The organism is Gimesia chilikensis (assembly GCF_007744075.1).
Lineage (GTDB): Bacteria > Planctomycetota > Planctomycetia > Planctomycetales > Planctomycetaceae > Gimesia > Gimesia chilikensis_A.
On sequence record NZ_CP036266.1, the window covers coordinates 3,907,533 to 4,022,875 of the forward strand.

A 115,343-nucleotide genomic window follows, 5' to 3' on the forward strand; every position below is an offset into this window, starting at 1 on the left:
CGATTTTCACCAACGAGGGGAACCACATCGGCAATAGTTCCAATTGCAGCCAATCCGACGGCACATTTGAGAAACTCGCGCATCTGGGGAGAGGCTTTCTGGCCATCCCCCAGTTTCTGACAAACGGCCCAGGCCAGTTTCAAAGCGACCCCGGCACCACAGAGGTGAGGAAATTCATAGTCGCCTCCGGGGAGGCGGGGATGCACGAGACAGGCCGCAGCCGGCAGCTCTTCATCCATCTGATGGTGATCGGTAATAATCAGTTCCAGGCCGAGTTCTTTTGCGAGAGCGGCCTCTGTGACACTGGTGATCCCACAGTCGACCGTAATCAACAGCCGCTCTGGATCTTCTTCGTGTAATTCGAGAATGGCATCACAGTTCAGTCCGTAGCCATCATCCAGGCGGTTGGGAATGAAATAGTCACATTGTCCATTGGCCAGGGTGATGCACTGCAGCAGAATACTGGTGGCGGTCATGCCATCGACGTCGTAGTCGCCGTAGATAGTGATCCGACGTTTTGAATTCAGGGCAGCGATCACACGGTCGGTAGCTTCTTCGATGCCGGGCATACTGCAGGGATCGAGTAGCTCATTCATGCGAGCGTTGATAAAACTGCGGGCGGTGCCCACATCCTGGAGCCCGCGGGCGATCAAAACCTGGGCCAGCAGGGGAGAAATCCGCATTTCAGAACTGAGGCGGCGTACCTGAGATTCATCGTGGGGGGCAAATCGCCAGTTTTGAGTCATCCGTGCTCTCGCTCTTCTTCATCAGAGGGCCATATTCCGCTTGTATCGAGTATTTATTAAAACAGAGTCCAGGCTGGCTGTCAAAACCCCTGCTCCGGGAACTGGCGAAAATGCCCGAGTCACGGAGTTTTCTTCGCAAATGAACCCGTTCGGGGGTAAACCTGTCTGTTCGGGAAGTAAGGTAGAGGCATAACCGGTCTAATCGTCCTGATCATAAGCCGAGTCTGAGAGTTATCGACTGCGGGACTTGCCGCGACTCACCGCCGCGACTAGACTGTATGCTTCAATCACTTGTCACGTATTTTTGAGTTTCTGATTGTACACGGATTAAGGTTTTGGGATGAAACACGTTCTTTCTGCTCTGGTCATGAATCAACCGGGTGTCCTGGCCCAGATTTCAGGCATGCTGGCCTCACGCTCTTTTAACATTGAGAGTCTGGCGGTCGGTGAAACCGAAGAACCCCAGTTTTCCCGAATTACTTTTGTCGTCGGCGATTACAACAAGCTGGATCAGGTCAGAAAACAGCTGGAAAAGCTGGTTACCGTAGTGAAAGTGGTCGATTTTTCCGGACAGGACTTTGTCGAACGCGACCTGATGCTGATGAAAGTGGCGACTCCCGGAAAAACCCGCTCAGAAATTCGCGAATTAGTCGAAATTTTCCGTGCGAAAATCGTTGACGTGAGCACCGAAAACGTAATGATCGAGATTTCCGGTCAGGAATCGAAGATCAATGCATTTATTGACGTGATGCGACCGTTTGGGATTCTTGAAATGGTTCGTACAGGTCGGATTGCCCTGTTACGCTCTGAAGTCGTGAAAGCAGAAGCTCCCTCTGAGGAACCTGTGGAAACAGCTTAAGAATCCGCCGCGAACAAACAAAAATGTGAATCACGGTTGTTTTGTTCTCTCTGGACGGCCTGTTGTGTTCCGAACTTCATTCGAATCAACGTGTGGCTGTTCAAGTTCCCTTTTGTAGAAGCGGATCCGGTTCTGCTTCTAACCGCCTTACAACAATACAAGAGATCAGGATTATGGCAGTAACAATTTATTACGATGACGATGCAGACTTGTCGCTGTTGAAAGACAAAACCATTGCCATCCTCGGCTACGGAAGCCAGGGACACGCTCAAGCTCAAAACCTTCGCGACAGTGGCTGTAACGTCATTATCGGTCAGCGTAAAGGCAGTGAAAACTACGATCTGGCCGTCAGCCATGGATTCGAACCGGTCTCTATCGCAGAAGCCACCAAACAGGGCGATCTGATCAATATTCTGCTTCCCGACGAAGTTCAGGGAGATCTCTACAAGAGCGACATCCTGCCGAACCTGAGCAAAGGCAACCTGCTGCTCTGCTCACACGGTTTCAACATTCACTTCAACCAGGTTGTTCCGCCCGCTGGCGTTGACGCAGCCCTGGTTGCTCCCAAAGGCCCCGGCCACCTGGTTCGCAGCGAATACGTTAAAGGGGGCGGTGTTCCTTCGCTGATCGCTCTGGTTGAAGGGGCTTCTGAAAGCACCCGTCAACTGGCTCTGGCCTATGCAAAAGGCATCGGCGGTACTCGCGGTGGTGTGATCGAAACATCTTTCGCTGAAGAAACCGAAACCGACCTGTTCGGCGAGCAGGTTGTGCTCTGCGGTGGTGTCAGTGAACTGGTTAAAGCCGGTTTTGATACTCTGGTTGAAGCCGGATATCAGCCCGAAATGGCCTACTTCGAATGTATGCACGAACTCAAACTGATCGTCGACCTGTTCTACCAGGGTGGTCTGAACTACATGCGGTACAGTGTCTCCAACACTGCTGAATACGGCGATTACTCCAGCGGTCCGCGGATCATCACCGACGAAACCCGCAAGGAAATGAAGAAGATCCTGGAAGAAATCCAGACCGGTGAATTTGCGAAGAACTGGTTGCTCGAAAACAAAGCCAACCAGGCTTCCTTCAAGGCGATCCGTCGTCTGAACCGGCAGCATCCCATCGAAGCCGTTGGTAAAGAACTGCGGCGGATGATGAGCTGGATTGATTCCAAAGAGGTCTAATCCAGGTCAATTCCATCGAATGACATCACAACGCGTCGGGAACGGATCTCTGTTCCTGACGCGTTTTTTATTTAACGGAACTTCACGATTCCACTCACTGCCGGGCGATAACTTACCAGCGGCCTCTTGTCTTTCCGGGTGACGACTCATATAAAACAGGTAGAACCGCTGTTTTTTCACGGGAAATCGAATCATGACCTCTTCACTCCCCCTGCACTCCCAACACCAGCGCACTTATCACGAGAATAAGTTCGTCTACCCGGTTTTATCCCGGCGGAGTAAGGGAATTTCTATCGGCGTGAACCTGAATCCGGACAAGATCTGCAACTTTGACTGTATCTACTGTCAGGTGGATCGCCGTGAGGAGTCAGAAACACGATTCGTGGGCTTCGATCAGCTGCTGCAGGAGCTCGATCATATGCTCAAGTTCGTGCTGAGTGGTGAGATCTACCAGGACGAAAAGTTCCAATCAGTCCCCCAGGAATTACGCCGCCTGAATGACATCGCCTTTTCCGGTGATGGTGAACCAACAACTTACAAGAACTTTGACCAGATTGTGGCTGCCGTTGCTGATCTTAAGCGCAAGCATGGCGCAAATGACGTCAAGTTGGTCCTGATCAGCAATGCAAGCATGTTTCACCGACCGGGCACACAGGCTGCCTTGAAGATTTTCGATGAGAATCAGGGAGAGGTCTGGGCAAAGCTGGATGCGGGAACGGAAGAGTACTTTAAACTCATCGATCGCACGAAAATCCGATTTTCACAGATCTTGGAGAACATCACCGCAGCTGCAAAACAGCGGCCAATTGTGATTCAGAGCCTGTTCATGCTCGTGAATGAGGAGCCGCCGAGTGATGCGGAAATCGACGCTTATTGCGCGCGTCTGAATGAATTCGTCGCAGCGGGAGGGCAGATCAAGCTGGTGCAGGTCTATACGATTGCCCGCAGTACAGCGGAAGCTTATGTGACTTCCCTCAAGTCAGGACAGGTCGATGAGATTGCCCGTAAAGTGCGCGAAGCGACCGGTTTGACGACCGAAGTCTATTACGGCAACGCCGACTGACAGAGAAGCGCACTCTGTCAGTCATCTGGCGAGGCGAGCGCAAATTCCAGTTATTCGTCGAGTTGAACGGGTTCCAGATCTTTGGTATTCCGTTCGATAGCCAGAACGATCGTCTGCTGACGTCGCTTGTTGGATGATGTGTTGACTGCAGGAATCACCTGACGCCCGTTGGGCAGGCTCAACCGCAGGGCAAAACGCCCTTCCTTGCTGACCGGGATCTTTTCGCCGAGCAGTGTCACTTCTGCCTGGGGATCGGAGGTGCCGTGAATCAACAGTTCCGTTTCAACATGGAATTCCTTTTTCGCCTGCTTGGCACGGGAACCGTTTGATTCGCCGCTGGGATCCAGACTTAAAGGTAAAGCGAGTCGTGAGGGAACGCCATTTCCGTTTTCCGCACGGGATGTATAACGCCGCGAACGGGTTGCGGAATAGTTGTTGTCCAGTCGACGCTTGATGCGTCCGCCTTTATCACAGACTTCCGGCATCGGAGGTGTGAGTTTGTGCGAGTAGACCAGTCCGAAAAACTTGTTTTGCGGAGTCACAAAACCCAGTTGCAGTTTGTAAGAGCGGGCCGGTTGATCGATCTGGACAAACCACAGACCGGAATCAATTTTGACTTCGACATCTTTCACATAGGCTTTGCTGGTGCGGCTGTTCTCGTTGGTTGTGATGTCGTAGACACGAATCACCGGAACGGCCTGATACCAGTAGGCCCCCAGGGCTGCTTTTGCCCGATCCAGACTGGATTGAGTAATTGTCCAGTTCGCCATTAACCAGTGAGAGTCTTTGACCTGTGCGGTGAGTTTTGTCTCAACTGATTCTGAAGTGGGGAGCATTCGATCACTCTGAGGCTTCTGACTATTCGATTTGAGAAGCTTCTGGATCCGAGCTGGTTGTTCGGAAGGAGTTTGAGTGGTCGAATTCTGAGAGGGATAAGCAGGGACAGCTGCCGGGTTCGGAGTAGAAGAAGGGATTGGAGAAGAGCTGGTAGATTTTTTATTGCTGGATGTGGTGGTTTTGCGTTTGGGCTTGGACTTCGCCATCTTGATTTTCGCGATGGCATTGACCAGTTCTTGCTTACGCATACCGTGCCAGCCTGCAATTCCGTGAGATTTGGCTGTGGCCGCTAAATCGCGACGTGTTTGGCTCTCAAGGGACTTTAGAATCGCTGGGGACATTTGGAATGACTCCCAAAATCAACCAAGACACTGGTCGGCGTCTTGATCATGCTCTTAGTCTTCCATGACACTCAGGATCAATGTAAAGCATATCTGCCCCGTTCCACACACTCTTATGGCCGCAGACCACATAAATCCTTTGATGCTAACGGCCCGAATGGTATGAACACCTTGTAAACGTCAAATCAATATTTCGACCAGGACGCTACTCTCCCAGAACAGAAAGCCACTAGTAGTAATTCTCACTTTCAGGAACCAGAACTGAACCCAAGAGTTCGTCCTGAGATTCCCTACCCTTCAAGTCTGCACGTCTAAACAGTCACAAATCGTCGTATACAGTCTGGTAAAGCGATGATTACCGGGTCTGGAAACGCGTTTGAACGGTGTTTGAGATGTCGGCTGACACATGAAACATGTTTGAAGCGTTAGGACACTTTTTAACACGGGCGTTGATAAAAAGCAACTAATGCGGCATTTCCAATTATACAAAAACTTATCAGAACGTTCACCATCCCGTTATATAACAGTCACTTAAGAATTTAGTCTCATCAAAAATTCATAGTGTTGTCCAAGAGCCTGCTCAACGAAACCTCACGTGATCATACGCTTCACATTTCCCGTCCTGCCCAAAGTCTAAGTGGTTGTACTGATTTCAGATCAGCAGACTCCCCTGATAACCGTCGCCTGAAAACTACAGAAAGATCTCTGCAGCTCAGATCTATTCTTATGACTAATAGAACCACCGTGTCCAGAATGCCAATAATGAGAAAACCGGTAATCACATATTTCAGGTTACAGATACTTTGACTCCTGGGAGACATCTCTTTACAGTCTGAACAAGTCAGTTCGGATTGGTTCTTTAATTACGTGCTGACTGCGACACGATCTTCTGTTTTTGATACATCATCGAAAGCAACCTCCATGCCTCAACCGGACCGGCGCGGTCGTTCTGCCCTGGTAGAAGCCCATCAATGGGTCAGCCGCCTGACAACAGTCAGTCTGGAAATGGTGCTACCTGCTTTTCTGGGTTATTGGCTCGACAAGCAGTGGGGGACACTGCCCTGGCTGACCGCAGTTGGTGCCGTGTTTGGTTTTATAGCCGGGATGATGCATTTGCTGCAAATGGCTAAAGAAGCCGAGCAGAAGGAACGAAAAAGGAAAGATCGGTCAACCGACAAAAAGAATTCAAATCAGAGAGATGACCAATCGTCTGCAACAGACTCCTGAATCTCTCGAATGATAACCGCCAGTAATACCATCAACACTACCCGCTGACCATGCAATCAACGCCAAAGACATCAGACTCAGCTTTCAAACAGTGCGGCATTCTGACCGCTACACTGTTGGGTCTGTTTGCAGTGCTTTATCTGCCGGCTCAGCGACTGGTTGGCCCCCTTGCAGTGGAAGGCTTAACCTATGCCACCCTGCTCTGTCTGATTCCGGGACTGATTCTCTTTCCTGTGGTCGGATTTCTGAATCGTGAAATCGCTCCTGTTGCCATCGTGGGTATCTCCACCTTACTGCGGCTGATGACCGTCGGGCTCGGGGCATTGATCATTTTGAAAGTCAAACCTGATTTTGGTTTACCCGAATTTTTGATTTGGTTATTGATTTGTTACTTTGCGTCTCTATTGGTTGAAACCTTACTGCTCGTTCGGTACTCTGCCGAAGCCGTTTAGAGTAAACAGAGTTTTGATCAGAAACATTTTTTAATATCGAGCTGAAGCAATGGCCGCGGGTCACTCTGATACCTTCCATCATGTTCGCGATTTCGCTCATTTCGACCTTCCCACTGGTTTGCAGGTTGAGCTGCCACGTATTTTGGGATTTCAGGTTACGAAATTCATGCTGCTTCAGCTGATCGCAGTCGCATTCCTGTTCTTTGTTTTCCGGGGACTGGCGAAACGGGCCGCAGGCGGTCAGGTCGTCACCGGACGCTGGTGGAACTTCTGGGAATCCATCGTGATCTACATGCGGGACGAAGTCGTCCGGCCGACCATCGGTGAAGGACATCACCACGATGATGACGATCACGATCATGGTCACCACCACGAACAACAGGTGGGACACCCTGCCGATAAATATCTGCCGTTCGTGCTCTCCTGCTTCTTCTACGTTCTGATCTGCAACCTGCTGGGTGCGATTCCCTGGCTGGGTTCGGCAACAGGCGAGTTGAACGTGACGATCGCACTGGCCTTCACCACATTCTGTGCCGTCATCATGTACGGCGTCAGAGAACTGGGTTTCTTCCGCTTCTGGATGTCGCTGGCACCGTCGATGGAACTGCCTTTTCTGCTCAAGATTATTCTGGTCCCCATGATCTGGGTGATCGAGCTGGTCGGCTTTCTGATTAAGCATGCCGTACTGGCCATTCGATTGTTTGCCAATATCATGGCAGGTCATACCGTGATTGCCGTTTTCCTCGGCTTCATCGCTTTGACTGCTGATTCAAGTATGTGGGCCGTAGTGATGCCTTCCAGCATCATTGCCCAGGTCCTCGTTGGTCTGTTGGAACTGTTCGTTGCATTCCTCCAGGCATATGTGTTTGCGTTTCTTGCAACTCTGTTTATCGGAACCGCAGTACATCCTCACTGAGATGTCCGTCGGTATCTGACTCAGACTTGCTGTGTATATTTCTAGAGTGTTCCTCGTTGAGAAAGGTCAGGGGATAATTACAATGATCCAGGCTTTACGGATTATGTGCGTGACATGTGTTGTTGTATTGGCCACAGCTGTTCCAGCATTGGCTCAAGAAGGTGGCGCAGCTGAAGAAGGTGCTGCCGCAGCACAGGCAGCTGGTATCTCTCTGGGTGCCATTGGTGCCGGTATCACCATTATTGGTGCTGCTCTGGGGATTGGTAAAATCGGTGCATCTGCTGTTGAAGCAATCGCCCGTCAGCCAGAAGCCGGTGGTAAGATTCAGACTGCAATGATTATTGCTGCAGCGTTGATCGAAGGTGCTACCTTCTTCGCGCTCATCATCTGTCTGATCTGATTCTGCTCAGGCAGAGAACAGACGGTCGAATCGTCAGACATGAACCGCTGACGTTATTTCGGGCAATATCTTTAACCTCCTTCAGACAACAATGTGAGATTTTTGATCATGTTTAAAAGTCTTTTTTCAAGCCGATGCATGATCATGCTGCTCGTATTCGGTGGCATGATTCTGGGTACTGCCCTGCTGGGCTCAGATGCATCCTTGTATGCAGCAGAAGACGCAGGTCACCATGCAGGCCCGCCCCTGCACTGGAAAACCGACCTGGCATTATGGTCATTCGTTGTGTTCGTGGCATTCATCGTTGTACTCAAGTCATTTGCCTGGGGACCACTTATCCAGGCTCTGGACGAACGGGAACAGCGGGTTGTCACGGCTATCAGCGATGCAGAATCAAAACAACGAGAGTCTGAAGAACTGGTTAAAGAGCATACCCGAAAGATCGAAGCAGCTCAGGACGAAATCCAGGCAATGATGGTCGAGGCCCGCTCCGATGCAGATCGCATCAAGCAGGATGTACTCGAACAGGCACGCCAGGAAGCAGAGTCAATCAAAGCTCATGCTGTCGATGAAATTGAACGTGCCCGGGAACTGGCATTGAAAGATCTGTTCGACCAGATGAACTCCCGCGTAATCGATGCTACCGAGCATGTACTGGGGCGTGCCCTCAACGAGTCCGATCGTGATCGGCTCGTTGAAGAAGCTCTGGCACAGATTTCCGGAAGTTCGAACTGAACTAACGACAAAACTTTTTCAAACCTGTTGTATCAAGTTTGAAGTATTCATCCTTTAGCAGTGAGTTGTGATCAGCGTGAACGATCAGGAACAAATCAAAGCTCGGATTCCAAGTGTGATGGAGGACCCTGGTGCCATTTCGGTGGCCAAGGTGTATGCCAAAGCGTTTCTTGGTTCAGTCCCCGAGTCCGATAAAGACTCCGCCATTGAGGAGTTTGCTGAATTTCTGAATGTTGCACTGAATCAGTATCCCCAGTTCGGGAAGATGCTCACCACGCGATCGCTGAATAAAGAGGAATCTTTACAGCTGATCGACCGGGCGATTGCCCCGCATGCCTCGGAACTTTTCACGAATTTCCTGCGTGTGCTGGGACGGCACGAGCGACTGAATCTGTTACAGCAGATCTATACACAGATCAACAAACTGCGTGATGCAGAAGTCGGTAAAAAGGCCGTTGTGGTCAAATCGGCTTTCGAACTTTCGGATCCTATTTTAGACAGCATCCGACAGCGTTTGAATGACACACTGGGCTTTATCCCGGTATTAAAGACATCCATAGACCAGAACGTCCTGGGCGGACTGGTTATTCAGGTTGATGACACAGTTTATGATGGTTCCCTGCGTACTCGGCTGAAACAGCTGCGAGGACGTTTGGACAATAGGAGCATTCATGAAATTCAAAGCGGACGAGATCGCTTCAGTTATCCAGAAGGAAATTGAAGACTTTCGCGGCGAAATCGAAACCAGCGAAGTGGGGCGGGTCCTTGAGGTGGGCGATGGTATTGCTCGCGTCTATGGACTGTCTTCTGCCATGTCTGGTGAAATGGTTGAGTTTTCCAATGGTGTACGCGGCCAGGTCTTCAACCTTGAAGAAAACTCGGTCGGTATCATTATTTTCGGTGATTACCTTTCGATTGCCGAAGGTGATGAAGTACGCAGCACAGGAGCCCTGCTCTCAGTGCCTGTCAGTGATAACCTGCTGGGGCGCGTCATTGACCCGCTGGGTGTGCCACTGGACGGAAAAGGCCCGATTGTGGCAACGGAATCCAGACCTCTGGAAGTTGCTGCCCCCGGTGTTGCTGCCCGTCAGCCTGTGAAACAGCCTCTGGCTACCGGGATCAAGGCGATCGACGCTATGACTCCCATCGGACGTGGTCAACGTGAGTTGATTATTGGTGACCGTAAGACCGGTAAAACCGCCATCGCCATCGATGCGATTCTGAACCAGAAGGGGAAGGACGTAGTCTGTGTGTATGTCGGCTGTGGTCAGCGATCCGCCAGTATTGCCGGCGTTGTTGCTCAGCTTGAAGAACACGGTGCGATGGACTACACAGTGGTTGTCGCCGCGTCTTCCAGTGACCCTGCACCGCTGCAGTACATTGCTCCTTACGCTGGTGCCGCAATCGCAGAATACTACATGTATCAGGGTAAACACACCCTGGTCGTTTACGATGACTTGTCCAAGCAGGCACAGGCTTATCGCCAGCTGTCACTGTTGATGCGTCGTCCTCCCGGACGTGAAGCTTACCCGGGTGACGTATTCTACTGTCACAGCCGTCTGTTGGAACGTTCTGCCCGTCTGAGTGATGAACTCGGTGGTGGTTCGATGACTGCTCTGCCGATTATTGAAACACTGGAAGGGGAAGTCTCTGCCTACATTCCCACCAACGTGATTTCGATTACCGACGGTCAGATCTATCTGGAACCGGACCTGTTCTTCGCCGGGATTCGTCCCGCGATCAACGTGGGTATCAGTGTATCCCGCGTGGGTGGTAATGCTCAGACGAAGGCAACCAAGAGTGTTTCCGGTAGTCTGCGACTCGACCTGGCTGCCTTCCGTGAACTGGAAGCGTTTGCCCAGATGGGTACCGAACTGGATAAAGCAACCCAGGCTCAGCTGGACCGCGGTTATCGCATGGTGGAACTGCTGAAACAGCCTCAGTTCAAACCGATGGCAATGGCCGATCAGGTTGTCAGTCTGTTTGCCGGAACCAAAGGTTTCTTCGACAAAGTGCCGATTAGCCAGGTTCAGGACGCTGAAAACGAGATGCTGCAGTTCATCCATGATCAGTATCCTGAGATCACCGATAAGATCACAGAAACCGGACAGTTGGAAGACGAAACCGTCGAACAGCTCAAAACGGTTCTGGCGACCTTTGTCGAGCAGTACCTGCGTAAGAACGCGTAGTCGACTCGTTACCGTATTCATTGCTTGCACAGTTAATCGAAAACAGGTTTAGAATCTAATGGCCAAAGCACGTGCCATCGTCAAACGATTAAAGGCAGTTAAAAACATCCGTAAGATCACACGGACCATGGAATTGATCGCCACCGCGCGATTCAAGAAAGCCATGGACCGTGCTGCGGAAGCTGCTGCCTATACCCGCAAGATTTCCGAGCTCGTCGCCGATCTGTCCCAGGCAAATCTGGAATTCCACCATCCCCTGCTGGAAAAACACGAAACCGAAAAGAACTCGGTACTGCTCGTCCTGACATCCAACCGGGGATTGTGTGGCGGTTACAACACCGGCGTTTTGAAACTGGCACTCAAGCGTTACCAGGAACTGCAGAGCGAAGGACAGAATGTCCGTCTGGAAGTATCCGGTAAGCGTGGTATCAGCTTTTTGAAATTCCAGGGAGTTACGGCCGACAACAGCTACACGCACTTCGAAGATCGTCCGACCTTTGAAGAAGTAGACGATCTGGCCAGCCGTTATATTACGGAATACATCGAAGGCAAAATCGATCGACTCGACGTCGCCTACACCGAATTCATCTCGTCTTCCCGCCAGGCAGCGGTCGTGCACTCACTGCTGCCGATTGGTGCTCTGGAGACATCAGAGACTGATTCGGATGAACAATACGACTATGAATTCCTGCCTTCTGCTCAGGAAATCCTTGAGGAAATCGTTCCGACTGCATTTAAGGCCCGCCTGTTTAAATGCTTCCTTGATGCGGCGGTGAGTGAGCAGATTGCCCGCATGGTCGCCATGAAAGGCGCCACAGAAAATGCGAATGAAATGGTGGGAACCCTGTCGGCTCAGTACAATCGTGCTCGACAGACCCAGATTACATCGGAAATCCTGGAAATCATCGGTGGGGCAGCAGCTCTCGAGTAATTTCCGGCCATCCCGGCATGGCACATTATGGTTTTTTACAGATTGATCAACATCAGAAAGTAGAGACATATCAATGGCGACAACCGAAGCCAGTACAGAAAGTTCAGTTGGCAAAATCACTCAGATCATCGGTTCTACCTTTGATGCTGAGTTTCCCGAGCATGCAATGCCGGAAATCTACAACGCTTTGACTGTCAACGAAAACATCAAAGGTGTTGAGATCAAAGTAACCGGGGAAGTTCAGCAGCATCTGGGTGGCGGTCGTGTCCGCTGCGTCGCACTGGGCTCTACCGACGGCATGGTCCGCGGAATGAGTGTGCATGACACCGGTGCTCCCGTTTCTGTTCCCGTTGGTAAGGGAACTCTGGGGCGTGTCTTCAACCTGCTCGGCGATCCCGTTGATGGTCGTGGTGCAGTTGAAACCGACGAACGCTGGCCGATCCACCGGAAAGCTCCTGCTCTGGAAAACCTGAGTGCCAAAACCGAGCTCTTTGAAACCGGGATCAAAGTGGTCGACCTGCTGACCCCGTTCGTGCGTGGCGGTAAAGCTGGTCTGTTCGGTGGTGCCGGTCTGGGTAAGACCGTGATTCTGACCGAGTTGATCGCTCGTATCGCGAGTGCCCACGGTGGTTACTCTGTATTCGCCGGTGTGGGTGAGCGGACCCGTGAAGGGAACGACCTCTGGCTGGAAATGCAGGAAACGAAAATCGGTCAGACCGAACGTTCCGTGATCGAGCAGACCTGTATGGTCTTCGGTCAGATGAACGAACCGCCGGGAGCCCGTCTGCGTGTCGCTCTGTCCGCTCTGACGATGGCTGAATGGTTCCGTGATACAACCGGTACCGACACCCTGCTCTTCGTGGACAACATCTTCCGGTTCTCACAGGCTGGTTCAGAAGTATCCGCTCTGCTGGGACGTATGCCTTCCGCCGTGGGTTACCAGCCAACACTGGGTACCGAGCTGGGTGAACTGCAGGAGCGAATCACTTCAACCAAGAATGGGGCGATCACCAGTGTGCAGGCTGTTTACGTGCCTGCTGACGACCCGACCGACCCTGCACCGGCAACGGCCTTCTCCCACCTGGATGCGTTCATTTACCTGGAACGAAAGATCTCCGAAAAAGGGATTTACCCGGCCATCGACCCGCTGGCTTCTTCCAGTCGTATTCTGGACCCACAGTATGTGGGTGAACGTCACTACCGCGTGGCTCGTGAAGTTCAGCAGACTCTGCAGCGTTATCGCGAACTACAGGACATTATCGCGATTCTGGGTGTTGATGAATTGAGCGAAGAAGACAAACTGATTGTGCATCGTGCCCGCCGTATTGAGCGGTTCCTGTCACAACCGTTCCTCGTGGCGGAAGTCTTCACTGGTAAAGCCGGTAAGATCACCCCGCTGGAAGATACCATTCGCAGCTTCGAAGAAATCTGTGCCGGTAAGTGGGACCACCTGCCGGAATCCGCCTTCATGTACGTGGGTGCGGTTGAAGAAGCAGAAGAACAAGCCAAGAGAATGGCTGAGAATTAAGACGTTTTGAACGTCGTGATCAGATTGTGGCCGAAACTGGTTTCGGTCACAATTTCCATCTGAATATCCTGTTTTGAATGTGGTTAGAGCACCCATGGCTCAAGAATTTCGCCTGTTATTAGTCACACCGGAAACGACTCTGCTGGATCAGCCCATCCAGAGCCTGCGTTGTACTCTGTATGACGGTCAAATCGGAATTCTCCCCGGTCGTATGCCCATGGTGGGACGCCTGGGTTATGGCGAACTGGTGTTTGAAGCCACTGACGGTAAAGAAGAACGCTACTTTGTCGATGGCGGCTTCCTGCAGGTCAAAGGCTCCGTGATCTCCGTTCTGACCGAACAGGCGATTCCGGCCGGCAAGTTGAATGCTGCCGATGCGGAAAAGATGCTCGAAGAAGCCCTCGACCGTACCGCAGTCGGCGATGAGCAATGCCAGGCCCGTCAGCGGGATCAGGATCGAGCCCGGGCGATGCTCGCACTGGCCCATCAGAAATAACCTGAACTTCAGGTTCCAGATACATCTTGATCTACAGCTCTGAATCTCATAAATAAGCTGAAATGCCTCGCGCGTTTCAGCTTATTTTTTTACTGGAGCCGTACATGACCGACGCGGAATCCCGCCAACCCGCCCCGCGCCCCTCGGTTGGAGTTCTATTCAAATGCTGTAATGTCTACAGCAGAATCTACGCAAACCACAACCAGAGTGCCTACGCCGGGCATTGTCCCCGCTGTGCAGCCCGAATTGAGGTCCCGATTTCGAAATCAGGGGGCTCTAACAGTCGATTCCTCTCTGGATCCTAACCTATTACTGGAAAATGCCTTATCACAAATGAAAATCTGACATTCTCAGGAAGAAAAATGCCTCTCCCAGCCAGAAACGTCTTGAGCTAAATCCTGAATTGCTCTAGGATTCGCCGCATTGATCAAATCAACACACCAGAAACAACTTCCATTCTGTCCTGCCTCTTCCTGATTTGAGCCTGTTCCATGGATTATCATCTCAAACCATTAGGTAAAACCTGTTCTTCGACGGGCAAGGAATTTGCGCCAGGTGAAACGGTGCATTCTGTGATCGTCGATCAGAACGGCCATCTGATTCGGATGGATTTTGCCGAAGATGCCTGGACAGGTCCTCCAGAAGGGGCTGTGGGAGACTGGACATTACAAGTACCGGAACCGGCTGCTCAGGGGGCTCGCAAAATCGATCCCGATGCGTTGATGCAGTACTTTGAACAGCTCTACGAGAATCCCAACCAGGTTCAGGAGAAATTCCTGTATGTCCTGGCACTGTTCCTGGTACAGAAACGTCGCCTGAAGCTGGATGGCTCGCGGAATGAGGATCAGAACTCCTATTTGCAACTGTCGGGAACACACGGTGAAGGCAGTTTCGAAATCCGTGATCAAAACCTGGAAGAGTCAGAAATCGAAGCCCTGCAGCAACAGTTAAACACACAGTTTTTAGAAGAGTGGGAATAAGGGACGTCCCCACTTTCGGACCATTCAACATGTCGCATGTTCAAGGAAGAACAGAAATGAAGAGATCCAGGCTGATCTTTCGACGGCTACGTGCCGTGACGCAAGTTTGTGCCTTGATCTGCTGTCTTCTGCTGCTCTCAGCGTGTTCTTCGGTCCGCACTTTTCTACCTCAGGAAGCTCCTGTCTGCGTTCTGCCTCCCAATGCCAGCTACACACAAATTGTGAATCACCTGAATTCACAGACTGACGGCGTCTTTGGCTGGCAGTCATCTTCTGTCAAAATCCGGGCACGACAGAAAGGGGGCATCCCTGTCAGTCTGAGTGCGATGCTGGCTGTAGAACAGCCCCAGCGTTTTCGCCTGGTGGCCAGTTCTCCCCTGGGACCCGAGGTTGATTTCGGTTCGAATGACGAACGATTCTGGTTCTGGGTTAAACGCAGCGATCAGAAAAACATTTTTACCGTCCGGCATGACCAGTACGAGGCCATGGGGTCTCAGCTGAATATCCCCTTCGAACCGGGCTGGCTGCTGGAAGCCCTGCGGGTCGTGCCGCTGAACGACAAAGAACTTGCGATTCAAAAAGAAGGTCAGAATTCACCGAACGTGAAACTGATCTCCGATCGCCTGCTGCCAAACGGCAAACTGGTACAGAAGATTATTGTCGTCAATCTCTGTACCGGGCATATCATCGAACAGTCCCTATATGACAGCCAGGGACAACGAATCGCGACCGCAACACTGGGTGAATATCGCACCTGCGGTGCCACGAATGCGGTTCTGCCCCACGTCATCAAGCTCGACTGGCCACAGGCGGGAATCGTGATGACGATGACCATGTCGCAGATCAGCGTCAATCCAGGCGTTCCTTCCGATGTCTGGGGACTGCCACAGATTCCGGGCTACCCCGTGCTGGACCTTGCTGCAGGACTGCCCCAGGTCAGGCATCAGGAAGCCTCCATAAGACATCGCCCGACACCGATTGAGTCACGGGTTGCCGAGCGGGTCGAACCCGCCTGGGCCGATTCACCGGGTCCGGAGCCTCAATGGAGAGCGACACAGGAAGAACCTCAGTTCGGTTTCGAAGAACCGGATACCTTCCCTGCCAGCGATACGATGCCTGCCCCCGAGGAAAATCCCTTCCGGGCGCCAGGCTCGTTTGAAGGGGCTGCAGAAGAACCACCGGGGCGCGTGAAGCTCTAACTTCGGCTGACTAAAGCCTGGATCAGCCAGGCACGCATTTCCTGCAGAATCCCCGTCGTAATTTCGCCCCGATTCGGTTATACCTTGATTCCAGTGGTTTTCGAATTACTTATCTGGGGAGAGCTCATCCATGGATGAATTCATGCAGGCGGCGATTGAGGAAGCGGAACAAGGCTTAAGAGAGGGAGGCGTTCCCATTGGTTCGGTGATCATGCATGAAGGCGAGATCATTGGCCGGGGGCATAACATGCGTCAGCAGCAGGGAAGTGCCATCCTGCACGGCGAAATGTCAGCTTTGGAAAATGCAGGACGGCAGCCAGCGTCCGTCTATCGCAACTCGGTCCTTTATACCACGCTCTCCCCCTGCCCCATGTGCAGTGGTGCCATTCGCCTGTATCAGATCCCCCGCGTGATCATCGGCGAAAATCAGACCTTTCTGGGCGATGAAGAACTGCTGAAAGCAAGCGGCGTTGAACTGGAAGTGCTGCAGGACCAGCGGTGTATCGATCTGATGAACCAGTTTATCGCAGCGCATCCGGATGTGTGGAACGAAGATATCGGCGAGTGATATGACTATGAGTATGTCTATTTTAACAAAACCTGCAGATGACCTTTTCAGGCGCCACAGAAATTTTAACCTGCTGTCGTTCCTGCTCATTGTCGGTTCTGTACTGCCAATACCCCGCCTGCAGGCGCAGCCTTATCTTATTAAACTTGACCGCCCTCTCGTTGAAAACGCGCACTACCAGGTAATCTATTCCGTTACCATAGAAGGGGGAGCTGAGTTTCAGGATCCCGACCGGGTTATTGTGCCCTATTCCGATTCCAAATATGTTTCAACTCATACCATTGAACTTCAAGGAGAGTTGAAACTGATGCGAACACCACAAGGACTGCAGAAAAACATCCAGGTCCACTCGTTTAAATTGAATGAAGAACTGCAGAGTGATGATTTCTACTTAGAGCTGAGCGGAAAAGAGTTAGTGATCATCGAACAGGGAAACAGAAAGCAGTTTTTCGTTTACGAAAAAAAGGTGACTGGATATGACCAGGAAGTTTTAACCAAGCTGTTTTTTATAGACCGGATTGGTGCAGTCGGGACAGATATACTTCTAGGGACTGAATCTGAACAGCAGATTGGCGGTACCTGGAAGTTCTCACAAAATACGATCGATTGGAGTGAATATCTTGCGTCCTTCTCGGCTGTGGATGACTTGGACCTGAAGATGGACCGTTCAGGGACGGTCAAACTGTTATCGACAGGGAAAGTTCACGGCATCGACTGTCTGCAATTGCATTGCTCGGAAGAATATTCTGATTACATGACAGGCTATATTCTCGACAATCTGAAAATTCTGGATTCCAGTCTGAAACAGACTGTTACCGGCTCGATCCCCAAAGATCCTGCTTTGCCCTGGAGAAAAGTGGAACTCGTCAGTCAGGCCGAATGCACGACCCATCAACGGAATGAGCCATTCCACGATGTTTTTCACACACAATGGATCGCCATTAAGGCATCCAGGGAAATCTTGCTTCCCTCAAAATAAATCCGTCACGAACAGAATCACGGCAGATCAAAGATGAACGAGGTCTGCAGGCGGTGTGCATCGCCTGTCCCGCCGCCGACATCTTCCTTGGTTCCATACAGATACTCAACACCGATCTTGACGTTCTCGATCGGATTCCAGATCAGGTTTGCCGCCAGGTAAGTGGTCTGTTTGACATCTGTGGCCGTTTGAAAGGTTGAGGTATCAAGGGTATTTTCGGCATAGGTGAAGTTGGAGCTGAGTTCGTCATTCCAGTCATGGGTCAGACCGATCATCCAGCCGAACATGGGTAACAGATCACCCTTGTTGGCGGCTGTCGGCGCGGCATCAGGCAGGGACCGATAACTGCCGATCCCTTCACCGAATACGATCTGTGAATAGACCTTTGTGCGTTCAGTAATCAGCCGCACGCCAGTGAAGTTGAAGCCATAGGCGAAACTGGTGACAACATCCTGCCCTGTCGGCTGGAACCCGACGACACGATACAGGCCCGCGACCTGGTACTGACCACAGTCATTCTCATAACGCAGTCGGGTGACAAAATCGGGGGACGGACTGCGGGGTTCGCCCGTAATTCCCTGGGGAGGCTCGATAATAAAATTCGAATCTTCGACAGAGACCGCGAACGTTGTATTTTCATTGAAGACGTGCTCCGTCCAGCGGACCTGCGCCTGCCTGCGGTTCACAGCAGAGACGGAGCCTTCGAAGTCGAGTGTTGCAGGAGCAGCTGCCACGTCGGTGAATGTCGTCCAGGTCTGCCCCACCAGCAGTGACCCCGACTGTCCGAAAGCATGCCTTAATCGAAAGCGGTTTCCGTCACTGAAGAAGTCACCTTCCACGTAGACGCGAACCAGGCGGCCATTCGTCAGCCAGCGGGTATCAAAACTCAAGCGAGACTGCCGCGCATGAAACCGGGCATTCGTCCGGGGAGGAGCGCCGATGGGAATGTCAGTCGTCACAAATGAGTCTGTCGAATCGATGGGATTGAAATCATAGATGAAATCGGCTTTGACAAAACCGCCGATTTTCATCGCGGCTTCTTTACCAAAGATGATTAATCCATCGGAGAACGAGGGGGCAGCGTAGAGATCCAGGCCGACGTTAAACTGACGGGCATCTGTGATATAGGGGTCTGCCAGGAGCTCGGGATTGACTTCCCCGCTCCCCACGCCCATGGTCAGCGAAGGCACAATCGCCTGACTGGAATCGGGCTCATCCGGAAGCGGACTGCTGTCTAAATTGTTCGACTCATCCAGCGAGATATTCACCCGGCCGGGCTCATCCGTCATCACTCCCGGTGCAAAGGGCTGATCGACAGACAGAAACGGATCGTAAGCGGATCGCGCAGCAGGCTCCGGTGGCAAAGACCGACTTTGTGCCCCGACTGTGGCGGGAACAACGGTCAGTGCCAGCAGCAAGGTACAGGCAAGCTTCGTATTCCAGTGCATGGGATGTGAAGTGGGAGAATTGGATTTTGAGCTGAGAGAGTTGAGGAGAGGCAGATTTATAGCAGAAACCGTAAAATGTGAAAACCTCGGTTTTCAGCGGGAGCACTACATTCAATTACTCATATCTGACTACATGACATACACTTACGGCTCGCCGCCAATTGTGGTCATGGCTTGCGTTCTGTTAATTTGTATGACTATGATGAACGTCAATACTCGCGTCTGTTTCAAATCAACCTGCTGGAAAGACCGCCATTATGCTCAAAATGATCTACCTGCTGTTGCTGGTAACTCCCCTGCTCTGTACGGCAACCTCTTCTGCTGCAGAGGTCATCAATGCCGGCGTCGGCGGTAATCGCAGTTCACAACTGCTAAAGCGACTGGAGCGGGATGTGCTCTCGAAGCAGCCGACCGTGGTCGTGCTGATGGTGGGCACGAATGACCGGCTTAACTCGGGAGGCTTTATTGACATCAAGGCGTACCGCAAGAATGTGGTATCGCTGATCGATCAGATTCAGGCAGGCGGTGCGAAGGTCGTCCTGATGACGCCCCCTACGTGTATTCCGGAGTTGCTGTTTACACGACATGACTCCACAAAATACGCCGACCAGGCGCCGCAAGCGCGCATGCAGGAAGTACGAACCGTCCTGCTGGACCTTTCGCGTCAAAAGCAGATTCCGGTAATCGACTTTCATGACTATCTGATCGACCACAAAATTGCAGACGCTTCAAAAACCAGTGTCATCCGTAATCCGGCAAACAGCGGCGTCAAAGATGGCGTGCATCTGACGCCGGCCGGTTATCAGCTGCTGGCCAGACTCGTCGCTGAGAAACTGAAAGCAGAGCAACTGGATGTCACGAAGGTGATCTGTTTCGGTGACAGCCTGACGAAAGGATCCAGACAGGCGAACTACCCGGCCTCTCTACAGCAGCTGCTTTCAGACAAGTAAAGCCACCACGATCAGTCTTCTTCCTCCGCCGCTGGTTCAGGTAGCCAGAAACAGGCGATCGATCCGATCAGGTAAACCGCCAGCGCGACGCAGGCCGCTGCGAGTGCCGTCGATTTACTCGGCATCAGCGGAGTCAATGTTGTCGTCATCAGGGCAGCCGAAGTACCAATCATGCGACCGCCGATATTGGCCGCGAAGCTTTCTCCGGTACCTCTTAAATGCAGCGGATAGGCGCGGGGCAGATAGTTCCCCCAGAAGCTGAACTGGGCAATCGTCACCAGACCGGCAAAGAAAATGCCCCACTTCAGCAGCTCCAGATTGTCGCGGGCCGGAAAAAGATAGACGAGCGGAATCAAAATCAGGCCGGGAATCTGAAACAGACGCATCAGCCCACGGCGACTGACAATCCAGATGGCACACACGGCGAACAGGAAGCGTCCTGTCAGACCGCCAATCTCCTGGTAAAAGTTAACCTCGGCGGCGGTGGATTGTTCGATCTTCTTCTGGATGGGCACCGGCTTCCCCGCAGTCATCTCTTTGACCTGCGGCAGCGTGGGGACGATGCGCGGCGTATGCTGCAGGGCACCAAAGGCGGCCCCGTAACTGCAGGCGAACATGATGGTCGTCACGATGGTTGTACGGCGATATCGGGGTGAAAAGAGCTCCGCGATACTGGGGCGCTTCAAAGTCCCGGCGTTCTTCTTTTTCTCCCATTCGGGAGACTCCGGCAGGAACGGACGGATAATAATCAGCGGCAGCGCTGGAATGACACCGGAAATCAGCGTGTACCGCCAGGCCTCGTGTCCGCCAGCGATCGCGGGGAACTGGTCACCGTATTGTAATGCGAGCCAGTTGGCACCGGTCACCAGCAGCCCCCCGAAAGAAGAAAACGCCTGTGTGAAACCAAGTACGGCTTCACGCCGTTTCGGATCGGGAAACAGTTCTGCCAGCCAGGCGACCGCCGCAACGAATTCCACACAAACGCCGATAAAAGTCGTACAGCGGAGGACGATCAGCATTTCGATTGAAGTCACAAAGCCAGCCGCACAGGCCGAGAAGGCATAAAGCAGGATGCTTCCCACCAGGACCCTGCGGCGGCCCAGCAGGTCAGTCAGATAGCCGCCAAGCAATCCGAAGACACCACCCACCATGGCCGGCAGAAAGAAGAGCATGCCGACCCAGTATTCAAACTGCGGGGTCCCAGGACTGGCACCGACCAGATCCTGCAAGGCGGGACGAACAATCAAGGGGAGCATCAGCAGTTCGTAGATGTCAAACGCAAAGCCGATGGACGCGATAATGCAGATCAACCACTGCGTACGGGTAAACCGGGGGTTCATACGGAAGGCTCTCTTTCTGATCAGGGAGGGATTGGGCAGTAACAGGTACTGGCGAGATGGCAGTCAGGTCACTCAGCTGGTGACAGGAGAGAGCTTCCCTTTACCGGGAACAGCAAAGGAAACTACCGGAGAGCCCACGAACTCAGACCGCAGATTAATCCCCGCGGCTGGCAATTCGTTTCGATCGCGGCGAGATTATTTTCAGGAAATCAGAAAACGTCAACTCACGCGAGGGTGGGAAACTCAAATATTTATTTCAGAGGGGCTCACGCAGAGCGCAATAAAAAACGGCAGACTCCCAGGAAACGAAAGACTGCCGTTGGGTTTCTTGTTTTCTCAGATCAGCTCGTGAATCGGTTCGATTCCCTGATCGACCAGGTATTGAGGTGTGCCCGCCGTGTCGAAGATACGGGTTCCGTTGAGGTCGAGGCCGACGTTCTGGTACAGCGTGGCAAAGACTTCCTGGAATTTCACAGGCCGATCTTCGGCGTATTCCCCTTTGCGGTTGGTACGGCCAATGACCTGGCCGGCCCGCATGCCACCGCCGGCCAGCATGGCGCAAGAGACGCGGGGCCAGTGATCGCGGCTGTTGTTTTTATTGATCTTGGGCGTACGTCCGAATTCGCCCCAGACGACGACCGAGACGTCTTTGTCGAGCCCCCGCTCATGCAGGTCGGTCACCAGGGCAGCTAAACCCTGGTCGAGACGTGGGAACTCTTCACGCGACTTGGGGAAGTTCATCCCGTCCGGACCGTGCCAGTCCCAGCGACTGTAATTCAGCGATACGAATCGCGCCCCTGCTTCGACCAGCCGGCGTGCCATGCAGAAGTTTTCGATCATGGGGGGAGCACCGTCCCGCTGGAATTTCTCGCTGCTTTCCCCGTAGCGGGCGAGAATCTGGGGATCTTCCTTGGACAGGTCCAGGGCATCCGCAAGCTTCGAAGTCGTGAGAATATTCATCGCCTGTTGCGAGTAGACATCCATGCTTTCCATGAGACCACTGGTGTCGGCATCGCGACGGAAGGAGTCGAAGGCTTTCTGCAGTTTGACCCGGTCGCGTAATCGCTCGAGCGTGATTCCCTGCAGGATCATATTGTCTGGCGAACTACGCGCCTTGCGGCCCACCAAGTTGAAGGGAGCGTAGGGTACGCCCAGAAACCCACCTGTTCCCGGTTCACCCCAGGTACCATTACCCGTCTTGTACATCAGGGCGACATGCGCGGGGACCGCTGAATTGACGGGGCCCTGCAGTTTGGAGACAAAGGCGCCTGCAGCGGGCCAGCCTCCGGGGGGCTGACGACTGCCAAAGGTACGGCCCGTCATACACTGATATGCATCGTGTCGGCCGTCAGCATCAGAGATCGTACGGACGGGGATGAACTTATCCATCATGCTGGCCATGCGCGGGAACAGTTCGCAGATTTCCACGCCGGGCACGTTGGTCTTGATGGGAGCAAATTCGCCGCGGATTTCTTTGGGCGCGTCCGGCTTGGGATCCCAGAGATCGATGTGCGATGGCCCGCCGGGCAGATAGATGTTGATGATCGCTTTGTGATTACTGCCGGTCTGGCTTTCGGCTTCGGCACGCAGGGCACCGGGTAGAGAAATCCCCCCGAGGGCCATGCCACCAATTTTCAGAAAGCTGCGGCGCGAGACACCGTCACAAAAGGTTCCATTTTTCGCGGTCGGTTTACCCAGAATTGTCAGCATCGGATCACTTCCCTGGAGGCGATGATTTGCGGCACAATCAAATCAACATAAATACACATTGATATGATAGCACGCCCAAATCAGGGACGCAAACCGAATCTGACTGCGAAAAGCCGATTTTATAACCACGATACAACACGCCATTCACAAAAGTGAATGGCGTCTGAAAACGTAAAGTTTCACTCAGCAGAATCAAGGCCAGTCGATCACATGCCTGTCGTTGATCAGCAGCAGATATTTGAGTGTTTCCGACTTGAGCGCATCCGGAAGATAGCGGGCTGTACCGTCACACAGGGCGACACAGAATCCCCCCGAATAAAAACCACCGAGCTCGGGAACACTATTTTCGTCGAAGGGGATGTCCTCTGGTTTGGTCCAGGGAATCTCACGCCTGGCTTCAACAATCGCGATGGTGTTGGAAGTTCCGTCGGTGATCTCACGCATGCGGACCCCGGCTACCGGTTCTGCCTTTGATTCGACACCACCGCCTCCTGCCAGGCCGCTAGTGGCAAACGGCTCTGTGCTCATTTCTATCCCTGCCCCACCAGCGGGGCGCGTTGATTTGCCGAACACGGTATTGGGACCTGTCACAGCCAGATAGGAAGTCAGATGGCCGGGACGATTATCAACGGGATTTTTAAAGACCGCAGGCATTTTTGCCAGGACTTGTTTGTTATGCTCGCTGTCCCAGGGTTCGTTCAGGCGATATTCCTTGTAGAGTTTTTCCTGATCCAGGAAGGGCAACAGTGCAACTCTCCAGCTGTGAGGCGTTTTCCCATCTGGCCCGATCACAACCGCGGGAGGAAAATGCTTGTATTTGCTATGATAGAGATGCATGGCCAGCACCAGGCGTTTGAGATTGTTAAAGGACTCCATCCGCAGGGCCGCTTTACGTGCTTCAATCATCGCGGGAACGAAAGATGACAGCGTATTGTTGAGAACAGTCATGTCGGTCATTGAAGCTGTCAAACTGACATTTTCCCCGGCTTGATCAAAGTGGAGCGACTTGACGAGATCCAGAGATGACTCTACAAGCGGCACCATTGTATGCTGTTCCCGGTTTTGATTTTGAACTATCTGTTGCAGATACTGTTGCAGGAGATTGGTCCCGAGCACCTGTGCCGCCTCCAGGGTCTTACGGATCTCCCCGCCGTTCTGCTGTTGATAGAGCGTAGACTGCAACGAGAACTTGTGTTCCAGATTCACTCCCAGGGATATTAGATCCGTGTGTTCCCAGACCGGTGCCAGAGATCCTTTCCAGACCGAGTCGTTTATTTCCGGTTTCCACTGATTCTTCCAGACCAGTTCGCGAAACTGACGCAGGTTGAACAGTGCGGCGATGGAATCTTGTGACACAGGTTTCCAAGGCTCTATCCAGCGGCTCGACTTGCGGTTACTGCGGGCTGTAATAACCTGTTCCAGAACTTTTGTCGTTTTCGAGACGATCAATTCATGGTCGTTGACGATCGACAGACAATATCCAGGGTAAATATCTGATCGCAAGTAGTGAACTCCCCCATCAGTGACGCCGCTGAATATTTTACCTCCTCCACCAAATGATTTGGTGACTTGCTTCAAATCATGAGTCGTCTGAATGACGGCCACATGATTGAGTGGCTGGCTTTGGGGCTGGCCTGCTTCGTGTGCTAACAGAATCAGGGTGACCGACTGGATTTCGGAAAACGGTAGATCCAGTGGATACAAATGAGAGTTCTCTCTTGCCGCTTTCAACAACTGCAACCGGGCCATCAGCATTGCCTGCTGCGAAAGTAACTCGGCTGGTCGCAGGGCTAAAACACCCAGGGCATCATTGGGAACCATGTCGATCGCAAAAGGAACATGCTTTCCACGTACTATTTTATCGCGATCAACCGCACCTGCTGCGGGTTGTGGGTCGCTTTCTGCCGAAGGCTGTTGGGCCAGGCTGATCTGATTCCCCCGGAAGCCAGACGCGCAGAGGCCAATTAGCAGCATCACACCAAACACCAGTATTCGCTGGGGACGCGAAACGATATTTCCTGGAGAGCGCTTCTGTTTCAACATCTCAATCCTCCTTAAAAAAGTGGAATGTGTGGGGAGAAAGGCCCGGGCCGGCCCTGTAAGTCGATGACTCGTCTGCGAAACAGCCATTTCTGCCAGGACGACCAGATAAGGAGTGGTACCGCCACTGATCGTCGCCGCGGTGGCATCTGCCGACAACTCCTGTTCCAGGCGCAATCGTGCGACAAGCCAGTGAATCAGCGGGTGATAAAAATAGAGGGAGCGGCTGAGTTCAGCCCCCAGAATCGCCAGGTAATCGCGATGCCTGATATGAGCCAGTTCATGGGCGAGTACAGCCCGTAGTTGTTCGGAATTCCATTCGCGCCAGGCAGTCGGCAGGAGGATCACTGGTCGCCACCACCCAATCACTGCCGCTGTTGTGAGTGAAGCATGCTCGCTGATTTTCAACGGGCAGGATATCTGTTGTTGAGCTACCAGGATATCCAGCGTCTGCTCTGCAACTGATCCGCTAAGCGAAGTTGCCTGACGCAGTAATCGATTGAGTGAATAGAATGCGAACACCAGTCGGATTGCCGCCAGCAGGAAGCCCACCACGAACATCCAACCAACGATCCCTGCCGGTGTGGAAATACTGGCGGACTGATTGGCTACCGGTTTCTGTTGCAAGCCTTTTAGAAACCCTTCCCAGACGGTTGACCATTCCGTTTCCTGCTGAGATTGCTTCAAAATCGGCGTCTGTAATTCATTCTCGGGAGCTTCAGTTACGGTTGTATTCTGGATGTCTGAAGCGTCATTGATAGCGGGAGTTGTTTGCTTCCCGGTTGTCTGCCAGCGGGGCCAGGGGCTGAGGGCGAACATTGCCAGCAGCAAAGTCATTCCGATCGAACAGGAGAGGAGAAACGAGCGCGTTCGGGGACCTAGTTGTTTCGTCGTACTGTAGATGAGTAATCCAGCGGCGGAGACCAGCGTTACCTGCAGTCCCAGCCAGAACAGGCTGATTCCAAGTTGATGCATCAGGACTTCTCCTTCAGAATTTCCTGGATTGCTTTGAGTTCCCGGGGGCTCAGCTGCCGCTCATCAAGCAAACGCAGTAACAGTTTTTCTCGCGAGCCTCCAAACACCTTTTGGATCATGTCTCCCAGCATGCTGCCGGACACATCATCAAAAGAACGTACAGACCGAAAGAAATACGGGCGGACCTCATTCGTCTGCTCCAGAAAATCTTTTTCGACAAGGATTCGAATCAGTGTGGCAACTGTGGTATAGGCCAGGTCGCGCCCCGCAGCTTCCAGGGCATCGCGGACCTGAGTGACAGTCAGTTCGACCGGGGACTCAGCTGACTGCTGATCCCAGAATACATGCATGATTTCCAGCTCACGCGTCGTTAATTCTTTGGCTTTTGGTCTGGCCATGTACACTCCTGCTTAATGAGAGAACAATCAGTCTGCCTTAGTTTGGTTTTTTAGATTTGGTTTTATAGTAATCAATAATACGAAGAAGTCAAACGCGTTTCTGAAAAAATAAAGAGCACCGCTGAAGCATGAAAAAAGGTGTCTCCCCAAACTTATGAGAGAGGACACCTTCTGTCGAAAGATCTGTCTGATTTTTTTGCGGTTGTGGAACTCAGCGTTCCACGAGTGCTTCGGTTTCTGACTCGCAGGACTCGTCTTCAGCCGGGAGTTCCAGCTGATACAGGTCGCTGTCGCTGACGGTATAGTGAGGAGCCGGGATCGGTTCCGGTGTGGGGAGTGGCTGCTGGTTATCCTTCGACCCGAACAGGGTCAGCGAGACGACTTTCAGGAAGCCTTTCCAGGAGGAGAAGGTCTGGTCGACTGCCGTTGGTTCGTGTCCGCAGTGCACCATACAGTCACGGCATTTTTCGTTGCCGCTCTTTCGGCCATATGCTTCCCAGCTGGTGGATGACATCAGCTCTTCGAACGTTTCAGCGTAGCCCTCTTCCAGCAGATAGCAGGGTTTCTGCCAGCCGAAGATGTTATAGGTCGGGTTGCCCCAGGGCGTGCATTCCAGTTCCCAGTTCCCTTTGAGGAACTCGAGAAATAATGGCGAATGATTGAAAGTCCAGGCCTTTTTCGGGGAGGACAGAATCCGGCGGAACATCGAAACCGTCTGATTGCGTTTGAGAAAATGCTCCTGGTCGGGGGCTTTTTCGTACTGGTATCCCGGGGAGAGCATCATGCTTTCGATGCCCAGCTCGGCCAGTTGATCAAACATCTGCCGCACGCGTTCCGGATCGGCATTGTTGAACAGGGTAGAATTGGTTGTGACCCGGTGCCCTGCTTTCACAGCTGCTTTAATCGCGCTGATCGCTTTATCGTAGATCCCATCACGGCAGACGGCGGCATCGTGATCTTCCTTGATGCCATCCAGGTGAATGGAAAATGTGAGATATTTTGAGGGAGGATAGTTTTCCAGGTGTTTTTCAAGCAGAATCGCGTTGGTGCAGAGATAGACAAATTTCTTACGGGCAACCAGGCCCGCAACGATTTCCGGCATCTGGGGGTGCAACAGTGGTTCACCGCCGGGGATTGAAACAATGGGAGCACCGCACTCTTCGACCGCCTGGAAGCACTTTTCAGGGCTCAAATTCTGCTTGAGAATATTTGCGGGGAACTGAATCTTCCCACAGCCGGCACAGGCCAGATTGCAGCGGAACAAGGGTTCCAGCATCAGCACCAGGGGATAGCGTTTGACGCCTTTGAGTCGTTGCGTTACGACATATTTTGCTACAGTCCACATCTGGGAAAGGGGAACACCCACAGTCGCCTCCATGTTGCGAAAAATTCTAAATCCGTTCAGAATAGAGGTTTCATAGCAGTTTTCAGAAACGCTGTCACCCCCAAATCGCGCGTATCTCGCAATCCAGCAAAGAGTTATTGAAGGTTTAACCCGGTCCACATGAAAATCGCCAGCCTGAAGGCTTATCGCATCCATGTTTCGCTGAAGCGTAAGGTGACGCACGCTTCATACAGCAGGACGGAATCGGAGTCGATCCTGGTCCGCTGTGAGCTGGAGGATGGCACCGTGGGCTGGGGGGAATCTGTGCCCCGCCCCTACGTGACCGGGGATACCGCCGATTCGGTGCTATCACAATACCAGGCGACCGATTTTCGGCCGCTGACGGACTGGCGGTGGGACAGTGCCGCGGAAATGGTGTCACTTTGTCTTTCTTTGAAGCTCGCAGCGCCCCCTGATGGACCAGCCGCATATCAGTCACGGGGCTGCCTGGGAAATGCCGCCCGCTGTGCGATGGAATTGAGCCTGCTGGATGCGGCAACCCGCTCTCTCAATGTTCCCATCTCGGAAGCGCTGACGTGTCTGGATGAGGGGCAGACACTGACTCAGCAGCTTCCCGAAGTGCGTTACAGTGCCGTCTTGACCTCGATGAAACCGGTCAAACAGACTTTATTATCGTTACTCTATCGTCTGACGGGCTTTCGTCAGTGCAAAATCAAAGTTGGCATGCCTGGCTGCGATGATCTGGCACTGCTCCGGAAAGTCCGCCGTCTGACAGGCCGCCGCATGGGGCTGCGGATTGACGCTAATGAAGCCTGGACCCGCTCCGAACTGGAAGCATACGATGCTGCTTCGAGTACGCTGGAGATCCAGTCGATCGAACAACCAGTGGCCCATGCTTCTCTCACAGACTTGAAGGGCATTCACGGACAATTGAAAGCCTGGGTGATGCTCGATGAGTCATTGTGCAGCTATCAGGATGCAGAACGGGCGATCGCCGAGGGGTACTGTGACGCCTTCAATTTACGGATTTCCAAGCTGGGTGGGTTGATTCCCACGTTTCAAATTGCCCGTCTCGCACAGCAGGCAGGGATCTACTGTCAACTGGGTTGCCAGGTGGGAGAGACAGGCGTTCTCTCGGCAGCAGGCAGGCAATTTGCCAGCCATATCAGGGGAATCGAGTTTCTGGAGGGGAGCTTTGATCGCTATCTGCTGAGACAGAACATCATCAATGAGGAGATCTCGTTTCAATGGGGGGGCAGAGCGCCCGCGCTGAAAGGACCAGGGTTGGGTGTTACTGTGAGTGCAGAGCGTCTGTCACAGTTCATGCAGCAGGAAATGCAACTGATCTGATACGATCAGGGAATCAGGAAGACAAGGCCGGTAACGGTTAAGCTCTCAAACAGAGTACCGCGAGCACTGAGCGGAAGCCGTTCAACCTGATAAGGGGGGCAGTTCCCTGGTTTTTCATACCCCAGAGTATACTGGCACTCATACAGCGGGTAAGCACCGATCATGTAAGGCAGTGCGGGAATGCGACCGAAGAAACGACCTGCGGAAATGAATGGTTGAATCGCAGGACCGTAGTTATAGCCATACCGTTCGAGATAAGGTTCTTCGAAGTAGAGCGGATTGTGGGGAACCGCTGCTGCAACCCAGTCTTTATTCATGAGCTGCCAGTCACGGGTGGTGCCCATCGTCACTTTTTCCGCAGGAATGTCAGCCAGGTGCTCGGCTGCCGTGTTGGTGGGCAGGTCACCTGTGGGTGGTTTGGTATTCAGAGTCAGCGACGTTAAAGGCTTCAGCCCCAGTTCCACCAGTCGGGGTGCTTTCTTTGCGGCTGGCGGATTCGCGGGTGCTGGCGTCATTGGTGTATCGGGTGCAGGCGGTACAGGAGCCGGTTGTGTCTGCTGCTGAATAAAGTGAAATTCTGGTTCTTCCGCCGTCGTGATCACTGGCTTCTGAGCAACAACGGGAGTTTCTGGCTCTGGATCGACAGCTGGTGCTGGCTGAGGGAAGCGGATCCCTGTCAGCTCGATCGGCTGAAAATCCTTTGTTTCATCGAATTCGATGGTGAGTTCGCGTGATTCCGGCAGCGGAGGAAGTTCAACGGGTTTCGGACTGGTTTTCTCTGAAACCTGGAATTTATTGAAGCCGGTAATCGTGATCTGGTCAGATTTTACGTCGTCATGCGTCTTATCTGGTGATGACTGTCTGCGGGAGGCTGCGGCTTGCGCGAGTGCAGACATTTTCACTTTGTCGTATTCGGGAGCGACTGAGAAATGCGCGCCGTGATTGACTGCACAACCGCTGAAAATCAGACAGCTGAGACAAAGCAGTAATCGAGACGATTTGACGGGCAACCGAACCAAAACAGGCGCTCCAGTGAATAAACAGTTGATATCACAGAACTTAAGAACTGAATATCAGATACGAATTCGTAGAAACAGGAGTACTCATTCTCAGTTATCGGCTCTGGGAGTGGACCGGGGACATCAGTGTCTGTCTGAGTCGTAAGGTCATTGCAAACCCCCCAGTCATTCAGAGAATCCAGTATTCAACCCAAAACAAATGAACATACAGTTACCACACGAAGGTGATTAACGTTATTCACCTCACTTTCATGCTGATTCTTCGATTTGTGCTCGAACTACGTTCGTATTTTATCAGTTCCTGTACGTAGGAAGATTAGTCCGGTTAAGGCACGCTGAGCAATCATGACTGGAGTCGCGGTTCAGATAACATGATTAAAACGGCTGTATTACTTATGAAGACAGCAGCTTTCCATTTTTGACAGATGTTTCTGCTCCGTTAAAAATGATTGACATACCTTTTAGTGAGCAAAGATAATGTGGGGAGTTTTTCTGCAATACCACAGACCTGATCGCAGGTGCACATGTCGGCCAGGGGTAACGTGGTTTTCGCAGAAATGCAGGGTCGGTGTGCGTAAAACGCTCCCTGTTTGTGTTCCCCTCTACTGTATTGCCTCTTGAATGGTATTCGCGAACTCATGCCATTAATTTTCTGTGCATTACAAGGAACTCGAAGGAGCATCTCAACGTGCGATTTTTAGAATGGCTGAATCGATGCCTCGGCAAGACTCCCCCTGCCCCCAATCTCGAGTTCAATTCACTCCGCGCCGACAGTCACGCAGGACTGGAACTGGTACGTCTGGAAGAACGTATCGTTTTGAACGTGGATGCTGGCCTCTCAGGTGCTGCCAGCGATGTTCTACAGATTAACCTCGATGCTGCCAACGATGAAGCGACCGTCTCTGTCGTTGATGGCGGCGCTACGATTCAAGTCGACGATGGTCTGGGCCTGCCTGACAGCATCATGCAGTTTGATGCCACCCAAATTAACTCCATTCTCGTTACGGGCGTCGATACATCACAGTCGATTCAATTCCTGGGTCAGAATGACCTGATTATCCCCGACTCCCTGGATCTGACCGGTTTTACCGGTGATGTGCAGATCGGCATCGAAATCCAGGTGGGAACCGCTGGTGCTCCTGACTTCAGCACCCAGTCGACGGTCACCTACCTGGGACAGTACGACCGGGTCGGAGACCAGTTGAATGTCGTATTGCAGAATGAAATCGGCGCTGATGATTCGTTTGCCGTGCAAATCAATGGCAATGACGTCGAGATCCTCAATCGAAACAACGCGAATGCCCTGCTCTTTTCTACTTCTTTGACCGGATTGAATTCGATTCAGATTCAGGGAGCCGATGGTGAGACCGATCTGCTTTCACTCAATTACGGCGATGCCCAGCTGACTCAGCTTTCAATCTCTTTTGACGGTGGGCCAGGAGGTAACGACGCTCTTGAATTCTTCGGGGGTACCTTTGATACCGTTACTCACAATCTGACTGGACCGGGTGCTGGTGCCGTCGATTTCAGCGGAAATGCGATCACGGAAATCAGCTATACCGGTCTGGAACCGGTGTTCGGCGGAAGTAACACAGCTAACAACGTCGTCATCAACCTGCCCACTGCCACGACCGATGCGATCCTGGAAAATGCCGCTCTGCCCGGAGAAATGCAAATTCGCAGCCTGAGCAGCAGCTTCGAGCTGACAACCTTCGCTTCTCCTGCAGACTCCCTGCAGATTACAACAGCCGGTGGTGCGTCGATTCTCGAACTCAATTCCTATGACGCCAGCTTTGCCCCCACCGATCTGATTCTGTCTGGTCAGGCTGGTGACACCTATCAACTCGCCGGCAGTGACCTGCTCGACGACAGTGTCGCGCTGACTCTTTCCGGTGGCGCCACACTCGATCTGGGCAGCTTCGATGAAACCGTCACACAGTTCACGCTGGAAGATGGTACTGTCATCGCGACCGGGGGTATCTTGACGTCCCAGTCCGATCTGGATCTCCGCTCCGGCAGTGTCAAAGCCCAGTTGAACGGGAACAACCTCATCAAGAACGGTTCGGGAACTGTCATCCTGGATGCGTTAAATGGCTACACCGGGTCGACCACTGTCAATGACGGTACCCTGCAACTGGCCCAGTCAGATGCAATTCCCAATACATCCAGCGTCGATCTGACGTCTGCAACCAGTGTGCTGGATCTGAACGGGTTCTCTGTCTCACTCACGTCCCTGACCGGAACGGGGAGTGTGCTGCTGGGAGGTCCTGCCGGTTCGCTGACTCTGAATCAGGCGATTTCGACCTCAGCCACGTTTGCTGGAGATATCTCCGGTGACGGAAGCTTGACGATCGCTGGTGCGGGGGAAGTCATTCTTTCCGGAAACAGCTCCTTTACGGGTGCCACCAACGTGCAGGACGGCGTCCTGAAAGTTGAGGGAACCCTGGCGACTTCGGAAGTGATTGTCGCGACCGGTGCCACCCTGGGTGGTTCCGGCAGCATCTCAGCGCCCGTGACCATCAATGCCGATGCAGCCCTGGTGCCTGGATCGAGTCCGGGAATCCTTAGCACGGGTGACCTGACACTCGATGCAGATGCGGATCTCAATATTGAAATCAATGGTACGACAGCGGGCTCAGAGTACGACCAGATCCAGGTGGCAGGCGAACTCGATCTGACCGGAGCGACGCTGAATATCAGCAGTTCTTTTACGGCTGCTGCGGGTGACCAGTTTCTGCTGATTGACAATGATGATGTCGACGCCGTCACAGGTAATTTTGTCGGACTGGCCGAAGGGACCTTGTTCAGTTTCAACGGCAACCAGGTCTATATTACCTATCAGGGAGGCGATGGCAACGATGTTGTGTTGACGGTCAATTCACCGCCGTCCGCAGGCGACCAGAGCTTTTCCGTCGATGAAAACACAGTAAATACGACTTCGGTGGGAACAATCGTCGCTGCAGATCCGAATGTTCCGCCGGGGAGCCTGAGCTTCAGCCTGACCGGCGGTTCCGGGGACACGGCCTTTGCTGTCAGCAGTACGGGCGAGATTACGGTCGCTGATTTTACCCAACTGGATTACGAGACGGCTACCGCATTTGATCTCGAAATTCTGGTCACCGATGACGCCGGGGCCACCGATACCGCGACGATTACGATTAACCTCAATCCGCTGAATGACAATGTTCCTGTCATCGCCAACCAGACGCGCGAAGTCGATGAGAACGCTGCCAACGGCACACTGGTCGGCGCAGTGATCGTTGCCAGCGATGCTGATCAACCGGGAGATACCCTGACCTTCACCGAAGCGGGAGGCACAGGTTCTGCCGCGTTTGATATCACCTCTACGGGGCAGATCGTTGTTGCGAACCAGAGTCTGCTCAACTTCGAAACCAATCCCAGCTACACACTGGACGTGATTGTCGATGACAACAAGGGTTCGACCGCCACCGCGACGGTGACGATCAACCTGAATGACCTCGTGGAAAGCATGGTTGTGACTGCCGGCGACTGGTCCAGCAATGACATTACGATCATCCGGGACGGCAGTCAGCTACGCATCCTGGAAACGGGCACGTCCAACGAAATCGTCCCTTCACATGAGTTCGATAAAGTCTCCAGTATTATCATCACCGGAAATGGTTCTGATAATACCGTGCGGCTGGACATGAGCGTCGACACCATTCTGCCACCGAGTGGCATCAGCTTTAATGGAGCGGGGGGATCGAACACCCTGGTCAGTGCCGACCAGACGACCGACTGGCTCATCAATGGCTTGAATTCCGGCAGCCTGCTCTCTGGCGCAGTCAGTTTCAGCAACGTGGAGAATCTGACCGGTAATGCGGGAGCCGACACCTTCACCTTCCAGGATGGTGGACAGCTTACCGGTACCCTCAGCGGGGGTGACGGAACGGACCACATTGACTTCTCAGCTGTGACCAGTGCTGTGACTGTCGATCTGCAAACCAGCAGTGCCTCGGGCGTGAATCTGTTTAACACGATCGAAAGTCTCAGTGGAGACGACACACAGGATGCCATCAGCGGACTGAGTGCAGGCACCACTTACCTGATCAATGGTGTCAACCAGGGATCGGTCTCCGGGATTGATTTTGACGGCTTCAATCACCTGGCTGGATCGACAGGCAGCGACACATTCCAGTTCAGCGGTAGTGGCCAGATCACAGGCAGCATCGATGGCCTGGGTGGCGGTGACATTCTGGATTATTCAGCGTCCACATTCAGTCTCGATCTCGCTCTGTCAGCAACAGGGGCAACAGATGGCTTCACAGGGGCGGAAGCTTCCACGGTAGCTGATTTTGATAATATCGACACAATTCAGGGGAGCAGCAATACTGATGCCCTGGCAGGGATCAATGCGGCTGCAGTCTGGTCGCTGGATGGCACGAATCAGTACACAGCATCAAACACACTGAACTTCAGTGATTTTGAGAATCTGACCGGGGGAACCGACGTTGATGAGTTCAATATCAGCGGCAGTCAGTCTTTGAATCTCTCAGGTAATTCCGGTAACGATGTCTTCGCTTTTGCGGATGGCGCAACCCTCTCGGGGACAATTGACGGTCAGGCGGGTGCCGACCAGATCGATTTCAGTGCCCTGACCTCTTCGATTGACGTGGTTCTGACGGCCAACGGAACCTTTGACGGATTTCAGGGAACCGAGGCGTCGATCAGTGGCGGGTTTGACAATATCAACAACATCGCAGCAGGATCGGGTGCTGCCGACAAACTGACCGGACAGAACGCGGCCGCTACATGGTCGATTCAGCCGGCGAGCGTCTACGGCAGCGGAACTTCCCTGTCCTTCTCCAGTTTTGAAACACTCCAGGGGGGCAATGATGTTGACCAGTTCAACATCAACGGTTCGCATACGCTCGACCTGCTGGGTGGCCAGGGCGCGGATGTCTTCCGCTTCAGCAATGCTGGATCCGCTCTGAACGGGACCATCGATGGTGAAGCTGGCGAAGATCATCTGAACCTCGACAACTATTCTTCCAATTTAAACGTCACGCTCAGTGCACTCGGGGGAATTGACGGCTTCGATGGCAGTGAATCTGCCAAGTCCGTCAGCTTTGCGAATATCGACGTGCTCACCGGGGGCAGTGGCAGTAACACGCTGACAGGGATTGACAGCGCCGCCACCTGGACACTGAACGGCGTTAACACTTACAACAGCACCAACACACTGACCTTCAGTAACTTTGTGAACCTGACCGGAGGCAGTGCCGCCGACAGTTTCCAGGTCACTCCGAATGCGGAAGCCTTTAACATTGTCGGCGGTGACCCAACCAGTAACCCGCTGGGTGATGAACTGCACGTGGATACTTCCGCAGCCGGAACGGCGGTCGTCTCAAATAATGGGGACGGCTCAGGATCGGTTACCGGCGGCTTCCCCACCGTGACTTACAGTGAGATTGAAAACTTTACGATTACGGGTACCGTCGACATTGAACTGCAGGGAACTGCAAACGCTGATGACATTGAAATTGTGGTCAACGGTTCGGACATCGAATACCGTCTGGGCGGAACATTGATCGGTACCAGTGCTCTCTCAGGCACGACTTCAATCTCAGTGAAAGGCGGGGATGGCGATGACAGTCTGACCATCGATGCTGCTCTCGCTGCGGCCGGGATCACTGTCGATTACGATGGCGAAGGCCAGGACTCGACCAGTCCGGGGGATGTGCTGAACCTGCTGGGGACGACGACCTCAGTTGAGTATTTCTTCGTTGACAGCAACTCTGGTTCGATCCGCATTGATGGTGCAGGCACTGATTTCATCACCTACAGCGGCCTGGAACCGATCACCTCAACGATCAACACGACCAACGTGACTCTGAATTACAGTGCTGTCGCGGAGATCATTACGATCAGCGATGCCGGCGGTGGGCAGACCACCGTCACTTCGACAGCCGGCGAACTGCTGACGTTTACCAACCCCGATGGTCTGCTGACGATCAATACAGGCGATGGCGCCGACCAGATCGAACTGAATTCACTGGCTAGCGATTTTACTGCTTCACTGACCATCAACGGGGAAGGTGCAGCAGACACCCTGAACGTTAATGGCAGTCTGACTTTCGACTCCGGGAAAAACGTGGAACTGAATGTCGAGTCGATTACCGTTGCCAACGGTACGGTGCTGACCGCAGCCAGTATCGCCTTCAACGCCGACACTGTCGACCTGGATGGTGACCTCCTCGCAGCGACCGTCTCCGGTGATGCTGCGACCGTGAATGTACTGGGATCAGCTGGAGGAGCCGATATCCAGGATGCCGTCGATGTTGCAGGTACCGGGGGTATCATCAACATTGCTGCCGGCATCTATCATACAACGGGCACCCTGGAAATTGATGAATCAGTCTCACTGATCGGAGCCGGTAAAGACGTTGTCGAAATCCGCAAGGCGGGAGCTCCTACGAATACTTTTGACATCGCCGTGAATATCAGTGCGAACAACGTTTCTATCTCAGGAGCCCAGCTGGGATGGGAGACACACACCTCCGCGACCGATTATCGAGGCTACGTCGTTTACACAAATGCAGACAACACCACGCTGAATAATCTGCTCTTCGGAGACAATTACCGTAGTGCGGTCGTCTTTGAGGGAGCGAACAACCTGGAGGTCTCCGACTCTATCTTCGAAGGAAATTACGGCCGCGCCGCGATCCGCGACGGAGACGGAGGTAGTGGTGAGAACTTCCTGATTACGCGGAATGAATTCCGTGAAAACCATTTCCGCTGGGGGCCTATCGCAATTGGACCGCAGGGGACCTTCGGTGATCCCAACAATCATGCCTTCAGTGGTGAGATCTCCTTCAACTACTTCGGCAACGGTCTTGAAGCGGGGGCTTTTCAGGAAGCCGGTGACCAGAACTATACGGTCACGATCACCAACCGGGGTATGACGGCCGACGGAATCGACATCAATCACAATACATTCGACTGGCAGGATTCCTCCACGACAAACTCGAACGGAATCTATGCACAGCCCGGGGGAATCTATTTTGATCCTTCCCTCGCGGTGCCTGCGAATTCGGTGAATATCACCAATAATATTTTCAATGGTTTCAGCTACGAAGGACCGCAGCCTTCCGCTACAACTCCCGCCTGGGATCCGACGGGGGGCGTCTTCGGCGGTGCCCTGGAATTTGACGGGGTCGATGATTTCGGCCTCTTCCAGTCGGCGAACTTCGATGTAGGAGAATCCGGTACTCTCAGTTTCTGGGTGAACATGGATGACCAGGGACGCCGCAACCAGTTCTTTGAAGGTCCGAACAACGGGGGTATGGAGTTCCAGTACCGCACGAACAGCGGTGGTCAGTTCTTCGGCAGCCCTAATCGTAATGACGGAAACGGCAATACCTACATCATTCAGAATGGTGGTGCGGGCGGGACGACCGGGGTCTGGCAGAACATCCAGTACACCTGGGACTTCAATGGTGGCGTCAATCCCGAAATGCACCTTTACATTGACGGTGTCGAAGTCGGTTACCTGAATGGAACGTATGATTCCGATCTTGCACAGTGGACGGCGACCGTCAGTACCATCAATGAAATGATGAACGTCGGACGTGACCCGGGCGACAGCAGTCGCTTCTTTGACGGTAAGATGGACGACGTCGGCTGGTTTGATCAGGCACTCGGACAGACCGATCTGGATACAATCCGTACGACCGGCGTCAGCACCCTGTCGGGAGATGCACGGCTGGTCGCTCACTGGGACTTCGATCAGAGTTCAGGAGACATCGCGGTTGACAATGTGAGCGGCATTCAGATGTACCTGGTCACCGATGGGATTGTGCCTTTTGGCCCTGAATTCCAGGAAACGGCAGGTGTCTTTGGTGGTGCCCTCGAATTCGACGGCATCGACGATTTCGCCACCTTCCAGGATGCCTCATTCGATGTAGGCCGAAAAGGAACATTGAACTTCTGGGTCAAGATGGATGAGACGGGCCGTCGAAACCAGTTCTTCGAAGGTCCTGACAATGGTGGTTTCGAATTCCAGTATCGTGAAAACAGTGGCGGCCAGTTCTATGGACGCACACAGGGGAGCGGTGACTACACGATTCAAGCGGGAGGCCAGGCGGTCAACGGCGGCGTCTGGACCAACATCCAATATACATGGGATGCTGACTCGGGCGAGATGCATATCTACATCAATGGTGCAGAACAACCTTATCTCTCCTCGTTCGATCAGAATCTGTCCGGCTTTGACAGCACACACTTCACTGACACCGTCAATGGTTTGATGAATGTCGGTCAGGACCCGGGGAGCGGTCGCTTCTTTGACGGTCTGATGGATGATATCGGCTGGTTCAATGATGTGCTGGACTCTACCGATCGTGCCACGATCATGAACACGGGCGTTTCCAGTATGACTGGCGACTCGCGTCTGGTCGCGCACTGGAACCTGGACGATCCATCGGGAACCGAAATCGTTTCCGGCGACAGTGGAACCAATATCACACTCTACCTGCAGGCGAATCCTCCCCTGCCCCCGATCGAAGGCTTCGGAGTCATTGCACCGCTGAATGCGAATGTGACCTACAACGCCTTTAATGGGAATGACCTCGATTCGAACGTAACCCTCGATTCGACCAACACATTTGGCGACCCGCTGTTTGCGTATGCCAACGATCCCAATTATATCCCGACCGATTCTCTGGCTACACAATACGTGATTGGCTTTGGTTCCTCCGCTGCCTACGGTTCCTCGGAATTCGCTGCAGATACAGATACCACCATACCTCACATTGGAGCTTTCCAGAACCTGCCCACCGTATATCCGGGAATCTACGGGTCTGGTGATATTGTCGTCTACGGAACGGGTGAAGATGATCAGCTGGTATTGACGCTGACCGGCGAAAACACGGCCACCTTCGTGTTAACACGCGACTTCGGCGGACCGAATGAACTGGTACTGGCCAGTGTGTCAATCACTGACATTACCTCGATCACCTTCAACGGCCTGGGCGGTGACGATGTCTTGATTGTCAATCAGCCCGACAACCTGTTCTTCAACCCCACCGACGGCATTACCTTCAATGGGGGCACCCAGAACAACGACGGTAACTCGCTCGGAATCGCAGGTATTCTGGGGGACACGCTGGTTCTCAATCACAGTACGCCTCTAGAAGCGGATTCGGTTGGTTATGTCTTTACGCCGGACAGTAAGCCTGCGGAAGGGGAAGATGGCATCATCACTATTTCCGACAGCAGCATAGCGGATGGTTCGACAACGATTGCCTTCACCGGACTGGAGCCCATTCTGGATAATCTGCTGGTGGCGAATCGTGAGTTTGACTTCACCGATGCAGATGAAACCATTTCGCTGTCCGATGATGGCGTTATTGGTGATAATTATTCGTTTATTGATTCGACGCTCAGTGAATCGGTACTGTTCCTGAATCCGACGAACTCGATCACAATCCGCACTGATAGTGTAGGGACACCAGCTGGCGTTGATACCGTTCTGGTAAATTCGCTGGACAGTCTGTTTAGTGCCAGTCTGTCAATCTTCGCAGGTGCTGACGACCCGGTCACCTTCCAGAGTACGGTCAACCTGGGAGCCGGCGACCTGTTTGTCACCGCAGAAAGTGTGAATATCCTGGCGGACATCGACGCCGCTTCAGTGGAAATCAGTTCGTCCGGGGTGACCAGTACGACCTTCAACGGCGGAACGGTTACCACGACGGGTTCTCAGCTTTACCATAATGCGGTCAATTTTGTGACCAATACCACACTCACCAGCAGCGGCGGAAGCAATATTCAATTCAATGACACCGTTGATGGTGCGATTGATCTGCAGATTGATACGGCTGGGACAACGATTTTCAACGGTGCGATCGGCGATAACTCCCCACTCAGCAGTTTGACAACCAACGCAGGGGGCACCACGCAGATTAATGGTGGCAGCATTCAGACCAGCGGCAACCAGATCTTCAACGACGATGTCGAACTGGATGCTAACACTGTCCTCACCAGTACAGGTAGTGGCGCCATCACCTTCAACCAGCGGTTGAATGGTACGCATACGCTGGAACTGAATACGGATGGCGATACGACTTTCAATGGTACCGTGGGTGACACCAACGAACTGGCCAGCCTGACTACGGACGCCAACGGTACAACGTTTATCAACGGGGGCAGCATCGCCACCGAAGGCGGTCAGCTATTCAACGATGCGGTGCTGTTGGGGGCCAATACGGTTCTCTCCAGCTCAGCCTCGGGATCGATTAACTTCAAATCGACGTTGAACGGTGCCCACACACTCAACATTAACACTGCCGGATCCACGATCTTTGATGACCAGGTCGGTAATTCTACTCCCCTGACAAGTCTGACGACCGATGTGGCTGGGACGACGGAAGTCAACGGTGGCTCAATTACCACGACCGGCGGACAGACCTTCCACGACATTGTCTCGCTGGGAGCATCTGTGGTCTTCACCTCAACTTCCGTGGACGACATCACCTTCGACCAGACACTGACCGGTGGAAACGGGATTACAATTCAGATCAATTCGACTGACGATATCATCTTCAAAGATGCGGTGAGCACCGATGGGGCTGTTACGGTCACAGCAGATTCCGACATCTCCGGTACCGGCAATATTTCAATGGAGACCGGGTCCAGCCTGGATGCTGGTACGGGGACAATCGACATCGATGGTGCGAATGTATTAACGCGTTCGCTGACCACCACTAACGGAACCGCGAGTGCAATTACCATTGATGCCCATAATGGGAATGTGGTTACCCGCGATAATGGCGTGAACGCCCTGGGAGATATCACTGTTAACGCCACCGGCAGTATCACCCTGGAAGACAATGGAGTGAATACGGGTGAAGGTGGCAGCGTGAATGTACAGGCTGACGGGGATGTCATCTCGACAGGCAGCGGAATCGACACCACCAATGGTGCTGCTGCGGGAGGGAACATTGCTGTCACTTCTAACGCAGGCCAGGTTGACCTTTCCAATGGCTCTCTGCTCACCGGAGACGGAGGCAGTATTACCGTCAATGCGGTTACCGGATTCACCACGCTGAACACCAGCCTCGATACAACGGCTGGTACCGGTGGAGGCTCTGTTGAAGCGAATGTTTCGAACGGAACGATGTCGATTACCGGTGGTAATGCGACAGTCAATGGTGCCGGTTCTATCCTGCTGACGGCCAAAGGTACAACCTCCGATATTCAGCTGGACACAAACCTGACCAGCGCTGACGGCAGTATCACGCTGCTGGCGGACAATGATATCACCCTGTCGGCGACGACCAATATTCTCAGTCAGGCAAGTGGAAGTATTACCCTGACCGCTGACAATGACGGTTCGAACGTCGGCAGTATCACCATGGATTCCGGCAGCCGGGTCGAATCACAGGGGGGAGAGATTCAAATCTCCGCAGCGGGGAACATTGCTCTCTCAGGTATTACCACGACTGGTGGCCGCGTCGATATCACTTCGACCCTGGGGGGAATCACAGACAACGACAGCACAGGCGTCAACAACGTGACCGCCAGCCAGTTGGTTCTGAATTCGAATCTGAGCATTGGCCAACTCGCGGATGCCATCGACACCGCGATTGCCTTCCTCGAAGCAGATGCGGGAACGGGGGGCCTCTTCCTGGACAACACGGGAGCCCTGACGATTGGAGGCATCACTGCCCAGGATGGTCTGGACGCGGATCTGGACATTGTAATTCACAATACAGGTACGCTGCATGTCACCGAAACCGTACAGTCAGCCACCGGCTCAATCACACTGGATGCGACAGACACTCTGACTGTTGACCTCGCGACGACCATCAGCACACTGGGAACCGGTGCAATTCTGCTGACATCGAACCGGAATATCAAACTGAACAGTGGCAGCAACCTGAAAACAGTCAACGGCGGCATTACACTGCTGGCCAATGATCTTGGCTTAGCTGCGGGCGATTTCATCGGTGTAGAGGCAGACAATGCGACGATCTCGACTACCGGAACAGGCAACATCCTGATTACCGGCTTCGGCGGAGCGGATGTCGTGACCAGTGATCATCATGGCGTCTTCCTGCATTCCGGAACGACAGTCTCGTCCACAGCCAGCGGAATCGATGCAGGCACGATCACTATCAATGGGACCGCGGGAGAGGGAATCAACGACAATCATGGTGTCATGATTGATGGTGCAGGCACGAATATCACGTCTACCGATGGCGAAATTGGAATCACTGGAACCACGGATTACGGCACCGGTTTTGCGATCTCCGACCAGTCAAAGATTGTCTCGAATGGTGCGGGTGTCAATGCAGCGGACATCACCATTCTGGGAACAACGACTGCAGATCGGGACGGGGTTCAGATCACCAGCCTGATTCAATCGACGGCAGGAGCCATTTCCATCACCGGTGAATCAACGGGCGGTGGAACAACTTCACAGGGAACACTGATCGAGACGACCAACGGAATCGTGATCAACGAAAACGGCCAGATCACGATCAACGGCACCTCGAACGGTGACGACGGAATTGAGATTTCGAATGACGCAGTGGTTTCGGCCTCGGGCACTGGTAATATCGAACTGCTGGGCGAATCGACGGGATCCGGCAGCGGGATTCACCTGGATGCCACAGTGAAAAGTAATACAGGATCCGTCACCCTGACTGCAGAAGATGATCTGCTGCTCGGCAGTGTCGCTCTGATTGACTCGACCTCCGGCACCGTGACCCTCACTGCAGACAATACAGCGGGCAGTAACGGCAATCCGATTACGATGACAGACGGATCACTGATTGATGCGGGAACAGGTACCATTAACCTGACTGCAGACGGGGATGTGCTTCTGGCTGGTCTGCTGACCACGGGCACGGTTAATGTTGATTCCCTGTCGGCTGCGATCAGCGATAATGGCGACAGTCATACAGATATCGTCGCTTCCACTGCCGTTCTGAACGCCGTGACTGGGATTGGTGATGGAAATCCGCTGGAAACAGAGATCAGCACGCTTTCCGCGACCGTCTCAGGAGTCGGCAATCTGCTGATTGACAACGGGATCGCCGTCGAGTTACTGGACCTGTCGACATTTGACGGTGCGATCACCGTGAATAATACGGCGAGTCTTACAGCAACTTCGGTCGTTTCACAGAACAACTCGAACAGCGACGATAACGATATCACTCTCAATGCCACCGGAACCAACAGCGACATCCTGGTCACCACCATTACAGCGACCGGCCTCGCGGACGTCATGCTGACTGCTGATGACGGCATTCTGGATACCAACGGGGCCGACTCGAACCGGATCACCGCCGATGACTTGAACATGTCATCCAGCAGTGCCGGTGGTACGCAGGACGGGATTGACGTGGATACGGACGTCAACAGCGTGACGGCTGACGTGAACACCAACGCCGGAGGCCTTCGCATCGATGAAGTGGACGGCATTACGCTGACGCAACTGACAACGTTCGATGGTTTCATCATCGTCAACGCTGCCGGAACCATTGAAGTGCTGGATGTCACATCCACGAACAACTCATCTTCCGACTTGAACAATGGCATCACTCTGACGGCAACCGGAGTCGACAGCGATATTCTGGTGACATCTCTGACCGCTGAAAATACGGCTGATATCACATTGAACGCCGACCGGGACGTACTCGACTCAGACAGCACCGACAGTCAACTGACCAGTGGCGACCTGCTGACGATTGTCGCTGGCCGCAATATTGGTGGCATTACGAATGTCTTCACTGCAGATGGCTTTGATCCCCTGCAGACCAGTGTGGCTCACCTGGACTTGACCAGCGGTAACCAGATCGTGATTGACAACACGGGCACTACGCCGGAACTGATCAACCTGGATGCAGGCACAGGCACCGCGGGCACGACCTATGTCAGAGCGACCGGCGGGGCTCTGGATGCTTCCACGACCATCGGTATCAGCAACACCCAGGATACCATCAGCTTTATTTCCGATGTTTCCATCACTGTTCCCACCGGTCTGCAGACTGCAAATCTGCGACTGGACGCACCGGATATTATCGACGCTGGTGGGGGAGCAATCGACGTCAATGCGGTAAACTCGATCCTGTTCAAATCAGGTTCCGCAGAGACCGTGAATATCACCGCACAGCAGTTCGACGGTACTGTGCTCGGATCTGATTTCGTCATCAACAACGACTCCCCTGCCCTGGAACTGGTTGACCTCAATGAAGACATCCTGAGCCTGACCGGGGGGACGGACACCAATATTTCGTTGAGTTCTGCCGGCAGTATCACTGTCAGCGACCTGGTACAGACACTGGGAACAGGTACTCTGTCCCTGGAAACGACTAATACTGACGCCGATCTGATTCTGAATCATAGTCTGCTGAGTGATACCGGCTCGGTCACGATTTCGACAGCCAACGATATCCTCTTCAACGGGACGACAAATCTGACCAGCACGTCGGGGGCCGTGAGCCTGACCGCCGATGCAGACAATGGAGCGGGAGGCCTGTTGGGTGGCATCACCATGGCCGATGGAACATTCATCAATGCAGGTGACGGAGCAGTCAGCCTGATCGCCAGCGATGACATCGTCCTCAGCCAGATCATCACGGCCAACAACACCAGTTCCGCGATACTGATTGATACCGACTCCAGCCTGGTAGATGCCGGCGACAGTACGGGAGAAGACCTGATTGCCAACGAGTCGGGAGCCCGGGTCACGATTATCGCGTCCCTCGGAGCCGGTAAAGTGGCCGATCTGAACGGCCATCTGGAAACTCACATCGATCAGATCAATGTCACCAACCAGACTGCGGGCGAAATCCGGATTATCGAGACGGATGATCTGATTGTGCACGACCTGATCCAGTCTACAGCGGGAGACATAGAAGTCTTCACGACGGGAAACATCCTGCTCAACGGCTTGATCGAAACGGTTTCTGACAATGTGCTGCTCGATTCCAAGGCAGCAATCATCGACCAGAACGATGGAGTACCGGGCGAACTCAACATTCATGCCACCAGCCTGGATATGAATGCGGTTACGGGAATCGGCACAGGTGATACACTTGAGATGAGTGTTGATACCTTCTCGGCAGATACCACCGATGGTGACGTCCTGCTGCACAACACCGCGACAACGGGCGTGACTGCAACCAGCATTACTACCGGCACCGGCAACATCAATCTGGAACAGGTCGGCAATGAGTCCCTGGTCATCGATCTGGCGACAACCGTCGACGGTTCGATTACGGTCGCTAATACGGGAGACGCCCAGAGTGACACGTTGACGCTGACCTCATTGTCAGCCGGAGGCGCTACACCGGCCATCGATGTTTCCACACTGAACTTCGGTAACATTCTGCTGGGTGATCTTGTCGCCCTGGAAGGATCGATCGCCGTCACCTCTGCAGGTGAAATCAATGACGCGGTTGACGATCAGGGTGCTCCGGAAGTCGATCTGAATGCGGCATCGGGTTCAATCACACTCGAAGCGATCAACGGGATTGGTAATTTAGATCCGATCGAGGTCTCTGCTGGGACCTTAGCGGTCAACAGTAACACCGGCGATTTGAACCTGCACCACGTGTCTTCGGCCGCGACCGGATCAGTGAGGGTCACGAAACTGACAACGGGGACCGGCGACATCAACTATGAGCAGACGGGACAAGAGTCTGCGTCCTTTGAAGAGATCTCAACCACGGATTCTGACATTACCGTGAATGCGGATGGTTCTCTTATCTTTGAAAATCCCGGAGTTCTACTGAATGTTGTCGAAACGGACGGCAGCGGTACCATTGAGGTCACAGCAACAGGCGTCAATTCCTCGATAGAAATCAACGATGGCTTCAGCACGGCTGGTGGAACGATTGACCTGACCGCACAGCACAGTCTGAATTTTGGCAGTGAGGGCGATTTGAGTTCCTCAGATGGGAAAATCACACTGCTGGCCGATTCCGCTTCTGTCGGGGTCGGGGGTGGTGGCATTACCATGTCAGATGGAACCGTCTTTGACGCCGGGGTCGGAATTGTCGACCTCCAGGCCGGGGATTCGATCACCGTTGGCCAATTGATGACGACCACCCTGACCCGCTTGACTACCACAGACGGCGGGATTGTGGACGCCGGTGATGCCGGTGGCCGCGACATCATCGCGGATGAACTGGTGATCCGCAGCGCAACCGGTGCTGGCTCTGCGAATGCTCTGGAAACTGCGGTCTCCCTGCTGGCTGCACACAATACCGCTTCCGGGAATGTTCAGATTCATAACGATCTGGGAGGCGCACTTCTGACGATTGGAACTGTCGATGGACTGGCGGGGATCACTCATTCGGGAAGCGTTGCCGGAGACATTTTCGTCTCGAACGCCAGCCCCCTGACAGTCGAATCCCCGGTCACCAACGGTTCGGGCGGTAACATCGGCTTGGAATCGACGGGACCCGGAGATTTAACCCTGAATGCCTCTGTGCGTGCCTTTGGTGGAAACGGGAATATCGATCTGCAGGCAGGCTTTGGATTCCTGGCCATCAACGATACCGGAGCCGCCTCGGATCACAGCGTCGCAGGAACCGGAGTTCTCTCCGGACACGGTGACAGCGGTGTCTTGATCGATGCAAATACCACAATGAATTCTGAAACGGGGGCGATAGCCGGTCTGCCGCCTGATCTACGTAATATTCTGACACCTCAGATTCAACCCACCGGTCTGGCGACAGTCACCGGTGATTTCGGACGGTTTACCGAACAGAATTTCTTTATCACTATCGACTGGGGTGATGGGACAGTGGAGACATTCAACTTCTCCGATCCCGGTTCGTTCGTCTTCGAGCATACTTATACCGCTAACCCGGATGCAGGAAACCCTGCCGCTGATATTCCGATCCTGGTGACCATGCAGGGAGATAAGCAGTTTACCTTCTCTGATGGGAATGGTACTCTCGATTTCACCAGCGAGGCCGACGTTCTGGAAACACCTGGTGAAGGTCTAGCGACAGTCGCCATCGATACGACTCCACAGGTACCGCAGCTGATCTTCCCCCAACAGGAAGTGATCCTGGATGCTTCTTCGCTCCAGCAGACCGTATTCAGCATGCGGGAAACTCAACTGCTGGAAACGGCCATCAATGAAGCCAATCGGAATGCAGAACGTCTGGTCTTCCTGCGGATCCTGGCTCCTAACGGCGATGTGATTGAGGATGTGCCGCTACAGGAATCTGACCTGGATAACCTGCCAAAGCTGTTCAGCACACTGCCTGACGGCCGCTACCAGATTTATCTGAAGGAAGCGGGTGAAGAGCGGGTACGTCTGCTGATGGATGTCGATATCCGCAACGGGAAAGCCAGCGATGTCACCGAGGAACAGTCCAATCCTCCCACCAGTTCCGAACAGCAGCCCTCGACGAATAACACAATCAATTCCCAACTTGAAGACCAGGAGCAGCGGACGTTGTCCTTCAGCGACCTGGAACAATTGACTACGATCGTCATGGCGGACGCGGGTGAAGCAGACCTTTCCGACCGGATTGACCTGCTCCTGCAGATCCTGATTGACGAAACCTCAGACTGGCAACCTCTCCTGACGCCTGGATCTGACGTAGAATATGTACAGGAACAGCCGACCCTCCCCTCACCTGCTGAAGCGACGGCACAACTCGAAACCAGTGAAAAAGCCTGGGGCAGTGCCGCTTTACTTTCCGGTTATTTCCACGGTCGTTCATTATTCCGCAAGCCGGTTACGCAGAACGAATGCGAATCCGCGATGGAAAAATATGGCAGCCGTCTGCTGAATCGGCGATATAAACTGAATCGCAGGCAGAAATAACTGATATAATCGAGCCACCGAACTCGTGCAAATAACCGTAAGAATAGAAATAGACCAACGCTCAAACAGAACTGAGATCGTCGCCCTGAGCGACAACATGCGGGTATCATTATGAATGAATTTCCGGACAAAGAAGAACAGAACGAAGCATCGGCTGACGACGATCAGAGCCTGCGCAATGATCAGACGCTGCCCGATTCGATCTCTGATTCCGATGAGGCTGGCAGTGATATCGACCAGACGATCATTTCGGATCAATGGGATTCCGAAGCGCTGGCTGATGAAGCGCGAGACACGTCGGATGCCACAATGTCTGATGATCAGTTCCAGACAATGGAAGAGTCTGATTCGGAAAATGATACCTATGAAGATTTGGCTGGCAACGATCAGACCATGGTCGACACCGGCGTGTCTGATGAAATCAATGCCACCATCGTTGATCCGGACCTGAATGATCTGGACCGGACGATTACCGAGGAAGAACATGAAAGCTGGGCCGGCATGCAGACGGTCAGCGAAAATCCCAACGATCAGCCCGAACATGGTAATGACCAGACCCTGATCATCGATGAGCCGCTGGATCAATCCGATATTGGCGCAACTCTGGTTGAGGATGGCAGCTCGCCTGCCGACATTGACGCCACCATTGTCTCTGACGACGTGCCCCCGGAACTGGTAGCAACGATGAACGATGCCTGGGGACCGGGGATGGCTACGATCCCGGAAGGTCCGGAAATGACCATCAAGGCCCGGGAAGTTCCCCTGGAGGAACTGACGAACCAGACTTCGCTGGTGATTAAAAAGCGTGACTTCAGCGACAAGATCAAATCAGAATACCTGGAGAATGCGGAATACGAACTGCTGGAAGTCCTTGGGCAGGGCGGTATGGGGGTAGTCTATACTGCGCGCCAGACTTCGATTGACCGCCAGGTTGCGGTCAAGATGCTCAAGGGCAAAACCGCCAAGAACAAAGACCAGCGGCATAAGTTCCTGGCCGAAGCGGTCGTCACCGGGGAACTGGATCACCCGAACATCGTTCCTATTTATGATGTGGGTAGTAACAACAGCGGCGCGCTCTTCTACTCAATGAAAAAAGTCGAAGGACGTCCCTGGCTGAAAACAATCCGCAAAAATTCGCTGGGCGAAAATCTGAATATTCTGATGAAGGTGGCCGATGCCGTCGCGTTCGCCCATTCACGGAGCGTGGTTCACCGCGATCTGAAGCCTGAAAACGTGATGCTGGGTGAGTTCGGCGAAGTGCTCGTGATGGACTGGGGGCTTGCCCAGTCGACGTCTGGCTTCCGGAAATCAGAAAGCATTATCACGACTTCAAGCATGGGGGGAACTCCCGCCTACATGGCACCGGAAATGGCAACCGGGCCCGTCGATAAGATCTCACCGCTGTCGGATATTTATCTGCTGGGGGCGATTTTGTATGAAATTCTGACAGGACGTCCGCCACATACCGGTAAAACCGCCATGAAGTGTCTGATGGCGGCCGCCAAAAACGAAATCGTGCCGACTGAGAAAACCGGTGAGCTGGTTGACATCGCGATGAAGGCGATGGCACTGAGACAGGAAGACCGCTACCAGAGCGTGCAGGAACTTCAGCAGGCCATTCTGCAGTATCAGTCGCACTCAGAGAGTATCTCACTGGCAACCCGGGCCGAAGAAGATTTGAAACAGGCCATCGATACCGAGAATTACGAAATGTTCTCGCGTGCCCTGTTTGGATTCCAGGAAGCCGTTTCCCTCTGGCCGGAAAACAAGACCGCCCGGGAAGGCGTCGAAAAGACAACCCTGTGTTATGCGAATACCGCGTATGCCAAGGGGGACTACGACCTCGCGCTCTCCCTGTTGAAGGAGGAAGAATCCGGACACGCCGACCTGATCGACTCGATCCGCGAAGCCCAGACGGAACGCGATGCACGTCAGCAGCGTCTGAAAACCGCCAAGCGGGTATTCGTAGGCATGCTGGCAACCGTGCTGGTCATTGTGACCGGAGCTTTCTTCTGGATTCGTGCTGAAGCGGAAAACGCACGAAAAGCTGAAAAAGTGGCCGCAGAAGAACGTGACAATGCCGTGAAAGCAAAAGAGAAAGAAACGATCGCTTTGACACAGGCGATTGAGTCGGAAAAAGTCGCCATTGCGCAAAAAGTAGAGGCGGATAAAGCACGAGAGAAAGAAGAAATTGCGCGTGAACAGGCGGTCAAGAACCGGGAAGTCGCTATCAAGGAACGCGACCGAGCGAATGTCGAGCGAATTAAAGCAGAACAGGCCAAAGAGAAGGAAGAGTACGAAGCCTATATTGCCCGTATCGGACTGGCGGCAGCCAAGATCGATGAGAATGCTTTCGAAAGTGCAACCGAACTGCTCAAGGGATGTCCCGAGCGGCTGCGGAACTGGGAGTGGGGGCGGTTGATGCATCTCTGTTCGCAGAGCAGTCGGACCTACGACGCCAAGGCGCCCGTAGACTCTCTGGCGTTGTCGCAGGACAATACACAATATGTTACGGGCAGCCGCGATGGTTTTGCCCGGCTCTGGGATCGTGCAACCGGGCAGATTCTGGCGACGTTCGATCATAAAAATCACCCGGTGCTGGCAGCTGCCATCAGCCCGGATGGGAAAATTCTGGCGACCGGTAGTGAAGACCCGAACGGCTACATCAAGCTCTGGGACCTGGAAACGCATCTGCCGATCGCTCGCAAGTTTGAAGATCCGAGCCAGAGTGCACCATTCGACCGGGGACATACCGAAGGCATTCTGAGCATCAGCTTCTCCAAAGACGGAGAGCGTCTGCTGACCAGTTCCTACGATAAGACGGCCCGCTTGTGGGACGTTGACTCCGGACAACAGATCCGACGCTTCTGGGGACACAACTGGTGGGTCTGGGATGCGAATTTCTCAACCGATGAACGGCGAATTGTCACTGCCAGCCAGGACGGAACCGCAGTGATCTGGTCGGTCGAGACGGGAGAAAAAGGCGCCCCGTTCACCGGACACCAGGGGCCGATCTATTCCGCTCATTTTTCACCTGATCCGCAAAGCACGCATGTTGTGACCAGTGGCTATGATCGCCGGGTGCTGCTCTGGAAACCGGAAGAGATTGTGCCTTTCGATTTCTCGAAAATCGTCTCTGGACAGAAAGTCAATACGCCTCCCTACCTCGCATTCGAAGGCCACCAGGACAGCGTGCAGTCAGCCGAATTCTCGCAGGATGGTTCGATGATCATCTCTGCCAGCCACGATAACACGGTCAAACTCTGGGACGTGGAAACGGTGAAAGCCATCAAGACCTTCCGCGGTCATGACAGCTGGGTCCAGGTGGCGACATTGCTGAACGATGGTAAGTGGATTCTTTCCGCGAGCCACGATGCACACACGAAACTGTGGAATATCGCCGGTTATGCCGAGATCCGCACGCTGAAAGGCCGGGTTCTGGAGAAGCATGTCGATGCGGTTCTGGATGTCTCCTTCTCGAAAGATGGCAAACATCTGGTGACCGCCAGCCGCGATAAAACCGCCATCTCCTGGGATGTCGCGACTGGCACACCGGAAAAAGAATTTACGGAAGGTCATGCCTTCCTGGCTTCCAGCGCCGTCTTTCTGCCGGACCGGAAACGCCTGGCAACGGCCGCCGTGGATAACTCGGTTCGGATCTGGGACATTCAGACAGGAACCGAACACAAACGCTTCGAACATACGGGACGGAGTGCCGCCATTGATGTTTCGGCCGATTCCCGACTGCTGCTGACCGGCAGTGATACTAAGACCGTGCGGATCTGGAACATTGAAACCGGCAAACTCATCCGGGAACTGCGGGGACATAAATCAGAGGTCAGTGCCGTCGCTTTTTCCGATGACATGCGCTACTGTGCCAGTGGAGACGCCCGTGGACGCTGCATGCTGTGGGAAGTCGCCAGCGGGAAACTGCTACATCGCCTGGAAGCACATACGCGAAGGATTAATGGGCTGGCCTTCCTGCCGGATGGTAAAACGCTGTTATCCGCCAGCGGTGATAATACCGTGGGTAACTGGGATATCACGACTGGGGAAGAGAACCAGCAAAAGATTCTGAAGCACCCCGATGCCATCATGTCGATGGACGTGTTTGATAACGGCACAAAGGCTGTCACCAGTTGTGCGGATGGACTGGTCCGGATCTGGAATTTATCAACGCCGGAAGTCGCACAGACGATTCATCCTGCCAACGGGTTGATCAACTCCGTCAGTGTTTCCCATGACAACAAGCGTCTGTTGACTGCCAATGTGCAGCAGCGGGTAATTCAAGTCTGGGCCCTGGATACCGGAAAAGAACTACAGATCCCCGGTAATAACGGGCACTTGCAACCATTCCTGGATTTCAAATCGCGGGGCGGCATGCTCTGGACGGCGGTCTTCTCTCCCTATCATGATTCCATTCTGACGGTCGGCGGTCGTGATGCCCGGCTCTGGAACGGTGTAACTGCCCAGCAGTTGATGGCCTTCCACCCTCACGGCGTGGTCGCCTCAGCTTCGTTTTCTCCGGACGGTAAATGGCTGGTGACCGGCAGCTGGGATAATTCCGCCAAGATCTGGAGTACCGAAACCGGACAGGCAGAAAAGAAGCTGGAACAGAAACATACGGGCTATGTAAATACGGTACGCTACTCACCCCAGGGGAATCGGATTGTGACCGCCAGCGATGACGGAACTTCAAAAATCTGGGATGCACAATCGGGCGAGATGCTGCTAAGCCTCGATCAACCCGACACGCACGTGAAGAGCGCCGTCTTCTCTCCCGACGGAAAGAAGGTTGTGACCGCCTCCGATGACAAAACCCTGGTGATGTGGGATGCTCAGACAGGTAAGAAACTGTCCATCTTCAAGGGACACGACTGGCCCGTACTGGAAGTCGCATTTTCACACGATGGTACACGGCTGATCTCCGGTTCCGAAGATAATACGGCGATTATCTGGGATATCGCGACTAAAGAGAAAAAGGTACTGGCCGGGCATACGGCGTCGGTGGAATCGGTTGTCTTTTCACCGGATGATACGCGAGCCTTCACAGCCAGCGACGATGGTACTGCCAAGCTGTGGGATACGAAATCGGGTAAGGAAATTCTGACGTTGAGCAGCCACTCACAGGGTGTGACCTCGGTCGATTTTTCTCCCGATGGACGTTTCGTCGCCACAGGCAGCCAGGATGGACAGGCCATCTTGTGGCTGACCGTCGACTGGAAAGACAAAGCGGTTGCCCGCGTTGTCAGCCGCGATCCTTAAAAGTGGAAGTGCCCGTGCATACCATAGTGGGGGCGGACGTAGCGTGGACGCGGACGGGGGCGAACGTAGACCACCGAGGGTGATGTCACAACCGCCCGTTCCCGGACGATGACCGGCTCGGCAGTGGTACTCACGTAGTTGTGTTGCTGCATGTACTCGATCAGCTGGTCACTCAGTCCCTGCTGTTTGAGCATGATCAGCGTCTGGGGACTAAGGTCAAAGGCACCGCCGCGACTGCGAATGGCGCCCATGATGACGGAATCGCTGACGCCGCTGTGGGCCATCTGAATGACGTCGCTGTTGCTGATCGCCCCGCGTGCCATGCGTTCGTGATTCGCCTGGGCGATGGCAACGTCGCGTTCTTCCCGGGCATCTTCAGCGTTGCCGATCAAACCGCCGGCGAGTCCACCGGTGGCAGCTCCGATCAGGGCACCTGCTCCGGCATCGCCGGAATTACTGCCGATAATCGCACCGGCCAGAGCACCGATGCCCGCGCCACTGGCCATGCCGGCTTCCGTATGGTTTCTGGCAGCACAACCTGTCTGAACTAACAGGCCTGCGAAAATAAGAGTGATACCAGCCCGACACGATAACGCGTTCATTGATGTGAATCCTTCCACACAACACTTGCAGTTTTTACAATCCCTGAACAGTTTCTTCACGCTGACGGGCATTCATCGTCCCCTCAGTTAATATATCGGGATCGCTGACTTCCATTATCAGATTTTCTGGGGGTTGCCTAGATGAATTTCTCAATAGTAAACTGCCGGGTGCAAGTTTATGATTTTCAGTGTCCCTAAGATGTTATTTACAGGGCTTTTAACACGCTGCACAAAAATCACGAAATAGCCGCTTCACAAAATGACACATCCGGACGAACAATAGTTTCAATTCACGGACTTATCAGCGACCCGCCTGCTGACTGAATTACGATTACCCTGGATACTGGAAAGTACAGGACGCATGCATTCAACCGATTCTGATCCCGTCACCATGGTTGTGACGGCCCACCCTGCCCCCGGAAATCAAAAGGAATGGGAGCAGACGCTGACGAACACCATCCAGGCTTCGCTGAAATTCCCCGGTCACCTGGGAACGACGGTCCTCAAACAGGAATCCCGCTCCCGGCCCACCTACCAGATCGTGCTGAGGTTCGATCGGTTGGAGAATCTGGAACGCTGGAAGAATTCTCCCGAACGGGAGCACTGGATCTCCCGCCTGCATGCGCTGGAACATCGTCCCCCAGTGATCACTCACAACACGGGGCTGGAAACCTGGTTTGAATTTTCACACCAGGATGAGCACCGCCCGCATCCCCCCAAATACAAGATGGCCATTATCATCTGGATCGCCGTCTATGTGAGTATCATACCGATCATCAACCTGATTCGACCTTTTACCAGCGAACTGCATTTCCTGATCGGAAGCGCGATCACCACCTCGATTACAGTTCCGTTGATGACCTGGGTGATGATTCCCCTGTTAAGCTGGCTGCTCCAGAAATGGCTCTATCCGGAACCCAACCATTCCTGACAGCTACTTCGCCGGGGATGCAGCGGGCTGCCAATCGTAAACGCCGCGCTGTTCGACCGGGGGCAGATGCTCTTCCAGGATGAAATGCGGACGCGAATGCGAATTCACATAGGCGGCGATATCCAGGGCTTCCTGTTCGGTCAGATCGGTTTCCCCCGGCGGCATGGCCACTTTGAGCCAGGCTGCCAGCTTATCGTTTCTGCTCAGTCCCGCGCCGTCGTTATAAGAATCTTTGCCCCACACTGGTGGTCCTTCGGATGTTCCCGCGCCTGATGCGTCGTGACAGTCGGCACAGCGTGCTGCATAGAGTTTCGCGCCCCGCCGTTCTTCAGCCAGTTCCGCCTGCAGACTGAGAGGCTGCACATGACGGGGGCCAAGTGGTTTCTGGTGATTCATTTTGATCTCAGAGCCTGAGGAGAGCCAGGTGATATACGCGGTAATCGCCACTGATACTTTGCTGCCGAGGGGAGGACGAATCCCGTTCTGGCTGCGCATGAAACAGTTCAGCACACGATCTTCGAGTGTGATCACCCGTTTTTCGCGGGGAGACCAGGCTGGATAAGCCGAAGCCACTCCCAGGAAAGTGGCGGCCTGCGGATTGGTGCCATTCTCCAGATGACAGGAAGTGCAGTTGAGTTTATTCCCGATATACTGTTTAGACAGTGGATGCTCGTGTGTGCGTGCGACGATCTCTTCCCCCAGCTTGACAATGGCTCCCAGTTCGCCGGGAGGGTATGCCTCCGGGATGAGCGATTTCTGTGGTTGCTCAGAAGCTTCCTGTGCAGACAGTGTCGTCAACACAATTAACAGGGCCAGTCCAGTAACCGGTAGCGTCAGCCAGCGTCGTTGCATCGTCTTCTTTCCAAATTCGGTCATCTCTCACAGGGAGCAGCAGGCGCGTATCTCCCCCGCTCTGCGCGTACGTCTGGGATTATACGCACAGAAAGACCGGCAGTGGTGATTTTCTTCCGCTTTTTATTTCAGAGGGACATAGGCATAGCCGTCTGCCTGCAGATTCACCAGAGACGTGAGTGCGGAGACCGCGACATCCGTGAACACAACCACCTGGTCCGGCTGCCCCCCTTTACCGACGAGTGACTGACCACAGACGTAGATCTCGACACCGGCTTCATGCAGTTCGTGCAGACAATCCAGGTTCGGATTACGTTTCGTATCGAAGCGTTCTGCATAGGCATCATCATTTAAGGCACAGAGCGTGGCGTCGCCATGCAGGACGACCGCGATTTTTGCTGCCGCAGGATCCTTCCCGGCCCCCTCGTAAATATTAACAAAGCGGGCCACTTTTTCGATGGAGGGGTTCAGCTTGTCAGCAGGGCCTCCCTTGGTCAGGTCGACACAGATTTTACTCTGATCCCGTGGCTGCTGAGCTGCGCCTGGCAACTGCACGACCTTGCCATATTCCTTGATGCGGGGATGATGGTATTCCAGCGGTGCAGGCTCTTTGGCTGACGTAGAGACCGGGTGGTTCTTCATCGCCTCAGGGAATCCCCGTTTGACGAATTCCGAAACGGTCTTCGCATGTTGTTGAATGAGCTTTACAACGTAGGGGTTCTCTGAAGTCTCAATCACCCGCACACCTTTGGGTGTGTTTTCGGTAACCATTTTGATCTGCCTGGCATGCTTGAAGAGTTCGGCGAACAGAGGATCCCGCATCCGAATGGGTTGCTGTTTTTCAACCCGCTCTTTCATCCAGTAGACATGTTCGCGGATTTTCGCGGCCACCTGGGGATCATCGGATTCCGTCAATGTCTTGACGCCATTGGGGAGCAGCTGCACATCGCGACGAATCTTCTGATGATTCGTTAAGAGGTAACGGAAGTCGGCATGATCCCGGTCATGTGCCTGCGAATGACCATTTCCCTGACCCTGTCCGACTCCCGCGTGACCTCGTCCGTGTCCCTGCCCCCGCCCGGGACCTTTGCCGCGTCCCGGTCCCCGCTGTGCGAGTGCGGTTCCAGCGATGGCACAGACCAGCAGTAAGGCAACGAAATTCCGTAGATAGTTAGACTTTTTCACTTTGACGCCCTTTCCAGTTTTTCACAGATAATATCGCAGTCCCGTTGTGTGATTACGCCCGTCCCTTGAGCATGCCTTTCCAATACAGCAAGGGGAGAAAGTACTTTTTCAGAACCCACATGCTCCAGCGTTCCTTCGACTGATCGAAGGGAAAGGTTTCATGGGGATGTTTATCGTAGTCGAATTCCGCCAGCACGAGTTTGCCATACCCGGTCACCAGCGGACACGATGTATAACCGTCATACTTCGCCGTCAGCGGTTTCCCGGCAATGGCCGCTTTCAGGTTCTTAACGGCCACCGGTGCTTGTTTGCGAATGGCGGCTGCGGTTTTGGATGTCGGCAGATTACTGCTGTCTCCGAGAGCAAATACATTCGGGTAACGGACATGCTGCAGCGAGTACTTATCGACATCCACCCAGCCCTTATCGTCAGCGAGGGGGCTCTGAGCAATGAACGCCGGTGGCCCCATGGGAGGCGTCACGTGAATCATGTCGTACGCAATCGTGGTCTCTGCACCGGTCTCCGTATGCTGAAAGATCGCTTCTTTGGTCTCGGCACTGATGGCAACCAGTTTCTGATTGAAGCGGGTATCGATGTTTTTGCGTTCGATCACTTTTTCCAGCGTTTTTCGATACTTTTCGACGGCAAAAATCGTACTGCTGCCCGAAGCGAAGATGATCTGCGTTTTATCGCGTACTCCTGATTTACGGAAATAGTCATCCGCGAGATAACAGATCTTCTGCGGCGCGCCACCACACTTGATGCCAGTTTCGGGCTGGGTGAAGATCGCCGTCCCCCCTTTGAAGTCGCGGATATTTTCCCAGGTACTGCCGACCGACTCAAACGAGTAATTGCTGCAGACGCCTTCTTTACCGAGCGCGTCTTTGAGGCCGGTGATGGCATCCCACTTGATACCGATGCCTGCACTGACCACGAGGAAATCGTATTCGATGGTCTGCCCATCGCGGGTTTTCAGGCGGTTCCGTTCCGGTTCGAACGAAACGACGGCATCTTTAATCCATTTCGCTTTGGGGGGAATCACGGAGGCTTCGGAGCGTCGCGTGTTTTCCTTGCGAAAGGCTCCGCCTCCCACCAGGGTCCAGGCCGGCTGGTAATAGTGATTCTCCGACGGGTCAATAATGGCCACGTCATAATCACTCAACCAGCCTTTGGTCAGTTTCGCGGCAACCGTAATGCCCGCACTGCCGCCGCCGACAATCACAACCTGGTGATGCACGACTTTCTCGGAAGGTGGCTGCACCTGTGCCTGATTCTGTGTTTCTGCAATCACATCGGAAATCATATGCTTATTCTCCCTGTTCTGGATGTCGGGATACCGCTTGTGGATCTCGACGGTCACTGGTATCGGTTTTTACTGGCTGAGGACAAGGCTGGGGGTTCAGTCCACACAGCCCACTCAGACAGGTCTGCATTCCCAGTCGGGGCAGGATCCAGAGATTCAAGATGAACCAGAGGGACAGCACCGCGAGTAAAACGACGAGGTCAGTCATGATTTTTTCTCCAGTGAACAGGCTGCAGCGGAACTTGTAGAACAACTGATGGGACCGGAGTTGCCGGTAGTGGGCAGTCCCGCGGTTTCCCATGCCTGGTAGCCACCAGCCAGGTTGGTAACGTCAATACCAGCCGCCTGCAATAGACTGGCCGCAATTGCAGAGCGAGCCCCACTACGGCATTGCACGACCACTGGCTGATGGCATTCCAGGGTAGAAATCATGTCAGGAAAATGTCCGAGGAAACGGTGTTCGGCCTGGGGAACATGTCCCTGGCTCCATTCCGAATCGGCACGAACATCAAACAGCGTTACAGCACCAGACTCGATTTGTGACGCCAGTTCGGCCGGTGTTTTCACGGGATAGTGTTCCGTCGCCCGACCGGACTGGATCTCTCCGCTCCGTTCGAACCAGCCTGAGACCCGATCGATGCCGATCTTGTGTAATACGCGATAGGCTTCCGGCAGGTCGGCAGCGTCTGCGATCAGGTAGACCGGCTGATCGTAGTCGACGAGCCAGCCCGCCCAGGCTGCCAGCATCGACAGCGGAATATTGATTGTGCCGGGTACATGAGCTGTCGCGAATTCATTGGAAGGAGACAGGTCGATCACCGTGGCAGAGGAACTGACCAGCGACTCCTGTAATGCCGGGAGCGGTTTGGGCAGTGTGACCTTGCCCAGCACCAGCGGTCCTTCTTTATTAACGCGTTTCATCACCGCAAAGTAGCGGGGGGCTTCGGGCTGATCGGACAGGATGTAGTTCACGAATTCGGTTTCGTCTGCATACTGCAGCGCCGGATTGAATCGTTTTTCATAACCTACGGTGGAGGACGGAATCGCTCCGAGTCCCTTTCCGCAGGCACTACCCGCACCATGGGCCGGCCAGACCTGCAGATAGTCGGGTAACTCTTTGAAACGCTGGGCCGAGTGATAGAGCTGCCGCGCACCGACTTCGGCACTTCCCTGAACGCCGGCAGCAGCTTCCAGCAGGTCCGGGCGTCCAATCGAACCGACGAACACGAAATCGCCCGTGAAGATTCCCATCGGCTCATTGGCACCGCCGCCCTGATCGGTTAACAGGAAGGAGATACTTTCCGGTGTATGACCGGGAGTGTGCAGGACGTCAAAACGAATATTCCCGACCTGGAAAGTATCTCCTTCTTTCAACAACTGTGCCTCGTACTGATCCGCAAATTCGTACTTCCATTCCGCAGGACCTGCATCAGAAACGTACAACTTCGCTCCCACGCGTTCTGCCAGTTCCCGCACACCGGATACGTAATCGGCGTGGATATGGGTTTCAGCCACTCCGGTGAGTTTGACACCTTCACGCTGTGCCATCTCGAGGTATTGTTCGATGTCACGTCCCGGATCTACCACGACTGCCTCTTTGGTTTTCTGACAGCCCACCAGGTACGATGCATGGGCCAGTTTCTGATCGTAAAAGTATTTCAATAACATCACTCATCTCCCTGATGCTGAAAGGTGGAATTTTTGTGGTGAGAAGGCAGCAGCACATAGTTGTTGCCAGTTGTCATGCGCGCCTGCCGAGCGGCTGCAGGTACCAGTTTGCTGCCCTCATGGACGATGACGAACCCGCCGAGCAGAATCAGAAATCCTGCAAAGACGGTCTTCAAGACATGTTGATTCAGGTGGGCATTTAATTTGTGCCCCACGACACTGCCGACGATCCCGATCAAGGTGAAGACGAGAATTGTCTGCCAGTTGACGGACATCTGGTGTGAGACCAGAAAGTGTTCGTATTTGACGAAGCCGACAGTGGCGTTAATTACGATAATGACCAGGCTCGTACCGATCGCTTTTCGCATGGGCAGTTTGCCCAGAATGACCAGGGCCGGAACGATCAGGAAGCCGCCTCCCACTCCTACGAAGCCGGTCAGCAATCCGACGCCGATTCCTTCCGTCGCCATTTTCCAGCGGGGTGACTGCTGCGCGGAGGGCTCAAGAGATTCGTGGGCGCCTTCCGGTCCGCGCGCTCTGCGGAACATCACGAAGGCGGCAGCCAGCAGGATGGTGCCAAAGACTACCAGCTGCAACGCCTCCGTGGCCAGACCTCCCAGCCAGGCCCCTGCCAGTGTTCCCAGCATGCCGGGAAGTCCGAAGAAAACCACACTGCGCCAGTCGATTAATTTCGAACTGGCATAAGGGATTGCAGCGGCGATGGAGATCATCCCCACGATCGCCATGGATTCGGCAATGGATTCCTTGGTGCCATGTCCTACGAGATAGACTAAAATGGGCACCGTAATCGCCGACCCGCCCGAACCGAGCAGCCCCAGAGTCAGGCCAATCAGCAGTGAACCAATCAGAATGTATGCCATGATGCTCTCCCAGCAGATTCCATGCAGACTGGCCTGCGGGAGATTCATTCCCTGATTCAAACAGCGGCCAGTCCGATGAATCACATACGCATTATATCGGTACATCGCGACATATCAATATAGTTATTCTGGAATAGCGATATTTAGCGAGGTAATATTTCCTGGGCTAACGGATTATTCAGCCGATCGAGGTGGGAAAGACTTTTACTGTTGGACGTGTTGCGGAAGCAGAGCATCCTAAAGCACTAATAAATAAACACTTATAAATCATGAACCCATTTCCGTTTCGTATCGTCGCAGGATATCTCTCGTGCAAGACTGCCAGATAAGCCCGACTTCAACAGACATATAGGACGAACTGGACACTTACCGAGGTCTCTTTCTTGAGAGAAACTGTTGGAACGATTCGAGCAGCATGGTATAGTGGAGCTTTCCTTCCTGCTGACCTAAGTCGTTTCACCACAACAAGACAGGTATTCCATGGCACTCCGACGGTCCCCCCTGCTCTTTCTACTGTTCTGGCTGAGTCTCGTCTCGACCGATCTGGCTGCGAAGGACCGTCCCCTCGACTTCAAAACCGACATCGCCCCGCTGTTCGCCGACCACTGTGTCCGCTGCCATTCACCTGATAATACCAAAGGGGGCGTATCGCTGGCCGGCGTTCAGGATCTGCTGGACAACGGCTATCTGACTCCCGGAAAGCCGGACGAGAGCTATCTGCTGGAACTGGTTACCTCCCAGGAGGGGAAGCCGCCGACCATGCCTCAGGAAGCGTCCCCACTGTCGGACGAACAGGTCGCGCTGCTCACCCGCTGGATTCGCGAAGGCGCGGTCTGGCCCAAAGATGTGGTGGTGAAGCAGAAGTCCAAGGCCGATACCAGCTGGTGGTCGCTACAGCCTTTGAAAGAAGATTTTGCCGCAATCAAACCGGCTTCTGCTGAACAGGGACTGACCATCGATGATTTCATCCGTCAGAAACTGGCTAAAGAACAGCTGTCATTGAGTCCCGCTGCGGATCGTCGCACGCTGATCCGCCGTCTGGCCTTTGACCTGCATGGGCTCCCCCCGGATCCGGCCGCTGTGGAAGCGTTTGTGAATGATCCCGATCCACGGGCCTACGAAAAGCTGGTTGACCACATGCTGGCTTCGCCCCGGTACGGGGAACGCATGGCACAGCACTGGCTCGACCTGGCACATTATGCGGACACGCATGGCTTTGAGCGGGATAAACGCCGCGACAATGCCTGGCGTTACCGGGACTATGTGATAGCAGCCTTCAATGCGGACAAACCGTATGCCCGTTTTCTGCAGGAACAGATCGCCGGCGATGTTCTCTGGCCGGATGACGAACAGGCCACCATCGCCACCGGTTTCCTGGCTGCGGGGCCATGGGACTTTGTGGGGCAGGTTGAAACCAAAAGCGATGTCCTGCGTCGCTCCGCCCGTTCGCTGGACCTGGATGATATGGCGACGCAGGTCATGACGGCCTGCATGGGAATCACCATTAACTGTGCCCGCTGTCACGATCACAAGCTGGATCCAATCACACAGAAAGAGTATTACCAATTGCGGGCGGTCTTCGCGGGTGTCAAACGAGCCGAACGCGTTGTCAGCCAATCCGCCATCAAGGAATATGAAAGCAGAAAACAGGAGCTGACGGCTCAGCTCAACGAGATTGACTATCGGATCAGCAAACTGGAAGGGACCGGCCTGGATCTGGCGGACATCGTTGGTGGAGGCAACGGTCTGGGAACCGGTGCCTTTCGCCAGGGGATCGACGCCCGCACCGCAAAAGTCCAGACCCGCGACTTCGGCGCCCTGGGTAATGTGCAGACCAACCGGTTTGTCACGTCAGCGTTCGATTTCGTCGACGGCGTCTTCATCCCGGACGGGCAGGCGGGCAACGCGAATATTATAGTGAGCTCTACCGGTACGACGATCACGGGGCTCCCCCAGACCTCGGGCAAAGCCTGGGACATGATCCGTAACGGCCCGGTCGCCAGCCAGCATTCTCCCGAACTGGATGGTATCGACTTTACCGCAGCGGGCCACAGCCTGCTGGGCCTGCATGCGAATTCCGGGATCACGTTTGACCTGCAGAAAATCCGTCAGTCCACGCAACTGGCTGAGCTGAAATTTACAACGAAACTGGGTTACTTTGGTGCCAGCGGTCCATTTCAGGCGGATGTGCGGGTTTTTGTCGATGGTGAAGAAGTCGCGAAGTATACGCAACTCAAACGGGAAGCGGGCCTGCAGTCGCTTGACATCGACCTGCCCGCTTCAGCTCGTTTCCTGACACTGATCGCAACCGATGGCGGTAACGGCTACAGCCATGACCAGGTCGGTTTTGGCGATCCCCGTCTGGTCTCAGCGGTGGCTCGCAAAATGGATCCGTCCGAGAAACAGGAACTGGCACAACTGAATGATCAGCGGAAGCAGGTGGCATCCCGGTTGAAGTCACTGGGTTCTCCGCCCCGTTTCTATGGCGTCGTCAAGAATCAGAAAATGCCGGAAGTGCATCTGCTGGTGCGTGGCAATCCTGAAGCACCTGCTGAAGAAGTACTGGCTCCTGCTGCCCTCGCTTCACTACAGATGCTGGAGCCTGAACTGGGATCAACCAAGAGCAGTCAAGGCGAACGTCGTGCAGCACTGGCGGAGTGGATTACGCATCCGGACAATCCACTGACTAAGCGGGTGATCGTGAATCGACTCTGGCTCTGGCACTTTGGTCAGGGCATTGTGAAAACGCCGAGTGACTTCGGTTATGGAGGGGGACGGCCTTCTCATCCGGAACTGCTCGACTGGCTGGCAGGCGAACTGCAGCGACAGAACGGTTCATTAAAAGCGATGCAACGACTGATTCTGTTGAGCGATACCTATCGACAGCAGTCGCGGGCGGAAGCCGATCAGCGTGGCTACAAAGTGGATGCAGACAACCGTCTGCTCTGGCACCAGAATCCGCGACGCAGAGAAGCCGAAGCGATTCGCGATGCGGTACTGTTTGTGAGTGGTAAACTGAATCCGCAACGGGGCGGCCCCGGATTTGAAGATTTTCAATACCAGGATGCATACGCGCCGATCTACACGTATGTGACTGCGGATAAACCTGAATTGTGGAGACGTAGCATCTACCGTTATCGCGTGCGGACCACTCCCAACCGGTTTCTGACCACTCTCGACTGCCCCGATCCGGCGAACCTCACGGCCCGCAGATTGACAACGACCACGCCGCTGCAGTCACTGGCGTTGTATAACAATGATTTCATGTTAAGACAGGCCCGCTATTTCGCCGAACGGATCAACGAGGAAGCGGGTTCCCAAACCGACGATCAGGTTCAACGGGCCTTCCAGCTGGCACTGGGGCGAAAGCCGACCACGCAGGAAGCCACGCTGGCCAGTGAGTTCGTTACCCAACAGGACCTGTTTGCCCTTTGTCGCTCCCTCTTGAATTCGAATGAGTTTGTCTATGTCGATTAAACTTCAAATGAAACACTCGCTGTCGCAGCAGCCAGAAGTGTCATCAGTTGCACCGCTGTTCTCGCGTCGTCAGTTTCTGCAGACTGCGGGGGGCGGCTTCAGTGGCATGGTCTTAATGGCGATGCTGGCCGGAGAGACGAACGCAGAGCCGCACTATCCTGCCAAGGCGAAACGCGTGATTCAGATTTTCTGTCCGGGCGGAATGAGCCATGTCGATACCTTCGATTATAAACCGGCATTAGAGAAACGGGCGGGACAGCCCTTTGACCCGGACGGCAAGCTGCAGTTCTTCGCGTCGAAACCGGGCAACTGTCAGCCTGGTTTCTGGAAATTCCAGCGGCATGGGGAATCGGGCCTCTGGATGAGTGATCTGTTTCCCAAGCTGGCGAACTGCATCGACGACATGTCGTTTATCTATTCGATGCACAGCAAAACGGCCCTGCATGGTCCCGCCTGTTTCATGATGAATACGGGATTCACGCTGCCCGGCTTTCCGAGCATGGGAGCCTGGGTGACTTATGGTCTGGGGAGTGAAGCGGAAGATCTGCCCGCATTCGTCGTACTCCCCGATCCACGGGGACTGCCTCCCGGCGGTATCATCAACTGGGGCGCCGGATTTCTGCCCGCGGTGCACCAGGCGACGACACTCGATACATCTAATCCCCGGCAGCCGATTGCCGACCTCTTTCCGCCGGACGAGTTCGCTGCGCAGACCAAACAGAGTGAACAGCCGGGACTCGACTTTCTCCAGAAACTGAATCGCCTGCATCAGCAGCCCCGCTCCGGGAACAGCGAACTGGATGCGCGAATCAAAGCGTATGAGATGGCAGCCCGCCTGCAGTTAAGTGCACCAGAGGTGACCGACCTCGCTTCCGAGACGACCGCGACCCGCGATCTGTATGAAGTGGATCATCCTGAAATCGGTCCCTTTGGACGACAGTGTCTGCTGGCGCGGAGACTGGCGGAACGGGGCGTGCGGTTCGTGCAGATTTATTGCGGTGCGGAGAATACGACGGCCAAGAAGATTCGTCCGAACTGGGACAGCCACGAAGACCTGGTCCGCGACCACGGATACTGGGGCGCTGTGCTCGATACCGGAGCTGCAGCGTTACTGCAGGATCTGAAACAGCGGGGCATGCTGGATGATACGCTCGTTATCTGTACCACCGAGTTTGGTCGACAACCCGCGGGCCAGGGAAAACAGAGCAAGGGTCGCGATCATAACGCGGGTGCCTTTACGTCCTGGCTGGCGGGCGGCGGCATCAAAGGGGGCGTCGGTTATGGGGCCACCGATGAGCTGGGGTTCAAAGCGGTCGACTCGCCGGCGTATAGTTACGATCTGCACGCCACGGCCCTGCATCTGTTGGGGATCGATCATACAAAACTGACGTTTTATCATAACGGAATCGAACGTCGCCTGACCGACGTGCATGGTCACGTCATTCAGGAACTGCTGACCTGATGTATTTTTGTCTTGAATGAACTGCTCTTTTGCACTAGAATCTAAATATAGTTAAGTAAATCGCCGCGCTTACCTGAAACCTCACTCCCACCTGCCTGCATCAATATGAATTTCAAGCGATGTGCTCTACTCCTGTTTCTGCTCCTGCTGAGCTCCTTTTCTGCACAAACCGGCTCCGCTGAAGAGAAAAAAACGCCCGTTTTCGAATCGGATATTCAGCCCATTTTTTCCGCCAGGTGCGGCAAATGTCACTGGGATAAGGTCCGTAAGGGGGGACTGGATCTCTCCCGCATCGAAGGTCTGCATAAAGGGGGCGAATCGGGGGGATCATCGCTGGCGGAATCTGTCGATGAGAGCCTGTTGTGGATTATGATCGATGGAGGCGGCATGCCTCCCGACGATTCACCGCAGTTGACTGAAGACGAGCTGGCGCTGATCCGCAAATGGCTTGAAACGGGAGCCCAGGCAGAACAGCCGATTCAACTGGAAGAAGAAAAGCTCAACCAGCACGATGTGCTGCCGATTGTCTTACTGCGGTGCACCGCCTGTCATGGCGCGGCACTCAAACGGGGCGGCCTCGATCTGCGCACGCCGGCCAGCATGCAGAAAGGGGGCGAACATGGTCCCGCTTTTGTCGCAGGCAAACCGGAAGAGAGCCTGATGATCAAGCGGATTGAAAGCCAGGCCTGTCCGCCGCGTGAGCTACTGCTGAAATTCTTTGTCCGCAGACCACCGGAATCGGAAGTCGAGAAACTGAAGAACTGGATTGCCGCTGGTGCACCGGTGGCTGATATCACTCCTGACGTGGCCACCACGGGGCCGGATCCCCTGGTGACTGCAGAAGATCGCGAGCACTGGGCCTTTCAACCACCCCAAGCTCCGCAAGGTGTGAAGTCCATCGATGAGCTGATCCAGAAACAACTCAAGGCACACGAACTGGATTTTTCCCCGGAAGCGGACCGCGACACTTTAATTCGCCGTGCCTATGTCGATCTGATCGGCATGCCCCCTGCCGTCGAAGAGTGGAAGTACTGGCGATCCAGCGACGATCCGCACTGGTATCAGACAATGATCGATCAGTTACTGGCGTCACCGCACTATGGAGAACGCTGGGGACGTTACTGGCTGGATGTCGCCGGCTATGCTGATTCTGAAGGGGGTGTCTCCTCGGATCCACTGCGGGCCGTTGCCTGGAAGTACCGCGATTACGTCATCGACGCCTTTAATAAAGACAAACCTTACGATCGCTTTCTGCTGGAACAGATCGCCGGCGATGAACTGATTGATGTGCAGAAAGCTCCCGAAGTTACCCAGGAAATGGTCGACAACCTGGTCGCCACCGGATTCCTGCGAATGGGCATCGACCAGACCGGTTCCCGCACGATGAACTTCGTCCCGGAACGACTGGGAGTCATCGACGACGCGATTAACGTCATGGGCTCAGGGGTCATGGGGCTGACCATGGAATGTGCCCGCTGTCATTCGCATAAGTATGATCCAATTCCCCACCGTGATTATTACCGGTTCAAAGCGGTTTTCCAGGGAGCACTGGACGAATACGACTGGCTCACCTTCAAGAATCGTTCGCTGGAGCTGGGCACCCCGGAACAGAAACAACGGGTCAAACAGACCAACCCGGTCCTCAATAAAGAACTGAAGCAGCTCGCTGCCCAGCGCAGAAAAGCGGAAGCAGATCTGCAGCTGGAACTGCTCAAGCAGCATTATCCGGAGCAGAGTGAAGACGATCGCCAGAAAACGCTGCGGGCCCTGAAAATCGCCGATAATAACCGGACGCAGGAACAGCGGATCCTGGTCGAAAAGCTGAGAACCGCTGAGCTCATGCCGGAGACGGCCTGGAATGACGCGGTGCAGGCAGCCAAACAGCGACTGAAGGAGACCGATCAGGAGACAGCACGCGTGCAGGCGAAGATGGAACCGCCGTTGACGATTCGTGCACTCTGGGATCGCGGACGTCCTTCCCCCACGTATATCCTGAGACGCGGAGAACACGCGCAACCGGGCGAACTGGTAGGTCCGGGCGCACCTGCGGTGCTGGATCCACCGGGAACGCCGTTCGTCGTCAAGCCCCCCTTCCCCGAGGGCACTCCGAAAACCGGTCGTCGTCTGGCACTGGCCCGCTGGTTGACGCGGGACGATCATCCACTGACCGCGCGGGTCATGGTAAACCGCATCTGGTATCACCATTTCGGAACCGGTCTGGTCAAATCGCTGGAGAATTTCGGTGTCAAAGGGGAACGTCCTTCACATCCCGAACTGTTGGACTGGTTAGCCGTCCGCTTCGTCGAAGAGGGCTGGAGTATCAAAGAACTGCACCGCCTGATTATGAACTCCCGAACCTATCGCCAGTCGAGTCAGATTACTGACGCGATTCAGAAACACGATCCCCAGAATCGTCTGCTGTCACATTTCCCGCTGCAGCGGATGAATGCGGAAGCACTCCGCGATTCCCTGCTGTTTATATCCGGTAAACTGGATGACAATGCCGGCGGTCCTCCCGATTCAGTCAGCGTCGATCAGAATGGTCTGGTAAGCGCAAACGCGACCGCCGAGGGGGGCTGGAGACGCAGTATCTATCTGCAATACCGACGCACCCAGATTCCGACGATGCTGGACACCTTCGATTATCCCGAAATGGGGCCCAACTGTGTCACGCGGAGTATTTCTACGGTATCGCCCCAGTCACTGATGCTGATGAACAATGAACGGGTTCGCGATCTGGCAGTGGCCTTTGCGGACCGGGTTCAGCAGACGCTGGCGAAACAGAACCTGGACTCCCCTGCAGCCAGCGTTGAGCTGGTTTACGAAATGGCTCTGTGTCGTCCCCCCAGTGAAACCGAACGCAAACTGGGGGTAGCGACTCTCAAGGAACTGGAGACCAGCTGGAACGAAAATTCCCAGGCGGCCCTGGAGACGTATTGCCATACGATCCTGAATTCCGCTGCATTTCTTTATATTGACTAGTACGATGAAGCATTCTTCCGAACCACTGCAGACACGTCGTGACTTTTTTGCCCGGACCAGTGATGGCATCATGGGCGCAGCGCTGACACACCTGTTCTGCCAGGACTTTTTTGGTGGAACCCAGGCACTCGCATCCGAGTCAGAACACGCGCCACAACAGTACGACCTGAAACCCAAGGAACCGCACCATCCGCCCAAAGCGACATCTGTGATCCACCTGTTTATGAACGGGGGGCCGAGCCAGATGGATCTGTTCGATCCCAAGCCGGTGCTGGACAAGATGGATGGCAAACCCTACCCGGGGAACATCGAAGACCTGGGGAACTCGAACACGAGCAGCATCGGAGAAATGCTGGGCGGACAATACAAGTTCGCCCGTCACGGGGAATCGGGAATGTGGATGGCCGACGTCCTGCCTGAAACTGCGAAGATGACTGACGAACTCTGTCTGCTCAATTCGATGTGGACTGACCATCCCAACCACGACAATGCCCTGTATAAAATTCACAGCGGGCGGCTGTTCATGGGCTATCCCACTTTTGGTTCCTGGACCGTCTACGGGCTGGGCACCGAAAATCAGAATCTGCCCGCTTATGTCGTATTGACTGATCCCCTGGGGGCTCCCAAGAACGGTACGCGCAACTGGACGGCCGGCTTTCTGCCTCCGACTTACCAGGGAACGCGGCTGCGTCCGACCGGTTCACCGATCCTGAACCTGAAACCTCAGTACGAACAGCCTTCCGCGGTGACCGAATCCGCACAGAAACTGTTAAATCAGCTGGATGAGATTCATCGTAAAGAGCGTCCTTATAATCCGCTGCTGGATGCCCGTATTGAGTCCTACAGCCTGGCGGCACGGATGCAGATGTCGGCCACCGAAGCCCTGGACCTTTCCAAGGAAACGAAACCCACACTGGAACAGTATGGTATCGGCGAGAAAGCCACCGACTCGTATGGTCGTCGCTGTCTGCTGGCCCGCCGTCTGGTGGAACGGGGCGTCCGGTTTGTGCAGATCTTCCTGGAAGAACAACCGTGGGACAGTCACGCCGACCTGAATGCCAACCATCGGCTGATGTGCGAACGCACGGACAAACCGGTGGCTGGCCTGTTGCGTGATCTGAAACAGCGGGGACTGCTCAATAACACACTGGTCATCTGGGGCGGTGAATTCGGACGGACGCCGACCACGCAGAAATCATCGAACGGTTATTCGGGCCGCGATCACAACATGCAGGCATTCACATCCTGGATGGCCGGCGGTGGCGTGAAAGGGGGCACGACCTACGGCGTCACCGACGATTTCGGACACAGCGTCGTCGAGAATCCGGTGAGCGTGCATGACTTCCATGCGACCATTCTGCACCTGCTGGGTCTGCATCATCAGAAACTGCACTTCACCCGCAGCGGGCTGGAAGAGCGGCTGACCGGGGTCAAACCGCCCCGCGTGGTCAAGGAGATCATCAGTTGAACCCATCTGAATCAGGCCTGACCCGTCGTGAACTGCTACAGTGTGCTGCGACTGCGGGTGTTGCAGTCGCGTTGGGAAACAGTGTCAGTCAGGCAGCCGATCCTAAAGATGAGCGACCGACGATCATCGATACCAACGTCAGCCTGTTCGACTGGCCTTTTCGTCAACTCCCGCTGAATGAAACCTCGCTGCTGATCAAGAAGCTGCGCTCGCTGGGCGTGGTGCAAGCCTGGGCCGGCAGTTATGAAGGTATTCTGCACCGCGATCTGTCTTCCGTTAATCAGCGACTGGCTGAGGAATGTCAGAGGTATCCTGAACTGATACCGTTCGGCACCATCAATGTGTCACTGCCGGGCTGGGAAGACGATTTCCGGGATTGTATCTCCTTGCATCAGATGCCGGGAGTGCGGGTCTACCCGGGATATCATGCTTACGCTTTGGATGATCCTCAGTTTATAGAACTTTTGAAACAGGCCGCCAATCAGAAGGTTCTGGTGCAGATTGTCGTTTCACTGGAAGACACGCGTACGCAGAGTCACCTGTTGCGTGTGGATGATCTGGATCTACAGCCGCTTTCGGAAGTGGTCAAGCAGATACCGGACTGCAAAGTCCAACTGCTTAACGCGCGTCCGCGTTCACCGTTGTTGAAACAGCTGGAAGAGACACCCGGTATCTATTTCGATACCGCTCGCGTCGATGGAACCGATGGCGTACCGAATCTGATCGAAGCTGCTCCTGCGGGGCGAGTCCTGTTTGGCAGCCATGCGCCGTTTCTGATTCCCGAAGCACCGCTGGTGCGTGTTTATGAAGCCCGCAAGCTCGACGCACCGGCGCTGGCCGCCCTGCTGTCGGGGAATGCCAGTCGTCTGCTGAAATCCTGTCGGGAGAAGCAGGCTTCTGCCCTTCGGGAACGCAAACCAGAGCCCCTGCCCACAACAATCGACGCCGAACAAATTCATGCCGGGCTGCCCGGAGAAGCGCAGCTGAAACGCTATCGCATCTGGGATTCCTACTTCACCCCTTCACATTCGAATCCGGGACGAGACGGGAGTAGTCGGCTGATCGCGGATATTGAGCGTGCTTTACCTGCTGCCCGCACCGGTCAATTTGAAAAGCTGTGTTACTTCGCGCATGTGGGACTGGGCACAACCAGCGATTCCCAGTTGGAGCAACTGCTGCGTGAGCAACCTGAAGTAGTCCTGAAACCGCTGGAGCGCTGGCCCGAGCTGTTAATCGGGATGATGCAGCTGAATGCCAATGATGTGCCAGCTTCCCTGGCGGCTTTGGATCAGTGGATCAAGAACGGCCCAATGCGGGGCGTCTATTTCGCCAGCAGTGGTCCCGGGTCACAGGTCTGCACGCATCCGAACTTCAACCCGCTGGTCGAACGCATTGCCGAGTTGAACGGCGTGATCATGCAGCACACCTGGTTTAAGACCGGTGGCAAAGGGGGACCGGGTGAATCGACGCCGGACGACCTCGTGGTTCTGGCCAAACGATTTCCCGACCAGCAATTCCTGTGCGCCCACGCAGGTGGTGAATGGGAACAAGGCATCCGCGCGGTCCGGGATTGCGGGAATATTCTCGTCGAGACTTCCGGCTTCGACCCGACGGCGGGCTTCATTGAAATGGCCGTCCGCGAACTGGGGGCCGAACGCGTCGTCTTTGGGAGCCACCTTCCCTCACGCTCACTGGGAACCGAATTGTGCAAAGTCACCTGTGCGCAGATCACCGAACAGGAGAAATTCCTGATCCTGGGTGAGAACTATCGGCGGTTGCTGGCGGCGCAGGCTGCGAAAGCAGACTGATGGAAGCTGCCCCGTTCATTCTCCCCGACGTCCCGTGCGGCGATAATCCTGTGGCGTCATACCGGTTGTTTTGCGAAACTGGCGTGTGAAGGCACTCTGGTCGGCATAGCCGACATTCAGGGCGATCGCAGAGATGGGAGCGTCCGTCTCGCATAACTGCTGTTGAGCCAGATCGATGCGGAGCTTCAACAGCCACTGGCTGGCATTCAAACCGAATACGCGACGGATACGGCGGTCGAACTGATAGCGGGACATCTGTGCCTGCGCAGCCAGTTCCGGAATGGACGGGGGTTCTGCCAGATGCTGTTCGGCATATTCGATGGCGGTGGCAACGTGCTGATATTCTGCGGTCGCGTAGTCCGGCAGTTGCAGGTCTTTGGAAACGCCGACCAGTCCGACGACGGTTCCCCGGCGGTTCTTGAGGGGCAGCTTGGTCGTCAGGCACCAGCCCACTTCCCGCGAGGGGTAGACGTGCAGTTCGAGTTGGAAAAGCAAGGGTTTCCCGGTTTTGAGCACGCGCTGATCCTGTTCCTGAAAGCGGTTTCCCAGCGGCGACCGAAAGACTTCACAGGGAGTCCGTCCCAGCAGTTGAGCCTTGGTTTGCCTGCCACACCGCTGCTGCAGCGTGGTGTTCACAACCAGATACGCTCCACTCCTGTCCTTGATGAAATAGACGATATCGGGCAGATGATCGAAGAGTGCTTCGCCGGTAAACGGTTCGTCCAGTTGCTGCAGTAATTCGTGGATCATTGTCGTCCCCTCGGATCCAGATCTGTAAAAACTCGATTATGCGCATTTTCAAGTCTGGCGTCGAGGGACCGACTATACAGTTCACCCGCGAAACGGGTATGCTGATTCTGGATTAACCGCATTCAGAGTCCCCCGGAACAAGGAGACGACGCGTGACTGAAGAGAGCCGAATCTTTCGTGGCTGCATGCCGGCTTTGATGACTCCCTGTCAGACTGATGGGAGTCCCAATTATGAAGCGCTGGTCAGCAAGGCCCGGGAGCTGATTGACCTGGGGATGCGGGCCGTGGTCTATTGTGGCTCCATGGGAGACTGGCCGCTCTTGACTGATGCACAACGCCAGGAAGGTGTCAGGCGACTGGTCGAAGCAGGCGTGCCGGTCGTCGTTGGTACGGGGGCTCAAAACACGCAGAGTGCCGTGGCTCATGCAGCGCATGCTCAGGAAGTGGGTGCAGCCGGACTGATGCTGATTCCCCGCGTGCTTTCGCGCGGCTCCTCACCGGCAGCACAAAAGTCGCATTTCTCTGACATTCTCAAAGCAGCTGACAGCTTACCGGCGGTGATTTACAACAGCCCCTGGTACGGTTTTGAAACCCGCGCGGACCTGTTCTTTGAACTTCGGCGGGCGTATGCAAATCTGGTGGGCTTCAAGGAATTCGGAGGGGCGGAGGCTCTGAACTACGCCGCCGAGCAGATTACAACCGGTGATTCGGGGCTGTCCCTGATGGTGGGCGTGGATACGCAGGTCTTTCACGGATTTGTGAACTGTGGTGCCGTCGGTGCGATCACGGGGGTAGGAAATGCGTTGCCGGTCCCTGTGCTGAAGTTGATCGCGCTCTGTGAACGGGCAGCGCAGGGAGATGTCGAGGCCCGCAGGCTGGCTCTGGAACTGGATGCGGCCCTGGCGGTCCTCTCCCGGTTTGACGAAGGCCCCGACCTGGTTCTGTATTACAAATCGCTGATGGTCCTGGAGGGGAACCCCGAATATCAGTTGCACTTTAACCCCTCGGATCAGTTGTCTGAAAGTCAACGGTGTTTTCTGCACGATCAGTGGCAGCTGTTTAAGAACTGGTGGGACCAGTGGCCGGGAGCGAACGCATGAAGGGATCTGAAGCGCGGGTCCACGTCATCGACTCGCATACCGCAGGGGAGCCGACACGTGTCGTGCTGTCAGGAGGTCCCGAGCTTGGTACGGAGTTGCTGAGTGCGCGACGGGATCGGTTCCGGGAGACCGCAGACGGGTTTCGTCGTACCCTGATTGATGAACCTCGGGGCAACGAGGCGATGGTGGGTGCCCTGCTCTGTGAGCCGACAGATACCACGTGCGCCGCGGGGGTCATCTTCTTTAATAACCGCGGCTACCTGGGGATGTGCGGCCATGGGACAATCGGCGTTGCAGTTACGCTGGCCTACCTGGGACGGATTGAACCGGGTCAGCTTAAGCTCGAAACGCCCGTGGGTATCGTCAGTGTCGAATTACACGACGCGCATACGGCCTCGATTGAAAACGTCCCCAGCTATCGTCTTAAGACGGATGTCACGGTCGAGGTTCCTGAACTGGGCCCCATTCGTGGTGACCTCGCCTGGGGCGGCAACTGGTTCTTTCTGGCGGATTCCCCGCTCCCGCTGACTGCAGAACGGATTCCGGAGCTGACGACGGCCGGCTTACGTTTGCGGAGCGTTTTAGCAGAACAAGGCATTTGTGGTGCGGCTGGTGAGGAAATCGATCATATAGAATTCTTCGGTCCTGCAGAATCGTCAGAGGCGGACAGCCGGAATTTTGTACTCTGCCCTGGAGGCGCTTACGACCGCTCGCCTTGTGGCACGGGGCTGAGTGCGAAGCTGGCCTGCCTGGCGGCTGAGGGAAAGCTGGCACCGGGTGAGACCTGGGTGCAGGAGAGTATCATCGGCAGCCGGTTTGAGGGATCGTATCGACAGGGAACCGCCGATCAGATTCTGCCCCGGATTACGGGTAGTGCATATATCGTGAGTGAAAATCAGCTGATTCAACAGCCGGGCGATCCGTTTGGGCAAGGCATCCCGGCAGGAGCCATCAAATGACCGAGCAGACAGCAGCGGGAACCGTGATCGTTGTGGGGGGCGGGATTATCGGGATCGCCTGTGCGCACTACCTGTCTGACGCCGGCTTTCAGGTGACGGTCATCGAACGGAACACGATCGCGGGTGCCTGCTCGCATGCGAACTGCGGCTTTATCGTGCCGAGTCATGTGTTGCCCCTCACTGAACCCGCGGCCCTTAAAACCGCTTTGAAATCGCTGTTCACCCCGCGTGCCCCCTTTCGCGTCAGGCCCCAATGGGATCTTTCGTTCTGGAAATGGATGTGGCAATTTGGCCGCCGTTGTACTCACAAACAGATGCTGGCAGCAGCGCCTGCTTTGAAATCCATGCTTGATCTGTCACTGCAGGAATACCGGCGGCTACTCGAACAGGAAGACCTCGCCTGTGAGTGGCGCGACGCAGGGCTACTGTATGTGTTTCAGACAGAACGGGGGCTGGATGAGTACCGCCAGATAGATCGTCTGCTGACGGAACACTTCGGCGTCGCGGCCCGGGAGATTCCGGGAGAAACGCTGCCGGCCTTCGATCCGGCGCTCAAACCCGGACTGGCGGGGGCCTTTCATTACACGTGTGACGCTTCACTCAAGCCGGACCTGCTGGCTGCCGCCTGGACGACGCGGTTACGGGAACGAGGTGTTCAATTCCAGGAAGCATGTGAGCTGACGGGGGTCACACATGCGGGAGGCAAGATTACACAGCTGGAGACTTCGCAGGGAGAACTGCAGGCCGATGCGGTTGTGTTTGCGACCGGGGCCTGGAGTCCGCTACTGGCGGAGCAGCTGGGTTGCGCGATTCCGATCCTGCCTGGCAAGGGGTATTCGGTGACCATGGCGGCACCAGATCCAAGCCCTCGGTATCCGATGCTGTTCCCCGAGCATAAGGTCGGTGTCTGTCCGTTTGAGAATCGGTTCCGACTGGGATCGATGATGGAGTTCACCGGCTATGATACGACGATTCCCGAGTATCGCATTCAGCAGTTACGCGACTCGGCGAAACCGTACCTGGTGACTCCCTCTACTGAGACCGAGTACGAGCGCTGGTATGGCTGGCGGCCGATGACGTGGGACAGCCTGCCGATCATCGGTCGCGTGCCCCGTCTGAACAATGCCTGGCTGGCAGCGGGGCACAACATGCTGGGAATGAGCATGGCACCGGCGACCGGCAAGCTGATTGCCCAGCTTGTTTCTTCAGAAACTCCCGATCTCGACCCGATGCCGTATGCTCCGGATCGCTTTGAATGAGAGTCTGTCTGTAAAAACGATATGGTACACCCGCACATTGTGAGCCTGGCGAGACGAAGCATGCTTTGATGATTCAAACAGAATTAACACGCGAAAAATCTGCGTTCCAGGAAACGTTCTTATTTGAATTCCAATTTCAGCTGATATAATACGGACGTTGGGCCGCCATACATTCGGGATATCGCCTCTTATGAGAAATGATTTTTCAATCTTCAATGTCAGGTTGAACCAGCTGCTGAGGCTGATTGTTCCCTGTCTGCTCTGTCTCTTCTCTTATTCCTCGCCGGCTCTGGCTGAGAGCAATCTGCTGCAGGACGATCCCAAACGTTGTGCCGTGATTGAGCTGTTTATCCGCAATGACTGTGAAGACTGCCCGGAAGTTGTGAAGCGGGTCGAGGAATATGCTGAAAAGAATGGTCGGATCCGGCTGCATATCCACAACCTGGATGAATCGAAGAAACACGAAGAGCGGTATCAGCAGATACTGCAGTATTTCCAGTTGAAAGAAGCGACGCTGCCGGCCGCTTATGGCTGTAATTCCCTGTTGAGTAAACTGAAGCCGGATGAATCGACCGATCGTCGCCTGGATTCCCTGCTGACTGTCACCGCCTATGTGCGTTCGGGATGTTCCAAGTGCGCCGCCGCGAAAGAATTCATCGCCGGGCTCAAACAGCGGTATCCAGTCTTTAAATTCAAAGAACATGACCTGGTCTCCAGTAGCGAGGCGCGGGTGAAAGTGCAGGAGCTTTCCCAGCGGTACCGCAAACAGGCTGTCAGCGTGCCCGTGATCCATCTCTGCAATAAGCTGATGATCGGCTGGACGGGGGAAGCCACAACCGGCGAAGAGATGGAATCGACGTTGAAATACTGGACTTCCGAGTGCCCTGAGAAAGAGAAAAAGGAAGATCAGGAGAGTTCCCTCGAGCAACGGTTGCTTCCCGAAACGGTCGATACGGCGACGGCAGCAGTTTCTCATGCAGGGAACAGCGAGTTCCTGATGATCTCGTTCGTAGCTGATCCGGGTGAGGCAGATGCAGCGGAAGATGATCCCCTGCCCCCGATTCCCGGTAATGATCCGCTCCCCCCGATACCGGGAGGCAGTGCGGTGGCTCCGCCGATCCCGGGAGGAGAGCCGCCCCCTCCGGTGATAGATGGCGGACCTCCGATTCCTGTACCTGCTCAGGAAAAGGATACCATCGAAGTTCCCTTGTTGGGGGAATTGAGTCGAAGCCGGTTAGGAATGCCGGCTTTTACTTTTTTAATCGGTCTGGTCGACGGTTTTAACCCGTGCGCCATGTGGGTGCTGCTGTTTCTACTCTCCCTGCTGGTGAATCTGAAAAGCCGAGCGAAGATCGTGGCGGTTGCAGGCACGTTTGTGCTGATCAGCGGCCTGGCTTATTTTGCCTTCATGGCGGCCTGGCTGAATGTGTTCCTGCTGATCGGCTACTTAAGGCCCGTGCAGTTGCTGCTGGGGATCTTTGCCACCCTGGTAGGGTTGATTCACATCAAGGATTTTTTTGCGTTCAAGAAAGGGATTTCGCTCTCCATTCCCGAATGGGCCAAACCTGGTCTGTATGCACGGATGAGACGGGTGGTGAATGCTGAAAGTCTGACCGGGGCGATTATTGGCGCCTCGATTCTGGCTGTGCTGGTGAATATCATCGAGCTGCTCTGCACTGCGGGGTTACCTGCTTTGTATACCGAAATCCTGACGATGCAAAACTACCCGCCCTGGAAGACCTATGCCTACCTGGCACTGTATAACGTCGCTTATATGCTGGATGACACGATCATGGTGACCATTGTGGTCGTCACGCTGGGCAAGCATAAACTGCAGGAGGACCAGGGACGCTATCTCAAACTGTTCAGCGGCGTGGTGATCCTGATACTGGGGCTGATTCTGATTATCAAACCGTCGCTGCTGCTGTGATGATTGAACAGAGCCAAGCAGTCTTTAAGAGCCTGCGCTTTTAGTGATCTCTTTCACGAGTGAGACCGTTTCTGTTTCCGCCGAATGATTGCGGGCAAAGTCCCGCTTCTGGAAGACATTCAGCATACGGCGGTTATCGGCTGCTGTTTCCGCGACAACCCGTTTGATTCCCCAGCGGCGACAGACTTCGAGACAGTAATCGGTCAGAATGGAGCCGAGACCCTGCCCGTGCCATTCGTCGCTGACGAGCACCGCATACTCGGCTTCCTGATGGTCGGCGTCGGCAATAAGACGTCCGACCCCGAGGATTCGTGATTCACCTTCTACTTCGAGTTCCGCCACGATGGCAATCTCGCGATCGTAGTCAATAAAGCAGAAGCGGGCCGCCATATCGTGTGTCGTGCCATGAAACGAATAACGGAAGCGGGAACGAATTGTTTCGGGCGAGCAGCTGTTGAGCAGCCCGTGCCACATATCTTCGTCTTCAGGCTTAATCGGTCTGAGCAGCACCTGGGTACCGTCTTTCAGGGTGACAGTTCTGCTGAACTCTTCGGGATAAGGACGAATCGCCAGATGCGAATAGGGGCGACTGGTGCCCGGTTGCGTTTCCAGATCGACAATGATGCGGGCATCGAGGGCGACGACCTGATCAGGAGAGACCAGCAGCGGATTGACGTCCAGTTCGAGGATCTCGGGAAAATCGGCGACGAAGTAAGAGAGACGAATCAGAACTTCGATCAGTCGGTCCAGGTCGACGGGGGCGTGACCCCGGTAGCCATTCAACAGGGGCCAGGAACGCAGTGATTCCAGGGCTCTGCGGGCCAGCCGTTCGTTGAGGGGTGGCAATTCGAGGGAACGATCCTGGTAGAGTTCGGCAGTGGTCCCCCCTGCACCGATCAGCAGGACGACGCCGAATACCGGATCCCGCTTGGCACCGACGATCAGTTCATGGCCTTCCGCTTCGGCGTACATGGGTTGTACGGTGACTCCCTGGACGTGCGCCTCGGGCCGCCGCTCTGCGACGCGCTGCATCATCCGCGCATAAGCTTCGTGCACTTTCTGATGACTGGCGATTCCAAGTTCCACACCGCCGACATCGGATTTATGGGTGATATCATCCGAATAGATTTTGAGCACCACCGGATACCCGAGCTCATCCGCACGGGCGGCGGCTTCTTCCGGGGAACAGGCAACGACCGTCTGGCTGACAGGGATGCCGTACGCTTCGAGTAGCTGTTTGGACATGCGTTCCGAGAGTGTGGATTTCCCCTGCTGGAGGGCGACCTGGGCGAGTTCCTGCAGACGGGCCCGGTCCAGGGTGAGATTCATCGGTACGGCCCGGGGGGTTTCGTTCAGAAACTGCAGATTGCGGGCGTAGGTGACCAGGTACATGAAAGCCCGCACCGCCTGCTCGGGTGTGGTGTAAGTGGGGATTCCGGCCTGATTCAGACGCGCAATCCCTTCCTGGACTTTTCCGCCTCCCATCCAGGCGGTGAGCACCGGTTTCGAGGAGGTCCGGGCCGCTGCGATGACTGCTTCCGCGGCGCCGGTGGGATCGGTCATCGCCTGGGGCGAGAGTGCAACCAGCACGCCATCCACCTGCGGATCTTTGAGGACAATCTCGACCGTTCTGCCGAACCGCTCGGGGGTCGCATCTCCGATGACGTCCAGTGGGTTACCGTGCGACCAGGCAACCGGGAGGAATTCGTTGAGTTGTTCAATCGTCTCCTGCGAGATCTCGGCCATGATGCCTTTACGTTCCAGCAGAGCGTCGGTTGCCATCACGCCGGGACCGCCGGCATTGGTGACGATGGCCAGTCGATCCCCCCTGGGAGGCTTGTGTCGTGCCAACAGTTCCGCACAGTCGAACAGATCATCCAGATCGAAGACGCGGACGATGCCGGCCCGGGCGAAGGCAGCTTCGTAAACGGCGTCAACGCCTGCCATCGCCCCGGTATGCGAGGTCGCTGCTTTCGCGGAAGCGGTGAAGCGGCCCGCTTTATAGGCGATGATCGGTTTTTTCTGGGTAAAGGCACGGGCTGCCGACATGAAGAGTCGCGCCTGTGCAATGGATTCCACATAGAGAATGATGGAACTGGTGTGAGGATCGAGGGCGAAATAATCGATCAGGTCGGCCATGCCGACATCCAGCGTATTGCCGACGGAGACGAAGTGCGAGAAGCCGATGCGTTCCTGCAGTGACCAGTCGAGAATCGACGTGCAAAGTGCCCCGGACTGAGAAATGAAGGCGACATTACCGGTCAACGGCATATCGGTGGCGAAGCTGGCATTCAGTTTCGAATAGGGCGCCATGATGCCCAGGCAGTTCGGCCCGATAATTCGCATGCCGGAGTACTGGTGCGCCCGTCTGCGGACTTCCAGTTCGAGCTCTTTCCCTTCGGGGCCGGTCTCCCGGAACCCGGCGGAGAGAATGACAATCCCCCGAATACCGGCCTGGCCACACTGGTCGATAAGGTCGGGAATCGTGGCTGCGGGGGTACAGATCACCGCCAGGTCGACTTTGCCCGGCAGGTCGGCGACCTGGGCGTAACAGGTGTGGTCACCCAGTCGCTCGTGCTTGGGATTAACGGGATAAACGGGTCCCTCGAAACCGCCTGCCAGCAGATTATGAAAGACGGTATGTCCGACACTCAGCGGTCGTTGACTCGCGCCGATAACGGTGACTGAACGGGGATGAAAGATTTTATCGAGATTGCGAATGGGCATGGTTGGGCCTTTGTCGTGCTCCTCTTGACTGCGGCTTCAGTTTGAGACCAGCTCCAGTAGATGATGTTCAATACACTCTGCCAGTGCCTGGGGATTGTAGCCTCCTTCGAGCAGGCTGACGACACGCTGTTCTGCATGAACGTCGGCCAGATCGAGCACCACCCGGGTCAGTCGTGCGAAGTCTTCGCTTTCCAGCCCCAGTGATCCGACCGGGTCATCCTTGTGTGCATCGAATCCCGCACTGATCAGAATCAACTGAGGTCGGATTTTTTCAGCCAGTCGTTCTGCGGCAGCAGTGAACTGGCTGAGATAGTCTTCGCGCGAGATACCATATTCTAACGGAAGGTTGACGGTCGTTCCAAGTCCGGCTCCCGCGCCGGTTTCGTCTGCAAAGCCTGACTTCACACAGAACGAAGACCGATGCACGGACAGGAAACCGACCTGCCCGTCTTCCCAGAAGAGTTCCTGGGTGCCATCGCCGTGATGCACGTCCCAGTCGATGATCATGACCCGTTCCAGGCCGAACTCATCGATGGCCAGCCGCGCCGCGATGGCCACGTTATTAAAGAGGCAAAACCCCATAGCCTGCTCGCGTGATGCGTGATGTCCGGGGGGACGAATCAGACAGAAGGCACGGTCGGAGTGCCCCTTGAGTACCTGCTCGACGGCATCACAGGCGGCACCAGCGGCCATGCGGGCGACCTCCCAGGATGCAGGGCAGACGGTGGTATCGGGGCTGATAAAACCGCCCCCCTGTTCACAGAAATTTCGCACATACTTCACATAGTGATCCGAGTGCACGCGTTCCAGTCGAGCATCACTAACCTCGCTGAAGGAACGCTGGCGACAGTGTGCGTGGAGTGCAACCTGGGTCGCCCGGCGGACAGCAGGCACGATCCGCGCCGGATTTTCCGGGAGACCGCCTGTTTCATGTTTGAGAAATATGGGATCCGAATAGAGTAGTGCCATGGTTTGTTCCGCAGGTTAACGCTCCGCGGCGCGAGTCGCGTCGCTGTTGATTAAGAAAGCATACCCGATTCGATGAGTGGACGGAATCGACTGAGGACCGGTCCTGTCCGGAGACTTAAGATTCTTTCTAAAGTCCTCGTTTCTGCCGGTGTGGATTGGTAGAATTGAGAACTCATCACGTCGAAGCTGGCCTGTTGTCTTGTGCTCACTGGAAAGGTCTCCCATGATTCGTTTTGTGTCCGCGCTGTTATTGCTGGTCGTGATTGGCCTGCCCGCTGTGTCTGCTTCTGAGCAGCGTCCGAATGTTGTGCTGTTCCTGGTGGATGACATGGGCTGGATGGACAGCGAGCCTTATGGTTCGAAGTTCTACGAAACACCGAATATGACGCGACTGTCTCAGCAGTCAATGCGGTTTACGAATGCCTACGCGGTTCCCCTCTGTTCGCCGACGCGGGCATCGATTCTGACGGGACAGTATTCGTCCCGGCACGGCATCACCAGTGCCAGCGGCCATCAGCCGCCGCGTCCCGCCGATTTCGAATATCTACCCAAGACGGCGAAGCCGAATCAGAAGCTGCGGATGCCGATCAGCAAGAACTACCTGGATCTGGAACAATACACGCTGGCAGAAGCGCTGCGGGACGCCGGTTATCGGACGGGGCACTTCGGGAAATGGCATCTGGGGCTGACGGCACCGCACCGCCCGGACAAACAGGGATTTGAAACCGTCTGGCATTGTGCTCCCGATCCGGGGCCGCCCAGCTATTTTTCGCCGTATGGTGTGTTCCCGGATGGGAAGCCGACGGGGCGCCATCATGTGGGGAACATTACCGACGGGCCGGAGGGGGAACACATTACCGATCGACTGACCGATGAAGCGCTGAAGTTCATCGACGCCCACCAGGATGAGCCGTTCTATTTGAATCTCTGGCATTACTCGGTACATGGACCGTGGCAGCATAAAGAAGCCTATACGGCTGAGTTCGCGAAGAAGCAGGATCCACGCGGTGAGCAGAAGAATCCCGTGATGGCTTCGATGCTGCGGAACGTGGATGAGAGCCTGGGACGGATTCTGGACAAGCTGGACCAGCTCAAGCTGTCTGAGAATACCCTGTTTATTTTCTATTCGGATAATGGCGGGAATGCGCACAGCTGGAGCAGCGAAGATCCCAAGATTCAGAAGATCAATGAAAAGCATCCCAAGTATGCGACCATCCAGAGCTATCGCAAGTGGGCGGGTGGCGAACCGCCGACGAATAATGCCCCTCTGCGGGAAGGGAAAGGCCGGATCTATGAAGGGGGACAGCGGGTGCCCCTGATGGTCCGCTGGCCGGGACACATTCAACCGGGGAGTACCAGTGACACGATTGTCGGGCCGATCGATGTGTACCCGACGATTCTGGATGCCGTGAAAGTGAAACGGAATCCTGAGCAGGTCATCGATGGCGAGTCGATCCTGCCCGTACTGGAGCAGAAAGGCGAGATGCAGCGGACCGCCTGGTTCACCTGGTTTCCACATCTGATCCCAGCGGTGTCGGTTCGCCAGGGAGACTGGAAGCTGATCCGACGGTTTGAGCCCCACCCGAAATATCCCGAAGTCCGCGAACTATATAATCTGAAAGCGGACATCGGCGAGACACAGAATCTCGCGGCGACGCATCCCGACAAAGTCAAAGCACTCGATGCCTTGATTGATGAGTTCGTTAAAGAGACCGGCGCGCTGTATCCGCAGCCCAACCCGGCTTTTAATCCCCGCACCACAGGAGGGGCTCCTCAGCGTGGCCCCCTGCACGGGCTGGTTCCGAAGTTTTCCAAACTGACACTGGTTGAAGGGGGCGCCCGGATGGAAGCCGACGGCCGGTCTCCGTTCCTGGGAACAGCCCAGGTCAAACATCGCGGACCAGTGACACTCAAGTTGCGTGTGAAAAGTCCGCAAGGTGGGGCTGGAAAGGTCGTCTGGAAGACAGCTGTGCAGGAGGGCTTCCCGAAGACAGGTCAAACTGCAGAATTCACGTGCAAGGCCAGTCCGAACTGGCAGGAAGTAGAAGTCGCGCTGCCTGTGGAAGGCATGAGTGGCATTTTCCGCCTGTACCTGCCGGTCTCTGAGGGAGCGCTGGAGATTGGCTCGATTGAATTTCGTTCGTCCAAGACGAACCGCCCGGTGCGTGTTTGGGATTTCAGTAAGGGCAACGGTTGAACGGAATCCGGCCTGGTATTTCGGCCAGAACCAGCGATACAGAAGCCATTCTCAGTTGGTCACAATCAGAGGTCGCATGCGCTGGAAGAGGGCTTCGAATGCTGCCTGGTCTGGTGTGGCGAAGGGACAGAGTCGGGTGGTGTTGCGCAGGATTTCGAAGACATCTGCTACGAGTTCCTCATCGCCGCCACGCAGAGTGCAGCCGGCCAGTACCTGAAAGTAGCCGTCGCTGTTTTCGATTTCCTCAAAGTATTGCGCGGGCCGGTCGTCGGTAATGATGACCAGGATCGACTCATGAATCGGATGCTCTAACTTCACCGCCTGAAATGCTTCCAGTAAAGGCAGGAAGTCAGAGCGAATCCGTCTCATCGCTTTCGAAAATGCGCGATTGCGGGCAGCACTACTGAATCTCAGCTGCATGGCCAGTCCTTGAAATGGCTTCATACAAATTACGTCTCCTGTGATGACAACTGTTGAAGATCCTGTTCGAGCTGATCAACGACCCTCTTCGGCCAGACAGCGGGTGCACTTATGGAGCAGGCGGACTGCCAGGAACGTCATACCCGTTAATGCTAACAGCCAGGGCCAGAAGGATTCCAGTGCAACCTGCCCTTCGACGTGCCAGTGCTCCAGCAGTTCGAGGGTGACAAAGACGAGCATTGCTCCGACAAAGGTCAGATACTCGCGGCGGATCATCGTACGGACCGAGAACCGGAGTTCGGGCTTCTTCCATTTGCGGAGCTGGGGAATGAAGGCCGGTGTCTGCGCGGCCCAGGTGCGGAATTCATCGCCGAATTTTTCACGCAGGAAGGCTTCTTCGGTCATCATGATCCGTTCGTAATACAGCCAGAAAGCCATACAGAATACGGCAATCAGCCAGCCATCGTGGTAAAACATAGCCCAGCCAAGGGCGACCAGAAAGTTCCCCAGATAGAGGGGATGTCGGCAGACGGAATAAATGCCCGTGGTATTCAGACTGTCGGCCACCTGTTTCTTTGTGTTACGTCCCGAAGTTCCGCCGGGGACAAAACCGGCAACCAGCACGCGGACTGTCAGTCCCAGCAGTGTGACTGCGATGCAGAAGAGTTCCCAGAATTCCTGAACGTCGTGCCTGCCCCAGGGGCGTTCGAAGTTGGACGCCGCGAAGATCAGCGGGAGCAGCAGAACTGCGGGCAGGTAGCTCCGCCAGCGAAACAGCCATTGCCCACTCGTCTCAAAATGATTCTTCAGTTCCATGATCGTATTCCTGCTCCGTGATGTGTCTGGTTTTGTTTTTTGACGTGCTTGAGGCTGCCTGCCGGGATCTCCGAAGGTTTTAGTAGTTCACTGCGGCGATTTGTACTAAGACTCTAGTATTTAGTCAAGAGGTGATTTTTTAGATGGGTAATATGTTTTCAGAACTTTGTTTTCGCCGTCAGCTAACGGAGAGATCTTAGAAATTCGTCAAAGTCCCTTGCAACAAAGTGGAGCAGATTATTGTTGCGATCCAAGAGTACAACAGCAAAGTCCTGATTACGATCCAGACAGATTAAATAATCCTCTGGATCACGAGCAATGGGAACTAACTGCTCTGCCACTCCACTGAGCGACGGAAGATAAGCTAAGATGCCATACTCATAGTTTTCGTCATCCGTGAAGCGAAAAAACTCGCTCACACAGGTTGTCTGTCCCCCATAATCAAACTCGCAGGCTTGCGGTTCAGGCTCATTGTTAAACCGCATCAGTTCGTAATAACTTTCTGGCAGACGGCAACCAATCTTTTCTTCAACGAGCGCAATCGTTTGATCATTTACGTCACTGTTTTGGATCAATCCCAGCTTTGTGTATTCCATTTTTTAGTTCTTATAGTTATTTGCACCGCTGAAACGTCGAGTCTTCGATTCAGGGTCTTCAGCATGCCATTATTCGTCTTCCACTTGCAACATATCAATAAAATCGCCAAACGTCTCGGCCAAGAACGAGATAGCTCCGGTCTCATAACCCACATCAATGATCTGTTTTGATGCGCTGGTCAGGTCCATATAGGAATAGTTTCCGCCTGCATCAACAGAGATCGGCAGCAGAATTCTTTCAGGATTATCCGGAACCGCGACAACAGCCTGATTGATATCCGATGCAGTATAATGCAGGAATTCAATGACTTGCCCTTCCCACTCCTGGGACGTGGTTGATTCGATGAATTTAAAAGACAGGTTTAAGTCTTCTGGTGGTTCGTAACTTAGAAATATCAGGTAATCGTCGGGTAGCTTGAATTGCTGTTCTCCTGTCAGAACGGAGAGTTCACAGACTTCTCGGATCTGAGTAAAACCAAGGGTGGAAAGGTCCCGCATCGTTTCTCCTTTGAAAACTGTAACTGCATTTTTCCAGGATTGTCATCCATATTCTGAACTGTAGCCAGCCTACTTCTCAAGCGTCCCCAGAAATGCTTTCATCATGCGGGTATTCGTTCGGTAGAAGGCTGAATCTTCTCCCCCGTTTCGCAGGTAATGGAGATAATCCGCAGCAATGCCCGTCCCTGCAATACGCATGACCGGAATCTGTTCTGTCTCTTCCGATACAATCTGCTGATCCCCTTCCCAGAGGAGGCCCCCATCGAGTCTGCGTGAATAACGTATTGCATTCGGGACATCAATATGGCCGACAATCTTCCACTCACCCTCACTGATTAAAGTATCGTAGGTATAAAGCAGACTGCCAAAATGCAGGTCTACTTCTGCTGGTCCTGAAATATCGCGATCAAATACCCCGAGGAGTATTTCGCCCGACACTCTTTCGCTTTTAAAGAGCAGAACGGCGTACGACTCTGTTCCATCCTCATGAGAGATGGAGATCAGATCCCCGGCAGCTGAACTTACCTGCGTCATCATAATAACTCCTGATGTAATTCCCGTAGTTTATGACGTTCTATCAGTGTACCTCTGAAATTCAACAATAGATACGAATCACAACCAGAATGTGGTTTTCCTGTGAGTCCAGCAGTTCGTGCCAGCTGACGCGTTCCGGTTTCTGTCTGGAGGCGGTGTAGAGATCATGAAACTGCCTGTCGGGAGTGATCACCCCTGCCGCCAAATCGGGGTCCGGGAATTCTGAGGGATAATAAACGCAGTCCCGCCAGGAATGAACTTCTTCCTTCGTCTGTGGATTCCAGTAGTACCAGAAATCCCAATAGTGCCAGACCCCCTGCTGTTCCGTATGTTCCTGACGGCGCCAGGGTTCCAGTAGAGACTCAAGCATGTGGTTTATCTCCGGCGTGTCTTCCGGAATCACTAAATAAATCGTGGCGTGCATTTCAATTGACCTACCGGGTCCTCTTCCCCCATTCGACTTGGCTGCTTTAGTGTGGATTTCTGATCGACTGTAAGACCTCTTCACTGGAGAGATCCTGGTGCCACCAGTGCCGACACTGCGCACCACAGAATTCCCGGCGATGCTGATCCGCAATTTTGAATAAAGCGATCATCAAACGAAAGAGCTTCAGATACTCGTTTGACGGAAGCTGAAGTGCTTTCGCACTGGCTTCCCGCAGTTTACCACGCTGCAACATGACACAAGGTGTAAAAGTCGATTTCAGGCCAGCATGTTCAATGGCTGGCAAGACGTCTGCTGTTGTGGGTCCCGCCTGCTGGCAGATAAAATTTAACTGATAGAGAACGGACTTTTGCTCTGCCGCCTCCAGAGCGGCGAACCACGCCTGGCCCTCGGCGTCTGGAATGACTCCCTGGCGTATCTGGTTGAGCTTATCTCAATCTCGCGCGTGCTCATAACTGCTCTGTGTTGTACTTCACGATAATTCGAGTTGCATTCATATTCGTCAGACTTGCATCATCAATCCTGTCCCTGGAACGACACATCTGTCGAGTCAATCCTCAACCTCCCTGGTATGTTGTCAGAGGATTCGTCCGTAAGGACGATCCTCCGGCAGCACTCCAGCCAGAAGTAAGCCAAAATATTGTTCCATCATTCTGCAGTGCGCTAAGAGAAAATCAGTCTGATCACTATAAGGTGCTTCTCCTTCCACCTCATACGGATATCCATAGAGAAGAGAAGCCGTCTGTTTGGTAATCAGCGGTTCCGGCTGATGTGCCTTCAGCAATGCAACCATTGTCTGTTCAATCTCAGTATATATTTCTTTCTGGATCACTGCGGACGTTTTCAAGATGCGTACATTGTCGCAAATGAGTTGACACAGCTTTTCCTCAATTCGTTCTCGATCTACCAAAATGATTACCTCCACTCACCAACTATCGACACCTCTACCACCGTTATTCTTACTCAGTTCCAACATACCATCGTGGGTCGATGGGTGACACCTAATCGCAGAAAACCATGATTCCTGCTCCCTGATTCAAAGCATCGCGGAACATCCGCTCCAGAGCAAAGACAGGCAAGCTGCGATTAAAGTTCGGAATCTCGAATCCTGGTACAAGAGTCGGAAGTGATTCCTGTATCAGTTTCAAAGTACGTTCCACCTGAAAAGTATCGAGGTGCGAATCTTCGAAGAAGGGCAGACTGATCCCCTGCTCTTCTAAAATCGTCCACAGCGCAGCAAGTGACTTCCACTCCTGGAGAGACAGAGCCCCCAGTGCCGTTTCCTCCGGAAATTCCGACGGTTCGTCTCCATCAGCAATCAGGTAAAAATCCAGCATCATCAACGCCCCTGCCTGTGATCGTTTTTCCCCGAACTCATCCATTACACTAATCGCGTTGATCATCCAGTAAATCAATTATAGTTTCGATGATGTTCCGTTGCCCGGTATCCCAGCAGTCCGCAGCGGTATTCCCCCACTGATCTTTCCAGGCCGGGTCAATCAACTGAAATGCATAGTCTTGTGCTCTTTTACCAAATGAATCAACAGCCGATTTATTTGCCCCGTGTTGGAGTAAGAAGCGTACCATATGCAGGATCGCTTCGGGATGGGTGTGATCGCCATAGTCATCAGGCATGACAGCAAACATGAGCGGCGTGAGCCCTTTCGGATTCACAGTATTGACATCCACACCCGCGTTCAGGATCGCGCGGGTATTTTCGATATTGTAACGATGGTTGACAGCCTGTATCAGGTCATTGAGGGTATACTCTGGCATTGGGCCATTCATTTTCCAAATATCGATTCTCGTAACACGGAAGAGACGAATGCAGATCAGTACGCGGGGGAGATCCTGCTCAGTTTTCCCGTTTGGGGATCTACACTGAAGTGCCAGTCGTACCAGCCGTCTATCTGACCGTCCGTTGAGCCAGCCACGACGGCGATCGGCACTTCACAATGGCCCGTCAGGTAGGAAAAAGCAAATCCCTCTGGCGGGGGAACACGGAACAACAGCTGTCCTGTATAATCATACGCCGATAAAGTATCGGGACAGGCTTGCTCTCCCGTCAGAATCAGTACGAGATCCTGGGAATCATAAAGCATGACCTGCTGTATTGCAGGAACAATCAACTTTGCCCAATGTGAGCCGGATTTCCATTTGACTGTTCCGGGAGAGCCCGGTGTGAATTGCAATTCTTCAATGAGACTCATACCCGAACGACCTTCTTTCAGTTCTAACCTTCCAGCCAGTAGTCAACCTGCGGATTGAGTTTGATTGCGAGTAAACGCTCCTGTTCGAAAGCATAATCCAGGTACCCGTCTTCATCCAGAAAATAAACGCCCGAAGTGTAGCAGGCACAAATAGTCTTCAGGAAATCAGCGACAGTCTTATGCATCAGAGTGGGAGTGGGCCAGTCGTGAGACACATCATAGATCGCACCGTCTTTCCAGCAGTAAAAATCACTCGAATAGTTGGTAAGGAAGGGGAAATAACCATCAATCCCCAGTATTTTGCGACAGGTCTCGCAGCAATCCCTCAGTTCCGCCCAATGAATCAGACGGTAGCCGGGCAGAAAGTCCATCAGACTCTGATCTTCGATTCCAGCAGGTGTGCCTGCGACCTCTGAATAAAGTCTCATAAAAAAATCAGGTAACGTTCTGTGTTCCTGCAGAAATTCCTTTTCACTCGTGACATTGGCAGATCCCAGGCTGGCAGAATACCCGGGACGCATTTGATCTGAGAGTGTTAAATACTCAGACAGCATGTTGTCGGCTCCTAGATTGCATACCCTGATGACTGAACCACAATGAACTCATTCTTCTGACAACCACTCCTGGTATCCGGATTGATTCAGAATCTCACGCAGCCTGTGTGCTGTGGTATCTGATACCAGATCGACGGACATAGCCCGATCGACCAGGGGAAGAAAATCAACGGCCGGCCGGTTCTGCCATTCCGCTGCGACTTGAGTTATCGTTCGTATTGACATCTCGCCTTCCTGATACAACAGGGCGAACAATGAGACCAGATCGCCTTCGTCAATCCCGTTGGGGAAACTGCGTTTCAGTAAACGATACGTTGAAGCTAATTCTGAGGGCAACATTTTGAATTCACCTGTTTCAGGCTTCGATCAATCCCTGCTGAATACCGGGATCTAACGACTCCAGCATTCGCTTCTCACTATATGACAGTTGATAAAAACAGAGATGTTGATCAACATTTGAGGCTGTCATCAGAAGTTGCTCGCCTCTCGTAAAAACCAGTTCCTCTGTTGGCACAAACTCGTTGTCTGGACATAATTCAGTCAGACTGACTTGCTGCAGCTGGGTCTGCATCCTCTGGTTCCAGGCAAATAATAAGACCTGCTCCTGATAGTTTTCAATGTCCCGTACCGCGGCAGGAATACAATACGGTCGATATTGAATCGTTCCAGCAGGCACAAGAGAGACTCCTTCGAGGAGACCATAATTCTCAATATCAACCAGTCTTGAGAGCCCTTTAAAACCAACGGCATCGCCGGGGATGATATATTCAGACAACAGTTTGTGCCAGAGGCCATCAGGAATCATTTCCCAAGTCTGGTTCAGCTTATGATAATTGTAGAAGAGATTATATCGCATCGGGTTGTTTTCATCATCGCAATACTGTCAGCAGATTCCAGATCACCATTTTGGCCCTTTCCAGGGTGGCCAGAGTTCGCGGGGTTGGGATTGAATCGCTTTGATCGGCCCCCAACGTTGATCTACCTGCTGAAACATTTCGATTATCGCCGACATATTCTCGGATCCAATCAAATGCGAAGTGGTGGTGGTTTGCAACTGCAGGTGGGGCGCGTTCCAATCCAGCAGCACGGTGAATTCTTCTTCAGGGAGTTGAGTGACTGCACGCACAATCCGGGTGAGAATCGCAGACAGTTCTGTTTCGATTTCCTTATTTATTTCTGGATGTCCGGCCAGTTCAATGTTCCAGACAGCAATCCACCTGCGCTCTGATTCTTCTCTGACCTGCGGCCAGTTTCGGTAAACCAGTTCAATATCGTCGTAGGACGCATTCATTAGCTAACCTGTTTCAACAGTATTGAGTCCATTTCTTCGATCCTGGTTCGGCGAGAACTCCATAGAACAGAACGCACTCGCCTGAAGGGGGCCTGAACCCGGTTGATATGAGTACCAGCATAACGTAATCCAAACGCAGTTGTCAGTTTCTTTTTCTAAAACTAAAACCGGGATTAACGCCCTGCGACAGATTTGTCAGGACTGCAGACAGCGTGCCTGAGATCCGGGTCACCAGACTGTGTGCAAATCGGTACGATTTAGTATTTTGATTTGCGTTCGTACTGACTGGCGTGGGCGTGGCCGTATTTGAGCAGGGAGACAAAGATCACGCCCCCCAAGGCATTTCCGGCAGTGGTCCAGAGCAGGAAGTGACCATAATCCGCCAGAGTCGTACCAGGATCAGCGAAGACTCCTGCCAGCACTTCGACACTGCCGACGATGCAGTGATGCAGATGTCCCAGGCCGATGACTGACGTGATCAGAAAGACGATCACGATCTGGCTGATCGTGTCACGACCAGCGTAGACCAGCCAGGACAATAAGCCCATCAGCCAGCCGGCGAGCATGCCACTTAAGAGGATCACCCAGCCGGGATGGTCGACGATTGAACGGCTTAACTCACCAAAGACTTTGACATCAATCACGCCCAGGGCTGGCCCGATGATGACGACCAGCACGGCAAACAGCATCGCCCCGATGAGGTTGGCGACATAGACAATTCCCCACAGCCGGAACACCATTTTGAAAGATGCCTGGCGGGAGAGCAGTGGGAGAATCGCGAGGCTGGTCTGCTCGGTAAACAGTTCCGAACGTCCTACGACGACCAGAATGAAACCGAAGGAATACATCATGCCGACCAGAATTTTGAGCACTGGCTCAGAGAGACTCCCCTGCCCCAGGGTTTGCACGACGGCCACCAGAAACAGACTGAAGCCGATATCCAGTCCTGCGGAGAGCCCCGACAGAAACAGACGGAGTGAGGAGCGCGTCAGTGCATCCATGGCTTCGACGAGTTCGGCCTGCAGGATCTGCCCGGGGGCTTTCTTCGCCTCTTCGAGGCCATCAGATTGTAAATCGGTCGCAGCGTTCATTATCCTGAATCCAGAGTGAGAGCGCCTCCCTGTCTATCGTGGGCGGTGACGACTGTCTCCGACTGCATGGTGGCACCGCAGTCGGTACCTGTCAATGCTTGTTGTAAGCGTGGAGCGTCAGTCATGGATTCACCTGCACGACGGCTTTTCCCATCTTGTTTCCCTGAAACAGATCGAGAAATGCGGCGGGGGTGTTTTCGAGCCCCGTAGTCACGGTCTCTTCCCAGTGAACGTTGCCGGCTTTAACCCATTCTCCCATCTGCTGCTGAAATTCGGCCTGCATGTCAATGTGATCGAACACGAGAAATCCCTGCATGCGGAGTCGCTTGGTAATGATTTTAAACAGGTTCGCCGGGCCGGGCTGTGGTGTTTTGTCGTTATAGGTTGAGATCATTCCACAGCAGACAATCCGGCCATGGTCATTCATATTATCCAGGGCTGCCTGCAGGTGATCGCCGCCCACATTGTCGAAATAGAGATCGATGCCTTCCGGCGCGTGTTGCTGCAACGCCGCGGAAACATCGTCAACTTCCCGGTAATTGAATGCGGCATCGATACCGGCTTTGTCTTTGAGCCAGTCGATCTTGGCCTGTGAACCGGCACTTCCCACGACATAACAGCCCTTGATTTTCGCGATCTGACAGACAATCGAACCGACGGCCCCCGAGGCAGCGGAGACAAACACGCGGTCTCCCGGCTGAAGTCCGCCGATCTTCAGTGTCCCCACATAAGCGGTCATACCTGTCATTCCCATGATGCTCAGATAAGCCGACAATGGTGCTGCTTCTGGATCGACTTTCGTCACGCCTGTGCCATCCGAAATCCAGGTATCCCGCCAGCCCTGGTTGCCTAACACATAATCGCCTGCGGAAAACTCCCCATGCTTTGAAGCGATGACTTTCCCGACACAGGCCCCTTCCAGCGGTTCCCCGATCTGAAACGGTGCGACATAGCTGTCCCCTTCCCGCATGCGTCCCCGCATGTAGGGATCGACGGAGAGCCATTCGTTTTGGACGAGGAATTCATTCTCTCCGGGATCGCTGAGTTCGGTTTCGACCAGTTCGAAATTGTCGAGCGTGGGTTCTCCTGCGGGATAGGCAGTTAACTGGAATCGACGTGAGAGCATTGTTATCAGACCTTTTTCATATAAGCGACTGTCATTGTCAGATAAGCGGCTATCGAAACTGGACCACCCACCGTTCAAGACACGGCCGGAGATCCTAATTCCATTGGTGTGTGATATTTATTATCCGCATTTCATATACCAAAGCCGGGGAGAATGATGTTTCCTGACCGACAAATCAATGATACCTGATCTGTGGCGTTGTGGGACCTGCTGAAAGGCCCCGATCCGTCAATCAGAATGACTTCGATTTCATTCCTGAGGCTCTCCCCCTGAAGACAGTGTGACCGACGTTGGATGCAGAGCGACCAGGTTGCGCGATTGGCTGTCGCCTTCACTGTCCGATTGATCGCTGAACGACCTGCTGAACGAGGCGATCAAGCGACTGCCTGGGGGTTTGCATGGGGAGCCCGATTAATTTCACACATGAAATACCGAGCTTCTGATCTGGTCGGCACTTGTGGTTGAAGCAAAGTCTCAATGCCCGTCACGATCTGGCACAATTCGTGCTAAGAGGGATGGTCTCACCAATCTGATTGGCTACCACTTTTACCCTCACTATGACTCAGGACTACCCCATGTTGAAACTGCAGGAAGCAATACTGCCGGAAGAAGGCATCACACACCGCATCCAAGACACAATTCATCAACTGGGCTATCCACAGTTGCGACAGATTCGCTGTGAATCAATGGGTTCGACGCTGATCCTGCAGGGGGAACTCTCTTCCTGGTATGAGCTGCAGTTGATTCTGAAAATCGCCGTCAACGAGCCGGAGGTGGAGCGGGTGGAGAATCAGATTCAGGTCCGCTCTGGGTATCAGTTCTCCCTGGTAACAGACTGATGAGTCAAACTGGCAAGTCAGATTCTGACGCCTCGACTTTCTCCAGTAAGATGCGATGTTCCAGGTGTTTCTTTCTCCTGGAAGGTCGAAATTCGGAATCGACTTTCGGGTAGTGCCGGCATGCGTGAGAAATCGATTTCCAGGTTCTGTTGCAGCACTTCATATTGAACTTCGTATGTCAGAAACTCAGCGGTCCGTTGCATGAGATTGACAGCCACATCCTCGCCGGGACAGCGATGACCGGAGCGTACATCTCCCCCGCCCTGTGGAATGAAATCAAAGGGAGAGATGTTATGCTGCAGGAAACGCTCCGGTTCAAAGTGTTCCGGTTTGTTCCAGATCCGCGGGTCATGGTTCGTGCCATACAGATCGAGCAGGACACGTCGGCCCCGGGGAAATGCATGGCCCTGCCACTCAAAGTATTTCCGCACGCGAGCCGCAGTCAGCGGAAAGAAGGGATAATAGCGTCGCACTTCCTGAACGAAAGGCAGCGCGTACCTGTCGAAGTCTGAGCGCAGTAACTTCCGACTGTGTGGATGCTGTTGTAAGGCATGCGCGATGAACGTGAGGTAGACCGAAACCGCAACCACCGGACGCAGCACATTCAACAGTTCGACTGCAGCGACCTCGGGTGACAGGAGTTGCTGATCCAGATCGCGGTGCCAGGCAATGATCGAGGCGGGGCTTTTCTCGTTTACCGTCAGTTGTCGGTCCCGGATCTGCTGAATCACGCCTGTGATCCACTGATTTGCCTGCTGGCGAGCCCGCCGCGATTTGAAGTGACCAAGGCCCGGATTTGCGGCCTGGTCGAACAGGAGCGTCAGTTGTCTGGTACGGAGCCCGATTTCTGATTCAGACAACGGGACTTCTGCCCAGCGACAGACGGCGATGGTGAGCAGACGCTGAAATTCTTCATACAGAATCACTTCCGGCATACATTCCCAGCGCGCAACAGCCCCATTGAGTTCTGCGGCGAAGAGTTGCGTCAGGTCATTGATTTGATCGGATTTGAGGATGGAGACAAACATCTGCTTGCGGTGACGATGTGCTTCCTCATCGAGGCCCTGGACACCCTTTTGTCCGAACAGGGTTTTCATGGCAAACTTCGGTGCTGCCCCGGACCGGGAGAAACGGTCTGTATCGTAGAAAATCCGTGCCGCGTCTTCTCCCCGGAAACAGATTGTTTTCTGTAACAGGAGCCGCGTCTCAAATAGATCGACTTTGTGTTGCTCGCATGTGCGAGAGATGAAGCGATATGGATCACGGATGAATGAGAGCGTACTGTCAAACTGTTTTAAGCGGATCATGATTTTATCTCCATTGATTGTGAGACATCTTTTTTAATCATGGTTTTCTATTGTGCACATCGCATACCGAAGGCCGCCCCGCCTGCGTTTTCCGACGTTGTGTGACAGACAAACATTCTGAATTCCCAATAACAGCTCAACATACCAGCCAGTCAGTGGTATTGATTCAGATTGACGGACCCACGCCGTCAGAATGTCGTGGGTCCGACTCTCACGCAATGATCATTCTATTGGTAGGGTTTGAGGGGAGGTGCGAGATCATCCAGCCGACGTTTTCGTCTGGCGGATCTGCAAGCAGTCCGGTCTCCCCGGATTCAATTCAACGAGGAGTTATGTGAGAGAACAGGTCGTGACTGTCTTTCTTCAGCAGGGTTCCCAATTGAGTTAAACGGTACCGGGTAGAGCGTATGCGCCACGGACCGGGAACAGATCCCAACAGCGACGATGAATTTTCATGGAGTTGGCACATCTTCTGCAGCCTGCTACGCGGAAGATTCGAAACGCTGTTTGAGGAATCATCTGGTTGTCAGACAGCCAGGCAACAAGCTGCTGAGTAATCACAGACCGTTGGCTTGATGCATCTGGATCAGCGTTTCTGAAGGAGAGTTTAATACTCTCGGACATGCGGGCGCAACTATCTATGTATCTCAGCCTCATGATGCGCTTTTTCTATGGTTGATCATCAATTCTATGCCTTCTGTTTTAGAAGTGCTTTTAGAAAAGAACCTTAAACACATCGGGCCTTCTGCTCCGTTGTCTGCGGTCAGCAGAGCCTAGTTCGAAATTGATCTTGAACACCTCAAGATCAAACACCTCTATTAACCAGGAGTTAATCTATGAAACCCGTCACTCTTTTCACGGTCGCTGTCGCGTTCTGCGCAAGCACTCTCTTCTTCCATTCCGGCGCTGAAGCGAACGACAACCCCCAGGACAATCCCAAACTGGATAAACAGACGCAGAAGGAACTGAGACAGAACAACAAAGCGAAAATGAAACATGACAAGAAAGGGATGTTTACGCGTGCCAGTCAACTGATGGGCGTGAATATTACCAATCAGAAGAACAATGAGGTCGGCGAAATCGAAGACCTGGTGCTGAGTACTCCCTCTGGCGATATCCGTTATGCAGCCGTGACCTACGGCGGATTCCTGGGAATTGGCGACAAGATGTTTGCCGTCCCGATTGAAGCGTTCAAGATCAAACATAAAGGCAAAGACAATGAACTTAACGTGCACCTGAATGTAACCGAAAAACAGCTGGAAGGCGAAACCGGTTTCAATCAGGACAACTGGCCGAACTTCGCGGATAAAGAATTCGTGAGTGCACTGGACCAGCGCTATAAAGTGAATGGGAAAGTCCGTAAAGAGAAGAAATCTGATAAGGATCAGGCGGATATGCAGATGTCTGACCACGTGATTCGTCTGAGTCAGTTGATGGATCACGAGATTCAGAATACGCAAAACCAGTCCGTCGGTGAGGTCAGTGAAATCGTGCTGGACACCACACACCACAAGGCCCGCTATTTTGTCGTCAGCTTCAACGATCAGCTGGGCGAGAAGGACAAGCTGTATGCCGTTCCCTTCCAGGCCTTCATGATCAAGACGGATACCCCTGAAAAGAATGAACATAAACTGTTTTTGAACGTGACCAAAGAACAGTTGCAGGGTGCCCACGGATTTACTGAGGACAACTGGCCTGATTTTACCGATGCCCGGTTCCAAAAAAACCTGGCGAATCAGTTCCTGCTGGACAGTGATGTCAAAAAACGTCCGAAGAAAGAACTCGGAACCTGATCCTGTATTGCTGAGGGATCAGAGAATCTGATTTTCTGCTGACGCTGCAGCCTGCTTTATGTGGGCTGCAGCGTTTTTTTTTGACCATGCAGAACCGCTGCAGATCAGTCCCCCGCAACTCCAGGGAGAGCTGCGCTGCCGATTGTTCAGCTGCGCGGTCTGCTGGCATTCTGGTATGATCGTGCTTTGTGAGATTCAACCTGTAACCTCCCTGACTTCAGAGATGACCTGGATTCCTGCAAGCGGAGCACCTGCAGCGTTCTGGGATATCATGCTCAAGGGCGCCGGGGCGTCAAGTGCGATGCAGGGATGAAATCTTCCGAATGTGCAGTGAAAGGGGTGTGAGTATGCGACGAAATGAGTTGAGTGTGCTGCGAAATGATTTGAAATCTTACGAGACAGAGGGAACCGATGTCGTTTGTTCCAGTGAAAATCGGGAAAATTCGACGCGGATTCAGGTGAACCTGGCGCGCCTGTGGCCGCTGTTCCAGTGCATGCATCACCCGTCTCGCGCGCGAAGCACAATTTCACAAGATATGATTCCGCCAGGTGCGGATCAAGTTCGGTTTGTGCAGTGAATTCAGGTGAAGACCAGTGCTGATATTCATGAAGTCGGATCTGGTCAGGAGCGGAGCCGGAATGAGGAACAAAAAATGCTGCAGCGGAGCGCAACAAAAAACGCTGAACCGGCGAAAGCGATTCAGCGTTTTAAAAGTTCAGAATTAAAGCGGAGAGGGAGGGATTCGAACCCTCGGTACCTTGCGGCACGCCGGTTTTCAAGACCGGTGCATTCGGCCACTCTGCCACCTCTCCAGAAGCCCGAAATAGCTGTAAGGCATGGGCTTCGGTCGAAGTATATATTGTGTAAGTCTGCTTGTAAAGTCACATTTATCGCCCCGAGACGGATGCAGGCGGGATGAGGAACATTGATTCCTGCTGTAACGGTTTTTTCAATTCTGTTTTGTTGATCCTGAGGTGAAAACCCTGTTTTCAAGCTGTTCTGACTCTCTGTTTCGACTAAAACGGGCTATGATCTTCCGAGAAAACCAGTACGCTGGAGCGTGTTTTTCCCAAGACCATCTACAGAAAATAAGGATTGCTACCATGGCGGCACGCGGTAAAGTGCACCTGAATATGATCGTCACCAAAACGGGGGACGCGGGAGAAACGTATATCAACGATGGCTCGCGGGTGCCTAAGGCATCGAAGCGGATCCAGGCACTGGCGGTGGTGGAACAGATTGCTGTTAAACTGGGCTATTTTATTTTCGCCTGCGACCAGGATGTGCTGCATTTTCCATTGGCGGAAGATGTGACGTGTCAGCTGAACCTGACCGAACTGGCACACTCATTTCAACAGGAGATGTATGATCTGGGTTCGGATTTGAGCACCCCGTTCAAGGAAGGTGAGACCGCAGGCCGCTTTCCACTGGCAAAGGTAGATGAAATCACTGCGCTGATCGGCGAACTGACGCCGATTCTGGAGCCGCTGGATTCGTTTATCCTGCCACAGGGGAGTCTGCGGGTGTTGATCTCGCATGATATCCGCACCATGGTCCGTGAAGCGGAGCTCAAAGTCTGGGAGATTGAAGAGCCCGTGAACCCGGCTGTGTGTCAGTACCTGAATCGACTCTCCGATTTCTGGTTTGTGTTCAGCCGGATTCTGCAGTACGAAGAACAGCGGTCAGACGAGATTGAAATCAAGCTCTGGGAACCGAATCAGCAGCATCCACGCGGCGTGACGATTCGCAAAGCGTGATCAGTTTCCGTTCTCATCCAGCAGGACGGGCCGCAGCCAGCGGGAGAGTTCGTCGTGAGACATCTGCTTCCGTTCGGCCAATGATTCCAGCTGGTCCCTGTCGATCTTGCCGACATGGAAATAGCGTGATTCCGGATAAGAGAGATACCAGCCCGAAACCGCGGCAGCGGGGCTCATCGCGAAGTGATCTGTGAGGCTCACGCCGATTTCAGGTGTGGCATTGAGCATCTTGAAGAGCGTGTCCTTTTCGGTATGATCGGGACAGGCCGGATAGCCGGGAGCGGGACGGATTCCCGTGTACTGTTCCTTGATCAGAGCTTCATTGTCGAGCGTTTCTGAGGCAGCATAGCCCCAGAATTCCTTGCGGACCCGTTCGTGCAGATGCTCTGCAAACGCTTCTGCCAGACGGTCAGCGAGGGCCTTGACCATAATGCTGTTGTAGTCATCGTGGTCTTCCTGATACTTCCGGGCGATTTCTTCGGCCCCGATACCGGCGGTGACGACGAAGCCGCCGATATAGTCTATTTTCCCACTCTCTTTCGGAGCGACGAAGTCCGCAAGCGACATCAGCGGTGCTTCTTCCTGTCCCCGCTTGCGGATCTGCTGGCGGATGTGATGCAGGCGGGCAACCGTGTGCTCGCGGTCGGTGTTATCGTAGACTTCGATGTCATCGCCGTTGACGCGGTTGGCGGGCCAGAAGCCGATAACGGCGCGCGCGGTGAGCAGTTTTTCGTCGATGATCTTCTGCAGCATCGCCTGTGCGTTCTTAAACAGATCGCGGGCAGCTTCACCGATGATTTCGTCTTCCAGAATTCGCGGATACTTGCCCACCAGATCCCAGCTGATGAAGAAGGGAGTCCAGTCGATGTATTTCACCAGATCTTCCAGCGGGTAATTGTCGAGCACCTGAGTGCCTGTAAAGCCGGGGGCAGGTGGCGTGTAGTTATCCCAGTCGATCTGGAGGCCCTGTTTAACGGCTTCCGCATAAGGGACGGGCGCCCCCTGCGGTTTACGATTAGCGACCCGCTCGCGAACCACAGCATACTCCTCTTTAATCCCTTTGACATACTTGGCGTGATGTTCATCCGAGAGAAGCGAACTGGCGACACCGACTGCCCGTGAAGCGTCAGGCACGTAGACAACCTGATTGCGTTTGTACTGCGGTTCGATCTTGACCGCGGTATGAGCCTTGGACGTGGTGGCACCACCGATCAGCAGGGGGAGATCCATCTCCAGACGTTCCATTTCACAGGCCACGGTGACCATTTCGTCGAGAGACGGAGTAATCAGGCCGGACAGGCCGATGATGTCACACTCTTTTTCACGGGCGGTCTGCAGAATAGTTTCACAGGGGACCATCACGCCGAGATCGATGACTTCAAAGTTATTACATTGCAGTACGACGCCGACGATATTCTTGCCGATATCGTGGACGTCCCCCTTCACGGTTGCCATCAGGATGCGACCGTTGGTCTTACTGGATTCCGTTTTTTCCTCTTCGATGTAAGGCTGCAGATAGGCGACGGCCTGCTTCATCACACGGGCCGATTTCACCACCTGCGGGAGAAACATCTTCCCTGCCCCGAAGAGATCGCCGACGACATTCATGCCATCCATCAGCGGACCTTCGATGACATCCAGCGGACGGGGCAACTGCTGACGGGCTTCTTCGGAATCTTCGATGATGTAGGTCGAGATCCCCTTCACCAGTGCATGCGCGATGCGCTCGGTCACGGGCAGTTCGCGCCAGGTGAGGTCCTCAGTGGAGGTTCCACCAGTTTTGCCATCACCTCGGTATTTTTCAGCGATTTCCAGCAGTGCCTCGGTGGCGTTGGAATTCCGGTTCAGGATCACATCCTCAACCTTCTCCTTGAGCTCTGCGGGCAGGTCGTCGTAAACGGCCAGCTGGCTGGCATTCACGATCCCCATATTCATGCCGACCTGAATGGCGTGATAGAGAAAGACCGAGTGAATGGCTTCACGAACCGGGTTATTTCCCCGGAAAGAGAATGAAACATTGGAAACGCCCCCGGAGATACTCACGTGAGGCAGGTTCTTATGAATCCAGTCGGTGGCTTCGATGAAGTCGACGGCGTAGTTGTTATGCTCATCGATCCCGGTAGCAACGGCAAAGATATTCGGGTCGAAAATGATGTCCTGCGGTGCGAAATCGAGCTTGTCTAACAACAGGCGATACGAGCGTTCGCAGATTTCAATCTTACGCTGTTTTGTATCGGCCTGCCCGTCTTCGTCGAAAGCCATGATGACCACGGCAGCCCCATAGCGCTGACAGAGGCGCGCCTTGTCCAGAAACTCTGCTTCCCCTTCTTTGAGGCTGATCGAGTTGACAATCGGTTTGCCCTGAATGCATTTCAGACCGGCTTCGATGACTTCCCACTTGGAAGAGTCGACCATGACGGGGACCCGGGCGATTTCCGGTTCAGTCGCGACCAGATTCAGAAACGAGGTCATCGCAGCCACGGCATCAAGCATGCCTTCGTCCATGTTGACATCCATGATGTCAGCGCCGTTCTGGACCTGCTGCAGGGCGACTTCCAGAGCAGTATCGTAATCGGACTCCTTGATCAGTCGCTTGAACCGGGCCGAACCGGTGACGTTACAGCGTTCGCCCACATTCGTGAACAGACTCTGTTTCGTGATGTTCAACGGCTCCAGTCCGGAAAGCCGGAGTGCGGGTTCGATATCGGGAATCTTGCGAGGCGGTTTACCTTCCATCGCCTGCGCAATGGCTTTGATGTGAGCCGGCGTCGTACCACAACAGCCACCGAGAATGTTCAGGAAGCCGCTTGTAGCGAATTCGTCGACAATGGCAGCCATCTCGGAGGCGCTCTGATCGTACTCACCAAATTCATTCGGCAAACCGGCATTGGGGTGCGCTGAAACGTAAGTATCCGCGACGCGCGACAGCTCTTTCACGTACTGCCTGAGCTCCTGTGCTCCCAGCGCACAGTTCAGACCGATCGAGAACGGGCGGGCATGTGCCAGCGAGTTCCAGAAGGCTTCGGTCGTCTGCCCCGATAATGTCCGTCCTGAGGCATCCGTGATTGTCCCGGAAATCATGATGGGGAGTTCAATGTTTTCCCGCTCGAAGTAAGTGTGAACGGCAAAGACGGCGGCTTTCGCATTCAGTGTATCGAAGATGGTCTCGATCAGGAGCAGATCGGTGCCCCCTTTGACCAGCCCATCGATTGATTCAAGGTAGTTCTCGACCAGCTCATCGTAGGTGACATTGCGGGCGCCCGGATCGTTCACATCGGGAGAAATCGAACAGGTGCGGCTGGTGGGGCCCAGAATCCCAGCGACCCAGCGTGGTTTCTCCGGATTGGCGGCTGTGAATTCGTCAGCCACTTCGCGGGCCAGTTTCGCTGATTCAAAGTTCAGCTCGTAGACCAGTTCCTCCATCTCGTAGTCGCTCTGCGAGAGACGGGTCGCGTTAAATGTATTGGCCTCAATGATGTCCGCGCCGGCCTCAAGGTATTCACGGTGGATTTCACGGATGATGTCCGGCTGAGTCAACGACAGCAGATCGTTGTTACCTGCGATATCCATGTGGTAATCAGCGAACCGTTTGCCCCGATAATCGGCTTCCTTGAGCTTATGGTTCTGAATCATCGTCCCCATCGCCCCGTCCAGAATCAGAATTCGTTGCTGGACGGCGGCATAAAGGGCTTCGATACGAGCGGCACGGTCGGACATACTTCTAAAAACCTGTACTTTTCACTGATGTTGGGAATGCGGCGTGAGAGATCGCGGTTTCCGGCAGCATCCATTGCCGAAATACGCTGTAAATTACGACACCCCGCACCTCACTGACACAAAATCAGGGGTTCAGGGTGCGCAATGACAGCCGGCATTCTAACAGATCAGTACAAAAGAAATACAGCAGGCCCGCGGCTTATTTCGCGGTCCCTTTTAAATCTTTTGTCGGCTCGGCACCAATCGTGCCTTTCAGCTCTTCCAGGTAAGCAGGGGAACTGACGTGGGCCAGTTGCTCCTCGACCCATTTACGCCGTTCAGGGATCTGCAAACGCACGAGTTCCCGGTCGTAACCAGGCTGAACGCTGAACTGATCCAGGTAATCCAAGTGCCGTTTGAGCAAGTCAGATTCCCGCTCCTGGCGTGCGGCCAGTCGCTCCTGGTACCAGTCGCTCTGCAGCAGGTTTTCCCGGGTAAACAGATCACGGACTTCCTTATCATGGATGGTATGACCCTGCCAGTTGCCATGTGCCATGATTGACAGAATCGCCTGCAACGGAGGACAGGCCTCTTCATAGCCACCATCTTCGAAGTACTGCAGCGCCACACGCTGCTGTGCTTCGGCGATATGCTGGATACCATCGACGAAGGATTCCAGGTCCTGCTTTTCCGGTTTGAGAATCGTTTCATCAAATACGGAGGCAGGGTTGTCAAACACACGACCAAAGAAGCGGAGCAGGAACTTGTAAGTGATGCGATATCCAAGCCGGCTGGCTGGAATCTGCACACCTTCATGTTCAAAGTCTTTGATCGGTTCCAGCAGTCCTTCCCGAATGAGGAATTCAGGTGAACGTTCTTCTGGTGACATGCGGCACCAGATTTCCGGAATCAGCAGACTGATGTCATGGTCGACCCGCACATTGGGACCGATGTGACCTGCTGCTGTAGAGAAGCCTGAATAGCCCGTCAGAATATAACCCACCAGGGCGCTGTTGAGGTCTGCGGAAGGACGCAGAGCGTTGAACGGCCCCTTGGTCAATGCCCCTTCACTACCGGCCCCGGTTGTGGAGGGACTCTTCCCGGTCAGAGAGCAGACAAAGTCCATGAACAGCTCAGGGAGTTCCTGATAATGAATGGGCGAATAAACGGCCAGACTGCGAATTCCCTTCTCTTTTTCCGGAGGATTGTTCCGGCGACCGACCATGACCGCATTTACCGGGTTATGTACCGGCTGATCTGCCGGGATCGCGCGGAAGAGGCGTGTTGCCATTTTGGCCACGTAGGTATTGAACGGTTTGACCAGGTCGGGACGCGTCTGCAGATACCGTGGGTTTTTGGTCGGCTTACCATCGATCTGTCGCGGGTTGGCCGAACAGACGACGTAACTGCTGTTGGATTCTTCCGCGGAACGCAACATGTCCTGCATGGGTGGACTGAACGCGTCAAAATCGACGACGTACTTGCTCATCTCACGAACCTGGTCGATACTCAGCGGTTCGAAGTTGGAGATGAAATTCCCCGGCTTGCTGAGATCCAGTTCGGTCTGTTTGTCGAGACCACGCACAATCGCGTCGTCGGGCCGCTGGAACAGTCGGTATTCACTGTTGATCACAAACTTGCAGCTCTCGCTGTTCTCCCCTTCCGCCAGGTAAGGTAGATCGCGGGACGGTACAATGACCGAAGCACTGATATCGTCTTCCGTCTGAATCTTCAGTGAAGCGATAAAGTCCTGGCGTACTTTGAATGTCCGCCAGCCTGTCAGCGAAAACAGACCGACTCGCAGATAAGTTCCGACCAGTTTCCGCTCGCGGTATTTCAGTTCATGACCGTGAGTACCATTAACAATGTCCACGCCGAAGTGGTTGTCCCAGTCTTCGCCCCAACTGGACCAGTAAATTCGTTTGATAATGAAGACCAGGGCCAGAATATGATCGGGAATGGAATTCAGCCACTCGTTGAACTCGGGAGTATAAGCCGGCGAAGGAGTGAGCAGTTTGATTACACTTCCCAGCGAGCGATGCAGATCAAGCACACCTCGGCTTGGTTTCAGATCAGGGTGTCCTTCCGGCAGTGGCTCAAGCCAGCGATCGGAATAATCTTTCTCGATGATTTCGCGAACGGCTTCCATGTCTTTCTCATAATTGGAGACGAACACGGGGCCATAGAGCATGTAGTCCTGAATCGATTTACTGATTTCACTTTTACCGCCACCGGACACCGTACACGGTTTGTGACAGAAGATCCCTTCCCCGGTGGTTCCCACAATTCTCCAGGAGGGAGCCGCAGGGTGCTTCTCCATCCGCAGATGGTAGCCGGAAGGCGCCATATAGACCTGGCCGGGTAACAGCGGAATGGAATGCTCTCTCCCCCCGCGGGTCCAGCGAATGCACTGTTCCGGCAGACTGGCATAGGCATCTTCCGGGATATAAACCAGTTCCGGATAGACACTGTCAATGCCGTATCCCTCAGGTTGTCCTTCAATATGATCGCCGTAATCCTGGATCACATCGTCAAAGGTGCGTCCATTGTAGCGTACGCTGTTAACCTGGAAGCCTTCACCCAGGTTGTAGCTGGGATACGCCATGGTTCCACCCGCGTGTTCTTCCTCAGCGTTACCGAACAGATTGGCCGAGTAGCTGATCTGTGTTTTAACCTCTTTCTTGCAGTAACCAAAATAGTTGTCTGCAATCAGAGTTACGATCACGCCCTCTTCGGTACGGCAGGTCAGTTTAAACGCCATGCCGTCATTGTAGAATTCGTCTTCTTTTTTCCAGCACATACTGTCGCGCTGCTGACGCTCAGTGGCTTCGTCCCAGTGAGGCAGACCGAGTTCCTTCTTGGTGAGTGTAATCAAATGCGGCGCGAGAATCACAGCGCCGGTATGTCCGGTCCAGTGCATCACGTCCAGTCCGGAGTCGTTGATGGGGACGAACGGATCGCCGGCATTTCCGAAGATTGATTCCACGAAATCCAGATTGCTGACCAGTGTCCCGGGTGCAAAGAACCGGACTTCCATCCGTTTTTCCGGGGTGACACCTTTGACCTCAGGGCAGACAATCGGACGCAGCAGCAGCGATGCCCAGCCCGAAGCCGGCTCTGCCTGCTCGGAAGTAAACGGGAACAGTTTCAGATCGTCCGGGGGATTCATGGCATGCTGGAACATTTTGACGAATGTTTCCCGCGGAACGGAGCGTTTATCACCGGGCACCGGTAAGCCCCCTTCGGTCACATGAAACGTCCCGACCGTTGTGCGGCGGTCATGCTTGGGATTATGCAGCACTCCGTTCTTGACCCGGTAAGACTGCACCAGATCGCTATGGTATTCATCACCCTCAATGGGAAGCGACAATTCCCGCGCGAGACCGAAACGATCCAGAATCAGCGTCCGGGCCGGCAGCTTCAGCTCTGCCCCTTCGGGTACATTGCTGAAATGTGATTGCAGAAAGTTCTCAATGCGCTGATCGACCGGACAGCGTTGATTGACCAGCAGGCGATTTTTCTGTCGATGATTTTCCAGCAGTCCCTGCGCAATATCCGCAAAATTGCGATCTGCGTCTGTCAGGGCAGCAGGATAACCGTTGGCGATGAGTTGCAGATTCAGATAGCGGAGAATTTCATCGCGGTCCTCATTGCAGGTGGCGTTGCCCTCGTGATCGAGGCCCAATGCCTGCCGAAACTGTTCGCTGGAATCCTGCGTACCGACTTTGAGAGACCTGGGTGGTTTATCCCAGGATACATCGCTATTTAACATATTGAATTTGCTTCTGGTAAAATGAAGAAATGTCGAAAAATCGCTGATCTTCTTTTGAGCGCACTGAGGGCGGGTGATAATTGATTTGGGCGCGAGATCATGAACCTCAGTCAGGAAACCAGTATATTCTAAATTACTGAAAGGTCAACGGTTCAGATTCACAGTGCTTATGATCTTGAGTGATCACCAGGATTCGCTAAGTGACTTAAAATAGAATACTTAGATATCCTGTTAGATCCAGACCAGAGAGGGAAACAGGACGACTGGATCGTATACAGAACTCAGTAGCATCTGTGATCAATACAGTTCCTGAATCGGAAATCGATTGTCGTCAACCAGATAACGGGGGCGCCCCGAGAGATCGGTAATTTGGGCCGTCGCCAGATCAACGCCCATATTCCGATAGAGGGTCGCAAAGATCTCCTGGACGTGCACCGGACGGTCTGCGGGAACACCTCCCACCCGATCAGTTTGTCCGATGATGCGGCCTCCCTGAATTCCACCTCCTGCCATGAGAACGGACTGTGTCCCGGGCCAGTGGTCGCGGCCCCCTTTGGCGTTAATACGGGGAGTCCGCCCGAATTCTCCCCAGACGATGACCGTCGTCTCTTCCAGCAAACCACGTTCATCCAGGTCCTGCAGGAAGACCGCCAGTGACTGATCGAACAGCGGCAGGTATTTCTTCGACAGGTATTCAATAGAACCCTCGCGGTTGGCGTGCCAGTCCCAGGCGCCAAAAGCGACGGTCACACAGCGGACACCGGCCTCGACCAGTCGACGCGCCAGTAACAGATGCTGTGGACTCTGTGGTGCGCCACCAAAGCTGGGATCGGTTTTCTGCAGGGCACCGTAACGCTCGCGGACTGACTGTGGTTCCCGCTCCAGATCCATGGCTTCGGCAAAGCGACCTGAGGTCAACATTTCAAAAGCCTGATTCTGAAAGTTATCCAAGCCTTCGCCGTCGATCTGCTGCTGACTGCGCTTCACAGACTGCAACAGGGATTTCCGCTGGTTCAACCGTGTCAGGTCGATCCCATGCAGCACCAGGTCTGATTTCACTTCCCCTTCCAGCGTAAACGGAATGTGTTTGAAGCCGGTGAAACCAGGCCAGGAAGGATTCCCCTGCAGATGACTCCCGTTATTGTTATACGGTCCATAACTCATTTTCGGTGCCGCATCGACATAGGGAATCATCCCGTTTGCGCCGGGGCCCAGCAGTTGCGAGATCACCGAACCAAAGGCTGGCCAGCCGCCTGCAGGCTCTCCATCTTCTGTTCTTCCCCCCGCTCGACCGGTGTAGCACTGAAACGATTCATGCCGGTTTTCCATGCCAACCAGAGTCCGGACCACAGAAAAACGATCAGCAATTGAGGACAGGCGAGGCAGTAGTTCACAGAACTGAACTCCCGGTATTTTGGTCTGGGTCGGGAGAAAGGAGCCCCTGATCTCAACAGGAGACTCGGGCTTGGGATCAAACGTTTCAAACTGGGTTGGGCCACCGGGAAGGTAGATCATCACCACCGATTTCTGCCCCGGATTCAGTTTCAAGCCCGCACCCGCATTGATCCCCCGTCCCGATACCCAGCCGGCAGAGATACCCAGAGCGCTGGACTTCAGGAAAGTCCGTCGAGAAACAGATTTGCTCATGCGGCCAGTACTCATAAAACCTCTCCTATGTGTTTTTCAAAAAGTACCAGACACGTGCGCAATCCACAACCCCAGAATGGCTTAGGGATGAATCAACTAACTCTATCAGCACGGTCCCAGAGATGCGTCAAAGTGTCACGCCAGACCCTCATGTGAATTTCACGAAATTAATATGGTTTACCCGGGAGTGAGTTTTCATTTGTCTAGTGGAATCATAAAATTCAGGCAGCAGACGGGAGCAGTCTCACTCATTTCCGGGCCCTGTTAAATCTCAGGATTAGATTTAATGATTCATCACGAGTACGTGGAGCGACTTGTCAACTTACTGGCTCCAGAGGCAAACCTGCTTTTCAATGTGACCTTCGAAGAAGCCACGCAACGTGTGGGCAGTGGTTCTCCTGAACAGATCAGGGAGATCGATGGGCAGTTTGCCCTGGTCCATAAGGAGGGAACACGTGTTCGCATGGCACGCTCCATCGGCAGACCCATGCGTTTCTTCCTGGCGAAACGGGCGGAAGGTCCCTGTCTGGTAATCGCCGAACGTATTGATGAGATCTACGAATTCCTCAAGAGTGAAGGCCTCGACAACCAGTTCCATCCCTCCTACACGAGGATGGTTCCCGCTCACTATCTGATCGAATTACAGTTGATCGGCTGTCCGGACCCGAATCCACAGGCAACACGCTACTTTACTCCCGAGCGAAACCGACTGTCGAATAAGCTGGATGATATCGGCAAAGCGTATATCAGCGCTGTCTCTCAGGAAATACATCGCTGGCTGGACACCATTCCTCAGCAGGAGCCAATCGCAGTTATGTTTTCGGGAGGAATTGACAGCGGTGCGATCTTCCTGCTGCTGTATCACGCGTTGATTACGCGGGGGGAATCTCCGTCCCGCCTGAAAGCGTTCTCGCTCTCTGTCGATGGTGAAGGCAGCGACTGCAGACAGGCTTTTGAATTTCTGGACCAGCTGAATTTGAGTCTGTTCCTGGAAATCATGCAGGTCCCTGTCGATGCGCTGGACTATAAAGAAACAATCAAAGTCGTCGAAGACTATAAAGAGCTGGACGTGCAGGCGGCGATGATGACGCATGCCCTGTGCAAAAAGATTCGCGAGCAGTATCCCCATTGGAAACACCTCATCGACGGCGATGGCGGTGATGAAAACCTGAAGGACTATCCGATCGAAGCGAATCCGGAGCTGACGATTCGCAGCGTGCTGAACAATCTGATGCTCTACCAGGAAGGCTGGGGAGTGGAAGCCGTCAAACACTCATTGACCTATTCGGGCGGACAGAGTCGCGGTCACGTCCGCACTTATGCCCCTGCCCGCTCACTGGGCTTCCAGGGTTTCAGTCCCTATGCACTGCCGAACGTCATCGAAGTCGCCGAGGGGATTCCCTTTATCGAACTGACCGACTGGGATCCCCGCAAACTGTATGCTCTCAAGGGTGATATCGTCTGCCGGGGAATTAAACAGATCACGGGACTCTCTATGCCCGTTTATCCCAAACGGCGTTTTCAGGAAGGGAGCCTGAACGGCGACTCTTACGAAAATGTCTTTGCTGAATCAGAGACCGTTTATCGTGAGACACTGCTCTCGCTGTTCCAGCAGCCTTCCTGATTCTGAGGATAGCCGCCGCATATCATGAGTTTGCCTGTTCGACAATTACACGATCAGGAGATCCTGCAGGCCCGGAGTCCAAAAAACGAAGTCTCGCAGTCCCGACCCTATGCATTCCTGAATGAACGAGAGGCGTCAGTCGCAGGTCATCCGGTGGAGATTTCGACGATCTTCCTGACGAACCGTGAATGCCCTTTTCGCTGTCTGATGTGCGACCTCTGGAAGAATACGACAGATGATCGCGTTTCCCCGGGCGCCATTCCTGAGCAGATCCGCTACGCCCTGAAACAGCTGCCCCCTGCCAGCCAGATCAAGCTTTACAACAGTGGCAATTTCTTCGATGCTAAGGCGATTCCCCCTGAGGACCTGCCTGAAATCGCGGAACTGATCCAGCCCTATGAACGTGTAATCGTCGAGAATCATCCCCTGCTCTGCAATCAGGCCTGCCCGGAGTTCCAACAACAGATCCCCGGTCAACTGGAAATCGCGCTGGGACTGGAGACGATTCATCCCGAAGTACTGCCGGCTCTCAACAAACGCATGACATTAGACGACTATGCCCGGGCTGTTTCTTTCCTGAGAGAGCACGCTATTGAAGTCCGCGCGTTCATTCTGCTGAAACCTCCGTTTCTGGAGGAAGCGGAGGGTGTTGAATGGACAATTCGCTCTGTCGAATATGCGTTTTCACTCGGCGTCAGTTGTTGTGCCATCATTCCCACTCGACCGGGGAACGGCATGCTTGAGCATCTGCAGTCCACAGGCGAGTTTTCTATTCCTCAACTTTCTTCAGTTGAAAGTGTGCTGGAAGAATGCCTGCAATTACGTCAGGGGCGGGTGCTGATGGATCTCTGGGACCTGGAGTCACTTTATGCTGATGAATTCAATCTAACGCAAAGACTGGATCGATTGTCTCAGATGAACCTGATGCAGACCGTCATTCCTTCAGTCTGACATCTTAGTCCTCTCCCAGCAGCGCCAGAAATTCATCTTCCGAAAGAACGGGTACTTCCAACGACTGTGCTTTCGTCAGCTTACTGCCGGCATTCTCCCCCGCTACCAGGTAATCAGTTTTCGAAGATACCGATCCCGAGGCCTTGCCTCCGTGTTTCTCGATGAACTCCTTAGCTTGATCACGGGTAAATCGCGATAGAGTGCCGGTGACAACCACAGTCTTACCTTCGAGGGCACCAGCAGGCTTTTCCTGTTTGGAAACCGGAGTCCCCATATTCAGCCCCTCTTCCTTAAGATCTGCAATCAGCTTTTGACCGAAATCGGAGTGGAAGAAGTTATACACAGAACCAGCGATCACGGGACCAATCTCATTCACATCCGCCAGGTCGTCCTCGCTCTGTTTCGCAATCTCGTCGATGGTTCCGAATTCCCGTTCGAGAATCCGGGCATTACTGGCCCCCACATGCCTGATGTTAAGCCCTGTCAATAACCGCCAGAGTGGCTGCTGCTTGGAACTTTCGATGCCTGCCAGCAGATTATCGATCGACTTTTCTCCCTGGCGTTCGAGGTTAATCAGATCTTCGTAATGTTCGTCAAGACGATAGATGTCGGCCAGTCCCTTGAGCAATCCGGATTCCAGCAACTGCTCGATCATCTTGATGCCCATGCCTTCGATGTCCATCGCCTGGCGCGAAGCGTAATAGCGGAGAGTCTCACGCACGGTAGCGGGGCATTCCGGATTAGGACAGCGAATGTAAACGCCCCCTTCATCCTGAACCAGTTCCGTATTACATTCAGGGCAATGCGTAGGAAATTCAAGTTCCTGTTGCGAACCGTCCCGGCGGTGCTCTTCCACACGCACTACGTGTGGAATGATTTTGCCGGCTTTTTCCACGACGACCCAGTCACCAATTTGAATCCCCAGCCGCTGCATTTCATCGCGATTGTGCAGGCTGGCCCGGGAAACTGTGGTCCCGGCGATCTGAACCGGTTCCAGGTTAGCTACCGGAGTCACCGTTCCGGTTTTACCCACCTGAAAGACAATTGACTCCGCCCGGGTGACTGCTTCATACCGTTCCCATTTATACGCCACAACCCACCGCGGGCTCTTGGATGTATTGCCCAGCTGATCGCGTTGATCAAAGCGATTGACCTTGAGTACAATCCCGTCAACCTCAAAATCGAGCGAGTGCAGGTCATCCATCATGGTCTGGGCGTGTTCCATAGTCTTTTCCAGGTTGGGAAAAGCCTTAACGTTGGGTGTCGCCGGAATACCCATTTCTTGAATCGCGTCGAGATATTTGACGTGCGTCTGAAAATCGACACCTTCAACCGCTCCGATGCCGTGCGCAAAGAAACGGATTTTACGTTTTGCACACAGTTTCGGGTCCAGCAGTTTCAAGCCGCCTGCTGTCGTGTTGCGCGGGTTGGCAAACGGCTCTTTCCCCTGCTCCTGCATTTCAACGTTGAGCACCTGGAAATCAGAATTGCTGATATAAGCTTCTCCCCGGATTTCCAGCAGTGCGGGAGGCTTTTTCGCATTCAGGCGCAGAGGAACTCCACCGATGGTGCGGACGTTGTGGGTGATGTCATCCCCAGACTGGCCATCACCGCGGGTCACACCCTGTACGAGGTGCCCGTTTTCATAGACCAGGGAGACTGCGACACCGTCAATTTTATACTCGGCCGTCAGTTCGACCTGCTCTTCTCCGAGCAGTTTGCAGATGCGGGTTTCGAAATCCTTGAGGCCATCCAGTTCAAAGATGTTATCGATCGAGAGCATCGGCAGACGATGCGCAATCGTCTGAAACCCCTCTATCGGTGCCCCACCCACTTTTTTAGTGGGGCTGTCGGGGGAATCAAACTCCGGATGCGCTTCCTCAAGCTGCTCCAGCCGCTTCATCATCTTATCGAATTCGCGGTCGGATATTTCCGGCTTCGCCTGAATGTAATACAGCCGGTTATGATGCTCGAGCTGCTGACGCAGCTCTTCGATTTCTTTTTGAACGCTCATGGAAATATCCGCAATGAATCAGGGGAAGCGCAGGCAGGTCAGGAATCAGACTCTTTGAGCAGTTTTTCCTGTTCCGCCTGTTTGAGGTCGGCTTCGACCATCAGGCGTGCGAGTTCTTCAAAGGTGACTTTGGGTTCCCATTTAAGCTTTTCACGGGCTTTGGTGGGGTCCGCACAGAGCAGTTCGACTTCTGCGGGCCGATAAAACTGCGGATCGATTTCAACATATTTTCGCCAGTCGAGTCCGACAGAACCGAAGGCGGCTTCCAGAAATTCACGAACCGAATGCGTTTCGCCGGTTCCGATCACAAAGTCATCAGGTTTCTCCTGCTGGAGAATGAGCCACATCGCTTCGACATAATCGCCGGCGAAACCCCAGTCCCGCTTCGCGTCGATATTTCCCAGATAAAGTTTGTCCTGCATCCCGAGTTTGATACGTGCGATCGCCTTGGTAATCTTGCGGGTTACAAAGGCTTCCCCCCGTCGCGGCGATTCGTGATTAAACAGGATGCCGTTACAGGCAAACATGTTGTACGATTCGCGATAGTTAATCGTCAACCAGTAGGAAAAGACCTTGGCACAGGCGTACGGGCTGCGGGGATGGAACGGCGTGGTCTCGCTCTGAGGAGTCTCAACGACCTTACCGAACATCTCGCTGGAAGATGCCTGGTAGAAACGGACCTGCTTGCCCTTCTGCTGTTCATAATACCGGATCGCATCCAGCAGACGCAGAGTGCCGACACCTGTGACTTCCGCGGTGTAAACAGGAATGTCAAACGAGAGACGGACGTGACTCTGGGCGGCCAGGTGATAGACTTCGTCGGGTTTGACCCGATCCAGAATTTCATTCAGATTCGAGCCTTCTGCGAAATCACAGTAATAGCAATTATGAGGGGGTTCACCGATCCCCGGCTTACTGCAGGATGTGATTCCATGGACTTCATAGTCTTTACTTTCCAGGAACCGGGAAAGGTAATATCCATCCTGGCCATTAATTCCAGTGATCAGGGCAACTCGACTCACGACACGAATCCTCTATGTAAATACTTTGATGGTAGTAAAAAATGACTGGTTCTTCCGCCAGCATCTGCAAGTTTAGTGGTTTTCCCCCAAATCGCAACGGTTGAACGACAGCCTGATGAAAGCGATCTATTTACCATCCTGATTCTGGGCCGACCGGTGCCCCTTGATGTAGTATTTCAGAATTTCCCAGCGTCTGATGACCCCCAGCATACGATGCGGCTGTTCGCGTGAAACGACCGGCAGACAATCGTAGGAACCTTCACGAAATTTGCTCCAGACCCGTGCCAGGGAATCGTCGGGATAAACAACGGTTTCCAGATTATTCGCCAGGTCAGCCGCGCGGACCAGGGAACCAATCTTGGGATCAAACAGGGTATTACTCAGGTCCTGATAGCGAATGACCCCCACGACCTCTTCATTTGGACCAATCACGGGGAATGTATTGTCGTGGCTGTGTTCGATAAACGAAATCACTTCGTTAAACGTCGCCGTCTGGGCAATACCCTTGACGTTTTTCCGATAAAGCTGTTCGACCAGAATCTGATCGGGAGGCTGATCGATCTCAGACAACAGGCCGAAGGAGACCAGGAAGCGGCGGATCATTGACTGGAATTCGCTGATCGGATCACCGGCGGTATGATGAATCGCATGGATCAGCGGGACTTCCCCTGCCCGCAGGACAGACTGGCGAATCATGATGGGACCGACAATTTCGAAGAAGACCACCGATCCCAGAATGATGGTCTGCAAGTGACCGCCCAGCACGGGATCCCGGCTGACGGCGATTGCCGATAGTGCGATCGCAGCCCCCGCCTGGGCAAACAGGGCTGTCCCCAGCCAGAGTGAGACTTCGGGTTCTTCTCCCCTCATCCGGGCCGGTATAAAAATACCGATGTATTTTCCGACCAGACGCAGCACGATGTAGCTGCCCCCGATCAACCCGGCTTCAATAAACTGCTGTGGTTTGAGTTCCGCTCCGTGAATGATAAAAAACAGCACACAGAGGAAACCGGTCAACGGGTACAACTCGGCTTCAACTTTCGGGACATCTTCTTCAGCCAGCGAGTTCGCGACTGTGAAACCCATCGCCAGAAACGTCAGCATATACGGTACGCCTGTTGTGCGACATAAGCCGAGTGCCAGTGCAATCAGACCGACAAACATGATCAGACGACGGCTGCCTTTGATGATGGAGCTGCCGTAGCTGATCATCAGGCCGCCGAAAACGCCGATGAATACGGACCCGAAAATATCAAGCAGCAGGTGCCCCAGTTGGGGCAGTACAGAGGCATGTGCACTGTCCCCCTGCAGAAAGAAGACTGCTACAAAAATGACTTCGAAAGCGATGATGGAAATCAGGTTGTTGAGGGCCACCAGGATTCCGGTGTATTCTGAGATTGGTCCCTCAGACTGCATTTCTTTCAATACGAGAATCGTCGTCGCTGGTGCAGTAGCAATCGCAAGCGCTCCGAGCAGAATTGCCGCTCCGGGAGATTCCCCTACCAGCAGCAGCCCCACGAATACAATGAAAAAAGTACCGAGGACCT

At 54.0% G+C, this 115,343-nt stretch carries 81 protein-coding genes and 1 tRNA gene (2 of these 82 cut by a window edge); 37 read left to right on the top strand and 45 right to left on the bottom strand.

Features of this window, described 5'->3' with window-relative positions:
• Positions 1–746, bottom strand: the beginning of a protein-coding gene (recJ, locus tag HG66A1_RS14910; RefSeq protein ID WP_145185349.1) for a single-stranded-DNA-specific exonuclease RecJ. Its footprint begins 1,018 nt before the window's first position; the window shows 746 of its 1,764 coding nt (coding positions 1–746); it begins with the start codon at positions 744–746; its stop codon lies off the left edge, out of view.
• A gap of 340 nt (positions 747–1,086) precedes the next feature.
• Here recJ and ilvN point away from each other — a divergent pair, with 340 nt between their 5' ends.
• The 3 genes from ilvN (at position 1,087) to HG66A1_RS14925 (ending at position 3,846) form a co-directional block, all read left to right on the top strand.
• Positions 1,087–1,605 (top strand): acetolactate synthase small subunit, encoded by a 519-nt coding sequence (gene ilvN, locus HG66A1_RS14915; RefSeq protein WP_145185352.1) that lies wholly within the window; start codon positions 1,087–1,089, stop codon positions 1,603–1,605.
• A 173-nt stretch (positions 1,606–1,778) separates the two neighbouring features.
• Complete coding sequence (ilvC, locus tag HG66A1_RS14920) at positions 1,779–2,783, top strand: ketol-acid reductoisomerase (RefSeq protein WP_145185355.1); 1,005 nt, start codon at positions 1,779–1,781, stop codon at positions 2,781–2,783.
• A gap of 193 nt (positions 2,784–2,976) precedes the next feature.
• On the top strand, positions 2,977–3,846 hold the full coding sequence (locus HG66A1_RS14925) for a radical SAM protein (protein WP_145185358.1): 870 nt from the start codon (positions 2,977–2,979) through the stop codon (positions 3,844–3,846).
• 50 nt (positions 3,847–3,896) lie between these two features.
• Here the strand turns inward: HG66A1_RS14925 and HG66A1_RS14930 are convergent, their stop codons facing one another.
• Positions 3,897–5,024 carry a DUF4912 domain-containing protein gene (locus HG66A1_RS14930; RefSeq protein ID WP_145185361.1) on the bottom strand — a complete coding sequence of 376 codons (1,128 nt, stop codon included), beginning with the start codon at positions 5,022–5,024 and terminating at the stop codon, positions 3,897–3,899.
• An 867-nt stretch (positions 5,025–5,891) separates the two neighbouring features.
• On the opposite strand from HG66A1_RS14930, the gene HG66A1_RS14935 reads away from it, so the two are divergent.
• The 14 genes from HG66A1_RS14935 (at position 5,892) to HG66A1_RS15005 (ending at position 17,624) form a co-directional block, all read left to right on the top strand.
• Entirely contained in the window at positions 5,892–6,251 is a 360-nt protein-coding gene (locus tag HG66A1_RS14935; protein WP_145185364.1) for an AtpZ/AtpI family protein, read from the top strand.
• A 50-nt stretch (positions 6,252–6,301) separates the two neighbouring features.
• Positions 6,302–6,703 carry a hypothetical protein gene (locus tag HG66A1_RS14940; RefSeq protein WP_145185367.1) on the top strand — a complete coding sequence of 134 codons (402 nt, stop codon included), beginning with the start codon at positions 6,302–6,304 and terminating at the stop codon, positions 6,701–6,703.
• 166 nt (positions 6,704–6,869) lie between these two features.
• Positions 6,870–7,619 (top strand): F0F1 ATP synthase subunit A, encoded by a 750-nt coding sequence (atpB, locus tag HG66A1_RS14945; RefSeq protein WP_232105119.1) that lies wholly within the window; start codon positions 6,870–6,872, stop codon positions 7,617–7,619.
• 205 nt (positions 7,620–7,824) lie between these two features.
• The gene (atpE, locus tag HG66A1_RS32810) at positions 7,825–8,019 is read left to right on the top strand and encodes an ATP synthase F0 subunit C (protein WP_145046274.1); all 195 of its coding nucleotides are present in this window, start codon (positions 7,825–7,827) and stop codon (positions 8,017–8,019) included.
• Positions 8,020–8,163: 144 nt separating this feature from the next.
• The gene (atpF, locus tag HG66A1_RS14955) at positions 8,164–8,754 is read left to right on the top strand and encodes a F0F1 ATP synthase subunit B (RefSeq protein WP_187781984.1); all 591 of its coding nucleotides are present in this window, start codon (positions 8,164–8,166) and stop codon (positions 8,752–8,754) included.
• Between the two features lie 118 nt (positions 8,755–8,872).
• Positions 8,873–9,475 carry an ATP synthase F1 subunit delta gene (atpH, locus tag HG66A1_RS14960; protein ID WP_232106868.1) on the top strand — a complete coding sequence of 201 codons (603 nt, stop codon included), beginning with the start codon at positions 8,873–8,875 and terminating at the stop codon, positions 9,473–9,475.
• Positions 9,426–10,943 carry a F0F1 ATP synthase subunit alpha gene (gene atpA, locus HG66A1_RS14965; protein ID WP_145185379.1) on the top strand — a complete coding sequence of 506 codons (1,518 nt, stop codon included), beginning with the start codon at positions 9,426–9,428 and terminating at the stop codon, positions 10,941–10,943. Before atpH ends, atpA begins: the two co-directional genes overlap by 50 nt.
• Before the next feature lie 58 nt (positions 10,944–11,001).
• A complete protein-coding gene (gene atpG, locus HG66A1_RS14970; RefSeq protein ID WP_145185382.1) occupies positions 11,002–11,874 on the top strand; it encodes an ATP synthase F1 subunit gamma in 873 nt (290 codons plus the stop codon).
• 73 nt (positions 11,875–11,947) lie between these two features.
• Positions 11,948–13,402 carry a F0F1 ATP synthase subunit beta gene (gene atpD / locus HG66A1_RS14975; RefSeq protein ID WP_145185385.1) on the top strand — a complete coding sequence of 485 codons (1,455 nt, stop codon included), beginning with the start codon at positions 11,948–11,950 and terminating at the stop codon, positions 13,400–13,402.
• 94 nt (positions 13,403–13,496) lie between these two features.
• Positions 13,497–13,898: a F0F1 ATP synthase subunit epsilon gene (locus tag HG66A1_RS14980; RefSeq protein ID WP_145185388.1), complete on the top strand. Its 402-nt coding sequence runs from the start codon at positions 13,497–13,499 to the stop codon at positions 13,896–13,898.
• Positions 13,899–14,389: 491 nt separating this feature from the next.
• Positions 14,390–14,878, top strand: coding sequence for a hypothetical protein (locus HG66A1_RS14990; protein WP_145185394.1), 489 nt, complete (start codon positions 14,390–14,392; stop codon positions 14,876–14,878).
• Between the two features lie 56 nt (positions 14,879–14,934).
• A complete protein-coding gene (locus HG66A1_RS14995; RefSeq protein ID WP_145185397.1) occupies positions 14,935–16,077 on the top strand; it encodes a hypothetical protein in 1,143 nt (380 codons plus the stop codon).
• Positions 16,078–16,207: 130 nt separating this feature from the next.
• Complete coding sequence (locus HG66A1_RS15000) at positions 16,208–16,645, top strand: nucleoside deaminase (RefSeq protein ID WP_145185400.1); 438 nt, start codon at positions 16,208–16,210, stop codon at positions 16,643–16,645.
• Positions 16,617–17,624: a hypothetical protein gene (locus HG66A1_RS15005; RefSeq protein WP_145185403.1), complete on the top strand. Its 1,008-nt coding sequence runs from the start codon at positions 16,617–16,619 to the stop codon at positions 17,622–17,624. The genes HG66A1_RS15000 and HG66A1_RS15005 overlap by 29 nt, the downstream gene beginning before the upstream one ends.
• Before the next feature lie 17 nt (positions 17,625–17,641).
• Here HG66A1_RS15005 and HG66A1_RS15010 read toward each other — a convergent pair whose 3' ends face one another.
• Entirely contained in the window at positions 17,642–19,072 is a 1,431-nt protein-coding gene (locus tag HG66A1_RS15010; RefSeq protein ID WP_145185406.1) for a DcaP family trimeric outer membrane transporter, read from the bottom strand.
• A 257-nt stretch (positions 19,073–19,329) separates the two neighbouring features.
• On the opposite strand from HG66A1_RS15010, the gene HG66A1_RS15015 reads away from it, so the two are divergent.
• Positions 19,330–20,022, top strand: a complete 693-nt coding sequence (locus HG66A1_RS15015) for an SGNH/GDSL hydrolase family protein (RefSeq protein WP_145185409.1) — start codon at positions 19,330–19,332, stop codon at positions 20,020–20,022.
• A gap of 11 nt (positions 20,023–20,033) precedes the next feature.
• On the opposite strand, the gene HG66A1_RS15020 is transcribed toward HG66A1_RS15015, so the two are convergent.
• The 5 genes from HG66A1_RS15020 to hpnH form a co-directional block, all read right to left on the bottom strand.
• Positions 20,034–21,362, bottom strand: a complete 1,329-nt coding sequence (locus HG66A1_RS15020; protein ID WP_145185412.1) for an MFS transporter — start codon at positions 21,360–21,362, stop codon at positions 20,034–20,036.
• A gap of 336 nt (positions 21,363–21,698) precedes the next feature.
• Positions 21,699–23,072, bottom strand: a complete 1,374-nt coding sequence (locus tag HG66A1_RS15025) for a DUF1501 domain-containing protein (RefSeq protein WP_145185415.1) — start codon at positions 23,070–23,072, stop codon at positions 21,699–21,701.
• Between the two features lie 192 nt (positions 23,073–23,264).
• Positions 23,265–26,087 carry a M56 family metallopeptidase gene (locus HG66A1_RS15030; RefSeq protein WP_145185418.1) on the bottom strand — a complete coding sequence of 941 codons (2,823 nt, stop codon included), beginning with the start codon at positions 26,085–26,087 and terminating at the stop codon, positions 23,265–23,267.
• Entirely contained in the window at positions 26,087–26,485 is a 399-nt protein-coding gene (locus HG66A1_RS15035) for a BlaI/MecI/CopY family transcriptional regulator (RefSeq protein WP_145185421.1), read from the bottom strand. The genes HG66A1_RS15030 and HG66A1_RS15035 overlap by 1 nt, the downstream gene beginning before the upstream one ends.
• A 211-nt stretch (positions 26,486–26,696) precedes the next feature.
• Positions 26,697–27,851, bottom strand: a complete 1,155-nt coding sequence (hpnH, locus tag HG66A1_RS15040) for an adenosyl-hopene transferase HpnH (protein WP_232106841.1) — start codon at positions 27,849–27,851, stop codon at positions 26,697–26,699.
• A gap of 138 nt (positions 27,852–27,989) precedes the next feature.
• On the opposite strand from hpnH, the gene HG66A1_RS15045 reads away from it, so the two are divergent.
• Positions 27,990–29,180, top strand: coding sequence for an enolase C-terminal domain-like protein (locus HG66A1_RS15045; RefSeq protein WP_145185427.1), 1,191 nt, complete (start codon positions 27,990–27,992; stop codon positions 29,178–29,180).
• A gap of 5 nt (positions 29,181–29,185) precedes the next feature.
• Here HG66A1_RS15045 and HG66A1_RS15050 read toward each other — a convergent pair whose 3' ends face one another.
• Positions 29,186–30,199: a hypothetical protein gene (locus tag HG66A1_RS15050; RefSeq protein WP_145185430.1), complete on the bottom strand. Its 1,014-nt coding sequence runs from the start codon at positions 30,197–30,199 to the stop codon at positions 29,186–29,188.
• 688 nt (positions 30,200–30,887) lie between these two features.
• Here HG66A1_RS15050 and HG66A1_RS15055 point away from each other — a divergent pair.
• Positions 30,888–48,017 carry a LamG-like jellyroll fold domain-containing protein gene (locus HG66A1_RS15055; protein ID WP_145185435.1) on the top strand — a complete coding sequence of 5,710 codons (17,130 nt, stop codon included), beginning with the start codon at positions 30,888–30,890 and terminating at the stop codon, positions 48,015–48,017.
• 111 nt (positions 48,018–48,128) lie between these two features.
• Positions 48,129–53,282, top strand: a complete 5,154-nt coding sequence (locus HG66A1_RS15060) for a protein kinase domain-containing protein (protein WP_145185437.1) — start codon at positions 48,129–48,131, stop codon at positions 53,280–53,282.
• On the opposite strand, the gene HG66A1_RS15065 is transcribed toward HG66A1_RS15060, so the two are convergent.
• Positions 53,279–53,884: a glycine zipper domain-containing protein gene (locus tag HG66A1_RS15065; RefSeq protein WP_145185440.1), complete on the bottom strand. Its 606-nt coding sequence runs from the start codon at positions 53,882–53,884 to the stop codon at positions 53,279–53,281. The two genes, HG66A1_RS15060 and HG66A1_RS15065, sit on opposite strands and share 4 nt — an antisense overlap.
• Before the next feature lie 361 nt (positions 53,885–54,245).
• Between HG66A1_RS15065 and HG66A1_RS15070 the strand changes: the two genes are divergently transcribed.
• Positions 54,246–54,815 (top strand): antibiotic biosynthesis monooxygenase, encoded by a 570-nt coding sequence (locus HG66A1_RS15070; RefSeq protein ID WP_145185443.1) that lies wholly within the window; start codon positions 54,246–54,248, stop codon positions 54,813–54,815.
• 3 nt (positions 54,816–54,818) lie between these two features.
• On the opposite strand, the gene HG66A1_RS15075 is transcribed toward HG66A1_RS15070, so the two are convergent.
• The 6 genes from HG66A1_RS15075 to HG66A1_RS15100 form a co-directional block, all read right to left on the bottom strand.
• Positions 54,819–55,667: a c-type cytochrome gene (locus tag HG66A1_RS15075; protein WP_145185446.1), complete on the bottom strand. Its 849-nt coding sequence runs from the start codon at positions 55,665–55,667 to the stop codon at positions 54,819–54,821.
• A 123-nt stretch (positions 55,668–55,790) separates the two neighbouring features.
• The gene (locus HG66A1_RS15080; RefSeq protein ID WP_145185450.1) at positions 55,791–56,852 is read right to left on the bottom strand and encodes a DsrE family protein; all 1,062 of its coding nucleotides are present in this window, start codon (positions 56,850–56,852) and stop codon (positions 55,791–55,793) included.
• Between the two features lie 52 nt (positions 56,853–56,904).
• Positions 56,905–58,155 carry an FAD/NAD(P)-binding oxidoreductase gene (locus HG66A1_RS15085; protein WP_145185453.1) on the bottom strand — a complete coding sequence of 417 codons (1,251 nt, stop codon included), beginning with the start codon at positions 58,153–58,155 and terminating at the stop codon, positions 56,905–56,907.
• Between the two features lie 4 nt (positions 58,156–58,159).
• Positions 58,160–58,363: a hypothetical protein gene (locus tag HG66A1_RS15090; RefSeq protein WP_145185456.1), complete on the bottom strand. Its 204-nt coding sequence runs from the start codon at positions 58,361–58,363 to the stop codon at positions 58,160–58,162.
• Positions 58,360–59,823, bottom strand: coding sequence for an MBL fold metallo-hydrolase (locus HG66A1_RS15095; protein ID WP_145185459.1), 1,464 nt, complete (start codon positions 59,821–59,823; stop codon positions 58,360–58,362). Before HG66A1_RS15095 ends, HG66A1_RS15090 begins: the two co-directional genes overlap by 4 nt.
• The gene (locus HG66A1_RS15100) at positions 59,823–60,809 is read right to left on the bottom strand and encodes a sulfite exporter TauE/SafE family protein (protein WP_232106842.1); all 987 of its coding nucleotides are present in this window, start codon (positions 60,807–60,809) and stop codon (positions 59,823–59,825) included. The genes HG66A1_RS15095 and HG66A1_RS15100 overlap by 1 nt, the downstream gene beginning before the upstream one ends.
• A gap of 375 nt (positions 60,810–61,184) precedes the next feature.
• Between HG66A1_RS15100 and HG66A1_RS15105 the strand changes: the two genes are divergently transcribed.
• The 5 genes from HG66A1_RS15105 (at position 61,185) to HG66A1_RS15125 (ending at position 71,901) form a co-directional block, all read left to right on the top strand.
• The gene (locus tag HG66A1_RS15105) at positions 61,185–64,181 is read left to right on the top strand and encodes a DUF1553 domain-containing protein (protein ID WP_145185462.1); all 2,997 of its coding nucleotides are present in this window, start codon (positions 61,185–61,187) and stop codon (positions 64,179–64,181) included.
• Positions 64,182–64,188: 7 nt separating this feature from the next.
• A complete protein-coding gene (locus HG66A1_RS15110) occupies positions 64,189–65,643 on the top strand; it encodes a DUF1501 domain-containing protein (protein WP_145193795.1) in 1,455 nt (484 codons plus the stop codon).
• Between the two features lie 105 nt (positions 65,644–65,748).
• Positions 65,749–68,625, top strand: coding sequence for a DUF1553 domain-containing protein (locus HG66A1_RS15115; protein WP_145185465.1), 2,877 nt, complete (start codon positions 65,749–65,751; stop codon positions 68,623–68,625).
• A gap of 4 nt (positions 68,626–68,629) precedes the next feature.
• A complete protein-coding gene (locus HG66A1_RS15120) occupies positions 68,630–70,093 on the top strand; it encodes a DUF1501 domain-containing protein (protein ID WP_145185468.1) in 1,464 nt (487 codons plus the stop codon).
• Complete coding sequence (locus tag HG66A1_RS15125; protein ID WP_145185471.1) at positions 70,090–71,901, top strand: amidohydrolase family protein; 1,812 nt, start codon at positions 70,090–70,092, stop codon at positions 71,899–71,901. The genes HG66A1_RS15120 and HG66A1_RS15125 overlap by 4 nt, the downstream gene beginning before the upstream one ends.
• Before the next feature lie 15 nt (positions 71,902–71,916).
• On the opposite strand, the gene HG66A1_RS15130 is transcribed toward HG66A1_RS15125, so the two are convergent.
• Positions 71,917–72,651 (bottom strand): AraC family transcriptional regulator, encoded by a 735-nt coding sequence (locus tag HG66A1_RS15130; protein WP_145185474.1) that lies wholly within the window; start codon positions 72,649–72,651, stop codon positions 71,917–71,919.
• A 185-nt stretch (positions 72,652–72,836) separates the two neighbouring features.
• Between HG66A1_RS15130 and HG66A1_RS15135 the strand changes: the two genes are divergently transcribed.
• The 4 genes from HG66A1_RS15135 to HG66A1_RS15150 all read left to right on the top strand — a co-directional run bounded on the left by HG66A1_RS15135 (position 72,837) and on the right by HG66A1_RS15150 (position 77,899).
• On the top strand, positions 72,837–73,751 hold the full coding sequence (locus tag HG66A1_RS15135; RefSeq protein ID WP_145193796.1) for a dihydrodipicolinate synthase family protein: 915 nt from the start codon (positions 72,837–72,839) through the stop codon (positions 73,749–73,751).
• Positions 73,748–74,710 (top strand): proline racemase family protein, encoded by a 963-nt coding sequence (locus HG66A1_RS15140; RefSeq protein WP_145185477.1) that lies wholly within the window; start codon positions 73,748–73,750, stop codon positions 74,708–74,710. The genes HG66A1_RS15135 and HG66A1_RS15140 overlap by 4 nt, the downstream gene beginning before the upstream one ends.
• Complete coding sequence (locus tag HG66A1_RS15145) at positions 74,707–75,969, top strand: NAD(P)/FAD-dependent oxidoreductase (RefSeq protein WP_145185480.1); 1,263 nt, start codon at positions 74,707–74,709, stop codon at positions 75,967–75,969. The genes HG66A1_RS15140 and HG66A1_RS15145 overlap by 4 nt, the downstream gene beginning before the upstream one ends.
• Positions 75,970–76,159: 190 nt before the next feature.
• On the top strand, positions 76,160–77,899 hold the full coding sequence (locus HG66A1_RS15150) for a hypothetical protein (protein WP_145185483.1): 1,740 nt from the start codon (positions 76,160–76,162) through the stop codon (positions 77,897–77,899).
• Between the two features lie 24 nt (positions 77,900–77,923).
• Here HG66A1_RS15150 and HG66A1_RS15155 read toward each other — a convergent pair whose 3' ends face one another.
• Both HG66A1_RS15155 and HG66A1_RS15160 read right to left on the bottom strand, forming a co-directional pair.
• On the bottom strand, positions 77,924–80,626 hold the full coding sequence (locus HG66A1_RS15155; protein WP_145185487.1) for a bifunctional acetate--CoA ligase family protein/GNAT family N-acetyltransferase: 2,703 nt from the start codon (positions 80,624–80,626) through the stop codon (positions 77,924–77,926).
• A gap of 36 nt (positions 80,627–80,662) precedes the next feature.
• Positions 80,663–81,595 (bottom strand): histone deacetylase, encoded by a 933-nt coding sequence (locus HG66A1_RS15160; RefSeq protein WP_145185490.1) that lies wholly within the window; start codon positions 81,593–81,595, stop codon positions 80,663–80,665.
• A gap of 223 nt (positions 81,596–81,818) precedes the next feature.
• Here HG66A1_RS15160 and HG66A1_RS15165 point away from each other — a divergent pair, with 223 nt between their 5' ends.
• Positions 81,819–83,792 (top strand): sulfatase, encoded by a 1,974-nt coding sequence (locus HG66A1_RS15165; protein ID WP_145185493.1) that lies wholly within the window; start codon positions 81,819–81,821, stop codon positions 83,790–83,792.
• Positions 83,793–83,843: 51 nt separating this feature from the next.
• Here the strand turns inward: HG66A1_RS15165 and HG66A1_RS15170 are convergent, their stop codons facing one another.
• The 18 genes from HG66A1_RS15170 to HG66A1_RS15250 form a co-directional block, all read right to left on the bottom strand.
• Positions 83,844–84,236, bottom strand: coding sequence for a hypothetical protein (locus tag HG66A1_RS15170; RefSeq protein ID WP_145185496.1), 393 nt, complete (start codon positions 84,234–84,236; stop codon positions 83,844–83,846).
• Positions 84,237–84,287: 51 nt separating this feature from the next.
• Entirely contained in the window at positions 84,288–85,028 is a 741-nt protein-coding gene (locus HG66A1_RS15175) for a methyltransferase family protein (protein ID WP_145185498.1), read from the bottom strand.
• 182 nt (positions 85,029–85,210) lie between these two features.
• Positions 85,211–85,624: an SMI1/KNR4 family protein gene (locus HG66A1_RS15180; RefSeq protein WP_145185501.1), complete on the bottom strand. Its 414-nt coding sequence runs from the start codon at positions 85,622–85,624 to the stop codon at positions 85,211–85,213.
• Positions 85,625–85,693: 69 nt separating this feature from the next.
• Positions 85,694–86,122 carry an SMI1/KNR4 family protein gene (locus HG66A1_RS15185; RefSeq protein WP_145185504.1) on the bottom strand — a complete coding sequence of 143 codons (429 nt, stop codon included), beginning with the start codon at positions 86,120–86,122 and terminating at the stop codon, positions 85,694–85,696.
• A 69-nt stretch (positions 86,123–86,191) separates the two neighbouring features.
• A complete protein-coding gene (locus HG66A1_RS15190; RefSeq protein WP_145185507.1) occupies positions 86,192–86,659 on the bottom strand; it encodes a hypothetical protein in 468 nt (155 codons plus the stop codon).
• 58 nt (positions 86,660–86,717) lie between these two features.
• Entirely contained in the window at positions 86,718–87,026 is a 309-nt protein-coding gene (locus HG66A1_RS15195; RefSeq protein ID WP_232106845.1) for a hypothetical protein, read from the bottom strand.
• Between the two features lie 100 nt (positions 87,027–87,126).
• The gene (locus tag HG66A1_RS15200) at positions 87,127–87,519 is read right to left on the bottom strand and encodes a DUF5958 family protein (protein ID WP_261344740.1); all 393 of its coding nucleotides are present in this window, start codon (positions 87,517–87,519) and stop codon (positions 87,127–87,129) included.
• Between the two features lie 159 nt (positions 87,520–87,678).
• Positions 87,679–88,011, bottom strand: coding sequence for a hypothetical protein (locus HG66A1_RS15205; protein ID WP_145185516.1), 333 nt, complete (start codon positions 88,009–88,011; stop codon positions 87,679–87,681).
• 91 nt (positions 88,012–88,102) lie between these two features.
• Entirely contained in the window at positions 88,103–88,504 is a 402-nt protein-coding gene (locus HG66A1_RS15210) for a hypothetical protein (protein WP_145185520.1), read from the bottom strand.
• Positions 88,488–88,877 (bottom strand): ankyrin repeat domain-containing protein, encoded by a 390-nt coding sequence (locus HG66A1_RS15215; RefSeq protein ID WP_197997155.1) that lies wholly within the window; start codon positions 88,875–88,877, stop codon positions 88,488–88,490. The genes HG66A1_RS15210 and HG66A1_RS15215 overlap by 17 nt, the downstream gene beginning before the upstream one ends.
• 56 nt (positions 88,878–88,933) lie before the next feature.
• The gene (locus tag HG66A1_RS15220; RefSeq protein WP_145185527.1) at positions 88,934–89,311 is read right to left on the bottom strand and encodes a hypothetical protein; all 378 of its coding nucleotides are present in this window, start codon (positions 89,309–89,311) and stop codon (positions 88,934–88,936) included.
• Positions 89,312–89,334: 23 nt separating this feature from the next.
• Positions 89,335–89,739 carry a hypothetical protein gene (locus tag HG66A1_RS15225; protein WP_197997156.1) on the bottom strand — a complete coding sequence of 135 codons (405 nt, stop codon included), beginning with the start codon at positions 89,737–89,739 and terminating at the stop codon, positions 89,335–89,337.
• A 174-nt stretch (positions 89,740–89,913) separates the two neighbouring features.
• Positions 89,914–90,204, bottom strand: a complete 291-nt coding sequence (locus HG66A1_RS15230; RefSeq protein ID WP_145185533.1) for a hypothetical protein — start codon at positions 90,202–90,204, stop codon at positions 89,914–89,916.
• Positions 90,205–90,220: 16 nt separating this feature from the next.
• The gene (locus tag HG66A1_RS15235; protein WP_145185536.1) at positions 90,221–90,721 is read right to left on the bottom strand and encodes a hypothetical protein; all 501 of its coding nucleotides are present in this window, start codon (positions 90,719–90,721) and stop codon (positions 90,221–90,223) included.
• A 42-nt stretch (positions 90,722–90,763) separates the two neighbouring features.
• Positions 90,764–91,156 carry a hypothetical protein gene (locus tag HG66A1_RS15240; RefSeq protein ID WP_145185539.1) on the bottom strand — a complete coding sequence of 131 codons (393 nt, stop codon included), beginning with the start codon at positions 91,154–91,156 and terminating at the stop codon, positions 90,764–90,766.
• 257 nt (positions 91,157–91,413) lie between these two features.
• On the bottom strand, positions 91,414–92,247 hold the full coding sequence (locus HG66A1_RS15245) for a formate/nitrite transporter family protein (RefSeq protein WP_145185542.1): 834 nt from the start codon (positions 92,245–92,247) through the stop codon (positions 91,414–91,416).
• Positions 92,247–92,372, bottom strand: coding sequence for a hypothetical protein (locus HG66A1_RS32640; RefSeq protein ID WP_261344733.1), 126 nt, complete (start codon positions 92,370–92,372; stop codon positions 92,247–92,249). Before HG66A1_RS32640 ends, HG66A1_RS15245 begins: the two co-directional genes overlap by 1 nt.
• Positions 92,369–93,373 (bottom strand): NADP-dependent oxidoreductase, encoded by a 1,005-nt coding sequence (locus tag HG66A1_RS15250; RefSeq protein ID WP_145185545.1) that lies wholly within the window; start codon positions 93,371–93,373, stop codon positions 92,369–92,371. The genes HG66A1_RS32640 and HG66A1_RS15250 overlap by 4 nt, the downstream gene beginning before the upstream one ends.
• A gap of 575 nt (positions 93,374–93,948) precedes the next feature.
• Here HG66A1_RS15250 and HG66A1_RS15255 point away from each other — a divergent pair.
• The gene (locus HG66A1_RS15255) at positions 93,949–94,212 is read left to right on the top strand and encodes a hypothetical protein (protein ID WP_145185548.1); all 264 of its coding nucleotides are present in this window, start codon (positions 93,949–93,951) and stop codon (positions 94,210–94,212) included.
• Positions 94,213–94,229: 17 nt separating this feature from the next.
• On the opposite strand, the gene HG66A1_RS15260 is transcribed toward HG66A1_RS15255, so the two are convergent.
• The gene (locus HG66A1_RS15260) at positions 94,230–95,519 is read right to left on the bottom strand and encodes a cytochrome P450 (protein WP_145185550.1); all 1,290 of its coding nucleotides are present in this window, start codon (positions 95,517–95,519) and stop codon (positions 94,230–94,232) included.
• A gap of 836 nt (positions 95,520–96,355) precedes the next feature.
• Between HG66A1_RS15260 and HG66A1_RS15265 the strand changes: the two genes are divergently transcribed.
• A complete protein-coding gene (locus tag HG66A1_RS15265) occupies positions 96,356–97,312 on the top strand; it encodes a PRC-barrel domain-containing protein (protein WP_145185553.1) in 957 nt (318 codons plus the stop codon).
• A 728-nt stretch (positions 97,313–98,040) separates the two neighbouring features.
• Here the strand turns inward: HG66A1_RS15265 and HG66A1_RS15270 are convergent.
• Positions 98,041–98,125: transfer RNA gene (locus HG66A1_RS15270), tRNA-Ser, on the bottom strand.
• Between the two features lie 291 nt (positions 98,126–98,416).
• Between HG66A1_RS15270 and HG66A1_RS15275 the strand changes: the two genes are divergently transcribed.
• A complete protein-coding gene (locus HG66A1_RS15275) occupies positions 98,417–99,070 on the top strand; it encodes an ATP:cob(I)alamin adenosyltransferase (RefSeq protein ID WP_197997157.1) in 654 nt (217 codons plus the stop codon).
• On the opposite strand, the gene metH is transcribed toward HG66A1_RS15275, so the two are convergent.
• The 3 genes from metH to HG66A1_RS15290 all read right to left on the bottom strand — a co-directional run bounded on the left by metH (position 99,071) and on the right by HG66A1_RS15290 (position 108,200).
• On the bottom strand, positions 99,071–102,787 hold the full coding sequence (metH, locus tag HG66A1_RS15280; RefSeq protein ID WP_145185558.1) for a methionine synthase: 3,717 nt from the start codon (positions 102,785–102,787) through the stop codon (positions 99,071–99,073). It lies immediately after the preceding gene.
• 199 nt (positions 102,788–102,986) lie between these two features.
• A complete protein-coding gene (locus HG66A1_RS15285) occupies positions 102,987–106,538 on the bottom strand; it encodes a hypothetical protein (protein ID WP_145185561.1) in 3,552 nt (1,183 codons plus the stop codon).
• A 297-nt stretch (positions 106,539–106,835) separates the two neighbouring features.
• A complete protein-coding gene (locus tag HG66A1_RS15290; protein ID WP_145185564.1) occupies positions 106,836–108,200 on the bottom strand; it encodes a DUF1501 domain-containing protein in 1,365 nt (454 codons plus the stop codon).
• Between the two features lie 271 nt (positions 108,201–108,471).
• Between HG66A1_RS15290 and HG66A1_RS15295 the strand changes: the two genes are divergently transcribed.
• Positions 108,472–109,809 carry an asparagine synthase-related protein gene (locus tag HG66A1_RS15295; protein ID WP_145185567.1) on the top strand — a complete coding sequence of 446 codons (1,338 nt, stop codon included), beginning with the start codon at positions 108,472–108,474 and terminating at the stop codon, positions 109,807–109,809.
• Between the two features lie 24 nt (positions 109,810–109,833).
• On the top strand, positions 109,834–110,760 hold the full coding sequence (locus HG66A1_RS15300; protein WP_145185570.1) for a radical SAM protein: 927 nt from the start codon (positions 109,834–109,836) through the stop codon (positions 110,758–110,760).
• Positions 110,761–110,764: 4 nt separating this feature from the next.
• Here the strand turns inward: HG66A1_RS15300 and ligA are convergent, their stop codons facing one another.
• The 3 genes from ligA to HG66A1_RS15315 all read right to left on the bottom strand — a co-directional run.
• The gene (ligA, locus tag HG66A1_RS15305; protein ID WP_145185572.1) at positions 110,765–112,774 is read right to left on the bottom strand and encodes an NAD-dependent DNA ligase LigA; all 2,010 of its coding nucleotides are present in this window, start codon (positions 112,772–112,774) and stop codon (positions 110,765–110,767) included.
• A 38-nt stretch (positions 112,775–112,812) separates the two neighbouring features.
• The gene (gene gmd / locus HG66A1_RS15310) at positions 112,813–113,796 is read right to left on the bottom strand and encodes a GDP-mannose 4,6-dehydratase (protein ID WP_145041355.1); all 984 of its coding nucleotides are present in this window, start codon (positions 113,794–113,796) and stop codon (positions 112,813–112,815) included.
• A 126-nt stretch (positions 113,797–113,922) separates the two neighbouring features.
• On the bottom strand, positions 113,923–115,343 hold the 3' portion of the coding sequence (locus HG66A1_RS15315) for a cation:proton antiporter (RefSeq protein WP_145185573.1). Its footprint extends 286 nt past the window's final position; 1,421 of the gene's 1,707 nt are visible here — the last part of the coding sequence; its start codon lies beyond the right edge, outside the window; its stop codon occupies positions 113,923–113,925.

Bases quoted from the DNA above. Each gene is read 5' to 3' on its own strand.
- ilvN (WP_145185352.1), top strand. From the start codon at position 1,087: ATGAAACACGTTCTTTCTGCTCTGGTCATGAATCAACCGGGTGTCCTG.
- ilvC (WP_145185355.1), top strand. From the start codon at position 1,779: ATGGCAGTAACAATTTATTACGATGACGATGCAGACTTGTCGCTGTTG.
- HG66A1_RS14925 (WP_145185358.1), top strand. From the start codon at position 2,977: ATGACCTCTTCACTCCCCCTGCACTCCCAACACCAGCGCACTTATCAC.
- HG66A1_RS14930 (WP_145185361.1), bottom strand. From the start codon at position 5,024: ATGTCCCCAGCGATTCTAAAGTCCCTTGAGAGCCAAACACGTCGCGAT.
- HG66A1_RS14940 (WP_145185367.1), top strand. From the start codon at position 6,302: ATGCAATCAACGCCAAAGACATCAGACTCAGCTTTCAAACAGTGCGGC.
- atpB (WP_232105119.1), top strand. From the start codon at position 6,870: ATGCTGCTTCAGCTGATCGCAGTCGCATTCCTGTTCTTTGTTTTCCGG.
- atpF (WP_187781984.1), top strand. From the start codon at position 8,164: ATGCTGCTCGTATTCGGTGGCATGATTCTGGGTACTGCCCTGCTGGGC.
- atpH (WP_232106868.1), top strand. From the start codon at position 8,873: ATGGAGGACCCTGGTGCCATTTCGGTGGCCAAGGTGTATGCCAAAGCG.
- atpA (WP_145185379.1), top strand. From the start codon at position 9,426: ATGAAATTCAAAGCGGACGAGATCGCTTCAGTTATCCAGAAGGAAATT.
- atpG (WP_145185382.1), top strand. From the start codon at position 11,002: ATGGCCAAAGCACGTGCCATCGTCAAACGATTAAAGGCAGTTAAAAAC.
- atpD (WP_145185385.1), top strand. From the start codon at position 11,948: ATGGCGACAACCGAAGCCAGTACAGAAAGTTCAGTTGGCAAAATCACT.
- HG66A1_RS14980 (WP_145185388.1), top strand. From the start codon at position 13,497: ATGGCTCAAGAATTTCGCCTGTTATTAGTCACACCGGAAACGACTCTG.
- HG66A1_RS14990 (WP_145185394.1), top strand. From the start codon at position 14,390: ATGGATTATCATCTCAAACCATTAGGTAAAACCTGTTCTTCGACGGGC.
- HG66A1_RS14995 (WP_145185397.1), top strand. From the start codon at position 14,935: ATGAAGAGATCCAGGCTGATCTTTCGACGGCTACGTGCCGTGACGCAA.
- HG66A1_RS15000 (WP_145185400.1), top strand. From the start codon at position 16,208: ATGGATGAATTCATGCAGGCGGCGATTGAGGAAGCGGAACAAGGCTTA.
- HG66A1_RS15005 (WP_145185403.1), top strand. From the start codon at position 16,617: ATGTGTGGAACGAAGATATCGGCGAGTGATATGACTATGAGTATGTCT.
- HG66A1_RS15010 (WP_145185406.1), bottom strand. From the start codon at position 19,072: ATGCACTGGAATACGAAGCTTGCCTGTACCTTGCTGCTGGCACTGACC.
- HG66A1_RS15015 (WP_145185409.1), top strand. From the start codon at position 19,330: ATGCTCAAAATGATCTACCTGCTGTTGCTGGTAACTCCCCTGCTCTGT.
- HG66A1_RS15020 (WP_145185412.1), bottom strand. From the start codon at position 21,362: ATGAACCCCCGGTTTACCCGTACGCAGTGGTTGATCTGCATTATCGCG.
- HG66A1_RS15025 (WP_145185415.1), bottom strand. From the start codon at position 23,072: ATGCTGACAATTCTGGGTAAACCGACCGCGAAAAATGGAACCTTTTGT.
- HG66A1_RS15030 (WP_145185418.1), bottom strand. From the start codon at position 26,087: ATGCATCAACTTGGAATCAGCCTGTTCTGGCTGGGACTGCAGGTAACG.
- HG66A1_RS15035 (WP_145185421.1), bottom strand. From the start codon at position 26,485: ATGGCCAGACCAAAAGCCAAAGAATTAACGACGCGTGAGCTGGAAATC.
- HG66A1_RS15045 (WP_145185427.1), top strand. From the start codon at position 27,990: ATGAAAATCGCCAGCCTGAAGGCTTATCGCATCCATGTTTCGCTGAAG.
- HG66A1_RS15060 (WP_145185437.1), top strand. From the start codon at position 48,129: ATGAATGAATTTCCGGACAAAGAAGAACAGAACGAAGCATCGGCTGAC.
- HG66A1_RS15065 (WP_145185440.1), bottom strand. From the start codon at position 53,884: ATGAACGCGTTATCGTGTCGGGCTGGTATCACTCTTATTTTCGCAGGC.
- HG66A1_RS15070 (WP_145185443.1), top strand. From the start codon at position 54,246: ATGCATTCAACCGATTCTGATCCCGTCACCATGGTTGTGACGGCCCAC.
- HG66A1_RS15075 (WP_145185446.1), bottom strand. From the start codon at position 55,667: ATGCAACGACGCTGGCTGACGCTACCGGTTACTGGACTGGCCCTGTTA.
- HG66A1_RS15085 (WP_145185453.1), bottom strand. From the start codon at position 58,155: ATGATTTCCGATGTGATTGCAGAAACACAGAATCAGGCACAGGTGCAG.
- HG66A1_RS15090 (WP_145185456.1), bottom strand. From the start codon at position 58,363: ATGACTGACCTCGTCGTTTTACTCGCGGTGCTGTCCCTCTGGTTCATC.
- HG66A1_RS15095 (WP_145185459.1), bottom strand. From the start codon at position 59,823: ATGTTATTGAAATACTTTTACGATCAGAAACTGGCCCATGCATCGTAC.
- HG66A1_RS15100 (WP_232106842.1), bottom strand. From the start codon at position 60,809: ATGTACCGATATAATGCGTATGTGATTCATCGGACTGGCCGCTGTTTG.
- HG66A1_RS15105 (WP_145185462.1), top strand. From the start codon at position 61,185: ATGGCACTCCGACGGTCCCCCCTGCTCTTTCTACTGTTCTGGCTGAGT.
- HG66A1_RS15110 (WP_145193795.1), top strand. From the start codon at position 64,189: ATGAAACACTCGCTGTCGCAGCAGCCAGAAGTGTCATCAGTTGCACCG.
- HG66A1_RS15115 (WP_145185465.1), top strand. From the start codon at position 65,749: ATGAATTTCAAGCGATGTGCTCTACTCCTGTTTCTGCTCCTGCTGAGC.
- HG66A1_RS15120 (WP_145185468.1), top strand. From the start codon at position 68,630: ATGAAGCATTCTTCCGAACCACTGCAGACACGTCGTGACTTTTTTGCC.
- HG66A1_RS15130 (WP_145185474.1), bottom strand. From the start codon at position 72,651: ATGATCCACGAATTACTGCAGCAACTGGACGAACCGTTTACCGGCGAA.
- HG66A1_RS15135 (WP_145193796.1), top strand. From the start codon at position 72,837: ATGCCGGCTTTGATGACTCCCTGTCAGACTGATGGGAGTCCCAATTAT.
- HG66A1_RS15140 (WP_145185477.1), top strand. From the start codon at position 73,748: ATGAAGGGATCTGAAGCGCGGGTCCACGTCATCGACTCGCATACCGCA.
- HG66A1_RS15145 (WP_145185480.1), top strand. From the start codon at position 74,707: ATGACCGAGCAGACAGCAGCGGGAACCGTGATCGTTGTGGGGGGCGGG.
- HG66A1_RS15150 (WP_145185483.1), top strand. From the start codon at position 76,160: ATGAGAAATGATTTTTCAATCTTCAATGTCAGGTTGAACCAGCTGCTG.
- HG66A1_RS15155 (WP_145185487.1), bottom strand. From the start codon at position 80,626: ATGCCCATTCGCAATCTCGATAAAATCTTTCATCCCCGTTCAGTCACC.
- HG66A1_RS15160 (WP_145185490.1), bottom strand. From the start codon at position 81,595: ATGGCACTACTCTATTCGGATCCCATATTTCTCAAACATGAAACAGGC.
- HG66A1_RS15165 (WP_145185493.1), top strand. From the start codon at position 81,819: ATGATTCGTTTTGTGTCCGCGCTGTTATTGCTGGTCGTGATTGGCCTG.
- HG66A1_RS15170 (WP_145185496.1), bottom strand. From the start codon at position 84,236: ATGAAGCCATTTCAAGGACTGGCCATGCAGCTGAGATTCAGTAGTGCT.
- HG66A1_RS15175 (WP_145185498.1), bottom strand. From the start codon at position 85,028: ATGGAACTGAAGAATCATTTTGAGACGAGTGGGCAATGGCTGTTTCGC.
- HG66A1_RS15180 (WP_145185501.1), bottom strand. From the start codon at position 85,624: ATGGAATACACAAAGCTGGGATTGATCCAAAACAGTGACGTAAATGAT.
- HG66A1_RS15185 (WP_145185504.1), bottom strand. From the start codon at position 86,122: ATGCGGGACCTTTCCACCCTTGGTTTTACTCAGATCCGAGAAGTCTGT.
- HG66A1_RS15190 (WP_145185507.1), bottom strand. From the start codon at position 86,659: ATGATGACGCAGGTAAGTTCAGCTGCCGGGGATCTGATCTCCATCTCT.
- HG66A1_RS15195 (WP_232106845.1), bottom strand. From the start codon at position 87,026: ATGCTTGAGTCTCTACTGGAACCCTGGCGCCGTCAGGAACATACGGAA.
- HG66A1_RS15210 (WP_145185520.1), bottom strand. From the start codon at position 88,504: ATGATCAACGCGATTAGTGTAATGGATGAGTTCGGGGAAAAACGATCA.
- HG66A1_RS15215 (WP_197997155.1), bottom strand. From the start codon at position 88,877: ATGCCAGAGTATACCCTCAATGACCTGATACAGGCTGTCAACCATCGT.
- HG66A1_RS15220 (WP_145185527.1), bottom strand. From the start codon at position 89,311: ATGAGTCTCATTGAAGAATTGCAATTCACACCGGGCTCTCCCGGAACA.
- HG66A1_RS15225 (WP_197997156.1), bottom strand. From the start codon at position 89,739: ATGAGACTTTATTCAGAGGTCGCAGGCACACCTGCTGGAATCGAAGAT.
- HG66A1_RS15230 (WP_145185533.1), bottom strand. From the start codon at position 90,204: ATGTTGCCCTCAGAATTAGCTTCAACGTATCGTTTACTGAAACGCAGT.
- HG66A1_RS15235 (WP_145185536.1), bottom strand. From the start codon at position 90,721: ATGCGATATAATCTCTTCTACAATTATCATAAGCTGAACCAGACTTGG.
- HG66A1_RS15240 (WP_145185539.1), bottom strand. From the start codon at position 91,156: ATGAATGCGTCCTACGACGATATTGAACTGGTTTACCGAAACTGGCCG.
- HG66A1_RS15245 (WP_145185542.1), bottom strand. From the start codon at position 92,247: ATGAACGCTGCGACCGATTTACAATCTGATGGCCTCGAAGAGGCGAAG.
- HG66A1_RS32640 (WP_261344733.1), bottom strand. From the start codon at position 92,372: ATGACTGACGCTCCACGCTTACAACAAGCATTGACAGGTACCGACTGC.
- HG66A1_RS15250 (WP_145185545.1), bottom strand. From the start codon at position 93,373: ATGCTCTCACGTCGATTCCAGTTAACTGCCTATCCCGCAGGAGAACCC.
- HG66A1_RS15255 (WP_145185548.1), top strand. From the start codon at position 93,949: ATGTTGAAACTGCAGGAAGCAATACTGCCGGAAGAAGGCATCACACAC.
- HG66A1_RS15260 (WP_145185550.1), bottom strand. From the start codon at position 95,519: ATGATCCGCTTAAAACAGTTTGACAGTACGCTCTCATTCATCCGTGAT.
- HG66A1_RS15265 (WP_145185553.1), top strand. From the start codon at position 96,356: ATGAAACCCGTCACTCTTTTCACGGTCGCTGTCGCGTTCTGCGCAAGC.
- HG66A1_RS15275 (WP_197997157.1), top strand. From the start codon at position 98,417: ATGGCGGCACGCGGTAAAGTGCACCTGAATATGATCGTCACCAAAACG.
- metH (WP_145185558.1), bottom strand. From the start codon at position 102,787: ATGTCCGACCGTGCCGCTCGTATCGAAGCCCTTTATGCCGCCGTCCAG.
- HG66A1_RS15285 (WP_145185561.1), bottom strand. From the start codon at position 106,538: ATGTTAAATAGCGATGTATCCTGGGATAAACCACCCAGGTCTCTCAAA.
- HG66A1_RS15290 (WP_145185564.1), bottom strand. From the start codon at position 108,200: ATGAGTACTGGCCGCATGAGCAAATCTGTTTCTCGACGGACTTTCCTG.
- HG66A1_RS15295 (WP_145185567.1), top strand. From the start codon at position 108,472: ATGATTCATCACGAGTACGTGGAGCGACTTGTCAACTTACTGGCTCCA.
- HG66A1_RS15300 (WP_145185570.1), top strand. From the start codon at position 109,834: ATGAGTTTGCCTGTTCGACAATTACACGATCAGGAGATCCTGCAGGCC.
- ligA (WP_145185572.1), bottom strand. From the start codon at position 112,774: ATGAGCGTTCAAAAAGAAATCGAAGAGCTGCGTCAGCAGCTCGAGCAT.